At 76.0% G+C, this 86446-nt stretch carries 85 protein-coding genes and 5 tRNA genes; 52 read left to right on the top strand and 38 right to left on the bottom strand.

The annotated features are described in order from the left end of the window. The 4 genes from WAA21_RS13005 to WAA21_RS12990 all read left to right on the top strand — a co-directional run. Positions 1-2197, top strand: a 2197-nt coding sequence (locus WAA21_RS13005) for a hypothetical protein (protein ID WP_336923236.1), incomplete at its 5' end; no start/stop codon positions are given. 85 nt (positions 2198-2282) lie between these two features. Beyond that, entirely contained in the window at positions 2283-2828 is a 546-nt protein-coding gene (def, locus tag WAA21_RS13000) for a peptide deformylase (protein ID WP_336923235.1), read from the top strand. Positions 2829-2830: 2 nt separating this feature from the next. Next, on the top strand, positions 2831-3763 hold the full coding sequence (gene fmt / locus WAA21_RS12995) for a methionyl-tRNA formyltransferase (protein ID WP_336923234.1): 933 nt from the start codon (positions 2831-2833) through the stop codon (positions 3761-3763). Then, positions 3763-5358 (top strand): RsmB/NOP family class I SAM-dependent RNA methyltransferase, encoded by a 1596-nt coding sequence (locus WAA21_RS12990; RefSeq protein ID WP_336923233.1) that lies wholly within the window; start codon positions 3763-3765, stop codon positions 5356-5358. Before fmt ends, WAA21_RS12990 begins: the two co-directional genes overlap by 1 nt. Before the next feature lie 124 nt (positions 5359-5482). Here the strand turns inward: WAA21_RS12990 and WAA21_RS12985 are convergent, their stop codons facing one another. Then, on the bottom strand, positions 5483-6385 hold the full coding sequence (locus tag WAA21_RS12985; protein WP_336923232.1) for a LysM peptidoglycan-binding domain-containing protein: 903 nt from the start codon (positions 6383-6385) through the stop codon (positions 5483-5485). A gap of 236 nt (positions 6386-6621) precedes the next feature. Here WAA21_RS12985 and rpe point away from each other — a divergent pair, with 236 nt between their 5' ends. The 3 genes from rpe to dxs all read left to right on the top strand — a co-directional run bounded on the left by rpe (position 6622) and on the right by dxs (position 9952). Beyond that, the gene (gene rpe / locus WAA21_RS12980) at positions 6622-7290 is read left to right on the top strand and encodes a ribulose-phosphate 3-epimerase (RefSeq protein WP_336923231.1); all 669 of its coding nucleotides are present in this window, start codon (positions 6622-6624) and stop codon (positions 7288-7290) included. A gap of 7 nt (positions 7291-7297) precedes the next feature. Beyond that, positions 7298-7702: a hypothetical protein gene (locus tag WAA21_RS12975; RefSeq protein ID WP_336923230.1), complete on the top strand. Its 405-nt coding sequence runs from the start codon at positions 7298-7300 to the stop codon at positions 7700-7702. A 264-nt stretch (positions 7703-7966) separates the two neighbouring features. Continuing rightward, on the top strand, positions 7967-9952 hold the full coding sequence (dxs, locus tag WAA21_RS12970) for a 1-deoxy-D-xylulose-5-phosphate synthase (protein WP_442893288.1): 1986 nt from the start codon (positions 7967-7969) through the stop codon (positions 9950-9952). Positions 9953-9958: 6 nt separating this feature from the next. Here the strand turns inward: dxs and WAA21_RS12965 are convergent, their stop codons facing one another. The 6 genes from WAA21_RS12965 to WAA21_RS12940 form a co-directional block, all read right to left on the bottom strand. Then, positions 9959-10870, bottom strand: a complete 912-nt coding sequence (locus tag WAA21_RS12965; protein WP_336923229.1) for a hypothetical protein — start codon at positions 10868-10870, stop codon at positions 9959-9961. Between the two features lie 121 nt (positions 10871-10991). Further along, positions 10992-13094, bottom strand: coding sequence for a 3-hydroxyacyl-CoA dehydrogenase NAD-binding domain-containing protein (locus WAA21_RS12960; RefSeq protein WP_336923242.1), 2103 nt, complete (start codon positions 13092-13094; stop codon positions 10992-10994). 47 nt (positions 13095-13141) lie between these two features. Continuing rightward, a complete protein-coding gene (locus WAA21_RS12955; protein WP_336923228.1) occupies positions 13142-14386 on the bottom strand; it encodes a thiolase family protein in 1245 nt (414 codons plus the stop codon). An 84-nt stretch (positions 14387-14470) separates the two neighbouring features. Further along, positions 14471-15733 carry an HRDC domain-containing protein gene (locus WAA21_RS12950; protein WP_336923227.1) on the bottom strand — a complete coding sequence of 421 codons (1263 nt, stop codon included), beginning with the start codon at positions 15731-15733 and terminating at the stop codon, positions 14471-14473. Positions 15734-15796: 63 nt separating this feature from the next. Continuing rightward, the gene (locus WAA21_RS12945) at positions 15797-16396 is read right to left on the bottom strand and encodes a response regulator transcription factor (protein ID WP_336923226.1); all 600 of its coding nucleotides are present in this window, start codon (positions 16394-16396) and stop codon (positions 15797-15799) included. A gap of 123 nt (positions 16397-16519) precedes the next feature. Beyond that, positions 16520-17143 carry a DUF3000 domain-containing protein gene (locus tag WAA21_RS12940; protein ID WP_336923225.1) on the bottom strand — a complete coding sequence of 208 codons (624 nt, stop codon included), beginning with the start codon at positions 17141-17143 and terminating at the stop codon, positions 16520-16522. 88 nt (positions 17144-17231) lie between these two features. Here WAA21_RS12940 and hemE point away from each other — a divergent pair, with 88 nt between their 5' ends. The 3 genes from hemE (at position 17232) to hemQ (ending at position 20560) form a co-directional block, all read left to right on the top strand. Continuing rightward, entirely contained in the window at positions 17232-18326 is a 1095-nt protein-coding gene (gene hemE / locus WAA21_RS12935) for a uroporphyrinogen decarboxylase (protein ID WP_336923224.1), read from the top strand. Positions 18327-18333: 7 nt separating this feature from the next. After that, positions 18334-19737, top strand: a complete 1404-nt coding sequence (gene hemG / locus WAA21_RS12930) for a protoporphyrinogen oxidase (RefSeq protein WP_336923223.1) — start codon at positions 18334-18336, stop codon at positions 19735-19737. A 124-nt stretch (positions 19738-19861) separates the two neighbouring features. Beyond that, entirely contained in the window at positions 19862-20560 is a 699-nt protein-coding gene (hemQ, locus tag WAA21_RS12925; protein WP_336923222.1) for a hydrogen peroxide-dependent heme synthase, read from the top strand. A gap of 25 nt (positions 20561-20585) precedes the next feature. Here hemQ and WAA21_RS12920 read toward each other — a convergent pair whose 3' ends face one another. Continuing rightward, the gene (locus WAA21_RS12920; RefSeq protein ID WP_336923221.1) at positions 20586-21101 is read right to left on the bottom strand and encodes a GNAT family N-acetyltransferase; all 516 of its coding nucleotides are present in this window, start codon (positions 21099-21101) and stop codon (positions 20586-20588) included. Between the two features lie 64 nt (positions 21102-21165). Further along, positions 21166-21630, bottom strand: coding sequence for a peptide-methionine (R)-S-oxide reductase MsrB (gene msrB / locus WAA21_RS12915; protein ID WP_336923220.1), 465 nt, complete (start codon positions 21628-21630; stop codon positions 21166-21168). A 133-nt stretch (positions 21631-21763) separates the two neighbouring features. Here msrB and WAA21_RS12910 point away from each other — a divergent pair, with 133 nt between their 5' ends. After that, positions 21764-22978, top strand: a complete 1215-nt coding sequence (locus tag WAA21_RS12910) for an alpha/beta hydrolase family protein (RefSeq protein ID WP_336923219.1) — start codon at positions 21764-21766, stop codon at positions 22976-22978. A 25-nt stretch (positions 22979-23003) separates the two neighbouring features. Here WAA21_RS12910 and WAA21_RS12905 read toward each other — a convergent pair whose 3' ends face one another. Genes WAA21_RS12905 through WAA21_RS12895 form a run of 3 tightly spaced genes read right to left on the bottom strand, consistent with a single transcriptional unit; the run spans position 23004 to position 25148 of the window. Then, positions 23004-23804: a dihydrofolate reductase family protein gene (locus tag WAA21_RS12905; RefSeq protein WP_336923217.1), complete on the bottom strand. Its 801-nt coding sequence runs from the start codon at positions 23802-23804 to the stop codon at positions 23004-23006. After that, positions 23797-24261, bottom strand: a complete 465-nt coding sequence (locus tag WAA21_RS12900) for a SufE family protein (protein ID WP_336923216.1) — start codon at positions 24259-24261, stop codon at positions 23797-23799. Before WAA21_RS12900 ends, WAA21_RS12905 begins: the two co-directional genes overlap by 8 nt. Continuing rightward, complete coding sequence (locus tag WAA21_RS12895; protein WP_336923215.1) at positions 24258-25148, bottom strand: sulfurtransferase; 891 nt, start codon at positions 25146-25148, stop codon at positions 24258-24260. Before WAA21_RS12895 ends, WAA21_RS12900 begins: the two co-directional genes overlap by 4 nt. 209 nt (positions 25149-25357) lie before the next feature. Between WAA21_RS12895 and zapE the strand changes: the two genes are divergently transcribed. From zapE to WAA21_RS12875, 4 genes are all read left to right on the top strand, one after another. Further along, the gene (gene zapE / locus WAA21_RS12890) at positions 25358-26383 is read left to right on the top strand and encodes a cell division protein ZapE (RefSeq protein WP_336923214.1); all 1026 of its coding nucleotides are present in this window, start codon (positions 25358-25360) and stop codon (positions 26381-26383) included. 159 nt (positions 26384-26542) lie between these two features. Further along, positions 26543-27385: a PRC and DUF2382 domain-containing protein gene (locus WAA21_RS12885; RefSeq protein WP_336923213.1), complete on the top strand. Its 843-nt coding sequence runs from the start codon at positions 26543-26545 to the stop codon at positions 27383-27385. A gap of 163 nt (positions 27386-27548) precedes the next feature. Next, positions 27549-27866 (top strand): hypothetical protein, encoded by a 318-nt coding sequence (locus tag WAA21_RS12880; protein ID WP_336923212.1) that lies wholly within the window; start codon positions 27549-27551, stop codon positions 27864-27866. A gap of 16 nt (positions 27867-27882) precedes the next feature. Then, positions 27883-28071 carry a hypothetical protein gene (locus WAA21_RS12875; protein ID WP_336923211.1) on the top strand — a complete coding sequence of 63 codons (189 nt, stop codon included), beginning with the start codon at positions 27883-27885 and terminating at the stop codon, positions 28069-28071. Between the two features lie 92 nt (positions 28072-28163). On the opposite strand, the gene treZ is transcribed toward WAA21_RS12875, so the two are convergent. The 10 genes from treZ to WAA21_RS12825 all read right to left on the bottom strand — a co-directional run bounded on the left by treZ (position 28164) and on the right by WAA21_RS12825 (position 38918). After that, complete coding sequence (treZ, locus tag WAA21_RS12870) at positions 28164-29966, bottom strand: malto-oligosyltrehalose trehalohydrolase (RefSeq protein WP_336923210.1); 1803 nt, start codon at positions 29964-29966, stop codon at positions 28164-28166. 40 nt (positions 29967-30006) lie between these two features. Then, positions 30007-32556, bottom strand: a complete 2550-nt coding sequence (gene treY / locus WAA21_RS12865; protein WP_336923209.1) for a malto-oligosyltrehalose synthase — start codon at positions 32554-32556, stop codon at positions 30007-30009. Then, entirely contained in the window at positions 32553-34751 is a 2199-nt protein-coding gene (gene glgX, locus WAA21_RS12860) for a glycogen debranching protein GlgX (RefSeq protein WP_336923208.1), read from the bottom strand. The genes treY and glgX overlap by 4 nt, the downstream gene beginning before the upstream one ends. Positions 34752-34922: 171 nt before the next feature. Further along, a complete protein-coding gene (locus WAA21_RS12855; RefSeq protein WP_336923207.1) occupies positions 34923-36644 on the bottom strand; it encodes an acyl-CoA dehydrogenase family protein in 1722 nt (573 codons plus the stop codon). Between the two features lie 147 nt (positions 36645-36791). Next, positions 36792-37508 carry a ZIP family metal transporter gene (locus tag WAA21_RS12850; RefSeq protein WP_336923206.1) on the bottom strand — a complete coding sequence of 239 codons (717 nt, stop codon included), beginning with the start codon at positions 37506-37508 and terminating at the stop codon, positions 36792-36794. 40 nt (positions 37509-37548) lie between these two features. Next, the gene (locus WAA21_RS12845; RefSeq protein ID WP_336923205.1) at positions 37549-38010 is read right to left on the bottom strand and encodes a hypothetical protein; all 462 of its coding nucleotides are present in this window, start codon (positions 38008-38010) and stop codon (positions 37549-37551) included. 131 nt (positions 38011-38141) lie between these two features. Then, a tRNA-Val gene (locus WAA21_RS12840) sits at positions 38142-38216 on the bottom strand. 8 nt (positions 38217-38224) lie between these two features. Next, positions 38225-38295: transfer RNA gene (locus tag WAA21_RS12835), tRNA-Cys, on the bottom strand. Positions 38296-38340: 45 nt separating this feature from the next. Next, positions 38341-38413: transfer RNA gene (locus WAA21_RS12830), tRNA-Gly, on the bottom strand. Positions 38414-38495: 82 nt separating this feature from the next. Continuing rightward, entirely contained in the window at positions 38496-38918 is a 423-nt protein-coding gene (locus WAA21_RS12825) for an SsgA family sporulation/cell division regulator (protein WP_336923204.1), read from the bottom strand. Positions 38919-39118: 200 nt separating this feature from the next. Here WAA21_RS12825 and WAA21_RS12820 point away from each other — a divergent pair, with 200 nt between their 5' ends. Further along, complete coding sequence (locus WAA21_RS12820) at positions 39119-39715, top strand: TIGR02611 family protein (protein WP_336923203.1); 597 nt, start codon at positions 39119-39121, stop codon at positions 39713-39715. Between the two features lie 90 nt (positions 39716-39805). Continuing rightward, a tRNA-Val gene (locus tag WAA21_RS12815) sits at positions 39806-39878 on the top strand. 3 nt (positions 39879-39881) lie between these two features. On the opposite strand, the gene WAA21_RS12810 is transcribed toward WAA21_RS12815, so the two are convergent. Continuing rightward, the gene (locus tag WAA21_RS12810; RefSeq protein ID WP_336923202.1) at positions 39882-40655 is read right to left on the bottom strand and encodes a hypothetical protein; all 774 of its coding nucleotides are present in this window, start codon (positions 40653-40655) and stop codon (positions 39882-39884) included. A 60-nt stretch (positions 40656-40715) separates the two neighbouring features. Here WAA21_RS12810 and recQ point away from each other — a divergent pair, with 60 nt between their 5' ends. The 6 genes from recQ (at position 40716) to WAA21_RS12780 (ending at position 48589) form a co-directional block, all read left to right on the top strand. Next, positions 40716-42737: a DNA helicase RecQ gene (gene recQ, locus WAA21_RS12805; protein WP_442893286.1), complete on the top strand. Its 2022-nt coding sequence runs from the start codon at positions 40716-40718 to the stop codon at positions 42735-42737. Between the two features lie 99 nt (positions 42738-42836). Continuing rightward, positions 42837-44828 (top strand): threonine--tRNA ligase, encoded by a 1992-nt coding sequence (thrS, locus tag WAA21_RS12800; protein WP_336923201.1) that lies wholly within the window; start codon positions 42837-42839, stop codon positions 44826-44828. Positions 44829-44833: 5 nt separating this feature from the next. After that, a complete protein-coding gene (locus WAA21_RS12795; protein ID WP_442893285.1) occupies positions 44834-45415 on the top strand; it encodes an HIT family protein in 582 nt (193 codons plus the stop codon). Then, complete coding sequence (gene pgsA, locus WAA21_RS12790) at positions 45397-46053, top strand: phosphatidylinositol phosphate synthase (RefSeq protein WP_442893284.1); 657 nt, start codon at positions 45397-45399, stop codon at positions 46051-46053. The genes WAA21_RS12795 and pgsA overlap by 19 nt, the downstream gene beginning before the upstream one ends. Next, complete coding sequence (locus tag WAA21_RS12785) at positions 46050-47018, top strand: phosphatidylinositol mannoside acyltransferase (RefSeq protein ID WP_336923199.1); 969 nt, start codon at positions 46050-46052, stop codon at positions 47016-47018. The genes pgsA and WAA21_RS12785 overlap by 4 nt, the downstream gene beginning before the upstream one ends. Next, on the top strand, positions 47015-48589 hold the full coding sequence (locus WAA21_RS12780) for a glycosyltransferase family 4 protein (RefSeq protein WP_336923198.1): 1575 nt from the start codon (positions 47015-47017) through the stop codon (positions 48587-48589). Before WAA21_RS12785 ends, WAA21_RS12780 begins: the two co-directional genes overlap by 4 nt. Before the next feature lie 23 nt (positions 48590-48612). Here the strand turns inward: WAA21_RS12780 and WAA21_RS12775 are convergent, their stop codons facing one another. The 7 genes from WAA21_RS12775 to WAA21_RS12745 form a co-directional block, all read right to left on the bottom strand. Beyond that, entirely contained in the window at positions 48613-49239 is a 627-nt protein-coding gene (locus tag WAA21_RS12775; RefSeq protein ID WP_336923197.1) for a GNAT family N-acetyltransferase, read from the bottom strand. Between the two features lie 312 nt (positions 49240-49551). After that, positions 49552-50355, bottom strand: a complete 804-nt coding sequence (locus WAA21_RS12770; RefSeq protein WP_336923196.1) for a transglutaminase domain-containing protein — start codon at positions 50353-50355, stop codon at positions 49552-49554. A gap of 179 nt (positions 50356-50534) precedes the next feature. Next, entirely contained in the window at positions 50535-50738 is a 204-nt protein-coding gene (locus WAA21_RS12765; protein WP_336923195.1) for a cold-shock protein, read from the bottom strand. 856 nt (positions 50739-51594) lie between these two features. Continuing rightward, positions 51595-51843 carry a Txe/YoeB family addiction module toxin gene (locus WAA21_RS12760; protein ID WP_336923194.1) on the bottom strand — a complete coding sequence of 83 codons (249 nt, stop codon included), beginning with the start codon at positions 51841-51843 and terminating at the stop codon, positions 51595-51597. Beyond that, positions 51840-52088, bottom strand: coding sequence for a type II toxin-antitoxin system Phd/YefM family antitoxin (locus tag WAA21_RS12755; protein WP_336923193.1), 249 nt, complete (start codon positions 52086-52088; stop codon positions 51840-51842). Before WAA21_RS12755 ends, WAA21_RS12760 begins: the two co-directional genes overlap by 4 nt. Positions 52089-52247: 159 nt before the next feature. Further along, positions 52248-52682 carry a PIN domain-containing protein gene (locus WAA21_RS12750; RefSeq protein WP_336923192.1) on the bottom strand — a complete coding sequence of 145 codons (435 nt, stop codon included), beginning with the start codon at positions 52680-52682 and terminating at the stop codon, positions 52248-52250. Continuing rightward, positions 52679-52966, bottom strand: coding sequence for a hypothetical protein (locus WAA21_RS12745; protein WP_336923191.1), 288 nt, complete (start codon positions 52964-52966; stop codon positions 52679-52681). The genes WAA21_RS12750 and WAA21_RS12745 overlap by 4 nt, the downstream gene beginning before the upstream one ends. 175 nt (positions 52967-53141) lie before the next feature. Between WAA21_RS12745 and WAA21_RS12740 the strand changes: the two genes are divergently transcribed. Then, positions 53142-53438: a hypothetical protein gene (locus tag WAA21_RS12740; protein WP_336923190.1), complete on the top strand. Its 297-nt coding sequence runs from the start codon at positions 53142-53144 to the stop codon at positions 53436-53438. Between the two features lie 412 nt (positions 53439-53850). Next, on the top strand, positions 53851-54855 hold the full coding sequence (locus WAA21_RS12735) for a hypothetical protein (RefSeq protein WP_336923189.1): 1005 nt from the start codon (positions 53851-53853) through the stop codon (positions 54853-54855). A 26-nt stretch (positions 54856-54881) separates the two neighbouring features. Here WAA21_RS12735 and WAA21_RS12730 read toward each other — a convergent pair whose 3' ends face one another. Beyond that, positions 54882-55487: a suppressor of fused domain protein gene (locus tag WAA21_RS12730; RefSeq protein WP_336923188.1), complete on the bottom strand. Its 606-nt coding sequence runs from the start codon at positions 55485-55487 to the stop codon at positions 54882-54884. Positions 55488-55652: 165 nt separating this feature from the next. On the opposite strand from WAA21_RS12730, the gene WAA21_RS12725 reads away from it, so the two are divergent. After that, on the top strand, positions 55653-55808 hold the full coding sequence (locus tag WAA21_RS12725) for a hypothetical protein (RefSeq protein ID WP_336923187.1): 156 nt from the start codon (positions 55653-55655) through the stop codon (positions 55806-55808). Positions 55809-56105: 297 nt separating this feature from the next. Next, positions 56106-56948, top strand: coding sequence for a hypothetical protein (locus WAA21_RS12720; RefSeq protein WP_336923186.1), 843 nt, complete (start codon positions 56106-56108; stop codon positions 56946-56948). A 47-nt stretch (positions 56949-56995) separates the two neighbouring features. Here the strand turns inward: WAA21_RS12720 and WAA21_RS12715 are convergent, their stop codons facing one another. After that, the gene (locus tag WAA21_RS12715) at positions 56996-57424 is read right to left on the bottom strand and encodes a hypothetical protein (protein WP_336923185.1); all 429 of its coding nucleotides are present in this window, start codon (positions 57422-57424) and stop codon (positions 56996-56998) included. A 385-nt stretch (positions 57425-57809) separates the two neighbouring features. On the opposite strand from WAA21_RS12715, the gene WAA21_RS12710 reads away from it, so the two are divergent. Together WAA21_RS12710 and pdxS are read left to right on the top strand one after the other, a co-directional pair. Beyond that, the gene (locus WAA21_RS12710) at positions 57810-58025 is read left to right on the top strand and encodes a hypothetical protein (protein WP_336923184.1); all 216 of its coding nucleotides are present in this window, start codon (positions 57810-57812) and stop codon (positions 58023-58025) included. A 47-nt stretch (positions 58026-58072) separates the two neighbouring features. Continuing rightward, positions 58073-58987: a pyridoxal 5'-phosphate synthase lyase subunit PdxS gene (gene pdxS / locus WAA21_RS12705; protein ID WP_336923183.1), complete on the top strand. Its 915-nt coding sequence runs from the start codon at positions 58073-58075 to the stop codon at positions 58985-58987. On the opposite strand, the gene WAA21_RS12700 is transcribed toward pdxS, so the two are convergent. Next, positions 58935-59318 carry a hypothetical protein gene (locus WAA21_RS12700; protein WP_336923182.1) on the bottom strand — a complete coding sequence of 128 codons (384 nt, stop codon included), beginning with the start codon at positions 59316-59318 and terminating at the stop codon, positions 58935-58937. The genes pdxS and WAA21_RS12700 overlap by 53 nt on opposite strands. A 25-nt stretch (positions 59319-59343) precedes the next feature. On the opposite strand from WAA21_RS12700, the gene pdxT reads away from it, so the two are divergent. From pdxT to WAA21_RS12655, 9 genes are all read left to right on the top strand, one after another. Beyond that, the gene (pdxT, locus tag WAA21_RS12695; protein ID WP_336923181.1) at positions 59344-60000 is read left to right on the top strand and encodes a pyridoxal 5'-phosphate synthase glutaminase subunit PdxT; all 657 of its coding nucleotides are present in this window, start codon (positions 59344-59346) and stop codon (positions 59998-60000) included. Positions 60001-60011: 11 nt separating this feature from the next. Then, positions 60012-60779 (top strand): YebC/PmpR family DNA-binding transcriptional regulator, encoded by a 768-nt coding sequence (locus WAA21_RS12690; RefSeq protein WP_336923180.1) that lies wholly within the window; start codon positions 60012-60014, stop codon positions 60777-60779. 71 nt (positions 60780-60850) lie between these two features. Next, positions 60851-61429 carry a crossover junction endodeoxyribonuclease RuvC gene (locus WAA21_RS12685; protein ID WP_336923179.1) on the top strand — a complete coding sequence of 193 codons (579 nt, stop codon included), beginning with the start codon at positions 60851-60853 and terminating at the stop codon, positions 61427-61429. 76 nt (positions 61430-61505) lie between these two features. Beyond that, on the top strand, positions 61506-62141 hold the full coding sequence (gene ruvA / locus WAA21_RS12680; RefSeq protein WP_336923178.1) for a Holliday junction branch migration protein RuvA: 636 nt from the start codon (positions 61506-61508) through the stop codon (positions 62139-62141). Continuing rightward, on the top strand, positions 62138-63253 hold the full coding sequence (ruvB, locus tag WAA21_RS12675; protein ID WP_336923177.1) for a Holliday junction branch migration DNA helicase RuvB: 1116 nt from the start codon (positions 62138-62140) through the stop codon (positions 63251-63253). Before ruvA ends, ruvB begins: the two co-directional genes overlap by 4 nt. An 86-nt stretch (positions 63254-63339) precedes the next feature. Next, the gene (yajC, locus tag WAA21_RS12670) at positions 63340-63681 is read left to right on the top strand and encodes a preprotein translocase subunit YajC (RefSeq protein ID WP_336923176.1); all 342 of its coding nucleotides are present in this window, start codon (positions 63340-63342) and stop codon (positions 63679-63681) included. A 15-nt stretch (positions 63682-63696) separates the two neighbouring features. Beyond that, positions 63697-65643 carry a protein translocase subunit SecD gene (gene secD / locus WAA21_RS12665; protein WP_336923175.1) on the top strand — a complete coding sequence of 649 codons (1947 nt, stop codon included), beginning with the start codon at positions 63697-63699 and terminating at the stop codon, positions 65641-65643. Further along, positions 65640-66770 (top strand): protein translocase subunit SecF, encoded by a 1131-nt coding sequence (gene secF, locus WAA21_RS12660; RefSeq protein WP_336923174.1) that lies wholly within the window; start codon positions 65640-65642, stop codon positions 66768-66770. Before secD ends, secF begins: the two co-directional genes overlap by 4 nt. 247 nt (positions 66771-67017) lie before the next feature. Continuing rightward, the gene (locus WAA21_RS12655) at positions 67018-69270 is read left to right on the top strand and encodes a RelA/SpoT family protein (RefSeq protein WP_442893287.1); all 2253 of its coding nucleotides are present in this window, start codon (positions 67018-67020) and stop codon (positions 69268-69270) included. Here the strand turns inward: WAA21_RS12655 and WAA21_RS12650 are convergent. From WAA21_RS12650 to WAA21_RS12640, 3 genes are all read right to left on the bottom strand, one after another. Then, complete coding sequence (locus tag WAA21_RS12650) at positions 69225-69851, bottom strand: hypothetical protein (RefSeq protein ID WP_336923173.1); 627 nt, start codon at positions 69849-69851, stop codon at positions 69225-69227. The two genes, WAA21_RS12655 and WAA21_RS12650, sit on opposite strands and share 46 nt — an antisense overlap. 88 nt (positions 69852-69939) lie before the next feature. Beyond that, positions 69940-71925 (bottom strand): DUF349 domain-containing protein, encoded by a 1986-nt coding sequence (locus WAA21_RS12645; protein ID WP_336923172.1) that lies wholly within the window; start codon positions 71923-71925, stop codon positions 69940-69942. Next, complete coding sequence (locus tag WAA21_RS12640) at positions 71922-72803, bottom strand: peptidylprolyl isomerase (protein WP_336923171.1); 882 nt, start codon at positions 72801-72803, stop codon at positions 71922-71924. The genes WAA21_RS12645 and WAA21_RS12640 overlap by 4 nt, the downstream gene beginning before the upstream one ends. Positions 72804-72896: 93 nt before the next feature. On the opposite strand from WAA21_RS12640, the gene WAA21_RS12635 reads away from it, so the two are divergent. Both WAA21_RS12635 and hisS read left to right on the top strand, forming a co-directional pair. Further along, the gene (locus WAA21_RS12635; RefSeq protein WP_336923170.1) at positions 72897-73598 is read left to right on the top strand and encodes an MBL fold metallo-hydrolase; all 702 of its coding nucleotides are present in this window, start codon (positions 72897-72899) and stop codon (positions 73596-73598) included. Further along, positions 73598-74959, top strand: a complete 1362-nt coding sequence (gene hisS, locus WAA21_RS12630) for a histidine--tRNA ligase (RefSeq protein WP_336923169.1) — start codon at positions 73598-73600, stop codon at positions 74957-74959. Before WAA21_RS12635 ends, hisS begins: the two co-directional genes overlap by 1 nt. A gap of 16 nt (positions 74960-74975) precedes the next feature. Here hisS and WAA21_RS12625 read toward each other — a convergent pair whose 3' ends face one another. After that, entirely contained in the window at positions 74976-75386 is a 411-nt protein-coding gene (locus tag WAA21_RS12625) for an SRPBCC family protein (protein WP_336923168.1), read from the bottom strand. After that, positions 75383-76123 (bottom strand): hypothetical protein, encoded by a 741-nt coding sequence (locus WAA21_RS12620; RefSeq protein WP_336923167.1) that lies wholly within the window; start codon positions 76121-76123, stop codon positions 75383-75385. The genes WAA21_RS12625 and WAA21_RS12620 overlap by 4 nt, the downstream gene beginning before the upstream one ends. 31 nt (positions 76124-76154) lie before the next feature. Between WAA21_RS12620 and ald the strand changes: the two genes are divergently transcribed. The 12 genes from ald to WAA21_RS12560 all read left to right on the top strand — a co-directional run bounded on the left by ald (position 76155) and on the right by WAA21_RS12560 (position 86382). Next, positions 76155-77294, top strand: a complete 1140-nt coding sequence (gene ald, locus WAA21_RS12615; protein ID WP_336923166.1) for an alanine dehydrogenase — start codon at positions 76155-76157, stop codon at positions 77292-77294. 14 nt (positions 77295-77308) lie between these two features. Then, positions 77309-78355, top strand: a complete 1047-nt coding sequence (locus tag WAA21_RS12610) for a site-specific tyrosine recombinase XerD (RefSeq protein WP_336923165.1) — start codon at positions 77309-77311, stop codon at positions 78353-78355. A gap of 52 nt (positions 78356-78407) precedes the next feature. Continuing rightward, positions 78408-79298 carry a ParA family protein gene (locus WAA21_RS12605; RefSeq protein ID WP_442893283.1) on the top strand — a complete coding sequence of 297 codons (891 nt, stop codon included), beginning with the start codon at positions 78408-78410 and terminating at the stop codon, positions 79296-79298. An 11-nt stretch (positions 79299-79309) separates the two neighbouring features. Continuing rightward, positions 79310-80140, top strand: coding sequence for a segregation and condensation protein A (locus WAA21_RS12600; RefSeq protein ID WP_336923164.1), 831 nt, complete (start codon positions 79310-79312; stop codon positions 80138-80140). Continuing rightward, positions 80137-80742, top strand: coding sequence for an SMC-Scp complex subunit ScpB (scpB, locus tag WAA21_RS12595; protein ID WP_336923163.1), 606 nt, complete (start codon positions 80137-80139; stop codon positions 80740-80742). The genes WAA21_RS12600 and scpB overlap by 4 nt, the downstream gene beginning before the upstream one ends. Beyond that, positions 80739-81587 carry a pseudouridine synthase gene (locus tag WAA21_RS12590; RefSeq protein ID WP_442893282.1) on the top strand — a complete coding sequence of 283 codons (849 nt, stop codon included), beginning with the start codon at positions 80739-80741 and terminating at the stop codon, positions 81585-81587. The genes scpB and WAA21_RS12590 overlap by 4 nt, the downstream gene beginning before the upstream one ends. A gap of 37 nt (positions 81588-81624) precedes the next feature. Next, positions 81625-81987 (top strand): chorismate mutase, encoded by a 363-nt coding sequence (gene aroH / locus WAA21_RS12585; RefSeq protein ID WP_336923162.1) that lies wholly within the window; start codon positions 81625-81627, stop codon positions 81985-81987. A 104-nt stretch (positions 81988-82091) separates the two neighbouring features. Next, on the top strand, positions 82092-83144 hold the full coding sequence (locus WAA21_RS12580; protein ID WP_336923161.1) for a prephenate dehydrogenase: 1053 nt from the start codon (positions 82092-82094) through the stop codon (positions 83142-83144). Between the two features lie 105 nt (positions 83145-83249). Then, positions 83250-84017, top strand: coding sequence for a (d)CMP kinase (gene cmk, locus WAA21_RS12575; RefSeq protein WP_336923160.1), 768 nt, complete (start codon positions 83250-83252; stop codon positions 84015-84017). After that, complete coding sequence (locus WAA21_RS12570) at positions 84014-84784, top strand: lysophospholipid acyltransferase family protein (RefSeq protein WP_336923159.1); 771 nt, start codon at positions 84014-84016, stop codon at positions 84782-84784. Before cmk ends, WAA21_RS12570 begins: the two co-directional genes overlap by 4 nt. Beyond that, positions 84781-86262 carry a ribosome biogenesis GTPase Der gene (gene der / locus WAA21_RS12565; RefSeq protein ID WP_336923158.1) on the top strand — a complete coding sequence of 494 codons (1482 nt, stop codon included), beginning with the start codon at positions 84781-84783 and terminating at the stop codon, positions 86260-86262. Before WAA21_RS12570 ends, der begins: the two co-directional genes overlap by 4 nt. A gap of 43 nt (positions 86263-86305) precedes the next feature. Continuing rightward, positions 86306-86382, top strand: a tRNA-Pro gene (locus tag WAA21_RS12560). Positions 86383-86446: the final 64 nt, after the last annotated feature.

Genomic DNA, 86446 nt, shown 5'->3' with positions numbered 1-86446 from the left:
CGGCGCGAGCGGCCCGGCCGGCGCGAGCGGCCCGGCCGGCCAGGACACGCTCTTCGGGCCCGCGCCCCGACGGCGCCCCCGGCGCACGCGCCAGGGCGAGGCGGAGGTGCCGCCGGAGGAGGGGGCGGAGGTCCCCGTGGCCCATGTCGCGGTCGACGTGCCGCACCCGCACCTCGACCACCCGTTCACCTACGCCGTGCCCGCGCGGCTGGTGGGCGAGGTCGCGGTCGGCAGCCGCGTCCAGGTGCCGTTCGCGGGGGCCCGGCACGACGGCTGGGTCCTCGGCCTGGGGACCGCGTCGGCGGCGGGCCTGCGTCCGCTCGCGCGGGTCGTCGGCACGCTGCCCGCCCTCACCCCCGAGGTCGCCGGGGCCGCCCGCGCGCTGGCCGACGCACTCGCCGGCACGCTGCCGGACGTGCTCCGGGCGGCCGTCCCGCCGCGGCACGCCCGGGCGGAGAAGGAGCTGCTCGCCGAGCGGGCGGCCACGGACGAGGCCCTGGACACCGACCCGAGCACCGAGCCGGGCGCCGAGCCGGGCGCCGGGCCGGGCGCCGGGCCGAGCGCCGACCCGGGCACCGACCCGGGCGCCGACCCGGGCGCCACCACCTCCCCGCGCCCGAGCGGGGGAGCGGACGCGTGGCGGGACGTCGTCGGCGGGCAGGCGTTCCTCGCCCGCCTCGCGGCGGGCGACGGGCCGCGCGCAGCGGTCCGCCCGCCGCTGAGCGCCCCCACCGGACCCCTCGTCGCCGACGTCGTCGCCGCCGCCCGGCGCGGTGGGCGCGGCACGGTCGTCGTGGCCCCCGACGTGGTGTCGGTGACCGCTCTCGTCGCGGCCGCGGACCTGGCCGACGACCCGCGCACCGCCGTGCTGCACTCCGAGCTGGCCCCGGCCGCGCGCTGGCGGGCGTTCCTGCGGGTGCTGCGGGGCGACGCCGACGTCGTGGTCGGCACCCGCTCGGCGGTGCTCGCGCCCGTCCGCGACCTCGGTGCGGTGCTCGTCCTCGACGACGGCGACGACGGGCACGTCGAGCCGCACGCGCCCGGCTGGGACGCCTCGCTCGCCGCCCTGGTCCGGGCCGAGCGGGAGGGCGCCGCGCTCGCCCTCGTGTCGAGCGGGCGGCCCGTGCGCACCCAGGGGTGGGTCCGCGCCGGCCGGCTGCGCTCCCTGGCCCCGGAGCGCGCCGTGCGCCGCGCCACCGGGCCGCGGGTCGTCGTGCCGGACCCCGAGGACCCCGTCGAGGCGACCGCCCGGGTGCCGGCGACGCTGCTGCGGGTGCTGCGCGAGGCGCTGGGGTCCGGCCCCGTCCTCGTGCAGGTCGCGCGGGCCGGCTGGGTGTCGTCCCTGCGCTGCCAGACCTGCCGGTCTCCCGCGCGCTGCCGGCACTGCGGCGGGCCCCTCGCGCAGCCCCGCGCCGCTGCGCCCCCGACGTGCACGTGGTGCGCCCGTCCCGACCCCGCGTGGGCGTGCGGGGTGTGCGGGTCCGTGCGCCTGCGCGCGGGGTCGGTCGGGGTCGAGCGCTCGGGGGAGGAGCTCGGTCGCGCGCTGCCGGGGGTCCCTGTCGTCGTGAGTCGCGGCGGCCGGCGGCACGAGCGCGTCGCCGACGCGCCGGCGCTCGTCGTCGCCACCCCCGGGGCCGAGCCGCCGGCGGAGCGCGGCTACGCCGCCGCCGCCGTCCTGGACGGCGACCGGGCGCTGGCCCGGCCCGGGCTCGCGGTGGAGGAGGAGACGCTGCGCCGCTGGACCGCGCTGGCCGCGCTCGTCCGGCCGGCCCCGGACGGCGGTCGGCTCGTCGTCGTCGCCGACCCCGCCCACCGCGTCGTGCAGTCCCTCGTGCAGGACGCCCCGGAGGCGCTCGCCGACCGGCTGCTCGACGAGCGCGGCCAGGCGGCGCTGCCGCCCGCGGCGACGCTCGCCCGGCTCACCGGCACCGAGGCCGACCTCGCGGCGGCGGCCGCCGCGCTGCGCGGGGAGGACGTCCTCGCCCTCGCCCCGTCCGCCCCCGCGCCGGTGCGGGTGCTCGGCCCGGCACCGGTCCCCTCGCCCCCCGCGCCGGGCGCGGCCCCCGCGTGGCAGGTGCTCGTGACGGGCTCGCCCGAGGCGGTCGTGGACGCGGTGCGCGGCCTGCTCGCGGCCCGGTCCGCCGCGAAGGCGCCCGGCCGGCTGAGCGTCCGCGTCGACCCGCACGACCTCGTGTGAGACCCGGCGGGCCGGCGCCGGCCGCGGGCGACCGGGCGGACGGCGGCGGCGAGGCGGGCCCTCGGGCCCGCCTACCATGGTGCCCATGGCGATCAAGGACATCCGGCTCTTCGGTGACCCCGTCCTGCGGACGCCCGCCTCGCCCGTCACCACGTTCGACAAGGAGCTGCGGCGCCTCGTCAAGGACCTCGAGGACACGATGCTCGAGGCGCCCGGGGCCGGCCTCGCCGCGCCCCAGATCGGCGTCGGGCTGCGGGTGTTCACGTGGTACGTCGACGGCGAGCTCGGCCACCTCGTGAACCCGGACCTCGACCTGTCCGAGGAGCTGCAGGACGGCGAGGAGGGCTGCCTGTCCTTCCCGGGTGTCTACGCCGACACCCCGCGGGCGATGCGGGTGGTCGCGAGCGGGTGGAACATGCACGGCGACCCGGTCCGCATCGAGGGCTCGGCCCTGCTCGCGCGCGCCGTGCAGCACGAGACCGACCACCTCGACGGGATCCTGTTCATCGACCGGCTCGACCGGGAGCAGAAGAAGCAGGCCATGCGCATGATCCGCGAGGCGGACTGGGCCGGGGAGGCCGCACCCGTCGTCAAGGTGAGCCCGCACGCCACCTTCGGCGCGGCTCGCTGACCGTGCGGGTCGTCCTCGCCGGCACCCCCCAGGTCGCCGTCCCGTCGCTGGAGGCGCTGCTCGCGTCGCGCCACGACGTCGTCGGCGTCGTCACCCGCCCCGACGCCCGCGCCGGGCGCGGCCGCCGCGCCCGCCCGAGCCCGGTGCGCGCCCTCGCCGACGAGCGCGGCCTGCCCGTGCTGCAGCCCGTGTCCCCGCGCGAGCTGGAGTTCCTCGACGCCCTGGCCCGGCTGCGTCCGGACTGCGTCCCCGTGGTCGCCTACGGCGCGCTCGTGCCGCGGGCGGCGCTCGACGTGCCGCGCCTCGGCTGGGTCAACCTGCACTTCTCGGTGCTGCCCGCGTGGCGGGGGGCGGCGCCGGTGCAGCACGCGCTGCTGGCGGGTGACGACGTGACGGGGGCCACGGTCTTCCGGCTCGACGAGGGCATGGACACCGGGCCGGTGCTCGCCACCATGACCGAGCGCCTGCGCGCCGACGACACGTCCGGCGCGGTCCTCGACCGGCTCGCGACCGCGGGGGCGGACCTGCTCGTGCAGGTGCTCGACGGGCTGGAGGACGGCGCGCTCGAGGCGGTCCCGCAGCCGGCCGACGGCGCGAGCCGCGCGCCCAAGCTCGGTCCCGACGACGCGCGGGTCCGCTGGCACGAGCCCGCCGCCGCGGTCGACCGGCGCGTACGAGCGTGCACGCCGTCGCCGGGGGCGTGGACGACGCTGGAGGGGCGCCGGCTCAAGCTCGGTCCGGTGCGCCCGCACGAGACCGCGGGCCTCGCGCCCGGCGAGGTCCGGGCCGAGGGTGCCGACGTGCTCGTCGGCACCGCCACGTCGGCCGTCCGCCTCGGCGAGGTGCAGCCGGAGGGCCGGCGCCCGATGGCGGCGGGGGACTGGTGGCGCGGCGCCCGGCTGCCCGCCCGCACGCGGCTCGGGGACGACGCCTGATGGCCGGGGACGGACGTGGGGACGGCCCGCGGGGGAGCGGTCCGCGCGGAAGCGGTCCACGTGGGACCGGTCCGCGCGGAGCCGGACCCCGCGGAGGCGGTCCGTGGGGCGGACGCGACGGGCAGGGCCCGCGTGGCCAGGCACCGCGCCGGGACGCCGACGCGCGGGACAGGGCGCCCGCGCGCGAGCGGCTCCGCAGCGCCGACCCCGCCCGCACCGCCGCGTACCGCGTGCTGCAGCAGGTCCGGGAGGCCGACGCGTACGCCAACCTCGCGCTGCCGGTCGTCCTGCGCGAGCTGCGCCTCAAGGGCCGGGACGCCGCCTTCGCCACCGAGCTCACGTACGGGACGCTGCGGCAGCTCGGGCTCTACGACGCCGTGCTCGCGACGCTCGTCGACCGCCCGCTCGACCGCGTCGACGGCCCCACCCGCGACGTGCTCCGTCTCGGCGTCCACCAGCTGCTCGGCATGCGGGTGCCCGACCACGCGGCCGTCGCCTCGACGGTCGGGCTCGCCAGGCAGGAGGTGGGGACCGGCGCCTCCGGGCTCGTCAACGCCGTCCTGCGCCGCGTCGCCGAGCGCGACCTCGACGCCTGGCTCGAGGTCGTCGCCCCCGCCGTCACCGGCGCGGGACGCGCGGCCGACGACGCGCTCGCGGTGCGCCACTCCCACCCCCGGTGGGTGGTGCGGGCGCTGCGGCAGGCGCTCGTCTCGCACGGCCGCGACGCGGCGGAGACCGAGGCCCTGCTTCGCGCCGACAACGCTCCCGCCGACGTCGCGCTGCTCGCCCGACCCGGCCTCGTCGACCCGGCGGCGCTCGTCGCGGCCGGCGGCCGGACCGGCCGCTGGTCGCCGTACGCCGTCACGCTGCCCTCGGGTGCGCCCGGCGAGCTCGTGGACGTGCGGGAGTCGCGCGCGCGCGTGCAGGACGAGGGGAGCCAGCTCGTCACCCTCGCCCTCGCCGCCGCGCCGCTCGACCCGCCCGCCGAGGGGGCCGAGCGCTGGCTCGACCTGTGCGCGGGCCCGGGGGGCAAGTCGTCGCTGCTGTCGGCGCTCGCGCGCCGCGAGGGGCACCGCGGCACGTCGGTCGAGGTGAGCCGGCACCGTGCCGAGCTCGTCCGGCAGGCGGTGGCCGGCGCGGAGGACGTGTGGGACGTGCGGACCGGCGACGGCCGCGCGGTGGGGGAGGACGAGCCGGCCGCCTACGACCGCGTCCTCGTCGACGCGCCGTGCACGGGTCTCGGGGCGCTGCGCCGGCGGCCCGAGGCGCGCTGGCGGCGCACGCCCGACGACCTGGCCGCGCTCGCCCCGTTGCAGCGCGACCTGCTGCGCGCCGGACTCACCGCGACCCGTCCCGGCGGGGTGGTCGCGTACGTCACGTGCTCGCCGCACCCCGCGGAGACCGGCCTCGTCGTCGACGACGTCGTGCGGCGGGCCGCCCGGGACGGCATCGGGGCGACCGTGCTCGACGCCGGTGACGCGCTGGAGGCCGCGGTGGGCGAGGTGCCCGGTGCGCGCGCCGGCTCCCACGTGCAGCTGTGGCCGCACGTCCACGGCACCGACGGCATGTTCCTCGCGCTGCTGCGCCGCACCTGACGGCCGCGTCGGCCGGCCCCGAGCACGCAGAAGCGGCCGCAGCGGAGGAGGCGGTGACGTCCTGGCGCCCGGCTGGGGCGTGAGGACGGTCGGCTCCTTCGCTGCGGCCGCGCCGCGGGGTGGCTCAGACCGAGAGCGTCAGCCCGACCCGGATGAGGTTCGGGTTCGACCCGACCGCGCTGCGGTTCGCGGCGTACAGCTCCTGCCACGTGGTGCCGTTGGCGCGGGCGATGCTCGACAGCGTGTCGCCGGCGCGGACCGTGTAGGTCGTGCCCGACGGGGCGCTGCTGCCGCTCGTGCTGCCGGAGCCGCCCGAGGAGCTGCTCGAGCCGGACGCGCCCGGCACCTTGACGGTCTGCCCGACGTAGATCCGCGCCGGGTTCGAGATCGTGCTGCGGTTGGCGGCGGCGAGCTGCTGCCACGTGACGCCGTAGCGGCGACCGATCGCGGCGAGCGTGTCGCCCGAGCGGACCGTGTACGACCCGGCGTAGGACGGGGCGGACCCGCTGGAGCCGCTGGAGCCCGACGAGCTGCTCCCGCTGCCGGAGCTGCTGGAGCTGCCGGAGCCGGCGCTGTCCGAGCCGGACCCGCTCGAGGACCCGCCCGAGCCGCGCAGGCCCAGCTTCGCCGAGCACGCGGGCCAGGCGCCCCAGCCCTGCGTGGCGAGGACGCGCTCGGCGACGGCGATCTGCTCCGAGCGCGAGGCGAGGTCGGCGCGGGGGGCGTAGCGCAGGCCGCCGAAGCCCTCCCACGTCGGCTGGTAGAACTGCAGGCCGCCGTAGTAGCCGTTGCCGGTGTTGATGGACCAGTTGCCGCTGGACTCGCACTGCGCGAGCCGGTCCCACGTCTCGCCGGGAGCCGCCTGCGCCGGCGCGGCGACGCCGAGGCCGACCCCCGCCATCGCGGTGGCGAGAAGGGCCGGGGTCGCGGCCCGCGCGGCCCGGGTCCGGCCGAGCGCCGCCGCGGCGGCGCCCCAGGTGGAGCGGCGGGGGACGTCGGCGCGGTGACGGGGTGTGGATCGTGCCATCGGTGGGACCTCTCGTGCCGTGCGCAGGCACGACCGAGGACCGCCACGGCGGGCGGGAGGACGCGACCCTGCTGCCCTGGGAGGAGGAGACCGGCCCGGGGCGGCAGCGCACGGACTCCCGGGTGTCCCGCACGTCGGTGCGGGCACCCCGACGGTAAAAGTCACGAATCGGTCACGTCAACCGCACGCGGGGTCGGCCCGGGCCGCACCGGCACGACGCCCATACGCTGGGCGGCGTGAGAGAGCCCCTCGTCGCGCCCAGCATCCTCAGCGCGGACTTCGCCCGGCTCGCCGACGAGGTGGGTCGGATCGCGGCCGCCGACTGGGTGCACGTCGACGTCATGGACGGGCACTTCGTCCCGAACCTCACGATCGGTCCGCCGGTCGTCGAGGCCGTCGCCGCGGCGAGCCCCCTGCCGGTGGACTGCCACCTCATGGTGGCCGACGTCGACCGCTGGGCGGTCCGCTACGCCGAGGCGGGCGCGTGGGGCGTGACGATCCACGCGGAGGCCTCCGCCGCGCCGGTCCGCACCGCGCGCGAGCTGCGGGCGGCCGGCGCGCGGGCGGGTGTCGCGCTGCGGCCGGCGACCCCCTTCGAGCCCTTCGCGGACCTGCTGCCGGAGTTCGACATGGTGCTCGTCATGTCGGTCGAGCCGGGCTTCGGCGGCCAGGAGTTCCTCGACGTCGTGCTGCCGAAGCTGCGCCGGGTGCGTCGCGCCGTGGACGACGTCGACCTCGACGTGCGCGTGCAGGTCGACGGCGGTGTCTCGGAGTCGACCATCGCCCGCTGCGCGGAGGCCGGCGCCGACGTCTTCGTCGCGGGCTCCGCCGTCTACGGCGCCGAGGACGCGACCGCGGCCATCGGGCGGCTGCGCGCGCTCGCCACGGAGCACGCGCACCGGTGAGCCGGCCGTGACGGCGGGCGGCGCCGGCTACGGCCGCTCGGCCGCGGGGCGCGTCCCGCCGGGCTGGCCGGCCGAGGTGCCGCCGCCGGGCCACGAGCGCTTCACCGACCGCGCGGTGCAGTGGCTGCTCGACGTGTGCCCGCCGGACTACCGCGGCCACGCCGCGCTGCTGCGCCGCCCCCTCGTGCTCGCGTGGCTGGCGGAGCAGCACGTGGACGCCCAGCTGCACGCGTGCGAGCGCGCCCTGCAGCAGGCGCGCGGCGCCCTCGCCGAGCGAGGCCTCGACGCCGCGGCGACCGAGGAGGTCGTCGAGGTGCTGCACGCGGAGGGGGCGCGGCTGCGGCGCACGCGCCGCTCGGCCGCCCTGCTCGCCGACGCCCTCCGCGGCAGCCGCTGGGTGCCCAGGCTGTGACGGTGCGGCGGCGCCCGCCGGGGTGGTGGGCCGCGCCGCGCCCGCCCGTCACGCGCGGGCGGTCCGCCCGGCCCGTATCGTGGGGTGACGCCCCCACGGGGGTCTGCCCGCGCCGAGGTCCGGCCGCGGCCGGCCGGAGGAGTGGTGACGACGGACAGGAACACGCACGGCGATGTGCAGGAGCCCGCGGCCCCGCAGGCCCGTGACCAGCAGCAGCCTGCTCGGCCGGTCCCGCCGCAGCAGCCGACCGGACCCGCCGTCGCCGTGACGCCGGCGCACCCCGTCGGCCCGGCGCGCCTGCTGCCGGGCATCACGGGCCCGGCCGACCTGCGGGCGCTGTCGGACGCGGACCTCGACGCGCTGGCCGACGAGGTCCGCGAGCACCTCGTCCGCACCGTGACGGCCGTCGGCGGGCACCTCGGCCCCAACCTCGGGGTCGTGGAGCTCACCATCGCGCTGCACCGGGTCTTCGACTCCCCGCGCGACCGGATCGTGTTCGACACCGGCCACCAGTCCTACGTCCACAAGCTGCTGACCGGGCGGCAGGACTTCTCCCTCCTCAAGCGGGCCGGCGGCGTCTCCGGCTACCCGAGCCGGGCCGAGTCCGAGCACGACGTCGTCGAGAACTCCCACGCCTCCACCGCGGTGTCGTGGGCCGACGGCATCGCCCGCGCCTTCCAGGTGCAGGGCGTCACGGACCGGCACGCGGTCGCCGTCATCGGCGACGGCGCGCTCACCGGCGGCATGGCGTGGGAGGCCCTCAACAACGTCGCCGACGACCCGGAGCGCCCCGTCATCGTCGTGGTCAACGACAACGGCCGCTCGTACGCCCCCACCACGGGCGGTCTCGCGACCCACCTCGCCGGCCTGCGCACCGACCGGCGCTACGAGCGGCTGCTGCGCTGGGGCCGCAGCAGCCTCGTCCGCCGCGGTCGCGTCGGGCGCCTGGTGTTCGGGGCGCTGCACGCGGTCAAGGCGGCGGTCAAGGACTTCGTCGCCCCCCAGGGCATGTTCGGCGACCTCGGCCTGAAGTACGTCGGGCCGGTCGACGGCCACGACCGGGCCGCGGTCGAGCGCGTGCTGCACCGGGCGCGGAAGTTCGGCGGCCCGGTGCTCGTGCACGTCATCACCCAGAAGGGCCGCGGCTACCCGCTCGCGGAGTCCGACGCCGCCGACCAGTTCCACGCCATCGGGGCGATCGACCCGGTGACGGGCGCCTCCCTCAAGCCGTCGGCGCCGTCGTGGACGTCCGTCTTCGCCGAGGAGATGGTCGCGGTCGGCCGCGAGCGGCCGGACGTCTTCGCCGTGACCGCGGCCATGCTCATCCCCGTCGGCCTGCACCGCTTCGCGGAGGCCCACCCCGACCGGGTCGCCGACGTCGGCATTGCCGAGCAGCACGCGGCGACCGCGGCGGCCGGCATGGCCTCCGCGGGCCTGCACCCGGTGGTCGCGGTGTACTCGACGTTCCTCAACCGGGCCTTCGACCAGGTCCTCATGGACGTCGCGCTGCACCGCGCCGGGGTCACGTTCGTGCTGGACCGGGCGGGCGCCACCGGCGACGACGGCGCGAGCCACAACGGCATGTGGGACCTGTCGATCCTGCAGGTGGTGCCCGGGCTGCGGGTCGCAGCGCCCCGCGACGCCGTCACGCTGCGGGCGGAGCTGCGCGAGGCCGTCGACGTCGCGCACGCCCCGACGGTGCTGCGCTTCCCCAAGGGCGCGCTCGGCGAGGACGTGCCGGCCGTGGCGACCGAGGGCCCGACCGACGTGCTGCGCGCGCCCACCGGCGACCGGCCGGACGTGCTCCTCGTCGCGGTGGGCGCCATGGCTCCCGTGTGCCTGGAGGCGGCGGAGCGGCTGGCCGCCCACGGGGTCGACTGCACGGTCGTCGACCCCCGCTGGGTGAAGCCGGTCGACGACTCGGTCGTGGCGCTCGCGCGCCGGCACCGCCTCGTCGCGGTCGTCGAGGACAGCGGCCGCGTGGGCGGGGTCGCCTCGGCGGTCCGGGAGGCGCTGGCCGTGGCCGACGTCGACCGCCACGTCGAGGGCTTCGGACTCGCGCAGGAGTTCCACGACCACATGTCCCGCGCGCAGCTGCTCGAGCGGTGCGGGCTCACCGCACAGGCCGTCAGCCGGCGGCTCGTGGAGGTCGTGAGCCGGACGACGGCCGGCGCCGGCGGGGACGCACCCGTCGCGGCGCGCGACGGCGAGGCCGCCGAGGAGTCCCGGACGCGCTCCGTCGAGGACTGAGGCGGGTCAGCGCCAGCGCACATCGCGCCGTGACGCGCCGGCCGGGTCCGCGAGCGCGGCGCCCACGACGTCGCCACCGCGCACCGGGACGGCCACCTCGTCCGCGGTCACGAGCAGCGGCCGGTCGAAGGCACGGTGACGGGGTTCGCTGGCCGCCCACGCCGCCCTCACGTAGGCGGGGTCGATGCGCGCGAGGTCGAACCAGCCGCGGTCGCGCACCGGGACGGCGACGGCCCGCATGCCCGTCCCGTCGCCGTCGGCGAGGTGGGCCCGCAGGCGGGCGCTGCCGAGCAGCGTGACGACGTCGGCCCCGCCGACCGGTCGGAGCACGAGCGCGCGTCCCTCGGCGGCGTCCCGACGCAGCCGCTCCACCGCGAGACCGGCGAGCCGGTCGAGGTCGGTGCGCGCCGCCGGCCACGCGGCGTCGGCTCGGACGCCCAGGGCCGCCGTGACGGACGGCAGGGCGGGCAGCGGCGCGGGCCCCGGCACCCGGCCGAGGTCGCAGACACCGGGTCCGAGCCGCAGCGCGCCCCCGGGTACGGCCTCGACGGCCCAGCCGTCGCCCGGGTCCGCCGGGCCGGGCTCGGTCGGCTCGCCGTGCGCGCGGAGCGCGGCGAGGACCCCGTCGGGACCGCCCGTGGCGAGCAGCCGCACGCACTCGACGGCGACGAGCAGCCGTCGCCGTGCCACGGGGTGGTCGGGCATGTCCACCCACCCGCCGAGTGCGGTCTCCACGTCGTCCCAGCCCAGGTGCCCACCGCCGCTGAGGGCGACGCCGTCGGCGACCGGGTCGAGGTCGACCTCGTCGAGCACCTCGAGCGCGAGCACCGCCTGCCGCAGCCGCGCCGGCCCGCGCGGGCGCACCCGCACCGCGGGGGCGGGTGCCCGCGAGGCGGGCGGCACGGCGGGGAGGGTCACGGGGCCAGCGTCCCCGAGCCTCGTCCGCGGCCAAACCGCGCGACCCGCGCGCCGCCGCGAGTCACCCGGTCGCCACACCCGTCGTGACGGACGGCGGCGGCCGGGCGACGCGGCGTCATGCTCAGGCGGGCAGGCTCGCGACCCCGGGCGGGAGGAACCGCCGGCCCGTCACCCGCTCCGCGACGCCCTCGCGGTCCAGCAGCGGGAGCAGGCCACCGAGGTGGAACGGCCAGCCCGCACCGGTGATCATGCAGAGGTCGATGTCGCGCGGGTCCGCGACGACGCCCTCGTCGAGCAGCAGCCGCGCCTCCTGCGCGAGGGCCTCGAGGCTGCGCCGCAGCACGTCCTCGGCCGAGGCCGGTGCCGCGGCGGGCTCGGGCAGCAGGGCCCTGACCTCGTCGGAGAGGTACGGCTTCCCGCGCTCGTCCCACGACCAGACACCGGGGTGGCCGGCCTCGACGATCCGCTGCAGCGACGGCGAGACGGTGAAGCGGTCGGGGAACGCCGCGTGGAGGCTCTCGAGCACGTGCAGCGCGATGGCCGGGCCGACGAGCTGCAGGAGCACGAGCGGCGACATGGGCAGACCGAGGGGCCGCAGCGCGGCGTCGACGACCTCCGGCGGCGTGCCCGCGTCGAGCGCCTCGCACACCTCGCTCGTGAGGCGGATGAGGAGCCGGTTCACGACGAAGGCCGGCGCGTCCGCGACCGGAACGCACGTCTTCCTCAGCTCCTTGCCCACGGCGAAGGCGGTGGCGTACGTCGCGTCGTCGGTCCGCGGCGCCCGGACCACCTCGAGCAGCGGCATGACCGCCACGGGGTTGAAGAAGTGCATGCCGACCATGCGCTCGGGGTGGGCGAGGTCGGCGGCCATCTCCTCGACCGACAGGCTCGAGGTGTTGGTCGCGAGGACGCAGTCCGGCCGCACGACGGCCTCGAGGCCGGCGAGGACCTGCTTCTTCACCGACATCTCCTCGAAGACCGCCTCGACGACGAGGTCGGCGTCGGCGAAGACCGACAGGTCGGTGCTGCCGGTGACGAGGGCCTTGAGCCGGTTGGCCTGGTCGGGGGAGACGCGGCCCTTGCCCAGCAGGGTGTCGACCTCGCCGTGGACGCGGGCGACGCCCGCGTCCACCCGGGCCTGGTCGAGGTCGGTGAGCGCGACCGGCACCTGCAGCCGGCGCACGAGGAGCAGGGCGAGCTGGGAGGCCATGAGGCCGGCGCCGACGACACCGACGGACGTGACCGGCCGCGCGAGCGCCTTGTCGGGGACGCCCTGCGGGCGCTTCGCGCGGCGCTGGACGAGGTCGAAGGCGTAGACGCCCGAGCGGAACTGCGGCGACACGATGAGGTCCGCCAGCGCCTCGTCCTCCGCGGCGAAGGCCTCGTCGCGGTCGGCGGTGCGGGCGAGGGCGACGAGGTCGAGCGCGCGGGCCGGGGCCGGTGCGGCGCCGGCGAGGCGCGCGTCGAGGGCCTTCCGCGCGGCGGCCACCGTGCCGTCCCAGGTCGCTGCGTCGGCGGTGTGGTCGGTGCGGGGCACCTCGACGCGACCGGCGAGGACGTCCGCGGCCCACGCGACGCTGCGCTCGAGGAAGTCGGCGGGTTCGAACATCGCGTCGGCGACGCCGAGGCCGAACGCCTTGGGCCCGCTCAGCATGCGGTTCTGGTTGAGCGCGTTGTCGACCATGACCTGCAGCGCGGCCTGCGGGCCCACGAGCCGCGGCAGCAGGTACGTGCCGCCCCAGCCGGGCACGAGCCCGAGGAAGCACTCCGGCAGCGCGAGCGCGGGGACGCCGGAGCTGATGGTCCGGTACGTGCAGTGCAGCGCGATCTCGAGCCCGCCGCCCATGACGGCGCCGTTGACGAACACGAAGCTCGGCACGGGCAGCTCGCCGAGGCGGCGGAACACGTCGTGGCCGAGCCGGGCCACCGCGAGCGCCTGGTCGCGCTCGGTCACCTGGCCGACACCCTTGAGGTCGGCGCCGACGGCGAAGACGAACGGCTTGCCGGTGACCGCGACGGCGCGCGTGCCGTTGGCCTCCATGCCCGCCTCGACGGCGTCGAGCGCGTCGGAGATGCCGAAGAGCCCGGCCGGGCCGAACGTCGTCGGCTTCGTGTGGTCGTGGCCGTTGTCGAGGGTGAGCAGCGCGAGGGTGCCGCCGTCCGGCAGGGGCACGTGCTGCACGGCGGTGCGGGTGACGACCTCGTCGGAGAACAGCGACGTCATCGCCTCGCGGTCGTGGTCACGGGTGCTCCGGTCGGTCGTCGTCGCGGTCACGCGGCGTCCTCCTCGCTCGTGGTGCCGGGACGCGCCCAGGCGCCGGCCTCCGCGTGGTGCGGGTTCTCCCAGATGACGCTGCCGCCCATCCCGATCCCGATGCACATGGTCGTGAGGCCGTAGCGGACCTCGGGGTGCTCGGCGAAGTGCGCGGCGAGCTGGCTCATGAGCCGGACGCCGGAGGACGCGAGCGGGTGCCCGACGGCGATCGCCCCGCCCCACGGGTTGACGCGCGGGTCGTCGTCGGCGATGCCGAAGTGGTCGAGGAACGCGAGCACCTGCACGGCGAACGCCTCGTTGACCTCGAACAGGCCGATGTCGTCGATCGTGAGGCCGCTGCGGCGCAGCGCCTTCTCCGTCGCGGGGACCGGGCCGACGCCCATCACCTCGGGGTCGACGCCCGCGAAGGCGTAGCCGACGAGCCGCATGCGCGGCGTGAGGCCGAGCTCGTGCGCGGTCGTCGCCTCGGCGAGCAGGCACGCCGTCGCGCCGTCGTTGAGGCCCGCGGCGTTGCCGGCCGTCACGCGGCCGTGCGGGCGGAAGGGCGTGCGGAGCCCCGCGAGGTCGGCCACGGTCGTGCCGGGCCGCGGCGGCTCGTCCGCGGTCGCCAGCCCCCAGCCGCGCTCGGCGTGCCGGGTGGCCATGGTGACGAGGCCCTCCTGCACCTTGCCGGCCTCGTAGGCGGCAGCGAGCCTGGCCTGGCTCTCGGCGGCGTAGGCGTCGGCACGCTCCCTCGTGAGGTGCGGGAAGCGGTCGTGGAGGTTCTCCGCCGTCGCGCCCATGACGAGCGCCGACGGGTCGACGATCTTCTCCGCGACGAAGCGGGGGTTGGGGTCGACGCCCGAGCCCATCGGGTGGTGCCCCATGTGCTCGACGCCGCCGGCGATCGCGACGTCGTAGGCGCCGAAGCCGATGCCGGACGCCGTCGTCGTCACCGCCGTCATGGCGCCCGCGCACATCCGGTCGATCGCGAAGCCGGGCACGGACTTCGGCAGGCCCGCCAGCAGCGACGCGGTCCGGCCGATGGTGAGGCCCTGGTCGCCGGTCTGCGTCGTCGCGGCGACCGCCACCTCGTCGACGCGCTCCGGCGGCAGGCCGGGGTTGCGCTCCAGCAGCCCGCGGATGCAGCGGACGACGAGGTCGTCGGCGCGGGTCTGGGCGTACATGCCCTTCTCGCCCGCCTTGCCGAAGGGCGTCCGGACGCCGTCGACGAAGACGACGTCCCTGGTCGTGGGGTGCACGTGACCTCCCGGGTCGGTTCGTCACCGCCTGCCGCAGCGCAGGCGCCGCCGTCGATGCTACCCCCGGAAGTTACCGGCCGGTAACTAGGGCTGGGCGGCTGTCGGCGCCGAGTCGTCCGGGGCGGTGAGCGCCTCGACGAGCGGACCGGTGACGAGGTCCACCTGCCAGGGCCGTGCCCCCCGCGCGCGCAGGAACGCGGCGACAGCGTCGGCGTCTGCCGGCTCCGGCGGCTCCCACGCGAGCCGGCGGGCGGTGTCCGGGGTAAGGACGTTCTCGACGGGCAGGCCGTGCTGCTCGGCGAGGGCGGCGAGCGCCGGTCGCACCCGGGCGAGCCGCGCCGCGGCGGCGGGCTCCCGGTCGGACCACACGCGCGGCGGCGGGGGACCGTCGCCACGGGGCGGCGGGCCGGGCAGGGCGGAGTCGGGCAGGGCGAGCGCCTCGCTGATGGCGTCCAGCCAGTAGCGCCCGTGGCGCCGGTTCGCGGGCCCGGAGAACACGGGCAGCGCGGCGAGCGCGGTGAGGGTGCGCGGCTGCTCGGTGGCGGCCGCGACGATGGCGGAGTCCGGCAGGACTCGGCCCGGCGAGACGTCGCGCTGCTGGGCGAGCTGCTCGCGCGCCTGCCACAGCGAGCGCACGACGGCCTGCGCCCGGCGCGAGCGCAGCTTGTGCACCCCGGACGTGCGCCGCCACGGTTCCGGCCGGGGCGGGGGCGGCGCGGCGGTGCGGACGGCCTCGAACTCCTCCTCGGCCCACGCGAGCTTGCCCTGCTCCGCGAGGTCGGCGGCCAGCCGGTCGCGCACCTGCAGGAGCAGCTCGACGTCGAGCGCGGCGTAGGCGAGCCAGGACGCCTTCAGCGGGCGCGTCGACCAGTCGACGGCCGAGTGCTCCTTGGCCAGCCCCACGCCGAGGTAGTGCTCGGTGACGGCGGCGAGCCCCACCCGCGGCAGACCGGCGAGGCGCGCCCCGAGCTCGGTGTCGAAGACGCGGCGCGGGCGCAGCCCGAGCTCGGCGAGGCAGGGCAGGTCCTGGCTCGCGGCGTGCAGGACCCACTCGGGTCCGTCGAGCACCTCGGCGAGACCGCGGAGGTCGAGGTCGGCGACGGGGTCGACGAGCACCGTGGGCCCCTCGCCGCGGCGCACCTGCACGAGGTAGGCGGACTGCCCGTAGCGGTAGCCGGACGCGCGCTCGGCGTCGACGGCCACCGGCCCCTCCGCGGCGGCGAGGCCGTCGACGGCGGCGTCGAGCGCGGCCTGGTCGACGACGACGGGCGGGGTGCCGCCCGCCGGGGCGCTCAGGACGGGGACGGGCGGTGCCTCGGGCGCGTCGGTCGGGTCGGCGTCAGGCACCGGGCAAGCGTAGGCGAGAGCCGCGCCCGAGCCGCGGAGCCCGTGTGGACGGGGGCCTGCGACTCAGGTGACGACGCCCGCGCGCATCGAGATGGCGACCATCTGGGCGCGGTCGCCCGTGCCGAGCTTGCGGGCGATGCGCGCGAGGTGGCTCTTGACGGTGAGGGCCGAGAGGCCGAGGGAGTCCCCGACGTCCTTGTTCGACCGGCCGTCGGCGACGAGGCGGAGCACCTCGATCTCGCGCGCCGACAGCTGCTCGACGCCCGGGTCGGCGGGACCGGTCGGCTGCGTGGGCGGCGCGGGGCGGCTCGTGACGAGGAAGCAGCGGGCGCCGGCCATGAGCGCCCCGCGGACCGTGAACGGGTCGGTCGCCTGCGACAGCAGGACCGTGCGCGACCAGCCGAGCGAGCGCAGCTGCTCGACGGCGGCGATGCCGGAGCCGTCGGGCAGCTGGCTCTCGACGACGGCGAGGGAGGCGAGGCTGCCGCGGCCGAGCGTGCGGGTCTCGCTCACGAGGCCGACGGCGGTGACGTCGGCCGCGCCGAGCGAGGTGAGGACGCGGGCCAGCGACTCGCGCAGACCCGGGGACCCCGCGACGACCGCGGCGTGGAACCGTCCCCGGCTGAGGGGGATGCGGGCCCGGTCGGTGACCAGGGTGGTCATGGTGCCTCCTCGTCCTGCGGGAGCGGTGCTCCCGGCGCTGGACGAGTGATCGGCCGTCGGGGCCGCCTACTTGAGGGACGGGGGCCGCCCGTTCCGGAGGCCGGCCGTCCCGGGACGGACCGGTCAGGCGCGGCGGCGGGGGAGCGCGCTGACGCCCGACGGCAGCGGCGGCAGGCCCGCCACGCGGCACAGCACGTCGGCCCACGCCTGCAGGTGCGCCCCCGGGTGGCCCTCGGGCGACCACGACGCGCGCAGCTCGACCTGGATGGCGTCCGGACGGGCCGAGAGGCTGCCGAAGCTCTCCGACACCACGCGCGTGACGGTCCCGCCGAGCCGGCGGGCGCGGGCCTCCTGCGCGTCGAGGCCCTCCCCGAGCCACGACCACACGACCTCGGCGAGCAGCGGGTCGTCGGCGAGCTCCGGCTCGACGACCGCCTTGACGAGCGCGATGACGCGCAGGTCGCCGCCCCACGCCTCGGGGGCGGCCGGGTCGTGCAGCAGGACGAAGCGGCCGCCGGCGTCGTCGACGTCGTCGACGTCCGCGGTGCCGGGCGCCCGCAGCGAGGACAGGTCGAGGTGCCCGTCGAGCGCGTGCGCGTGCGGCGCGACCCGCCGCGGCGGCGGGATCTCCTCGAGCTCGACCTCGCGTCGGACGACCGTCGCGCGCAGCGCCTCCACGGCGCGCACGAACACGTCGGGGACCGGCAGGTCGGTGCCCGAGCCGGCGAGCTGCCGGGTGGTCGTCACCAGGGCAGGGTAGGTCGCCGCACCGACGTCCGTCGTGGTACCGGCCCCGGCGGGTCGGCGTGTCGCGCGGCGCTGGGATGATGGCGGCGTGACCGACGCCCCCGCCGCCCCGCTGCCGGACCTCGTGCGCGCGGCCCGCGGCGAGCCCGTCGACCGCACGCCGGTGTGGTTCATGCGCCAGGCCGGCCGCTCGCTGCCGGAGTACCGCGCCGCGCGCGGCGGCACCGCGATGCTCGAGGCGTGCCGCACGCCGGCGCTCGTCGCCGAGATCACGCTGCAGCCTGTCCGCCGCTACGGCGTCGACGCCGCCGTGCTCTACAGCGACATCGTCGTCCCGCTGCACGCTGCCGGCGTCGACGTCGAGATCGTGCCCGGCACCGGGCCGGTCGTCGCCTCGCCCGTGCGCACCGCCGCCGACGTCGACGCGCTGCCGGACGCCGCCGACGCCGACCTCGGTTTCCTCGCCGAGGCGGTCCGGCTCACCCGCGCGGAGCTGGGGGCCACCCCGCTGCTCGGTTTCGCGGGGGCGCCGTTCACGCTCGCGAGCTACCTCGTCGAGGGCGGTCCGAGCCGCGACCACGCCGCGACGAAGTCCCTCATGCTCGCCGACCCCGGGCTCTTCTCGGCCCTGCTCGCCAAGGTCGCCGCCCTCACGAGCGCCTTCCTGCGGGTGCAGGTCGAGAACGGCGCGGCCGCGGTCCAGCTCTTCGACTCCTGGGCGGGGGCGCTCGCCCGGCCGGACTACGAGCGCCACGTGGCGCCGCACTCCGCCCGGGTGCTCGCCGACGTCGCCGCGGTCGAGGGGCCGCACGGCGGACCGGTGCCGCGCGTCCACTTCGGGGTCGGCACCCAGGACCTGCTGCCGTCGCTGGCGGCGGCGGGCGCGGACGTCGTCGGGGTCGACTTCCACGTCACGCTCGCCGACGCGGTCGAGCGGCTCGCGGCCGCGGGGCACCCCCGGCCCGTGCAGGGCAACCTCGACCCGGCCCTGCTCCTCGCGCCGTGGCCGGTCGTCGCCGAGCGCGCCCAGCAGGTGCTGCTCGACGGGCTGCGCGCGCCCGGGCACGTGTTCAACCTCGGGCACGGCGTGCTGCCCGCGACCGACCCCGACCAGCTCGCGCGCCTCACCGACCTCGTCCACGCCTTCGACCGGGAGGCGGAGCTCGCCCGGACCGCCTCGTGAGCCACGCGTGAGCCGGTCGCGCGTCGCCGTGCTGGGCGGCGGGGTGAGCGGCCTCGTGGCCGCGCTCGACCTCGTCGACGCGGGCGCCGACGTCAAGGTGCTCGAGGCGCGGCCGGACCCGGGTGGCCTGCTGCGCCGGCAGCCGGTCGGCGGGGTCGACCTCGACGTCGGCGTGGAGGCGTTCCTGGCGCGGCGTCCCGAGGGCGTCGCCCTCGTCGAGCGGCTGGGCCTCACGCACCGGCTCACCTCGCCCACGGCCGCCGCGGCGGCGGTGTGGCGGCGCGACGGGGTGCGTCGGCTGCCGCGGGGCACGGTCCTCGGCGTGCCCGGCCACGGCACCGACCTGTCCGGGGTGCTGCGGCCCGCGGAGCTCGCGGAGACGGAGGCGGCCCTGCGGGCCGCCGCGGGCGGGGGACGACGGGACCGGCCGAAGGGTGGTCGGCGGGACGACGTGGCCGTCGCGACGGCCGTCGTGGGCGAGGTGGGCCGCCCCGTGCTCGACGTGCTCGTCGAGCCCCTGCTGGGCGGCGTCCACGCCGGCCGCACCGACGAGCTGTCGCTGCGCTCGGTCGTGCCGCAGCTGTGGCGGGCGTGGCAGGACGGCACCCCCTTCGCCGACGCCGTCGACGCGATGGGGTCGGCCGCGACGCCCGGCGCCCCGGTGTTCACCGGCGTCGACGGCGGCACGTCGCTGCTGGCCGACGCGGCCGTCGACGCCCTGCGCCGGGCCGGCGCCCGGGTGCGCACCGGCGCGCTCGTCCACGGCCTGGAGCGCGAGGGCGCGGGCTGGCGCGTGCGGCTGCCCGAGGAGGCGCTCGACGTGGACGCGGTCGTCGTCGCGCTGCCGCTCACCGCGGCGGCCAGGCTGCTCCGTCCCGTCGTGCCCGCGGCCGCCGCGCTGCTCGAGCAGGTCCCGGTCGTCGGCGTCGGCGTGGTGGCCCTCGCCGTCGAGGGCGACGTGCCCGAGCGCTCGGGGCTGCTCGTGCCGCCCAGCGAGGCCGCCGCCGCGGGCGTGCAGGCCAAGGCGGTCACCTTCAGCACGCGGAAGTGGGCGTGGTTGGCGGAGCGCGCGGCCGGCCGGCACCTCGTGCGGGTGTCGTACGGCCGCCGTGGTGACGCCGGGGCCCTGCGCCGCGACGACGCCGACCTCGTCGACCTCGCCGCCCGGGACCTCGCGACGCTGCTCGCCGTCGACGACGTGCCCGCCCCCCGGGTCGTCGACGCCACCGTCGCGCGGTGGGGCGGGGCGCTGCCGCAGCACACCGTCGGGCACGTCGACCGGGTCGCCGCCGTCCGCCGCCTCGTCGTCGAGCAGCCGGGCCTGGCCGTCGCGGGCGGCTGGACCGACGGCGTCGGCGTGCCGGCGTGCATCGCCTCCGGCGCCCGCGCCGCCGCCGCCCTCACCCCCTGACCCCCCGGGGAGCCCGCCCCCGCGCTGCCGAGGGGTCGCTCGCGGCACGCCGTCACCCGTCCCGACGTGCCGGGGCCGACCCCTCGGCGAAGGGGCGGGGGGCGGGGCCGGGATACTCGGGGGCATGAGTGCCGCCGACGCCGACAGCATCAACGAGACGATCCGGTACACCGCGTGGTCGGTCTTCGCCTCCGCGGCGCCGCTGCCCGGCGACGCCGACCGGGCCTCGCTCGCCGCCGAGGTCCACGACGCGCTCGCGCCGCTCGTGGCCGAGCACGACCTCGTCGTGCGCGGCTGGTACGACGTCGGCGGGATGAGCGCCGAGGCGGACCTCATGGTGTGGTGGCACGCCCCGACCGTCGAGACCGTCCAGGCCGCGTACCACGCGCTGCGGCGCACCCACGTGGGCCGGCACCTCGCGCCCGTGTGGTCGGTCGTCGGGCTGCACCGCCCGGCGGAGTTCAACCGCGGCCACGTGCCCGCGTTCATGGCGGGGGAGGAGGCGCGCGGCTACCTGTGCGTGTACCCGTTCGTGCGCAGCTACGAGTGGTACCTGCTGCCGGAGGACGAGCGCCGCGAGCTGCTGGTCGAGCACGGCCGGGCGGCGCGGCCGTACCCGGACGTGCGCGCCAACACCGTCTCCAGCTTCGCCCTCGGCGACTACGAGTGGCTGCTGGCGTTCGAGGCCGACGAGCTGCACCGCATCGTCGACCTCATGCGCGACCTCCGGAACACCGGCGCCCGCCGGCACGTGCGCGAGGAGCTGCCGTTCTTCACCGGTCCGCGCGCCGAGCTCGACGCCCTCGTCGCGTCCCTGCCCTGAGGGGGGCCGCCGGCGACCGTCCGGGTCAGCCGCGCGGGCGGCGCATGGGGGTGTGGGGGATGCCGTCCTCGACGAAGTCGGGACCGGTCCGCTCGAAGCCGTGCCGCGCGTACCAGTCGGCGAGGTGCGACTGCGCGTCGAGGACGACGTCGCCGTCGCGGCCGTGCGCGGCCACCACCTCCGCGACCAGCTGCTCGGCCAGCCGGCGCCCGCGCGCGGCCGGCGCCGCGACGACGCGGCCCACCCGCCGCAGCGGCACGGTCCGGCGAGGACCCGACGGAGCAGCGTCGGACGGCCCGTGCACCGGCCCGTCGTCGAGGACGCGGAGGTAGGCGAGGACGGTGGCAGGGTCACCGACCGGGTGCGCCCACCGGTGCTCGGCGCCCGGCTCGAGGTCGCGGCCGTCGAGCTCGGGGTACGCGCACGCCTGCTCGACGACGAACACGTCGACGCGCAGGCGGAGCAGGGCGTACGCGACGCGCGGGGACAGGTCGTCCCAGCGGGCGCACGAGGTCGTCGTCGGCGACGTGGACTCGCTCACCCGGGGATCGTAGGCGCGCCCGACGAACGGGGCGGGCGGTACCGGACCGCCCGCCGGGCGTCCGTCAGGCCGGCTCGAAGCGCATCGACACCGAGTTGATGCAGTAGCGCAGGTCGGTCGGCGTGTCGTAGCCCTCGCCCTCGAACACGTGCCCGAGGTGGGAGCCGCACGCGGCGCAGCGGACCTCGGTGCGCACCATGCCCATGGTGGTGTCGCGGATCTCCTCGATGCGGTCGCCGGCGAGCGGGGAGAAGAAGGACGGCCAGCCGCAGTGGCTGTCGAACTTCTGCTCGCTGCGGAACAGCTCGGTGCCGCACGCGCGGCACGAGTACACGCCGACGTCGTGGTTGTCGGTGTACTCCCCGGTGAAGGCGCGCTCGGTGCCCGCGCGCCGCAGCACGCGGAACTCCTCGTCGGTGAGGGTCTCGCGCCACTCCTCCTCCGTGCGGCCGCGCGGGTACACCCGCAGCTCACCGCCGCTCCGGCCGGTCGTGTCCGACTCCGTGCTGCTCCGACGGGAACCCAGCATCTCGACCCCTCTCGTCCCCCCGTGGCGGTGGGCGCGTCCGGCGCCCCTTCCGCTGGGGAGAACGTCGACCCGGCGGCCCGTGTTCCGACAGGGTGCCGGAGGAGCAGACCCGGGCGGCTGCCAGGATGGCGAGGTGGTCAGTGACGCCCCCTCCCGACGGACCAGGCTCACCCGGGCGCTCGTGGTCGGTGGGTCCGCGCTCGCGGGCGGCCTGCTCGTGTCGGCGGCGGTGAGCGCGTCGGCCGCCTACTTCGTGCGGCGCGTCCTCACCCCGGACCGTCTCAAGCCGGACGACACGGAGGTGCTGAGCGTGGGGCCGGGCACGATCACGCTGCGCGCGACCGACGACACCGTCGCCCGCGGCCGGTTCGGGCTGCGCCTGTCGGGCGGGGTGAGCCACGCCCACCTCGGCGAGGTGGTCCGTGCCGACGGCCCGACCGTCACCCGGGAGCTCGTCGAGGTCGACGGACCGATGCGCGTCGGTCCCGCGCGCTGGAACCCGTACTACTACGCGGGCGAGCCGACGGGTGCGCTCGGGCTCGCGCACGAGGACGTCGTCCTCGACGGCGACGTCGGCCCGCTGCCGGCGTGGGTCGTGCCGCCCGCGGACGACGTGCCGCGATCCGACGTGTGGGCGGTGCTCGTGCACGGGCGCGGGGCCACGCGGGAGGAGTGCCTGCGGGCGCTGCCGGTGCTGCACCGCCTCGGGGTGCCGGCCGTCGTGCCGAGCTACCGCAACGACGCGGACGCCCCCGCCCTGCCGGGCGGGCGCTACCACCTCGGCGACACCGAGTGGACGGACGTGGAGCACGCGATCCGCCTCGCGCTGCGCCGGGGAGCGAGGGGGGTGGTGCTGCTCGGCTGGTCGATGGGCGGCGCGATCGTGCTTCAGCTGCTGTCGCGCTCGCGCCTGCAGCACCTCGTGCGCGGTGTGGTCCTCGACGCCCCCGTGGTGTCGTGGTCGGACGTGCTCGACCACCAGGCGCGGGTCAACCGGGTGCCGGTCGGGGTGGCGCGGCTCGGCCTGGAGCTGCTCGGGCGCCGGCAGGCCGACCGACTCTTCGGCGTCGACGGCCCCGTCGAGCTCGAGCGCTTCGACTGGGTGGCGCGGGCCAACGAGCTGCGCCACCGCATGCTGCTCGTGCACTCCGACGACGACGAGTTCGTGCCGTCCGGGCCGTCCCGGGCGCTCGCGCAGGCCCGCCCCGACCTCGTGACGCACGCGCCGTACCGCGGTGCGCGGCACTGCCAGGAGTGGAACGTCGACCCGCAGCGGTGGGAGCGCGAGCTCGCGTCCTACCTCACCGGCACCCTGGGTGTGGGCCCGGCCCGCCGCGGCGCCGGCTGAGGGCGGCGCCCGGACCGGGGGGCCCCTAGCGCCGGCGCAGCCAGCGGGCGAGCAGGGTGGAGCGGGCGTGGAGCAGCCCCGCGAGCTCGAGCCCGTGGGGCCCGACCGCGGCGCCCGCGGTGACCCGCGGCGCGTCCGAGGCCACGAGCAGCGGGCTCGTGGTGAGGCACAGCTCGTCGAGGACGTCGGCCGCTGCGACGTCGGCGAGGAGGCCCGGACCGCCCTCGCACAGCACGTGGCGCAGCCCGCGCTCGGCGAGCGCGTCCAGCGCCCGGGCGAGGTCCGGGCCGCCGTCGTCGACGTGCCCGGCGAGGACGACCCCGTCCTCGCCCGCGGCCTCGCGGGCGCGCGCGAGGGCCTCGGCGTCGCCCGCGGGCATGACGACGAGGCCCGCCTCGGGCACCTCGAACATGCCCCGTCCGGTCTCCACCCGCCCGGAGCGGGTCACCTGCACGACGACGGCGGTCGCGCGCCGGCCCGCGGCCTCCCGGCGCGCGGCGAGGACGCGGTGGCGCCCGGCGGGTCCGTACCCCTCGGAACGGGCGGTGCCCGCGCCGACGAGCACCGCGTCCGCGAGCCCGCGCAGCAGGCCGAACACCGCCTTGTCCACGTCGCTGCTCACCGAGCCGGAGCGTCCGTCCGGTCCCGTCGCGGCGCCGTCCACCGTGCTCACCATGTTGGCGCGGACCCAGCGCGAGGCCCGGGCGTGCGGCACGCCGGCCGTGTAGTGCGCGAGCAGCCCGTCGACATCGTCGGAGGTCAGCCGCCCGGGCGCCCCGGGCCCGACGAGGACGTCGAGGCCCACGGGGCCCGGGCCCTCAGACACCCGCCTTCTCCCGCACCTGCCGCTGGATGCGGTGCAGCATCCCCGACATGCCGCGCAGCCGCAGCGGGCTGACGGCCCGGTCGAGCCCGAGCCGGCCCGGCACGTCGTCCGGCACGGCGAGCACGCCCTCCGCGTCGAGCCCGGCCATGCCCTCGGCGAGGATGCCGGCGAAGCCGCGGGTGGTGGGCGCCTCGCGCGGCGCGCTCAGGTGCACCGCGACCGCGGCGCGCGGCCCGGAGCCGTCGACGTCCACGTGGACGAAGACGGGGGACTGGCACTCCGGCACCGGCTCGAGCAGCTCCGGGTGCTCGCGCAGCCGCTCGGGCAGCTCCGGCAGGCCGTTGGCGAAGTCGAGGAGCAGCTCGAGGCGCTCCCGCTCCTCCAGCGCCTGGAACTCCTCCACGACGGCGTCGAAGCCGCCCGGCAGCGACGCCGACGGCTGCGGGTCCGTGCTCACGCGGCCCCCGGCTCCTCGCCCCTGGCGATCGGCACGCGCACCGCGTTGCCCCACTCCGTCCACGACCCGTCGTAGTTGCGGACCTTCGTGAAGCCGAGCAGGTGCGTGAGCACGAACCAGGAGTGGCTCGAGCGCTCCCCGATCCGGCAGTAGGCGATGACGTCGTCGTCGGGGGAGAGACCCTTCTCCTGCTGGTAGATGGCCTCGAGCTCCTCGCGCGGCTTGAAGCCGCCGTCCTCGGCGACCGCGCGGGCCCACGGCACGCTCTGCGCGCCCGGGATGTGCCCGCCGCGCAGCGCGCCCTCCTCCGGGTAGGCGGGCATGTGGGTGCGGGCGCCGGTGTACTCCTCGGGGGACCGGACGTCGACCATCGGCCTGCCGAGGTGCGCCTTGACGTCGTCGAGGAACGCGCGGAGCCCCGTGTCGTCCCGCTCGACGACGGGGTAGTCGGTGGCGGCCGGCTGCGGCGCGTCGGTCACGTACTCCCGGCCCTCGGCCTCCCACTTCGTGCGCCCGCCGTCGAGCAGGCGCACGTCGGCGTGCCCGAAGAGGCTGAACACCCACAGCGCGTAGGCGGCCCACCAGTTGTTCTTGTCGCCGTAGACGACGACCGTGTCCTCCCGCGAGATGCCCTTGGCGGACATGAGCGCGGCGAAGCCCTCGCCGTCGACGAAGTCGCGGGTGACCGGGTCGGTGAGCTCGGTGTGCCAGTCGACCTTGACGGCCCCGGGGATGTGCCCCGTCTCGTACAGCAGGACGTCCTCGCTGGACTCGACGACGACGAGACCGGGCGTGCCCAGGCGCTCCGCGAGCCACCCGGTCGTCACTAGCCGCTCGGGGTGGGCGTAGGCGGCGAGCTTCGGGTCGGTGTCGTGCTCGGTGGGCACGGGTCCTCCTCAGGGTCGGGACGGGTGTCGGGACGGGTCGTGGTGGGGTGGGGCGTGCGAGAGGCAGCGGTCACCCGCGCACAGCCTGCCAACACCGGCACGGCGGCGCTCCTTCCCCCCGTCCCAGCCCGCGGACACGCACCCGCGCGCGCCGACCGCGACCGGGTCGACGCCCCCGCCGGTGCGGGTGCGCCGTAGCCTGGGCCGCCGTGAGCGAGCACGCGGACCGGCTCGTCGACCGCCGCCCGGCGCTCGACCGCGACCGCCTGCTCACCGACCTCGTGCCGCCGCCGCGCTTCGCCGGCGCCCGGTTCGACACGTACGAGCCGGACCCCGCCGAGCCGAGCCAGCAGAGCGCGCGGGCACGGCTCGAGGACTTCGCGGGCGGTGCGCCGGCCTCCCGGGGGCGCGGGCTCGGGCGGCTGCTGCGCTCGCGCGAGGGCGCGGACGGTCCGCGGGGGGTGTACCTCGACGGCGGGTTCGGGGTCGGCAAGACGCACCTGCTCGCCGCGACGTGGCACGCGGCCACCGGGCGGCGGTACTACGGGACGTTCGTCGAGTACACGCACCTGGCCGGCGCGCTCGGCTTCCGCGGTGCCGTCGACGCCCTGGCCGGGGCGGACCTCGTGTGCGTCGACGAGTTCGAGCTCGACGACCCCGGCGACACCGTCCTCATGGCGCGGCTCATGCGCGAGCTGGCGGACTCCGGCACGCGCCTCGCGGCGACGTCGAACACGCTGCCGGACGCGCTGGGGGCGGGCCGGTTCGCTGCCGAGGACTTCCTGCGGGAGATCCAGGCGCTCGGCCGGCTCTTCGAGGTCGTGACGGTCGAGGGCGAGGACTACCGCCACCGCGGCTCACCGGCCGCGCCGACCCCCGCGGGCGAGGGCGACCTCACGGCGCTGGCGGCGACCCGGGGCGCCGTCGTCGACGACTTCGCCGCGTTGTGCGACCACCTCGCCGACGTCCACCCGAGCCGCTACGGGACGCTGCTCGACGGGGTGCGGGCGGTCGGCTGGCGGGGGGTCGCGCCCGTGCCGGACCAGAACGTGGCCCTGCGGCTGGTCGTGCTCGTCGACCGGCTGTACGACCGGTCCCTGCCGGTGGTGGCGACGGGCGAGCCGCTGTCGGTCCTCTTCGACGAGGAGATGCTCCGCGGCGGGTACCGCAAGAAGTACCTGCGGGCGCTCAGCCGCGTGACGGCACTCGCCCGCGAGGCCGCTCCGGCCGTCTGAGCGGGCCGCCGCGACCCCTGCGGCGAGCCGGGACGACACCGGCCCAGGACGGGGCGTGATGTCCGTCCCGTCCGGGTTGGACCCCTCGTGTGCTGGGCACGGCCTCCGACGAGGGCCGGGGGAGCAGGTCCTCGACATGCTGACGAGAGGAGACCTCTCATGATCACGACGCAGGACCTCGACCGGGTGCGTGGCACCACGGTCTACGACACGGACGTGGACAAGATCGGCACCGCGCAGCAGGTGTACCTGGACGACGACACCGGCCAGCCGCAGTGGGTCACCGTGAACACGGGCCTGTTCGGCACCTCGGAGTCGTTCGTGCCGCTGTCGCAGGCCGACATGACCGGTGACGGCCTCCGGGTGCCCTACGACAAGAAGACCGTCAAGGACGCACCGCGCCTGGACGACGACGGCCACATCTCCCCCGAGCAGGAGGAGCAGCTGTACCGCCACTACGAGATCGACCTCCGGGGCGAGACCCCCGCGGCGCGTACGACCGACGTCGACGACCGCGGGACCTACGCGGGCGTGACCACCGGTGACGACGGCATGACAGGCACCGGTACGGCGGGCGCGGCGGGCACGACGGGCACGACGGGCCACGACACCTCCGGCCCCACCACCGACGACGCCATGACGCGCTCGGAGGAGCGGCTCCACGTCGGCACGGAGCAGCGCGAGGCCGGCCGTGCGCGGCTGCGCAAGTACGTGACGCCCGAGCACCAGACGGTCGACGTCCCCGTCACCAGGGAGGAGGTCCGGGTCGAGCGCGAGCCGATCACGGACGCCAACCGCGGCGACGCCCAGGACGGGCCGGCCCTCTCGGAGGAGGAGCACGAGGTGGTCCTGCACGAGGAGCGCCCGGTGGTGGGCACGGAGACCGTGCCCGTGGAGCGCGTCCGCCTCGACAAGGAGACGCACACCGACACCGAGCAGGTGTCGGCCGACGTCCGCAAGGAGCAGATCGAGACCGAGGGCGACGACACCGCACGGCGGTGACGACCGCCGGCTGAGCAGCCCGGCGTGTCGCCTCGCGGGTGCCCCGGGCCCACCGTCCCGGCCGTTTCGGCCGGCGGGGTCCGGGGCACCTCTCGTGGGGGCGCGCAGCGTCCCCGCGGGGCTCGCCGCCCCGGCCGGCCCGACACGACGGAGGCACCCACCGATGGACGAGCCCGGCCAGCGCGACGACGCGGCGGACGCCGCCGACGACGGCACGGCGGAGCACACCTACCGCGACGGGCTCGAGGAGCACACGGCCGCGCCCGCGGCCCCGGGTGCGGAGCGCGAGCCCGCCAGCGCCGCGACCGCGGCCGGGAGCGGCCCGGGCAGCCCGGGAGCCGGGGGTACCAGCGAGGCCGCACCGCACGGCGACGGCACCACGGTCGCCTCGGGCTCCGCACCCGTCGGCCCGGACCGCGACGGGGGTCCGGAGGCGGACGCCGACGAGCCGACCGACGGCGGGAACCCCTCGCCGTCATGACGACGAGGAGGACGACATGACCGACACGACACCGGACGAGCGACCCGACCGGTACGAGACGGGCTCCACGGAGGGCACCCCGGGCGCGCCCGGGGCCGACGAGGAGGCCGCGGACGCCCTGGAGACCGGTTCGCCCGAGGGCACCCCCGGCGCCCCGGACCGCAACGTCCCGCCGCTCGGCCCGGAAGACCCCGAGGAGCGCTGAGGCCCCCGGGCGATCGACGTCACGCGCGCACGTATGCGGCCCGCGGTCCGCGCGACCCGGCCCTGCGGGGCCGGGTCGTCGTGCGTCAGGGGTCAGGCGGTGCGGACGAGCGCCGCGCCCGGGCCCTCCAGCCGCAGCGTGCGCCCCTCGGCGCGGACCGGGCCCCAGTGGCGCTCGACCCGCCCCGTCGCGTGCAGCGGCACCTCCGTCGCGTCGTCGTCGGCGCGCGAGGTGCGCAGCACGACCACGACGCGCCACTCGCCCCGGTGGACGACGAGCCACTCGGGGCGGCCGTCGTCGCGCGTCTCGTCGGGCGGGCCCAGCTCGACGTCGACCTCCGCCAGGTCGTCGTCGGCGAGGTCGGGCTCGCGCCGGCGCAGCGCGACGAGGTCGCGCGTCCACCCGAGCAGGCCGGCGTGGGTCGGCTCCGCCACCTCGTCCCAGGCGAGCACCGACGCGTCGCGAGTCGCCGCGTCCTGCGGGTCCGGCACCTGGTCGGCGTCCCAGCCGTGCTCGGCGAACTCCCGGCGCCGGCCCTCCCGGACCGACTCCGCGAGCGCGGGCTCCTGGTGGTCGGTGAAGAACTGGAACGGCGTGCGGCAGCCCCACTCCTCGCCCATGAAGAGCATCGGGGTGAACGGCGAGGTGAGGACCAGGGCGAGCGAGCCCGCCACCTCGCCCGCGGACAGCCCCGCCGCGGGCCGGTCACCCGTCGCGCGGTTGCCGACCTGGTCGTGGTTGGCGGCGTAGGCGAGGAAGCGGTGCCCCGACGTGCCGGGCGGGACGGGGCGGCCCCAGTCGCCGCCGCGGAAGCTCGAGTGCCGCCCGGCGTGCCAGAAGGCTTCGCGCCACACCGTCCGCAGCACCTCGCCCGAGCCGAAGTCGGCGTAGTAGCCCTGGCGCTCGCCGGTCAGCAGGGCGTGCAGCGCGTGGTGGACGTCGTCGTCCCACTGCGCCGTCATGCCGAGGCCGCCCTCGGTGGTCGGCGTCACCATCACGGCGTCGTTGAGGTCGGACTCCGCGACGAGGGACAACGGGCGCCGCAGCCCGTCGGCGAGGGCGGCGGTCTCCTGCGCGAGCTGGGCGAGCACGTGCCGCTCGGAGTCGTCGACGAGGGCGTGGACCGCGTCCAGGCGCAGCGCGTCGACGTGGAAGTCGCGGAACCAGCGCAGCGCGTTGTCGCAGATCCAGCGCCGGACCTCGGCGGCGCCCTCGCCGTCGAGGTTGACGGCCTGGCCCCACGGGGTGTGGTGCCGGTCGGTGAAGTACGGGCCGAACAGCGACGTGTAGTTGCCGCTGGGTCCCAGGTGGTTGTAGACGCAGTCGAGGCTCACGGCCAGGCCGCGCGCGTGCGCGGCGTCGACGAAGCGCTGCAGCGCCGCCGGCCCGCCGTACGGGTCGTGGACCGCGAACAGGTGGACGCCGTCGTAGCCCCAGCCCCAACGGCCGGGGAATGCCGCGACGGGCATGAGGGCGACCACCTCGACGCCGAGCCCCACGAGGTGGTCGAGCCGCTCGACGGCGGCGTCGAGGGTGCCCTCGGGGGTGAACGTGCCGACGTGCAGCTCGTAGTGCAGCGCGCCGCGGACGTCCCGGCCGCGCCAGTGCTCGTCGGACCAGCGGTGCCGCGAGGGGTCGAAGAGCCGGCTCGGGCCGTGCACGCCGAACGGCTGCCACGCCGAGCGCGGGTCGGGCACCGGATCGCCGCCGTCGACGGCGAACAGGTAGTCGCTGCCGTGCCCGGCGGCGCTCACGGCGAGCTGCCACCAGCCGCCGTCCGCACGCGCCATGGCCCTGGCGGTGCGCGTCCCGTCGTCCGGGCCCGTCGCGTCGCGCACGAGCACGAGGTCGACCGACGTGGCGTCGGGGGCCCAGACGGCGAAGGTGTGGCTCATCGCCTTCGACCCTGCCAGACCCCCGCGGTGCGCGCGAACCTCATGCACGCTCCAGCACGGCCACGGGCAGCCGGTCGAGCAGGTCGGTGAGCGCGACCTGGCCGCCCTCGTGGTCCCGCCCCGTCAGCACGTCGGTCCACGCGCCCTCGGGCAGGACGACGGTGTGCCGGCCCCAGCCGCCGAGCCTGCCGAGCTCACCCGGTCGACGGGTCGCGACGAGGACGACCTCCGGCGCCTCGAGCGGACCCCGGGCGAGGGCGAGCGCGTTGCCGGTGGAGGTGGCGACCGGGGCGTAGCCGGCGTGCTCGCCGGAGAACGCCCCCGGCCGGCGCCGCCTCAGCCGCAGCGCGTGCGCGGTGACGAGGAGCTTCTCGTCGTCCAGGTCGCGCGGCTCGCCGCCGCCGTCGAGGTGGGCGAGCCGGGCCCGCCGGTCGTCGTAGTCGACCGCGCGCCGGTTGTCGGGGTCGACGAGGGAGCGGTCGACGAGCTCGGTGCCCTGGTACACGTCCGGCACGCCCGGCAGCAGCAGCTGCAGCGCCTTCTGCGACAGCGTGAGCACGCGGGTCAGCGGCTGGATGCCCTCGACGAAGGCCGCGACCTCGCCCGCGAGGGCGTCGTCGGCGAGCACACCGCGCGCGAGCTCGAGCACCGCGGTCTCGTACGCCTCGTCGGGCGAGGTCCAGCTCGTGCGCTGCTTGGCCTCGCGCACCGCCTTCTCGAGGTAGCCGTCGAGGCGCTCCGGGCCGATCGGCCACGTCGCGACCAGGGTCTGCCACAGCAGGAGCTCGGTCCCGCCGTCGACGAGGTCGGTGCGCAGCGGCGCCCCCGCCTCGTGCCAGCCGCGGACCGCCTGGACCCAGCGCTCCGGGTCCTCCACGGCCGCGAGCAGCCGGGCACGGGCGTCCTCGCTGCGCTTGGTGTCGTGCGTGGACAGCGTCGTCATGGTCGCGGGCCACGTCGCCGCCATGCGCTCGGCGAAGGCGTGGAGCTCCTCGGGGGAGCAGACCGTCCGGGTGGGGTCGCCGCCCACCTCGTTGACGGCGAGGAAGCGGTGCCAGCGGTAGAACGCCGTGTCCTCCACCCCCTTGGCCATGACGGGCCCGCACGTCTGCTGGAAGCGGACGACGAGCTCGCGCCGCCTCGCGCGCCCGGCCACGCCGCCGGCGTCGTCGCCGCCGTCCTCGCCGAGCAGGTCCTCGCCGAGCACGAGCCGCACGACGAGGTCGAGCGTCGCGTGACGGTCCTCCGCGAGGTGCTCGCGGGCGCGGTGGGCGGCCTCCGCCACCACCGCTCCCGCCTCGGCGTCGGGCGCCTCGCCCGCCACCACGTACGCGCGGTAGCGGTCCATGGCCACGAGCAGCTCCACGACCGACTCGTGCAGCGCCCGGCGGGTGTGGTCGCGCAGGTGGACGTCGTCGGCGCAGATCTCCACGAGCAGGTCGACGAGGCGGTGCACCTCGGCGTAGAGGCTCAGCTCCACGACCTCCCGCTTGGAGGCGTCGACGAGCGGGTGGTACTCCACGAGCTCGCCACCGCCCTGCAGCTCCGCGTGCAGCAGCTGCAGCGGGGCCTCCGCGGACGGGTCGAGCAGCACACCGGTGGTCCGGCGCAGCGTGTCGTAGCCGGTCGTCCCCGCGCACGGCCAGTCCGCCGGCAGACGCTCCTCGCCCTCGAGGATCTTCTCCACGACGACCCACGGCTCGACGGCGCTCCCGCCGAGCGCGGCGCGGGCCCGCCGGGCGCCCTCGCGCAGCCGGCGCAGGTACTGCCGGGGGTCGGCGAGGCCGTCCGGGTGGTCGATGCGGAACCCGTCGAGCACGCCGTCGCCGTACAGGTCGAGGAGCACGCGGTGGGTCGCCTCGAAGACGTCCGGGTCCTCGACGCGGACCGCCGCGAGCGTGTCGACGTCGAAGAACCGCCGGTAGTTGAGCTCCTCGTCGGCGACCCGCCAGTACGCGAGGCGGTACCACTGGCGGTCGACGAGCTGCGCGAGCGGCAGGTCCTCGGTGCCGGCGCGCACCGGCAGCACGTGGTCGTAGTAGCGCAGCACGGTCTCCGAGACGGGTCCGTCGTCCGCGCCGACGGGCACCTCGACCGTGTCGACGGACAGCTCGCCGGAGTCGAGGACGTCGCCGATGCGCGCACCGAGCACGGGCATGAGGACCGCCCGGGCCGGCACGGTCCAGTCCACGTCGAGCCAGCGTGCGTAGGGCGAGCCGGGCCCGTCGCGCAGCACCGACCACATCGCGCGGTTGTGCCACAGCGGGGTCGGCACGGCCATGTGGTTCGGCACGACGTCGGCGACCAGGCCCATGCCGCGCCGGTGCACCTCCGCCGCGAGCGCGCGCAGGCCCGCCTCGCCGCCCAGCTCCACGTTGACGCGCGAGTGGTCCACGACGTCGTAGCCGTGCGTGCTGCCCGGGGTGGCCTGCAGCACGGGGGAGAGGTAGACGTGCGACACCCCGAGGTCGTCGAGGTGGTCGACGGCGGCGAGCGCCTCGGCGAAGCCGAACTCCGGGCGCAGCTGCAGGCGGTACGTGCTGAGGACCGGGCGCGCTGCCGCGCCCTCCGCCGCGACGGCCGCGCTCACCGCTGCCGTGCCTGGTCGCTGCGCAGCACGACGACGGAGCGCGAGGCGACGTCGCACACCTGGTGCGGCTGCAGCCGCGGCAGCCGCGCGGCGTCGCGGCCGCTGGACAGCCGCCGGGACTCCGCGAAGCCGGTCGTGTACGAGTGCGTGCGGGGCGGCAGGTGCGTGGGGTCGGACGTGTCGACGACCACGTGCCAGCGGTCGCCGTAGGCCGCACCGGGCAGCGTGAACGACAGGTCCTCGGCCGAGGCGTTGAACAGCATGAGGAAGCTGTCGTCCACGATGCGCTCCCCGCGGGCGTCGGGCTCCTCGATCGCCTCGCCGTTGAGGAACACCATGACGCTCTGGGCGTAGCCGGTGTGCCAGTCGTCCTGGGTCATGCGAGCGCCGTCCAGCCGCAGCCACTCGAGGTCCCCCAGACGGTCGTCGCCGGGGTCGGTGTCGCCGGAGAAGAACCGGCGGCGGCGGAACACGGGGTGCCCGTTGCGCATCGCGACGAGCCGGCGCGTGAACTCCAGCAGGAGCTCCTGCCACTCGTCGAGCTCCCAGTCCATCCACGTGACGGGGTTGTCCTGGCAGTAGCCGTTGTTGTTGCCGCCCTGGCTGCGGGCGAGCTCGTCGCCGTGCAGGAGCATGGGCACGCCCTGGCTCAGCAGCAGCGTGACGAGGAAGTTGCGGTGCTGCTTCTCCCGCAGCGCGGTGACGACCGGGTCCTGCGTCGGGCCCTCCTCGCCGCAGTTCCACGAGCGGTTGTGGCTCTCGCCGTCGTTGCCGCCCTCGCCGTTGTCGTCGTTGTGCCGCTCGTTGTACGACACGAGGTCGCGCATCGTGAAGCCGTCGTGGGCGGTCACGAAGTTGATGCTGGCGATCGGCTTGCGGCCGGAGTGGGCGTACAGGTCGCTGGAGCCGGTGATGCGGCTCGCGAACTCCCCGAGCGAGCCCGACTCCCCGCGCCAGAAGTCGCGGACGGTGTCGCGGTAGCGGCCGTTCCACTCCGTCCACAGCGGCGGGAAGTTGCCGACCTGGTAGCCGCCCTCGCCGATGTCCCACGGCTCGGCGATGAGCTTGGTCTGGCTGATCACCGGGTCCTGCTGCACGAGGTCGAAGAAGGCGCTCAGGCGGTCGACCTCGTGGAACTGGCGCGCCAGCGTCGCGGCGAGGTCGAATCGGAAGCCGTCGACGTGCATCTCCGTCACCCAGTACCGCAGCGAGTCCATGATGAGCTGCAGCACGTGCGGGTGCCGCATGAGCAGGCTGTTACCGGTGCCGGTGGTGTCGTAGTAGAACTTCTTGTCCTCGTCGACGAGGCGGTAGTACGCGCCGTTGTCCAGGCCGCGGAACGCGAGCGTCGGGCCCTGCTGGTTGCCCTCGGCGGTGTGGTTGTAGACGACGTCGAGGATGACCTCGATGCCCGCGGCGTGCAGCGCCTTCACCATGCCCTTGAACTCCTGCACCTGCTGGCCGCGCTGGCCGGTGGAGGAGTACTCGTTGTGGGGGGCGAAGAAGCCGATCGTGTTGTAGCCCCAGTAGTTGCGCATGCCGCGCTCCTGCAGGTGGCTGTCCTGCACGAACTGGTGCACGGGCATGAGCTCGACGGCCGTGATCCCGAGGTCGAGCAGGTGGTCGATCATGACCGGGTGCGCCATGCCGGCGTACGTGCCGCGGATCGACTCCGGGATGTCCGGGTGCTGCTGCGTCATGCCCTTGACGTGGGCCTCGTAGATGACCGTCTCGTGGTACTGCCGGCGCGGCGGGCGGTCGTTGCCCCAGTCGAAGAACGGGTTGACGACGACGGAGTGCATCGTGTGCAGCCGGGAGTCCAGGCGCTGGATGCGGTTCTCGTCCTTGCCGAAGCGGTAGCTGAACAGCGACTCGTCGCCGTCCGTCATGCCCTCGATCGCCTTGGCGTACGGGTCGAGCAGCAGCTTGCTGGGGTTGCAGCGCAGGCCCTGCGAGGGGTCGTAGGGCCCGTGCACCCGGAAGCCGTAGCGCTGCCCGGGCTGCACGCCCGGCAGGTAGCAGTGCCACACGAACCCGTCGGCCTCGGGCAGGGCGATCCGCTCGCGCTCGCGCCTGGCGTCGTCGAGCAGGCAGAGCTCGACCTTGGTCGCGACCTCCGAGAAGACGGCGAAGTTGGTACCCGTCCCGTCGTAGGTGGCTCCCAACGGGTAGGGGGAGCCGGGCCACACGTCCATGTCACGTCCTTCCGCCGCGCGGGGAGTGCGCGGGCTGCCCAGTCAACACGACCCGGGCGGTGGTCGCGCCCGCTGGCGGCCCGGCGGCAGGGCCTGCCGGCTGTGCTACGGCGGCGCCCCCCGCGGTCGCTCCGAGGACGGCCGTGGCCGCCGTGCCGGACCGGCGGCGGGTCAGGCGTCGGCGACGGCGCGGGCGAGGAGGACCTCGGTCTGCCGCCGGCCGAGGGGCGTCGTCCCGAGCCCACCCGCCCCGTCCAGCCGGGAGGCGAGGAACGCGTCCGCGACCGGCGTCGGGGCGCCCTGCGCGAGCAGGGCGGCCTGGAGCGTGACGGCGAGGCGCTCGACGAGCCAGCGGGCGGCGCCGGCCACGGCGCCGCGGTCCTGCCGGGCCTCGGCCGCCGCCTGCCGGAGCAGGTCCGCACCCGCGGTGAGCGCCGCGTCGAGGCGGGGGGAGGCGCCGCGGGCGCGCTCGTAGACCCCGTCGAGGGCGTCGACCGCCTCGCCGGCCCACGGGGCGGCGAGGACGTCGACGACGTGGACGGCGAGGCCGTGCGCGGTCGCGCCCGACAGCACGGCGGTGGCCTCGCGCTGCAGGCGTGCCACCGGTGCCGTCCCGTCCCAGGCCGCCGGGCCGAGCAGCTCGGCGGCCTCGGTCGTCACCTGCGGCGCCCGCCGCGACAGGTGCGCGGCCAGGACGGGGGCCGCGAGCCGGAGGAACGGCTCCTCGCCCGCGTCCAGGGCGGCGGCGAGCGCGAGCTGCGACGTGGTCGCGGCCTCGCTCTCGAGGGCCACGTCGGCGAGCACGGTGCGGACCAGCGGCAGGGTGTCGAGGGGACCCGCGCCGCGCACGCTCCGCCGGCAGTGGTGCACGGCGCGCCACAGCGCGCCGCGCACCACGCCGGCAGCGAGGGCCGCCGCGTCGAGGGCCTGCGTCCGCTCGAGCGCGGACGGGTCGTGCTGCTCGAGGCGGACGGCCCACGACTCGTGGAGCTCGGCGTCGCCCACCGGCCAGGCCGTGCGGGCGCTGCCCGGGCGCAGGCGCAGCATGCGTGCGCCGTTCGGGGAGCCGTCGGGCAGGCGCCGGGGCACGAGGAACAGGGCGGGACCGTCCTCGGTGACCGCGCGAACGACGAGCACGTCCGCGTCGGCGTTGCCGACGAACCACTTGCGCCCGCTCACGCGCCAGGTCGGGCCGCCCTCGACCGGTCCGCCGAGCCGCGGGACGGCGTCCGCCTCGGCGCGACCGGCCGGGTCGCTGCCGCCGCGCTCGGACAGCGCGAGCCCCGCCACGACGGTCGGGACCGCTCCCGCCCGCCGGGTCGAGCCGTCGGCCGGGCGCCCGGCGAGCCGCGGCAGCCACGTGCCCGCGGCGGCGGTGCCGGCGACCGCGGCGACCGCCGCGTGGTGCGTGCTCGCGCTCATCGCGGCGGAGCCGCTCACCTGCGCCCACACCTGCAGCGCCGCGGCCCGTCTCAGGTGGCCCGACGCCTCGGCGGCCGCGAGCGGACGGCCGGTGAGGCCGGCCCGGGCGCCGTCGCGCAGCAGAGGGCGCCAGGCCGGGTGGTGCACGACGCGGTCCACCCGCTCGCCGGCGAGGTCGACGCTCTCCAGGCGGGGGCGCGTCGCCTCGACCTCGGAGGCGACGTCCTGGGTGGCGCGGGCACCCGCGTGGCGGCCCAGCTCGTGCAGCGCCGGCAGCAGCTGCTCCCCACCGAGCCGCGCGACGGTCTCGACGAGCGCGGGGTCGGCGGCCACGAGGTCGGTGTCGTCCGGACGGGAGACCACGGGCGGGCCGCCGTCGCCGCGCCCGCGGCTCGCCGCCGCCGCCCGGAGGTCGATGACGTGCTCGGTCCCGGGGCGGAGGTCGCGGCGGGTGCGTGGCTCCGGGGGCATGCGCGTGCGTCACCTCCGACCGGTCGTCGTCTCGGCGCGCCGGCTGGGGAGGGGACGTGCGCGCGGGCTTGGGGGCGTGGGGAGACAGTAGACGACCGGTGTGCCCGCGCGCGGGGCCCGGACCGGTGCCGTCCCCGTGGCGGCCGGTCAGCCGGCGAGGGCGAAGGAGAGCAGGAACCCGACCGCCGTGGCGAGCGCGTTGAGGGGTCGGCCGTGCTCGAAGGCCTCCGGCATGAGCGTGTCGGCGAGGGAGGCGAGGACGGCGCCGCCCGCGAAGGAGAGGGCGACGGCCAGCACGCGCGGGTCGGCCCCGGACAGCAGGGCGTAGCCCGCGACGACGGCGAGCGTGAGCAGCACGGCGGCCGCGGTCCACGTGAGCAGCACCGTGCGCACGCTGCTGCCGCCGGCCCGCATGGCGACCGCCCCGACCAGGGCCTCCGGCAGGTTGGAGGCGAAGATCGCCACGAGCAGCGCCGCGGAGCCGGCGACCGACCCGGAGGCGACGAGGGAGACCCCGAGGGCGAGGTTCTCCGGCACGCCGTCGAGCGTCACCGCGGCGAGCAGGGCGAGGCCGACGCCCGCGCCCACCCCGGCCGCGGGCCGGCCGACGCCGTCGTCCGGCGCGAGCTCGGCGACCTTGTCGCGCTGCGGAGCGGTGGCCGGTGCGAGCGCCTCGGCCGCCCGGTCACCGAGCGCGTCGGCACCCGGGACGGCGTCGGGCTGGCCGGAGCGACGCAGCACCATCGCGTCCAGCGCCGAGCTGACGACGACGAAGACGACGGCCCCGGAGAGGAGCCCGCCGCCGGCGAGGGCCAGACCGCCCTCCTCGACCGCGTCGGGGAAGAGCTCGAAGGCGGCTGTCATGCTGGCGTGGCGTCCGGCCTGTCAAGGCCTGCTGTGGCGCTCACGCCCTCCCGGCGAGGGCGACGCGGTCCGGACGGTCCGGACGGTCCGGCCGCGCGTCGCGGCCGGTGGCGTCGACGGGCACCCAGCGGCGGGACCACGTCGCGAGCCGCAGGACCGCGCACGCGCAGACGAGCAGCAGCAGGGCCGTGAACCACGTGCCCTCCAGCCAGTCCCACACCTCGAGCGGGCGCGCGTCGTACACGAGCGGCCAGTAGAGGAAGGGCGCCTGCAGGAAGAAGGCGGCAGCCACCGCGAGGTTGGTCCACCACGCCCAGCGCCGGTCCGTGAGCAGTGCGAGCGACATCGCGATGAGGGCGAGCAGCGCGACGGCGGCGCCGGGCGCGAGGCTGTCGACCGCGAGGCCCGTGCCCCGGGTCGAGCGGTAGACCTGCAGGGTCGTCGACATGAGCCAGGCGGCGACGCCGGCGGCGGCGGCCGTCCGGGAGAGGATTCTGTTCATGCCGTCGAGGCTGCTCCGGGCGGCTTGGGCCCGGCTTGCGCGCCGCTTGGGCGGGTGGTGACCGACGGGGCCGCCGGGACGACGACGGCCCCTGCCCTGCGTGTACTCGCAGGTCAGGGGCCGTTTCGTGCTGGTGGGCGATACTGGGTTCGAACCAGTGACCTCTTCCGTGTCAAGGAAGCGCGCTACCACTGCGCCAATCGCCCTCTGTGAGAGGTGGAGACGGGATTCGAACCCGTGTACACGGCTTTGCAGGCCGTTGCCTCGCCTCTCGGCCACTCCACCACGTGCCGGCACCCGCGACGAGTGCCACCGTGCGGGACGGCTCAGAGCGGACGACGGGACTCGAACCCGCGACCCTCACCTTGGCAAGGTGATGCGCTACCAACTGCGCTACGTCCGCATGCTGCTCGGGGTGGCCCCCGGGCGTGCTGAGAAGATTAGCCCAGGCCTCGGGGGAGGCCAAACCCGCAGGTCGGGTGCCCTCAGGCCGTGAGACGCGCGACCACGTCGTCGAGGTCCATGTGCTGCTGCTCGGCCCCGCTCGGGACCACCGCGAGCGTCCGGCCGACGAAGAGGCGCAGGTCGTCGGCGTCGGCGTGCAGGACCGCACGGCCGTCGGGGGAGGAGAGCGCGAGGACGACGATGTCGCCGTCGGTGCCCCGCGACGGCCAGACGTGCACGTCGCCGAGGCCGCTCGCCTTCTCCAGGCCCTCCACGAGGAGGTCGCGGGCGAAGACCCACTCGACCGAGGTCTCGCCGTCGCCGCCGCGGAACAGGGCGCGCACCGCGTAGGGGTCGGAGGCGGAGTACCGCAGCGACACCGGCAGCGGCACGGGGCCGGAGTCGGGGACGACCAGACGCAGGGTGACCTCGACGTCCACGTCCACCTTGTGCTTCTCGACCACGGGTCTCTCCTCCTGGTGGGTCGTCCGGCGCGCCGTCCGACTGCCCTGCTGCGGTAGGTCCGACGTTCCCGCGTCAGGGCGCGCGCAAACATCCCCCGCGACGCGCGCTCACCCGGACGGCGCACCGCGCGCCACCCGTCCGCAGGCCGTCGGCACCCACCGTGAGCAGGCGCACACCCTCGCCGCCGTACCCTGGCACGGTGGGGCCTCCTACCGGGCCCGGCGCACGCACAGCGGCCCGGGCCGACGACGGCGCTGTCGGGCGCGGGCCGGGACCGGGCCCGGACGACGTCCCGGCCCACGACCGCCGCCACGGCTACGCCCTGCCGGGGCAGGCCCTGCACCCCCGGGTCGCCCGCGCCCGCCGGCGCTTCCGCCGGCTGTCGGCCCGGGTGCGGCTCGTGCGCCGCCGGGTGCGCCGTACGCCGGCCGGACGGATCGGCTGGCGGCTGGGGGTGGGCCTGGTCGGTGGGGTGCTGCTCGTCGCGGGCGTCGTCATGATCCCGGGACCCGGGCAGGGGTGGGCGACGGTTTTCCTCGCCCTGGCGATCCTGTCGACGGAGTTCGGCTGGGCGCAGCGCGTGCGCCACGGCCTGTGGGTGCGCCTGGTGGAGGCCCGCCGTCACTACGCCGCGAACTCGCCCCGAAGGCGCGCGGTCCTCGGCACCGCGGTCGCGCTCGTCACGCTCGTTGCGCTCGCCCTCGCCCTGTGGGTGGGTCTGCTCGTGACCGGCGCGCCGTCGTGGCTGCCCGGTCCGGTCCGCGACGTGCTCGACCGCGTCCCCGGCGTCGGCTGACCACCCGGCCGGGAGGCCGCTACGGGGCGTGCGCGCGGCTGCCCGCGCATCCCCTACGATGCTCCCGGCGGCCGTGACCGGGCCGCCCGCGGGCGGTTAGCTCAGTTGGTAGAGCACGTCGTTCACACCGACGGGGTCGCTGGTTCGAGTCCAGTACCGCCCACCCTCACCACAGCTCCGGCGGGATGTCCGTGCCCGTCGACGGGAGCCCGCCGTCCGGGACGTCGCGCCGGGGTCCGGAGCCGCGCCGCGTCGTCGTCTGCCGCACCCGGCGTCCCCACGCGACCGGCGGCCCGACGAGCACGCCCCGCCAGCCGGTGCGGCCGGCGCGCAGCCGCACGAGCGAGGAGCGCTCGGGGCCTCCCGGCACGTAGCGCGGCAGCCGCCACGCCGACACGGGCCACGACGGCAGCCCGAGCAGACGCAGCGCCCGGTCGAGGCGCTCGGACTCGATGTGCTCGGTGGGGTCGCGCTCCTCGGCGAGCTCGTCGGCGAGGGCGTCGGCGCGCCGCGCCGCACCGAAGGTGGCGGCGACCGCCGACGTGTGCTCCACGCCGGTGGGCTCGTCGAGCAGCTCCTCGTCGACCACCGACGGGTCGCTGCGGTAGCGCAGCGGCTGCTCCGCGCCGGGCGGCCACACGAGCAGCTCCAGCAGCCGGTCCCGGACGACCTCCGCCGCGAGGGTCGCGGACCCCCCGGCGGCCAGCGCCGTGCCGACGGCCTCGAGGTCGCGCCCGCCGGCGGCGACGAAGGTGCACGCGCCGGACGGCACGGCCACGACGTCGTCGCCCTCCTGCGGACCCACCCAGCCGGAGAAGCCGAGACCGGCGAGACGGGTGAGCACCGTGTCGCGCGGGGCGCGCACGACGAGCGCGCGGTAGCTGTAGCCCGTCGGGCCGCCGACCTCGCCGCCGCCGGCGGGCACCGCACCGATGACCATGACGGCAGTCTGCTCCTCCGGGCCGTCCGGCGGGGTCGGGGCGCTCCCTACACTCGGCCGGTGCCCGCCGAGCCCGCTGCCCCCGACCTCGCCGGCCGGCCCGGCTCCGGGGCCGGCTCCGGGACCGACCCGGAGGTCGAGCCGGACGTCGAGACGGACGTCGGCGCCGCGCTCGAGGTGCTGCGACGCGTGTGGGGCTACGACGCGTTCCGTCCGGGCCAGCGCGAGGTCGTCGAGCACGTCGTCGCCGGGGGCGACGCGCTCGTCCTCATGCCCACCGGCGGCGGGAAGTCGCTGTGCTACCAGGTGCCGGCTCTCGTGCGCGACGGCACGGCCGTGGTCGTGAGCCCCCTCATCGCGCTCATGCACGACCAGGTCGAGGCGCTGCGCACCGCGGGCGTGCGCGCGGGGTTCCTCAACTCCACCCTCGAGCCGCACGAGCGCCGGGCGGTCGAGGACGCCTTCGTGACCGGCGGGCTCGACCTGCTCTACCTCGCACCCGAGGCGCTGCGCGGCCGGAACGTGCTCGACCTGCTCGGCCGCGGGCGCATCTCCCTCTTCGCGATCGACGAGGCGCACTGCGTCGCGCAGTGGGGCCACGACTTCCGCCCCGACTACCTCGGCCTGTCGGTGCTCCACGAGCGCTGGCCGGACGTGCCACGCATCGCCCTGACCGCCACCGCCACCGCCGAGACACGGCGGGAGATCGTCGAGCGGCTGCAGCTCGGCGGCGCGCGCCAGTTCGTCGCGAGCTTCGACCGGCCCAACATCCGCTACCGGGTGGTGCCCAAGGCCGAGCCCCGACGGCAGCTGCTCGACCTGCTGCGTACCGAGCACCCCGGCGACGCCGGCATCGTCTACTGCCTGTCGCGCGCGTCCGTGGAGCGCGTCGCGGAGCAGCTGGCGGACGCCGGCGTGCCGGCCCTGCCGTACCACGCCGGCCTCGACGCGGCGACGCGCTCGGCGAACCAGCGGCGGTTCCTGCGCGAGGACGGCGTCGTGATGGTCGCGACCATCGCCTTCGGCATGGGCATCGACAAGCCCGACGTGCGCTTCGTCGCCCACCTCGACCTGCCGAAGTCCGTCGAGGGCTACTACCAGGAGACCGGCCGTGCGGGCCGTGACGGGCTGCCCGCCACGGCGTGGCTCGCCTACGGGCTCGCCGACGTCGTGCAGCAGCGCCGCATGATCGACACCTCCGACGCCGACCAGGTGCGGCGGCGGGCGATGGCGGCCCACCTCGACGCCATGCTCGCCCTGTGCGAGACGGCCACGTGCCGTCGCGTGCAGCTGCTCGCGTACTTCGGCGAGCAGACGGGGCCGTGCGGCAACTGCGACACGTGCCTGGAGCCGCCGGAGACGTGGGACGGGACCGTCGCGGCGCAGAAGCTGCTGTCGACGGTCCTGCGCCTGCAGCGGGAGCGGGGGCAGGCCTTCGGGGCGGGCCAGTCGATCGACATCCTGCTCGGGCGCGACACCGCGAAGGTCGCCCAGCACGGCCACGACCGCCTCAGCACCTTCGGCATCGGTGCGGACCTGAGCGAGCCCGCGTGGCGCGGGGTGGTGCGGCAGCTGCTCGCGCAGGGCGTGCTGGGGGTGACGGGGGAGTACGGCGTCCTCGGCCTCACCGAGGCGAGCGGGCCGGTCCTGCGCGGCGACCGGCAGGTGCTGCTGCGGCGTGAGCAGCCGCCCAGCGGCGGTCGCGCCCGCTCGCGCGGCGGTCGGTCCGGGGCCGAGCAGCCGGCGCTGCCCGCCGGCGCGCAGGAGGTGTTCGAGCGGCTGCGGGCGTGGCGGGCGCAGGCGGCGAAGGAGCGGGGCGTGCCGGCCTACGTCGTGTTCCACGACGCGACGCTGCGCGAGGTGGCGACCCTGCGGCCAGGGACCGTCGAGGAGCTGCGGCAGGTGAGCGGCGTCGGAGAGGCGAAGCTCGCCACCTACGGCGAGGGCCTGCTGGCCGCCGTCGCCGAGGCCGGGGCCGGGGCCGGGGCCGACGAACCGGACCACGGGCCGGCCGACGAGCCGGCCGACGAGCCGGCCGACGAGCGGGTCGACCAGGTGTGGGCCGGACCGGACCCGTCGTGAACCGGCGTATGCCCCCGGTATGACCCCACGCGGCGCGGCACCGTCCTGTCACCGACCGCGGGCGAGGACGGCCCGTCCGTCGCCACTACCGTTGCGCCCATGACCGAGCCCGCCCCCGCCGCGACCCCCGCGACCGCCGCCGAGGCGCTCGAGGCGGCCGGCACCCTGACCAAGGACGTCGTGGTCGCGCGCGTCGACGGGGTCCTCCGCGACCTCGACCACCCCCTCGCCGGCGGCGAGCAGGTCGAGGCCGTCACCACCGCGAGCGAGGAGGGTCTGGCCGTGCTCCGGCACTCCGCGGCGCACGTGCTCGCGCAGGCCGTCCAGCAGCTGCGCCCGGACGCGCGCCTCGGTATCGGCCCGCCCGTCCGCGACGGCTTCTACTACGACTTCGACGTCGCCGAGCCGTTCACCCCGGACGACGTCAAGGCGCTGGAGAAGACGATGCAGCGCATCGTCAAGGAGGGGCAGACCTTCCGCCGCCGCGTCGTCACCGAGGACGAGGCCCGCGCCGAGCTCGCCGCCGAGCCGTACAAGCTCGAGCTGATCGGACTCAAGGGCCCGGACGCCGCCGGCGCGGTCGAGGGCGCCGACGCCGAGGTCGGCGGGGCCGAGCTCACCATCTACGACAACGTCCGCCGCGGCGGCGAGGTCGCGTGGAAGGACCTGTGCCGCGGCCCGCACGTGCCGAGCACCCGCGTGCTCGCCAACGGGTGGAAGCTCATGCGCACCGCCGCCGCCTACTGGCGCGGCAGCGAGAGGAACCCGCAGCTGCAGCGGGTGTACGGCACGGCCTGGCCGACCAAGGAGGAGCTCACCGCCTACACCGAGCGCCTCGCGGAGGCCGAGCGGCGCGACCACCGCCGCCTCGGGGTCGACCTCGACCTGTTCAGCTTCCCCGACGAGATCGGCTCCGGCCTCGCCGTCTTCCACCCCAAGGGCGGCATCGTCCGGCGCGAGATGGAGGACTACTCCCGGCGCCGGCACGAGGAGGCGGGCTACGACTTCGTCTACTCCCCGCACATCACCAAGGCCGCGCTGTTCCAGACCTCCGGTCACCTCGACTGGTACGCCGAGGGCATGTACCCGCCCATGCAGATGGACGAGGAGCGCGCCGCCGACGGCACCGTCCGCAAGCAGGCGCAGGACTACTACCTCAAGCCCATGAACTGCCCCATGCACGACCTGATCTTCCGCAGCCGCGGCCGGTCGTACCGCGAGCTCCCGCTGCGGATGTTCGAGTTCGGCACGGTGTACCGCTACGAGAAGTCCGGCGTCGTGCACGGCATGACCCGCGCGCGCGGCTTCACCCAGGACGACGCCCACATCTTCTGCACCCGGGACCAGATGAAGGGCGAGCTCGCGAGCCTGCTCACCTTCGTGCTGCAGCTGCTCAAGGACTACGGCCTCGACGACTTCTACCTCGAGCTGTCGACCCGCAACCCGGACAAGTCCGTCGGCGACGACGCGACGTGGGAGGAGGCGACCCGCACGCTGGAGGAGGTCGCCACCGCCTCCGGCCTCGACCTCGTCCCGGACCCAGGCGGCGCCGCGTTCTACGGCCCCAAGATCTCCGTGCAGGCCCGCGACGCCATCGGCCGCACGTGGCAGATGTCGACGATCCAGCTCGACTTCAACCTGCCCGAGCGCTTCGAGCTGGAGTACCAGGCCGCCGACGGCACCCGGCAGCGACCCGTCATGATCCACCGGGCGCTGTTCGGCTCGATCGAGCGGTTCTTCGCCGTGCTCACCGAGCACTACGCCGGTGCCTTCCCCCCGTGGCTGGCTCCCGTCCAGGTGGTCGGCATCCCCGTCACCGACGAGCACGTGCCGTACCTCCGCGAGGTCGCGGCGCGGCTGCGGGCGGAGGGGGTGCGCGTGGAGGTCGACGCGTCCGACGACCGCATGCCCAAGAAGATCCGCACGCACACGAAGCAGAAGGTGCCGTTCCTGCTCATCGCCGGCGACGACGACATGGGCGCCGGGTCGGTGTCGTTCCGCTTCCGCGACGGCTCGCAGGAGAACGGCGTCCCCGTCGACGCCGCCGTCGCCCGGGTCGTCGAGGCGATCCGCACGCGGGTGCAGGTCTGAGCGGCGTGCCCCCGGAGGAGCCGGCCGGACCCGCCCCGGGCGGGGGTGCGGTCGACCCCGGCTCGCTCGCCGGCGTCTCCGACGGCTTCGAGCGGCTGTGGACGCCGCACCGGTGGGCGTACCTCGCGGGGGAGAACAAGCCCGGCGACGACTCCGAGCAGCAGTGCCCGTTCTGCCGCGCGCCGACCCTGAGCGACGCCGACGGCCTCGTCGTGGCGCGCGGAGAGCACGCCTTCGCCGTGCTCAACCTCTACCCGTACAACCCCGGGCACCTGCTCGTGTGCCCCTACCGCCACGTCGCGGACTACACGGACCTCACCGACGACGAGGTCGCCGGCGTCGCCTCGCTCACCCGCTCGGCCATGCGGGTGCTCCGCGAGGTGTCGTCCCCGCACGGGTTCAACCTCGGCATGAACCAGGGCCCGGTCGCGGGCGCCGGGGTCGCCGCGCACCTGCACCAGCATGTCGTCCCGCGCTGGGGCGGCGACAGCAACTTCCTGCCGATCGTCGCGCAGACCAAGGCCGTGCCCGTCCTGCTCGCCGACACCCGGCGCATGCTCGCCGAGGCGTGGGAGGGCGCGTGCTAGCCCGACGGCTGCGGGGGACCGTGCGAGCCGTCATGACCGTCCCCGGCCGCGGCCTCGTGGCGCTCGGGGTCGGCCCCGACGCCGTGACGGTGGTCGGCACCGTCGGGGTCGTCGTCACCGCCTTCGCGCTGTGGCCGGCCGGCCGGCTGGAGCTGGGGGCGTGGCTGCTCTTCGGCTTCGCGATGTTCGACAGCCTCGACGGGACGGTCGCCCGGCTGTCGGGCCGCAGCACCCGCTGGGGCGCGTTCCTCGACTCCACGCTCGACCGGGTCGCCGACGCGAGCATCTTCGGCGCGCTCGCCATCTGGTTCCACCTCCAGGGCGACACGGTCGGGCTCGTGCTCGCGGTCCTCGTCGTGGGGGCCGGCGCGCTCGTGCCGTACGCCCGCGCGAAGGCCGAGAGCATGGGCGTCGCGGCCGACAACGGGCTCGCCGAGCGCGGCGACCGGCTCGCCCTCGGCATCACCGCGACGTGGTCGGTGCAGGCGCTCGGGGTGCCGGTGGTCGTGCTGCACGCCGTCCTCGCCCTCCTGCTGCTCGCGAGCCTCGTCACCACCGCGCAGCGCGCCGCGCGCGTCCGGCGAGCGCTCGGCTCCTCGCCCGCGGTCGACCCGAGCGACCTGCCCGCCGGACGGTGAGCCGCACCGGTCCCGGTCGCGGGCGCTCCCCGGGCGCGCGGCTGTCCGAGCGCGTCGGCGCCTGGGGGTACCTGCTCGCGTGGCGGGTCGTGCGGCTGCTGCCGGAGGCCACGGCGTACCGGCTCGCCGACGCCGTCGCGGACCTCGTCGCCCGCCGCGACGGCCGCGGTGTCCGCCGCCTGCGGGCCAACCTGGCGCGGGCGCTGCCGGGAGGACAGGTGCCGGAGCCGCTCGTGCGCGAGGCCGTCCGGTCCTACCTGCGCTACTGGTGCGACGCCTTCCGCCTGCAGGACTGGGACCGCGAGCGTGTCGTCGGCACCGTCACCACCGAGGGCCCGGACCTGCTGCCGGAGGCGGTTGCGAGCGGGCGCGGCGCGGTCGTCGCGCTCGCCCACCTCGGCAACTGGGACCACGCCGGGGCCTGGGCGCACCACGTGCTGGCCCCCGTGACGACCGTCGCGGAGCGGCTGCGCCCGGCGAGCGTCTACGACCGCTTCGTCCGCTACCGGCAGGCGCTCGGCATCCGGGTGCTCGCCCACGACGATCCGGAGGTCACCGCGACCCTGCTCGCCGAGCTGCGTCGTGGCGGGCTCGTGTGCCTGCTGGCCGACCGGGACCTCTCGCGGCGCGGGGTCGCCGTCGACCTGCTGGGCGAGCCGGCCCACCTCGCGGCGGGGCCGGCCGTGCTCGCCGGCCGGACCGGCGCGCTGCTGCTGCCCGTCGGGCTCACGTACCGCCCGGACCACCGCTCGCCGTCCGGCTACGGGCTGCGCATCCGGTTCCACGACGCCGTCGAGGTGCCCGACGACGCCCCGGAGACCGTCCGTCGGGCCACGGCACAGGTCGCCCACGCGCTGGGGGAGAGCATCCGCGGCACGCCGGCCGACTGGCACATGCTCCAGCGGGTGTTCGCCGCCGACGTCGAGCCCCGACCGGACGCGTCCGACGCGGCGGCGGGCCCGTGAGCGCGGCCGCGCCGCCGGCCGGGCGGCTCGCCGTCGGCCTGCTGTGCCCGTACGACCTCGACGTGCCCGGCGGGGTCCGCGAGCAGGTGCTCGGGCTCGCCGGGGCGCTCGCGGCCCGCGGGCACCGTGTCGAGGTGCTCGGCCCGCGGTCCGGGCCCGGGGCCGTGGCCGGCGTCGCCGAGGGGGTCGCCGTCCGTGACGCCGGGCGGGTGGTCGCGGTCCCCACCAACGGCTCGACCGCGCGGCTGGCCGTCGGACCCGCGGCGCGGGCGGAGGCGGCCGACTGGGCCGCCGACGGCGGCTTCGACGTCGTGCACGTCCACGAGCCGGTCCCGCCGGGCATCGGCCACTCCGCCCTGCGCCGGCTCGCGCGGGCCGGCGGATCGCGGCCGGCGGTGGCGGCCACCGTCCACGTGAGCATCGCCCCGGGACCGGCCGGGCGGTCCCGGGCCCTGCGGGGCGCGGCCCGGCACGTCGGGGCGGTGCTGCGGGGCGTCGACGTGCTGAGCGCCGTCAGCGAGCACGCCCGGCGCACGGTCGTCGACCACCTGGGGCGCAGCGCGCTCGTGGTGCCGAACGGCGTCGACGTCGGCGGGTGGGCGCGCACCCCGCGGCAGCGGGCCGGGCCACCGACCGCCGTGGTGGTCGGCCGGGCCGACGAGCCGCGCAAGGGTGTCGACGTGCTCCTCGCCGCGTGGCCGGGGGTGCGCTCGCGCGTACCCGGGGCCCGGCTCGTCGTGGTCGGACCACGTGGTGGGGCCGCAGGGGGTCTGCCGCCCGGCGCGAGCGCGGTCGGGGCGGTAGGGGAGGGGGAGAAGCGCCGCCTCGTGGCCGGCGCCGACGTGCTCGTCGCCCCCCACCGTGGCGGGGAGAGCTTCGGCCTCGTCCTCGTCGAGGCCATGTCGGTCGGCACGGCGGTCGTCGCCTCCGACCTGCCCGCCTTCCGCGACGTCCTCGCCGGGACGGGAACGCTCGTGCCCCCGGGGGAGCCCGGCGCCCTCGCCGACGCCGTCGTCCGGGTGCTGCTGCGCGGTCCGGCTCGGGACCGCGCGGCGGCGACCCGGGCGCGTGACTTCGACTGGCCGGTGGTCGTCGAGCGGTGGGAGCACGCGTACGACCTCGCGGTCCGGCTCCGTCACGACCCCGACGGCCGGGTCCTCGTGGCCGAGGAGCTGGGTCGGCGGGCCGCGGCGGTGCGGGACCTCGCGCGCGCGGCGCTCGCGGTGGGTCTGCACGACGACGACGGGCACGTGCTCCGCCTTCTCGCCGAGGCCGGCGGCCTGGCGCGCGAGGAGGCCGAGGCGGGACGAGCCGACGGCGCGCTCGCCCTCGACGCGCACAACCGCGCCACAGCGCTGTGCCGGGACCCCCGGCTGCCGGCCGTGGTCCGGGCGGGTGCGGTCGTGGCGACCACGCGGCTGCGCGAGGTGCGGGAGGTCGTCAACGACCGCGCCCGTCGCGGCGGCCGCGCGCTCGTCGAGCTCGACGACGCCGACACCACCGTCCGTGCGCCCGGGGCCGCGACGGGCGGGCCCGACCCTCAGCCGGCGTCGTGGCCGGTGACCGCGTAGCCGTCGGGGTCGGTGGAGGGGGCTCAGCCGCGGAGGTCGGGAACCGTCCTGCGCATCACGGTCTTGCTCGTGCCGATGCGGCGCTCGAAGGTGAAGCCGGCCTTCTCGAACATGGCTCGGGTGCCGTTGTGCAGGAACGAGGAGGACGTGCGCTTGCCGGGGGCCGGTTCGTTCGGGAAGGACACCACCTCACCCCCGCCGGCCCGCGCGATCAGGTCGAGGGCGCCGTCCAGCGCCTCCCGGGCCACGCCGGAGCGCCGGTGGTCGCGGTCGACGAAGAAGCAGGTGATGCGCCACGGCGCCGGGCGGGTCTCCCCGGCGTCGTACTGCTTGCGGTGGTAGATGTTCGGCAGCTCGACGGGGCTGCCGTACTGGCACCACGCGATGGCGGCGTCGCCGTCGAGGACGAGCGCGGCGTGCGCGACCCCCTCCGCCACGAGCCGTTCCTTGAACGTCGCCCGGTCGTGCTCGGCCTTCACGGTCCCGTCGGTGTCACCGTGGAAGTACGAGCAGTAGCAGCCGCCCCAGACGCCGTTGTGCTTCTGCGCCAGCGCGAGCCAGGCCGGGAAGGTCTCCGTCGACAGCGGCTTGACGACGTGCGGGCGGGCAGCGGCGGCCGCTCTCGGGCGCGACTCGTCCTGACGGGACATGTGGTCTCCCTCGGTCGTTGCGGTCGGTTCATGTGGCCTGCACGAGGCGCCCGTGCGGGTCAGCTGGCCCTGGGGAGGTCGACCTCCGAGCCGTCGGGAAGGGTGCCGCAACCGGCTGACACTCGGTGGCGCGGGGCGGGGGTCTCCGGGCTCGCCCGTCAACCGCGCTGGGGCGCCGCCCCGCGGCCGAGGCGGTGGACGGAGGCGTGCGAGGAGGGGCCGCGGTGGACGGCCCGCCGGTCCGGCCGGCGTGGCGGGACCCAAGCCCGGACCCGGCCACCCGGCCGACCACGACGAACAATCGGGCGGTCGTCATGGCCCGGCTGCGCCCGCCGACCACCGGGAGAGGACGGGCCCCGCCGCGGTGCGGGCGGGCCAGCAGAGGGTCTGGCCGTGGACCGCGAACAGCTCCTCACGCGTGTCGTACCGGCCGAGCTCGGCCAGGACCCAGCGCGAGAGGCTGCACGTGTCGCACCCGACGTGGGGCTCGTCGTGAGCGTCCGAGGCCGACCCCGGGGCCTCGTCCCAGCGGGCACCGCCACGGCCGACGGCCTCGAAGAGGGTCTCCTCGCCGGCGTTGGTGAACGGCCGGCCGTCGTCGCCTCCCGCGGACCCGCCCGGGCCCGAGAGCACGGCGGAGAGGTCGAGCCAGGTGCCGTCGACGCGGAGCTCCGGCCACGCCAGGACGACCTCGTCGGGGACGACGCCTCGCAGGCCGGGGAACCTCGGGTACCAGAAGCGACCGTCCAGCAGCAGGCCGCGCGACCGCGTCGGCACGCCCGCCGACCGGGCCACGGCCTCGAGCAGGGCCAGCCGCTGCGAGCAGGAGCCCCGCCCCAGCCGCAGGGTGCGGCTGGCCGCCTGCAGGTCGTCGACGGCGTACACCGGCCGGACCCGCGACGCGATGGCCGCGTGCGCGACCCGCAGCACCCCCGTGACGTCAGCGGCAGGCGCGGACGCAAGGCACTCCGCCAGCAGGGCCCGCACCTCCGTCGAGTCGTGGTCGAGGACCCGGGTGACGGCAGTCGACCCGGCGGCGACGTCCTCGCCGGTCGCTGCGACCGACTTCCGTCGTCGGGCGCGACCGAGCCACGGGGTGAGCACGCGCGACGTCATGCGCCTCATGGTCCGCTGCCGGGGCACGAGCCGCAGCAGGATCCCTCGGGCCGGGCAGACCGGGCCGTGCGGCCGTCGGACGCGGCGGAGCCCGCCTGCCCCGGAGGGGGGCGGGCGGGCTCCGGTCGAGCTGTGCGGGTCGGGCCTAGACGAGGCCCGCGCGCACGACGGGGCTGTGGTCAGACGGGGCGGACGCCCTGGGCCTGCGGGCCCTTCTGGCCCTGGCCGACCTCGAACTCCACGGTCTGACCGTCGTCCAGGCTGCGGTAGCCCTGGGCGTCGATCTCGCTGTGGTGGACGAAGAGGTCAGCGCCGCCGTCGGTGGGGGTGATGAAGCCGAAGCCCTTCTCGGCGTTGAACCACTTGACTGTTCCCTGTGCCATGCGAACCACTCCTCACGGGTGTCGGTCCCGCACCGTGCGGGACCGGCCGACCCACACGGCGGCGTCGCAACCCCCTTGTCGAGGCCGGACGACCGCCGCACTGCTACCGGGGACGTGGAGAAACACGACACACGGAACTGGACGACCAGGGGCGACAGCGTCCGGGCGTGCCGATGCATTCCCCGAGGTCCGAGACGGGACCCGTGCACCCGCCTCGACAGCTCGAAGGCCAGCCCGGGCCCGTCCTGCGAGCCGTGGCGGGACCCGATCAGACCCCCAGTACCCGGTGACGTCTCCGGCGTCCTTGCCCCACGGCCAGCAGGCCCAGGCCCGGAGCACCCTGCTCCGCGCGTACCCGGTCGGCTACGTCCGGCAGGGTCGGGTGTCCCGAGGCATCGACACGACGGTGGCTCGGCACTCTCGGGTCGCGCTCGGCCCGCAGCTGCCGGTGGACCGCCGCCTTCTTCGTGCGTCGGGGCTCACCACGGTCGGCCGGGGTGTGCCGGTGGCCGGTGGTCGAGGGGACAGAGGATCTGTACGGCGGATCCCAACGGAGACGAGCTCCGCTGAGCCTGGGGTCGCGTCGGCTCAGACCCGCTCGAGCGTCTGGTGGGGTTCCGCGTGGGCGCGGTAGGCCAGGCAGCGAGAGATGGCGGCTGCGATGTCGACCAGGCGAGCCGACTCACATCTGGTCACACGGGCACCGCGTCCGCCAACGCGGTGGCCGAGACCGCGTCGCGCAGCAGCGGGGGCGCCACCACGTCGCCGCTCAGGGAGCGTCGTGCGGGACGACGACTGTGATGCCGTCCCTGCTGCGCCGCACGGTCGTGGGCCCGGGCGCGCACAACAGTGCTGGTCAGTAGTGGTAGCGAGCCGCGACGACCACGATCTCGCCGTCGGTGACGGTGTAGACGAGGCGGTGCTCCTGGTCGATGCGCCGGGACCAGCACCCCGACAGGTCCCCGGACAGCCGTTCAGGCTTGCCCACGCCGGCGCCCGGGTCGCGCGTGGCCTCCTCGAGGAGACGGTTGATGCGTCGCAGCGTCTTCCGGTCGTCTGCCCAGGAGGTGTAGTCCGCCCAGCCGCGCGAGGTGAAGCGGATCACCCCTGGAGCAGCTCGCGGGGGGCCACCTCACCCGCGTGCGCCTCGGCGAGGCTGGCGCGCAGGTGCTCCGCGTTCGACGGGGACTGCAGCAGGTAGCTGGTCTCGAGAAGCGAGCGGTAGACCTCGGCGGGAACCAGGAACGCGGTGCCCTTCTTCGAGACGATCTCCACTGCTTCCATGTCCTCGTTGACCTGTTCGATGAGGGGGAACAGCTGCGCGCGAGCGTGGCTGGCGGTGACAGACATGGCTCCTCCTGAAGTCGTACAACAAACGGTACTATACGCGTCGTCGCGCGGGGGTGGGCTCAGCGTCCTGGGCTGATGCGCAGGCGAGAACCCAGGTCAGCACCGTCCGTCGGTATCCCGGCTGACGATCCGGAACTGAGACGAACGGGGCGGCATTGATCAAGAAGGACCTGGCTGCGGCGCAACCGTGACGATGGTGCAGCCGACCTGAGCGCCGGAGCCTTGAATCCGTGCGTCAGCGGTGAGAAGCGGCGTCTGCAGCCGTTCGGCCGCAGCGACATAGACGGCATCGGCGTAGCGGATCGAGCCCTGGGCAAGCTGCCATGCACGGTGGACGTCTGCCCATGGTGTGGCGTCGATGGCGATGCCCAGCGCCTCGGCGTCATGCAGTGCCCGCTCGACGTCCTCGGCCTGGAGCGGGTGGCTCGGGCGGTTGGCTGCTGCACACAGGCCGGACAACACCTCAAAGGCGAGGTGCCCGGGAGAGCTCAACTTCTCGGCTGCTGGTTGGTCGGCGAGGGCAGTCCGGGCTGCGACGCCGCGCGGCCCGGGGTCTGCAACGGCGTCGATGACGACCGAGGCGGCGACGATCATGGCGCCTGGTCGCTGCTACCGCGGTCCAACAGGTCTCCTGCACGTTCCGCCTCGTCGGAGGTGAGACCGTCCAGCACCGCCGTCCTGTCGTCCTCCTCAACCGAGGGCTTGCCGGCCAGCCTCTGGTTCAGGTCAGCGAGGGTCTGCTGTCGCCGTAGGTACGTGGCCTGGGCCTGGACGGCGCTGCGCAGATAGCTCTGCAGCGACACCCCCAACCCGGCCGCGGTGGAGCGGATCAGGTCGAGGTCGTCGCCAGGGACGTCGCGAATCAGCACGTCGGACATGCCGCAACGATATCACTTCTGATAGCAGATTGCCGAGGACTTGGGAGCCCATGAACCACCCGTCCCCGCCGACTGACCGGAAGACGATCCTGCACTGGGGCTCCCGTGTAGGGGGGCCGGCGGCGGCGTTTCGCCCGTGCCCCATGGTTCGACTTGTTGGTGGACGATGCTGGCCGTGGCCGACGTGAAGCCCAGCCAGGGGGATGCAGATCTGCTCGACCTCGCGCTTGAACTCGTGGAGCGGCACGCCGCGGGTGCTGCCGACGTGCGCCGAAGTCAGGTCACGGACGACCTGTGGGAAGTAAGGGTCACGCCCCGCTGTCGCTCAGCCGCGGAAGTGACCCTCGTGCTCGTCGGAGACGACGAGGTGGCAGGGGCCGTGGGCGGAGCGGGCTTCTACTGTGGCTGGGGGGACGCCGAGGCCGTGGCGTACCCCCCCTCTGATCGCGGGGTGACTACGCCTCTCGGATGAGGCCGGGGCGTTGGTCACTGCTGGGTGCGTTGGCGGCGGCATCGTGGGTGACGTGCCCCGACCTCCTTTGGTGGGTGCGCCGCCGTGCCCCCGGGCAGGCCACGACCCCGCTGCTGGGTTCCGGGTCAGCCGGGACGGGACGTACGGCCGCGGACCCGTCCGCCAGCGCTACCGCTGCTCCGACCCCGACGGCCAGTGGCATCGGTTCACGCCGGTCCTGCCCCGTCAGCGCGGTCATGGCGGCGTGTGCGAGGTCTGCGACAGCGCCGTCGACGTTCACGCTGGGTCGGTCGTATCGCGGGGCTACCAGCACCGCCTGCACCTCATCGCCGAAGCCCTCGTCGCCGTCGGGCGGGGTGTCAGCTACGCGCGGGCGGCGCAGCGGGCCCGGGTCGCGGCCGGGCGTGACCCGATGCCGCACGACAGCGCCGGCCAGATGGTGGCGGAGTGGGTCGACGTGTGGGCACCCGTCGTCCTGGACGCGCTGCGGGAGACCGAGCAGCCCGAGACCCTCGTCCTGGACTCGACCGACTTCTGGTGGACGAACACCCGGACGGGCGTTCGCCGGCGGGAGTTCGCCGTGCTCGTCGCGTACGGCTACACGGAGGCGGGTGCTCGTCGGGTGTGGGGCGTGCATGCCAGCCCCACGGTCCAGCACACCGACTACCTTGACCTGCTCCACGGCCTGCACCTCCCGGCGGCGCCGCTCAGCATCGTCTCCGACGACAACCACGCCGTGGATGCCGCGGTCCGCACCATGTGGCCAGCCGCCGTGACGCCGCCAGCGCGCCTCGCCCCCGCCCAAGCGGGTCGGGTCCGGGCAGGGCGGCCAGCCGCACAGCGGGTGCCCACACCCCGGTCGCCAGACCAGCCCGGTCCCACCCCGCTGGTGCTCCCTGCGGGTGCGCCGTTCCTGCTGCTGTGCGAGCACCACCTGCGCCAGCGCGCCGCGGCCGCGCTCACGGCGCAGCAGGCGGGAGCACCGCAGGGCCGCTGGATGCGACGACTGGACACGGCCTTCCGCAGACCCGAGGCCTGGGAGGAGTTCCGGGACGCGGCCGGCAGCCTGGGCGGCGGCGCGGCGGAGTGGGTACGCCGGCTGGACCCGGCCATCGCCAAGCAGGTCGAGTACCGGCACCTGCTTCCGGCGCACTACTCCACCGCCGGCGCCGAGGCCGCCAGCGCCAGCCTGCGAGGACTGTTCGAGCAGCGCTCCTTCAGCCTCCGCAACGCCCGCCGCACGGACCTTCTGCTCGGCCTCGCGCGCCTACACCTGAACAACCAGGACGACGTCGGTGCTTACCACCGACTGCTACGCAGAGCTGCTGAGCAGGGCGCCGGGCGCCCCCAGCTACACCAGCGGGGCAACCGCGACAGCCGCGACGCAGCGGGGGGACCGCAGCCCACGCTGAGATGACAGCCGGGTCTCGTGTCGGCTCGACCTCACCTCGCGGGGGAGGTCACCAGCAAGGGGTCGGCGGCTCGAAGTTCGGTAAGGACCGCCTCGGTGCTGCTCCGCTTCATCCGCTCGAGCTCGTCCTCGGTGATGCCGACGACGGTCACGAAGTCCACAGTTCCGTTGGGCGTTCGCAGGGGACCCATCACCGGGTCCTGTGCGAAGGCGAGGGCGGTCAGACGGGTGTCATCGGAACCGGTGATGGGACCGCCCGGGCTCATCCGGTGCCCCGGTAGCAGCGGGCGACCCTGGCCGTAGATGTACTCCGAGAGCTTGAGCAGCAGCTTCAGTGCCCTCTGGGGCGGCTCGTCGCCGTCCCTTGGGACACGCATCGTCAACTCCAGCCCCCACCCGCTGACGTCGGGGTCGTCCGAGACCTTCCCGAACAGCTCGGACAGGCCGAGCGTCATCAGGAGGTAGCCGTCGCGCGTTCGGTAGGCGTCGAGGGCGTAAGCGCCGTCCTGGTCGGGCAGATGACCCGTGCTGAGGTGCACCGGGTCGTGAAGACCCTGGGCTCGAAGCGCCTCGCCGATGGCATCCCAGCCTGGCGCCGGGTCATCGTTCGCCTCGGCCCGCTTCTTCTTCCCCCACACAGACTGCTCCTCCTGCCGCGGCCGTGCGTGTCGGCGTTGCGGCGCGTGCTACGACCGTGACCTGCGGTCGGCATCGTGCCACGAGCGGCCGCCGGGGCAGTGAAAGTGGGCGGGTAATCACCCGGGGATCAGAGGGGGGGGGCGTACCTGCGAGAGGTGCTGCACATGACGCTGCTCGGCCGGGTCGAAACCATCGGTTGGCTGGGTGAGCCCAGATTGCGCGTCTACCCCCTGGAGGGGAAGCCCTTCAATACCGGCGCCTTCAGCCTGATTCCTTGGCGCCTGCGGCGGCGTCGCCGCTTCGACCCGTTCAAGGCATAAGCCCTCTCCGCTGGTGCGAGGCCAAGCCAGCCCGCATCGGTGCCCGTAAGCGGATGGTCGCGCGGGACGCGCGCCGGTGCGGGATGGTCAGCCGGGGAAGGTGACCACGGCCGCTCAGGTGTGACGTGCCCCGGCCCACCTGGTTCGCTACTTCGGCGTCGATGTTCCAGTTGTCATCAGCCATCCGCTGCAGCTTCCGCGCCGCAGCCGGACGTGTCGTCGTACGGTGAGCCCCGACAGTGAGGAGCGCGCGCAAGTGCGCCGCCGCCCATCGACGCGGACACGAAGGGTGCGCCTGTGCCGAAGAAGCTGATGGTCGTCGAGTGGGACGACGGGACCACGCTGTCGCAGTCCCACGAGGCGCCCGGCCACTACAGCCCCTTGACGCGAGACGGTGAGCGTCACCTCGCCGGGCATGCCGTCCTGCGAGATCCAGAGCCGGACGAACACGAGCTCTACGAGGACCCCAGCGTGCCCCCCTCAGGCCTGTACGACGCGGCTACCGACCGCACAGCCGACGATGCCGATACGGACCTCGCCGAGGAGGCCGCGCATGTCCTGGCGGCCCTGGCGGTGCTGGGTGCCGCGCTCGCGGCTGCGAAGGCGTCTCCGTACGTCGCCCGCTGGTGGCGCACACGAGTCGTCCCGGTGCTGCACACTGCCCACGCGCGCGTCCGGTCGCGTCTGCACCTGGCAACACCGGAGCCGACCTCCGACCGGACAGCGGCAGTAGATGTCGCGCAGCAGCTCGAGCAGCCGGCCGAGGGGGAGGGATCAGACCTCGAACCCATGCGGCCGACGATGAGCAGAGCAGAGGCGGACCGCCGTCTCGCGGCTGCCCTCGCGGCACAGAACTTCAGCCGCGAGCAGCTACGCATTCTGCAGACCGTGCGGATCGCAGACGACTCGGACACCTTGGAGGTCGAGGGCGCCGCGGTTCCGGTCACCCCAGACCTGATCGCCGCTCAGATGGCCCCGATGCTGGAGTCGCGGGCGGCGCTCCTCGACGACAGGGCCCTGGCCGCTCTCGGGACGAGCGTGGTTCGCATGCGTACAGACGAGGCGACAGTGGAGGTACCCCTTCAGGAGATCGTTGCTTCGCTCCGGCGGCTGCGGGACCGCCTGGAGCCGGGGCCCTAAGCGCGCTCGCGAGAGGGTTGAGCAGGCCCTTGTGCCAGCGATCGCTTCTAGGCTTCACGTCGGCGGACCGCGACGACCGCCTGCACTGCAGCGGCCAGCGCTGCCACAGCTGCCGAGCCGGCGACAACGACGGCCGTCCAGTTCTCCCCACCCGTCGCGTCCGACGGCTCAGCCTCAGCCACCGACCCAGCGACAGCCTCGCCGTCCGGAGCAACGATGCATTCGAGTTTCGTGGCGTTGATCTCAGCATCGGGAGTGCAGTACCAGCCCTCCGCCTCCCCCGGGTGCGGGAAGCCGGGAGGCAGAGTCACTGCTTGCCACCCGGCCGGCACAGCGAAGCGCGGCGTCGCCGGCTCGGCGACGGCGACAAGCAGCCAGCCCACCGCAGCCAGCGTGAAGGCCAGAGCGAGGGCGAGGTACAGCCGCGAGGCCCGCAGCCCCCGCCGCAGCTTTTCGGTCCTGTCGCCGGAGCTCATAGACGGCACTCTAGGCAGCCGTTGCACGCGGCCTTGGCTAGCGAGACCGGGTGCGTCAACGTCGTGCGGGACAGCATGGCCGCTGAGGTCTTCAGATGCGTCGGGGGGGTGGTCGAGTCGACCATCCAGGCCGTGGTGTAGCCCTGCGACACCTGGTTGCCGCCCGCCTGGAAGCGCCACGGGGCCAGGTTCTGGAGGGTGTCGCGGACGAGGACCCCTCATCGGTACTCGCTCCCGGTCGCAGCCCCGCCGCACGTGGTTCCGCCCTCGTAGGTCCCAGCTGACCCGTCCGGTCACGCGTCCCGGCAGGGCCCGCCGTGCGACACGTTCGCACCCGGGCTCGCGTCACCCTCACCACCACCGGCCGGTCGCTAGCGTTCGACCCGTGGAGCCGAGCACCTTGCGGAAGCGGACGACGGCGCGACCGGCGGCCGCGCTCGTCGTCGCCGCCGTGCTGGCAGCCGCGCTGGGCGGGTGCGGACTGCTGAGCGGCGAGGACGACACGCCGCCGCCCCAGCCCGGCGTCGTGGCGCCGAGCGACGCCCCGGCCCCGGTGCCGACCGCGCCGAGGTTCAGCGCGGACGAGGCGACGACCGGCTGAACCGGCCACCGTCCCGACCGGGTGCGCGACGCTCCTACCATGGCGGGGTGAGCAGCAGCGACCCCTCCGGCGCCCCCGGGCGCGCGACCGGCACCGACCTCGTCAAGCGCGGCATGGCCGACATGCTCAAGGGCGGCGTCATCATGGACGTCGTCGACGCGGAGCAGGCCCGCATCGCCGAGGACGCCGGCGCCGTGGCCGTCATGGCGCTGGAGCGCGTGCCCGCCGACATCCGCGCGCAGGGCGGCATCGCCCGCATGAGCGACCCCGACATGATCGAGCGGATCATCGGCGCGGTCTCCGTGCCCGTCATGGCCAAGGCGCGAATCGGCCACTTCGTCGAGGCGCAGGTCCTGCAGAGCCTCGGCGTGGACTACGTCGACGAGTCCGAGGTGCTCTCACCCGCCGACTACTCCCACCACATCGACAAGTGGGGCTTCACCGTCCCCTTCGTCTGCGGCGCCACCAACCTGGGGGAGGCGCTGCGGCGCATCTCCGAGGGCGCGGCCATGATCCGGTCCAAGGGCGAGGCCGGCACCGGCGACGTCAGCCAGGCCACCACCCACATGCGCACGATCGGGGCGGAGATCCGCCGACTGTCGGCCATGCGCCCCGACGAGCTCTACGTCGCGGCCAAGGAGCTGCAGGCCCCGCTGCCGCTCGTCCGCGAGGTCGCCGAGGCCGGCCGGCTGCCGGTCGTGCTCTTCACAGCGGGCGGCATCGCCACCCCGGCGGACGCCGCGATGATGATGCAGCTCGGCGCCGACGGCGTCTTCGTCGGCTCCGGCATCTTCAAGTCCGGCGACCCCGCCGCCCGCGCCGCCGCCATCGTCAAGGCGACGACCTTCCACGACGACCCCGACGTCGTCGCCAAGGTCTCCCGCGGCCTCGGCGACGCGATGGTCGGGATCAACGTCGACGAGCTGCCAGCTCCTCACCGGCTCGCCGAACGAGGCTGGTGACGCGGCGGGCGGCGCGCAGCTCCGCCCGCACGAGCCTCCGGCGCACCTCGGGGCGCTCCAGCGCCCGCCCCGCGGCCACGGCGCCGACCGCCCCCACGGCCGCGGCGACGAGCAGCGGGACGAGCGCGGACCAGCCGAGCAGGGCGACGGTGCCGCCGCCCACCACCACGACGGCGGCGACGCCGGTGCCGGCCAGCAGGCGCAGGTCGGACACCGGCGGTGCGTCCTGGCCCAGCGTCAGCTCCACGAGCAGCTGCGTACCCGGGCGCAGCAGCAGCACGACCCCGCCGACCAGGAGAGCGACAATCGTGCAGAACACCGCGAACGCCACCTCACAAGGGTCGCACGCGACCCGCGTGGGAGTGCTGAGCGTGCAGGGGGATGTCGCGGAGCACGCGGCCGCCCTCGAGCGCTGCGGAGCCGCGGTCACGCTGGTCCGCCGCGAGCGTGAGCTGGACGACGTCGAGGCCCTCGTGCTGCCCGGCGGGGAGTCCACGGCCATGCACCGGCTGCTGCGCGCGTTCGACCTCATGGGCCCGCTGCGGGAGCGCGTCGCGGGGGGCATGCCCGTCCTCGGCTCGTGCGCCGGGCTCATCCTGCTCGCCGACCGGCTCGAGGACCGCGCCGCCGGCCAGGAGACGGTCGGCGGCATCGACATGACCGTTCGTCGCAACGCCTTCGGGCGACAGGTCGACAGCTTCGAGTGCGCGCTCGACGTCACCGGCGTCGACGGCGGGCCGGTGCACGCCGTCTTCATCCGCGCGCCGCAGGTCGTCTCGGTCGGGCCGGGGGTCGAGGTCCTCGCGCGGCTGCCGGGCGCCGCTGCCGGGGCGACGGACCGCGGCGAGCCGGGGGCCGGCGAGCAGGACGATAGGATCGTCGCGGTGCGGCAGGGGCCGCTCGTCGCCACCGCGTTCCACCCGGAGCTGTCCGGGGACGACCGCGTGCACCGGGCGTTCGTGCGCGCCGTCGCCACGCGGGCGGCGGCACCGGCACCGCACGACGGACGGTAAGGAGGCACGCCATGTCGGGTCACTCCAAGTGGGCGACGACCAAGCACAAGAAGGCCGTGGTCGACGCGCGGCGCGGGAAGCTCTTCGCGAAGCTCATCAAGAACATCGAGGTCGCGGCGCGCACCGGCGGGGGAGACCCCGCGGGCAACCCGACCCTGTACGACGCCATCCAGAAGGCGAAGAAGTCCTCGGTCCCCAACGACAACATCGACCGGGCGGTCAAGCGCGGCTCCGGCGAGGACGCCGGCGGTGCCGACTACGCCACGATCATGTACGAGGGCTACGCCTCGGGCGGCGTCGCGATCCTCATCGAGTGCCTCACCGACAACCGCAACCGCGCCGCGAGCGACGTCCGCGTCGCCGTCACGCGCAACGGCGGGACCATGGCCGACCCGGGCAGCGTGTCGTTCCTCTTCACCCGCAAGGGCGTCGTGACCGTCTCCAAGGACCAGAACGGCGGCCTGACGGAGGACGACGTCCTCGCCGCGGTCCTCGACGCCGGTGCCGAGGAGGTCAACGACCACGGCGACACCTACGAGGTGCTGAGCGAGGCGACCGACCTCGTCGCCGTCCGCACCGCGCTGCAGGACGCGGGCATCGACTACGACTCGGCGGAGGCGAGCTTCGTCCCCGCGACGCAGGTGCCGCTCGACGCCGAGCAGGCCGCGAAGGTGTTCCGGCTCATCGAGGCGCTCGAGGACAGCGACGACGTGCAGAACGTGTACGCCAACTTCGACATCTCCGACGAGGTGATGGCGGAGCTCGAGCCCGTCGGCTGAGCGGGGCGGCGCGTCGCGACACGCCACCGCCGGACCGGTCTGCCACGGCCGCGCTCGGGCACGCTGGGGGCGTGCGCGTGCTCGGAGTGGACCCGGGGCTCACCCGGTGCGGGGTGGCCGTGCTCGACGCCGCGCCCGGGGGCCGGGCGGTCCTCGTCCACGCCGACGTCGTCCGCACCGACCCGGCCGCGGAGGTCGCGGACCGCCTCGCCGGCGTGCACCGGGCCGTGACGGCGCTCATCGCCGAGCACCGTCCCGACGTCGTGGCGGTCGAGCGCGTCTTCGCCCAGCACAACGTCCGCAGCGTCATGGGGACCGCGCAGGCCGCGGGGGTAGTCATGCTGGCCGCGGCCCAGGTCGGGCTCGACGTCGCCACCCACACCCCGTCGGAGGTCAAGGCGGCGGTCACCGGCAGCGGGCGTGCGGACAAGGCCCAGGTCGGCGTCATGGTCGCCCGCATCCTGGGGCTCGAGGCCGCGCCGAGGCCGGCCGACGCCGCGGACGCGGCCGCGCTCGCGCTGTGCCAGCTGTGGCGGGGCCGTGCGGGCACCCGGCTCGGCGAGGCCGGCCGCGCCGTGCCCCGTAGCCGGCTCGCGGAGCTCGCCCGCGCCCACGCGCGCGGCGGCGCCCGCGGCGTGGCGGGGCGGTAGCGTCCCCGGTGCGGGCTAGCCTCGTACACGTGTTCGGCCCCGCTCCCACCGCCCCCACGTCCCGCCGGAGGTGCCTGTGCTCGCAGAGGTGACCGGGCGCGTGCTCCACGTGCATCTCGACCGGGTCGTGGTCGGGGTCGGCGGCATGGGGCTGCTCGTGCGCGCGACGCCCAGGACGCTGTCGACGCTGCGCCCCGGCGCCGACGCGCGGCTCGCGACGTCGCTCGTCGTGCGCGAGGACTCCCTCACGCTCTTCGGCTTCGCCGACGACGACGAGCGCGACGTCTTCGAGCTGCTGCAGACCGTCTCCGGCGTCGGCCCGAGGCTCGCGCTCGCGGTCCTCGCGGTCCTCGAGCCCGACGCGCTGCGGGCCGCGGTCGCCGGGCAGGACGAGAAGGCGCTGACGGCGGTGCCGGGCATCGGGCGCAAGGGCGCCCAGCGCATGCTCCTGGAGCTCGGTGACCGCCTCGGCGCCCTGCCCTCGCCGGGCGCGCCGCGTCCGGGCGGCACGACGGGCGGCGCCGGGGCCGATGCCGCCCCCGCGGTCGCGGCCGGCGGCGTGCCCGAGCAGGTGGTCGCGGCCCTCGTCGGGCTCGGCTGGCAGCAGCGGCAGGCGGAGGACGCCGTCGCTCGCGTGCCCGTCGACGACGGGGTCGACATGGAGGCCTCACAGCTGCTGCGGGCCGCGCTGCGCGGGCTGGCGCCGGCGTGAGCGCCGAGCAGCCCGACCCCGCGCGAGAGGTCGACCCGCGTGCCGCGAGCGGGGAGCTCGCCGAGGAGGCGGCGCTGCGGCCGCGGTCCATGCAGGAGTTCGTCGGCCAGCCGGTCGTGCGCCGGCAGCTCGGCCTCGTGCTCGAGGCGGCCAAGCGGCGGGGCAGCAGCCCGGACCACGTGCTCCTGGCCGGGCCGCCGGGGCTCGGCAAGACCACGCTCGCCTACATCGTCGGGGCCGAGATGGGTGTGCCCGTCAGGGTCACGAGCGGACCGGCGCTGCAGCACGCCGGCGACCTCGCGGCGATCCTGTCCTCCCTCGACGAGCACGAGGTGCTCTTCCTCGACGAGATCCACCGCATGTCCCGCGCCGCGGAGGAGATGCTCTACGTCGCGATGGAGGACTTCCGCGTCGACGTGGTGGTCGGCAAGGGCCCGGGCGCCACGGCCATCCCGCTGCCGCTGCCGCGCTTCACCCTCGTGGGCGCGACCACCCGCGCGGGCATGCTGCCGAGCCCGCTGCGCGACCGCTTCGGCTTCACCGGTCACCTCGACTTCTACGACGAGGCCGACCTCGGGCGCGTGCTGCGACGCAGCGCGCGGCTGCTCGGCGTGCGCACCGAGCCCGACGTGCCGCACGAGATCGCCGGGCGCAGCCGTGGCACGCCGCGCATCGCCAACCGCCTCCTGCGCCGCGTGCGCGACTACGCCGAGGTCCACGGCTCCGCGGGGCTCGCGGAGGACGCCGGGCCGGTGACCCTCGCCGACGCCCGGGCGGCGCTGGAGCTGTTCGGGGTCGACGAGCTCGGCCTGGACCGCCTGGACCAGGCGGTGCTCGACGCGCTGTGCCGTCGCTTCGGTGGCGGGCCGGTCGGCCTCGCGACGCTCGCGACGACGGTCGGCGAGGAGCCGGAGACGGTCGAGACGGTGTGCGAGCCGTACCTGCTGCGGCAGGGCTTCCTCGCCCGCACCCCGCGCGGGCGCGTCGCGCTGCCCGCGGCGTGGCAGCACCTCGGCATGTCGCCGCCGGTGCAGCAGGTGGGAGGCGGTCCGGGCGCCGTCGAGGAACCCACGCTGTGGAGCGGGTACGGCGACCCCCAGCGACTCGCCTAGACTCCGCGGAGGCCTTCACGCTCCGGGGGGCTCCGAACGTGTGCCGTCGCTGCGCTGCGCGGACCGGCCAGACCGGAAGGACCGATGTGGATCCCGCCCTGATCCTGCTCGCCGGGCTGGCGCTCATCCTCATCCTGCAGTTCAGCCGCGTGAGCCGCCAGCGCAGGGAGGTCCGCGCCACGCAGGACTCCCTCGCGGTCGGCCGCGAGGTCCTGACGGCTGCGGGCATGATCGGCACCGTCGCCGCCGTGACCGAGGACACCGTCACGCTCGTGGGGGAGGACGGCCAGCGCACCCGCTGGGTCAAGGGCTCCGTGGTTCGGGTCCTGCCCGTGCCCGACGCCGCCGGCGACGACGCCACCCCCGACGCCCCCGGTGCCGGACCGGAGGACCCCGCCACCGGACCCGACCGCCCCACGACCACCTGAGCTGAGAGAAGCACCGTGACCACGACCACCCGTCGGTCGCGCCCAAGGCGCACCCTCGTCCTCCTGTCCGTCATCACCGCCATCCTCTTCGGCACCGTGGCCGGGGGGTATTTCCTCGACGACGCGCGCTGGACGCCGGCGCTCGCGCTCGACCTCGAGGGCGGCACCCAGGTGATCCTCACGCCCGAGGCGGAGGCCGGGGAGGGCATCCCCGACGAGTCCCTCGACCAGGCCGTCGAGATCATCCGCCAGCGCGTCAACGGCACGGGCGTGACCGAGGCGGAGGTGGTGCGCCAGGGCGACAACAACATCGTCGTCTCGATCCCCGGCCAGGCCGACGAAGAGACCCTCGACCTGGTCCGCGCCAGCGCCGAGCTGGCGTTCCGCCCGGTGCTGCTGTCCGGCACCGGCTTCGACCCCAGCCTGCTGGACCCCAGCGCCGCGCCCAGCGTGCCGAGCGACGGCAGCTCGGCGCCCGCGCCGCAGCCGAGCGGGGCGGTGGGCGACGTCCCGTCCGTCACGCCGGGCGACGGCGCGTCCGGCGCCGCGACCGACACCGCGACGGGAGCCGCCACGGCGGAGCCGCAGGGGCGCCCGCTGCCGCGCGGCGACGTCCTCGCGGGGGCCGTCGAGCCCACGGGCGCGGCGACCGCCGAGCCCGTCGCCGAGCCCGTCGCCGAGCCGACCGCCGCGCCCGCCGCAGAGCCGACCGCCGTCGGCACCGGCGAGCCGCAGGACGCCGGAACCGGCGGAGCCCTGCCCGCCACCGAGCCGACCGACGCCTCCGACCCGGCCTACCTCACCCCCGAGGTCCTCGCCGACTTCCAGGCGCTGACGTGCCTCGACCCCGCGACGGGCAGCGTGACGCGTGTCGAGCAGGGCGCTCCGGACGAGCCGCTCGTCGCGTGCAGCCAGGACGGCTTCGAGAAGTACGTGCTCGGGCCCGTCGAGGTGCGCGGTGAGAACGTCTCGGACGCCCAGTGGGGCTTCCAGACGGGCCAGACCGGGCAGTCGACCGGCCAGATCGCCGTCAACCTCGAGTTCGACGGCCAGGGGACCCGCGAGTTCGCCGAGGTCTCCCGACGGCTCTTCGACCTGACCGGCGACCGCAACCGATTCGGGATCGTGCTCGACGGGCTCGTCATCTCCGCGCCGACCATGAACGGGATCATCTCCAACGGCCGCGCGGAGATCTCCGGCAACTTCACCCAGGACACCGCGGAGGTCCTCGCCAACCAGCTGCGCTTCGGCGCCCTGCCGCTGTCGTTCGTCGTGGAGTCGACGAGCACCGTGTCCGCCACCCTCGGCGACGAGCAGCTGAGGCTCGGCCTGATCGCCGGCCTGATCGGCCTCGGGCTCGTCGTCGTCTACTCGCTCATCCAGTATCGCGCCCTCGGCCTGGTGACGGTCGCGTCGCTGCTGGTCGCGGGGCTGCTGGCCTACGGGATGCTGCTGCTGCTGTCGTGGCGGCAGGGGTACCGGCTGAGCCTGCCCGGCGTCGCGGGCCTCATCGTCGCCATCGGCATCACCGCGGACTCGTTCATCGTGTTCTTCGAGCGCATCCGCGACGAGATCCGGGACGGCCGCAGCCTCGAGGTCGCGGTGGAGCGCGGCTGGGAGCGTGCCCGGCGCACGATCCTCGCCTCCGACACGGTGTCGTTCCTCGCCGCCGTCGTGCTCTACCTGCTCGCGGTCGGCGGCGTCCGGGGCTTCGCCTTCACCCTGGGCCTCACGACGGTCATCGACCTGCTCGTCGTCTTCCTCTTCACCAAGCCGCTCGTCACGCTGCTGGCCCGCACGAAGTTCTTCGGCGGCGGCCACCGGCTGTCCGGCTTCGACGCCGAGCACCTGGGCTCCGTCGTCGCCCGGCGCGCCGTCCGCAGCGGCGCGGCTCGTCAGTCCACCACCCTCGCCGAGCGCAAGCGCGCGGCCGCGCGAGCCAACGAAGGGGCAGTCCTGTGAAGTTCGACCGCTGGGGCAACCGCCTCTACACCGGCGAGAAGGCGTACCCGATCGTCCAGCGCCGCCGGACCTGGTACGTCGTCGCCGCCGTCGTCCTGCTCGTCGCCGTCGGCTCGCTGCTCGTGCGCGGGCTCAACCTCGGCATCGACTTCACGGGCGGCTCGCAGTTCCAGATCGCAGAGGTCGAGGGCGAGGTCGACACCATCGCCGCGGCCGAGGCCGTCGAGAGCGTGCTCGGCCCCACCGAGGTGCAGGCGTCCGGCATCGGCGACGGGGGCATCCGCGTCCGCACCGGGCAGCTGACCACGGAGGAGACCGGTCAGGTCGCCGCAGCCCTCGCCGAGCAGTTCGGTGTCGGCGAGGACGAGGTGACGAGCGACTTCGTCGGGGCGACGTGGGGCCAGGAGGTGTCCCAGCGCGCGCTGCAGGGCCTCGTGATCTTCCTCGTGCTCGTGGGGCTCGTCATCGCCGTGTACTTCCGCACGTGGAAGATGGCCGTCGCCGCGCTCGTCGCCCTCGTCCACGACATCGTCATCACGGTCGGGCTGTATGCCCTCATCGGGCTCGAGGTCACGCCGTCCACGGTGATCGGCTTCCTCACGATCCTCGGCTACTCGCTGTACGACACGGTCGTCGTCTTCGACAAGGTGCGCGAGAACACCGAGGACGTCTTCGAGCAGAACGACTCGACGTACGCCGAGGAGGCGAACCGGGCGGTCAACCAGACGCTGGTCCGCTCGATCAACACGAGCGTGGTCGCGCTGCTGCCGGTCGCGGCGATCCTCTTCATCGGCGCGCTGCTGCTCGGCGCCGGCACCCTGCTCGACCTCAGCCTCGCGCTGTTCATCGGCATCGCGGTCGGTACCTACTCCTCCGTCTTCCTCGCGACCCCGCTGCTCGTGCACCTGCGCGAGCGGGAGAAGGCCGTCGTCGACCAGGCCCGCCGGGTCGAGGAGCGTCGGGCCGGTCGAGAGGTGAGCGCGAGCGGCACGGCGGTCGGCCCGCTGGTCACGGTGGGCGCCGACGACGACTACGACGACGTCCGCGACATCGACCGGCTCTCGCTGCGCGACCGACCGCTCGGGCAGCGCGAGCAGCCGAGGCGCGCTCCGCGCAGCCGGCGCTGACCCGGGCCGCGCGGGCACCTAGACTCACCGGACCGGCCGGCGCTCCGCGGACCCGCGGGCGGCCGGCCCGACCGGGGAGGTGCGTGTGACCGACGGCCCGACGACGGACGGCCCGCTCGCGCCCGGCGACGGCGGAGCAGGGGCCGGTGGCGCCCAGACCGCCGCCCCGGTCATCGCCGCGCCCACCTCCACCGCGGCGGCGGGGGCCGGCTCGGCGGTGCCCACCCCGGCAGGGTCCGGCCGGATCCTGTCCCGGTGGGCCCGGCGGGGGCTCTCACGGCCCCAGGTCAGCCCGATCCTCGAGCCGCTGCTCGTCACGGTGAGGGCGGCCGACCCCAAGGCCGACACGTCGCTGCTGGAGCGCGCGTACGTCGTCGCCGAGCGCGCGCACGACGGCCAGATGCGCAAGAGCGGCGACCCGTACATCACCCACCCGGTCGCCGTCGCGACCATCCTCGCCGAGCTGGGCATGCCCACGTCGACGCTCGCGGCGGCCCTGCTGCACGACACGGTCGAGGACACCGACTACTCCCTCGACGACCTGCGCGCCGACTTCGGTGACGAGGTCGCGGCCCTCGTCGACGGGGTGACGAAGCTCGACAAGGTCACGTACGGCGACGCCGCGCAGGCCGAGACCGTCCGGAAGATGGTCGTCGCGATGGCGCGCGACATCCGCGTGCTCGTCATCAAGCTCGCCGACCGCCTGCACAACGCCCGCACGTGGCGGTTCGTCTCGGCCGGCTCCGCGCAGCGCAAGGCCCGGGAGACCCTCGAGATCTTCGCGCCGCTCGCGCACCGCCTCGGCATGAACACGATCAAGTGGGAGCTCGAGGACCTGTCGTTCGCGACGCTCTACCCGAAGGTCTACGACGAGATCGTCCGTCTCGTGGCCGAGCGGGCGCCGGCGCGCGAGGAGTACCTCGTCAAGGTGCGCGAGCAGATCGCGACCGACCTGCGCTCGGCCAAGATCAAGGCGACCGTGACGGGCCGGCCGAAGCACTACTACTCGATCTACCAGAAGATGATCGTGCGCGGCCGCGACTTCGCCGACATCTACGACCTGGTCGCCGCACGTGTCCTCGTCGAGAACCTGCGCGACTGCTACGCCGTCCTCGGTGCGCTCCACGCGCGCTGGACCCCCGTGCCCGGGCGGTTCAAGGACTACATCGCGATGCCCAAGTTCAACATGTACCAGTCGCTGCACACGACCGTCATCGGTCCCGGCGGCAAGCCCGTCGAGGTGCAGATCCGCACCTTCGAGATGCACCGTCGCGCGGAGTACGGCGTCGCGGCGCACTGGAAGTACAAGGACACCGGCTCCGGCAGCCGCCCCGGCAAGGGCGCCCGGGCCAACGACCCGAGCGACATGGCGTGGCTGCGGCAGCTGCTGGACTGGCAGGCCGAGACCGGCGACCCCGAGGAGTTCCTCGAGGGGCTGCGCTTCGAGGTGGCGGCCCAGGAGGTGTTCGTCTTCACGCCGCGCGGTGACGTCATGTCGCTGCCGGCGGGCTCGACCCCGGTCGACTTCGCCTACGCCGTCCACACCGAGGTGGGGCACCGGTGCATGGGGGCGCGCGTCAACGGCCGGCTCGTGCCGCTGGAGAGCACGCTGCAGAACGGCGACGTCGTCGAGATCTTCACCTCGAAGGCGGCGGGCGCCGGACCGAGCCGCGACTGGGCGTCCTTCGTCGCCTCGCCCCGGGCACGGAACAAGATCCGGCAGTGGTTCTCCAAGGAGCGCCGCGAGGAGGCCATCGACGCGGGGCGCGACGCGATCGCGCGCGTGATGCGCAAGCAGAACCTGCCGGTGCAGCGGATGCTGTCGCACGAGACGCTCGTCGCGCTCGCGCAGGAGATGCGCTACCTCGACGTGTCCGCCCTGTACGCGGCCGTGGGGGAGGGGCACGTCAGCGCGCAGGCAGTCGTGCAGAAGCTCGTCGCCTCCCTCGGGGGTGCGGAGGGCACGGAGGAGGACCTCGCCGAGGTCACCACCCCGAGCCGGCGCGTCGCGCGGCCGCGCTTCAGCGAGTCCGGCGTCGTCGTCCGCGGCGCGGAGGACGTGTGGGTCAAGCTCGCACGCTGCTGCACGCCGGTTCCCGGCGACGACATCGTCGGCTTCGTCACCAAGGGCCAGGGTGTCTCGGTGCACCGCTCGGACTGCGGCAACGTCGCGGCGCTGGAGCGGGAGCCGGAGCGGCTGCTCGCCGTCGAGTGGGCTCCCACGTCGGCGAGCGTGTTCCTCGTGCAGATCCAGGTCGAGGCGCTGGACCGCAGCCGGCTGCTGTCGGACGTGACGCGCGTGCTGTCCGACGCGCACGTCAACATCCTGTCGGCCTCGGTCTCCACGTCCGACGAGCGGGTCGCGCTGTCGAAGTTCACCTTCGAGATGGGCGACACCCAGCACCTCGACCACGTGCTCAACGCCGTCCGCCGGGTCGAGGGCGTCTTCGACGTCTACCGCGTGACGAGCGGCGTGCAGCGCGAGGTCGCGGGCGACTGACCCAGGGCGTCCAGCCTCGCCAGGGCCGTCGTCCTGGACCGCGCCCCGGCCGCCCCGAGCAGCGCCGCCCGCACGGCGTCCAGGTCCACGACGCCTGCCCCAAGGAGGGCGCGGACGGCGGACTCGGCCGCCGGCGCGGGCTCCAGCCGCAGGCACTCGGCGGCGGTCGTGGCCGGCCGTGTCACGCCCACGCCCCCGACGTCGCACCAGTCGGCGGAGCCGCACCAGCGGGTCGGGAGCAGCCGCAGCCGGTCGGAGGCGGCGGCGGGCGCCTGGCTGGACAGCGGCCGGGCCGGGGCCGCGGCCGCCCGGACCCGGCGCGGCAGCAGGCCTCCGTCCCCCGTCCACACCCAGGCGGCGGCCAGGCGCAGCACCACGCCGGAGCGCAGGCCCGTCGCCCAGGCGAGGGCACGCGCACGCGGTGCGGCGCCCGCCCGGCCGTCCGCCCAGCCGGGGGCCGCGGCGGCGAGCACGCCGGGCAGCACCTCGACGAGCGGGGCGGGCGCGGCGAGCCCGTCGGCGAGCCCCCCGGAGACGAAGGGGGCGGGCGGGCAGCTGTCTCGGAGCCAGGGGACGTCCACCCGGGCACCGTGGCGGGCCGGCCTTGCCCGATGCCTCGCCCGTCGGGCCCCCCTGGGGACGGACGTGCGCCCGTCCCCAGGAGGCTCGTCAGCGGGACAGGTCGCTGAGGGAGCTGCGTGCCTGGTCCAGCCACGCCCGCTTGGTGTCACGCTCCTGTGCGGCGCGGGAGGCCGCCCGGCTGTCGCCGCGCGCCTCGGCGTCGCGCACCTTCGCCTCCAGCTCCGCCAGCTGGGCCTCGAGCTGGGTGACCATGCCGGAGCCGCGGGAGACGACCTCGCTGCTGCCCTTGCCCCACCGCGCGCTGTCCGCCTCGCGGACCTTCTCGATGACGGCGCGGAGCCGCCCCTCGATCCGCTCGAGGTCGCGCCGAGGGACCCGGCCCGCCTCGTCCCAGCGGTCCTGGATGCTCGCGAGCTGACGGCGCGCCTGCTCGAGGTCCTTGACCGGCAGCAGCCCCTCGGCCTCGGCGAGCAGCTGCTCCTTGACGGCGAGGTTCGCCCTGTACTCCTCGTCCTGCGCGGCGTTGGCCTCCGACCGGGCCGCGAAGAACACGTCCTGCGCCTTGCGGAAGCGCGCCCACAGCGCGTCGTCGTCCTTGCGGGACAGGCGGCCGGCGGCCTTCCACCGGTCCATGAGGGTGCGGAACTCGTCGCTGGCGGCCCGCCAGTCGGTCGAGGTCTGCAGCTCCTCCGCGCGGGCGATGATCGACTCCTTGCTCGACTTCGTGGCCGCGCGCTGCTCCCCGACCTGGGCGAAGTGCGCCCGGCGCAGGCGGTCGACGGCGGAGCGGGCGGCCGCGAAGCGCTTCCACAGCGGGTCCTCGGTCCGCTTGTCGAGCCGCGTCCCGGAGCGCTGCGCGGACTTCCACTCCTCCAGCAGCGCCGCCATGCGCTCGCCGGCGCTCTTGAAGTGCATCTGCTCGGCGGGCGTGGCCGCGATCTGCTCGGCCTCCGCGACGATGCGCTCGCGCTCGGCGAGGGCGGTCCGGCGCGCCGCCGCCCGCTCCGCCTCCTCGGCACGTGCGCGCTCCTCGACGAGCCCGCCGAGCCGCTCGACCTCCGCGCGCAGCGCCGGCAGGTCACCGACGACCTTCGCCTCGGTCGCGGCCTCGGAGAGCGCACCCAGCGACTGGCGGGCCTCCTTCGCCGGCACCGTGCCGTTGTCCAGGCGCTGGGACAGCAGGAGCACCTGCGCCGCGAGGTCCTCGTACTTGCGGACGTAGAAGGCGAGCGCCTCGTCGGCGGGCACGTCCGGGTACTGGCCGACCTCGCGCTCGGTGTCGCCGTCGCGGACGTGGACGGTGCCGTTCTCGTCGACGCGACCGAAGTCCGCCGCACCGACGGCGAGGGGCGGGACGGGCGCGACGACGGCTGGGGCGGGCTGCCCGCCCCCGGCCGGCGCGTGCCGGTGGGCGGCGAGGGCCGCCGGGCTCGGGTGGTGCTCGACCGCCGGCTCCTGCGCCCCGGGGGCCTGCTCCGCGGTGGGCTCGGCGGGCTGCTCCGCGGTGGGCTCGGCTGTGGGCGCGGTGGGCTCCGCGGTGGGCTCCGCGGTGGGCTCCCCGGTGGGCTCGGCGGCCTGCTGGGCGGACGGACCGGCCGCCGGCTCAGCGGGGTCCTCCGCGGGCGGCGTGGCCGTGGGCTCGGGCGTGGTCTCGGGAGCGACCTCCAGCTCGGCCGGCTGCTCGACGGCCGGCTCGGTCGCGGACGGCTCGGTCGCGGGCGGCTCGGTCGCGGGCGGCTCGGAGGCGGCCTCCTCGGAGGCCGTCCCACCGCTCGCGGCGGCGTCGACCGAGGTCTCGTCGGCAGGGGTCGCGTCGGTGCCCGTCTCGTCGGCCACCGGACCGGCGGCCGCGGCGTCCGCCGCGGCGGACTCCTCCGCCGTCCCGGGCTCGGCCGCGGCCGACTCGTCCGCGGCGTCGGCGCCCTCGGTGCCCGATGCGGTCGCGTCAGCCTCGTCGTGCGACCCCACGGCGCCCTGCGGCTCGACGGTGGGCTCCGCCGCCGCCGCTGCGCCGGCGCCGTCGACGGGCTCCGTCTCCGGCCCCTGGTCCGGGCGGGTGTCCTCGGTGCTCACGCTGACTCCTCCACGTCGATGCTCACGATGCCGATGCTGCGGGCCGGGGCGACCCCGTCGGGCGCGAGCCCACCCTCTGCGACCTGCTGGACGATGTCGAGCCCCTCGACCACCTGTCCCATGACGGTGTACCCGCCCGCGCCGTCGGACGGGATGACCGAGTCCTCGTACACGATGAAGAACTGGCTGCCCATGCTCTGCGGGTCGTTGCCGGCGCGGGCCATCGCGATGGTCCCGGCGGGGTACACGTCGTCGGCGGGCGCGTTCTCCACCGGGCCGTACCGGTAGCCCGGCCCGCCGGTGCCCGTCGCGGTGGGGTCGCCGCACTGCAGCACGAAGATGCCGCTGGTGGTGAGGCGGTGGCACGGCGTGCCGTCGTAGAAGCCCGCGCGGGCGAGCCCGACCGTGCTGCCGACCGCCTGCGGGGCGGCGTCGCCGTCGAGCTCGACGACGACGTCGCCGCACGTCGTCGTGATGGTCATGGTGACCGGCCCCTCGGCGGGCGGGGGCTGCTCGTCGACCTGCACCGGCTGCACCGGCCCGGGGCCGGGGGGGCACGGGTTGTCGGCGTCCTGCGACGCCGGGTCCTGCGTCGGCGCGGGCTCCGCCCCGCCCGTGGCGGGGTCCTGCGGCGCGGCCGTCCCCGCGGTCGGGTCCTCGGCGAAGGCCGTCGCGGGGTCGGCGGCGACCTCGTCACCGCCCGTGCCGGAGAGCGCGGTGGCGACGACGACGCCCACGACGGCGACCGCCGCGACGAGCACGGCCACCACGGCGTTGCGGCGGCGCGCACCGTGCCGCGACTGCTCCTTGTCGGCGATGCGCTGCTCGAACTTCTCCTGCCGGCGGCGTTCAGACTCCCGCTCGCGCTTCGACGACACTGCGACGTGGTCCTTCCCAGGCGTGCGGGGACGGGCCCGGTGCCCGTCCGCCCGCGGACAGGGACGACAGCATAGGCATCTAGGGTGGCGACCATGCTGGTACGCGCGGTGGAGGCCTCGGCCTTCGGCACCAACTGCTGGGTGCTGGCGAGCGGTCCCGGCGAGGAGTGCGTGGTCGTGGACCCCGGTTTCGGTGTGGTCCCGCGCCTGCGCGACGTGCTCACCGACGAGCGCCTGCGCCCGGCCGCCGTGCTCGTCACGCACGGGCACGCCGACCACGTCTGGTCGGTCACGCCCGTCTGCGGCGACGCGGGCTCGCCGGTCGCCGTGCACGTGCACCCCGACGACCGCTACCGCCTCACCGACCCGCTCGCGACGCTCGAGCCGCAGCTGCGCCACATGCTCGCCGCCCAGTTCGGCCCCGAGGACCGCTGGCAGGTCCCCGAGCGGGTCGTCGACCTGCCCGGCGCCGCCGAGCCCGTCACGGTGTCCGTCGCGGGCCTCGACCTGACGGTGCACCACACGCCCGGCCACACCGAGGGGTCGACCGTCTTCGCCACGGGCGGGACGGAGCCGCTGCTGCTGAGCGGCGACCTGCTGTTCGCGGGCAGCATCGGTCGCACCGACCTGCCCGGCGGCGACCAGGCCGCCATGACGCGGTCGCTGCGCGACGTCCTGCCCCGCTTCGGCGACGACGTCACCGTCCTGCCCGGCCACGGGCCGACCACGACCATGGCCGCCGAGCGGGCCGGCAACCCGTTCCTGCGGGCGCTCGCCGCGGGCCGGGCGCTCTGATGGCGCGCATCGCGCCGCTGTCGGGCTTCCCCGAGTGGCTGCCCGCCGAGCGGGCCGTCGAGGTCCACGTCGTCGACACGCTGCGCCGCGTGTTCGAGCTGCACGGCTTCGCGGGCATCGAGACCCGCTCGGTCGAGCCGCTGTCGCAGATGCTGCGCAAGGGCGAGATCGACAAGGAGGTCTACGTCGTCCGGCGCCTGCACGCCGACGAGCCGGGGGACGCCGGCGCGCCCGACGACGACACCCTCGGGCTGCACTTCGACCTCACCGTCCCCCTCGCGCGCTACGTGCTGCAGAACGGCGGGCACCTCACGTTCCCGTTCAAGCGCTACCAGATCCAGCGGTCCTGGCGCGGTGAGCGGCCGCAGGACGGCCGGTTCCGGGAGTTCGTGCAAGCCGACGTCGACGTCGTCGGGCGCGACACGCTCCCGCGCCACCACGAGGTCGACGTGCCGCTCGTCATGGTCGAGGCGCTGCGGGCGCTCGACGTCGGTGAGGTCCGCATGCGCGTCAACGACCGCCGGGTCGCCGAGGGGCTCGTGCGCGGCCTCGGGCTCGACGACGTCGGCGCCGTCCTCGCCGCGGTCGACAAGCTCGCGAAGATCGGTCCGGACGCGGTCGGGGCGCTGCTGCGCGAGCGGGCGGGCGCGAGCGGCGCCCAGGCCGACGCGGTGCTCGACATGGCCTCGCTCACCGGTCGCGACGCCGCCGGCGCCGTGGGAGCGCTCGCGGCCCGCCACGGCGCCACCTCCGACGACCTGGCCGGCGCCGTGGCGGACCTGCAGCGGCTGCTCGACGCGGCCGAGGACGTCGCCCCCGGCGCGGTCGTCGCGGACCTGTCGGTCGTGCGGGGCCTCGACTACTACACGGGCAGCGTCTACGAGACCGAGCTGGTGGGGCAGGAGGACCTCGGGTCGGTCTGCTCCGGCGGGCGCTACGACGACCTCGCGAGCGACGGGGCCACGCGCCACCCCGGGGTCGGCCTCAGCATCGGCGTGAGCCGGCTCGTGTCGCGGCTGCTGCGCGACGACGTGGTGCGCGCCACCCGCCCGGTGCCGACGGCGGTGGTCGTCGCCGTGACCGACGAGGCGACGCGCTCGCGCTCGGACGCGGTGGCACGGGCGCTGCGGGCGCGCGGTGTGAGCGCGGACACGGCCCCGACCGCGGCGAAGTTCGGCCGCCAGATCCGCCACGCCGACCGGCTCGGCGTGCCCTTCGTGTGGTTCCCCGGCGAGGACGGCGCGCCGGACCAGGTCAAGGACATCCGCTCCGGCGACCAGGTGGAGGCCGACGCGGCGACGTGGGCGCCGCCTCCGGACGACGCGCGTCAGCGCGTCGTGCGCACCGACCGAGCCGGCTGAGACGGCGCAGCCGACCTCAGCCGGTCCCGGGGACCAGCAGGTCCGCGAGCCGGGCGAGGTCGGCCCGCACCGCCGCCTCGTCGGCGGCCGCGGCGGCGTCGTCCTGCCCGGGGGAGCGGCGGTAGGTGAACACCACCTCGCTGCCCGCAGGGTGCGGCAGGACGCGCAGGGGGTTGAGCACCGACGTGCCGTCGGGCAGCACGACGGTGTGGTCGAGCACCCCGAACCGGTTCTCCGGCGCGAAGCGCACCCGCACGTCGCCCAGGGGGGACGCGCACAGCCACCAGCCGTCCCGGCCCTCCCGCACGCCGCTCGCCAGCCCCGCCGCCCAGCGCGGCAGGTTCGCCGGCTGCACCGCGAACCGGTAGACCGCCTCGGGGGAGCGGGCGACGACGTGGGCGAGGTGCAGCGACTGCTCCCCGCTCACGCGCGACCTCCCACGGCGCGGGCGTCGGACGCGCCGGCGTCACCGGGCGCCCGCACGCCCGCCGAGGCGAGCTCGAGGCGGGCCAGCGCGCGGACCACGGCCGGGTCCCCGCGCCGCCACGCGCCCACCGGGTCCGGCGACACCGCGGCTAGCGCCGGCAGGGGCTGCGTCGCGAGCGCGCGGATGGCGAACAGGTCGGGGTCGGCGCCGGCCGCGAGCATCGCGTGCGCCGCTCCCGCGCGCCTGGCCGCCCGCAGCCGCACCGGCAGCCACAGCAGGAGCACGACCGCGACCGGGGTGAGGGGCACGAGCACCGCCAGGGCGAGCGCGAGGTCGCCGACGAGGTCCGCGAGGCGCAGCGCCTGCTCCGCGACGCCCGCCACCGCCCCCGCGGCCCCGTCCAGCGGCGCCTGCACCTCCCCGCCGACCAGCGGCAGACGGCCGACCGCCTCACCGCCGCGCTCCAGCTGCTCGGCGGCGTCGGCGGCGCTGCCGGCCACCGAGCGGGTCGGCGCCACGAGGGAGGAGACCGCCCCGTGCACGGCGACGCCCACCGCGACCCACGCGAGGCACCAGCACGCGACGAGCACGTCGGCGACCACCTGCCGGGCGCGCACCGCCGGCACGTCGGCGTACCAGCGGAGCCGCGGCCCGCCAGCGGCGGGCTGCCGGGCGCCTGACCCCGACGGCCCCGCACCCGGCGTGGCCTGCGACACGGTCCTGCTGACCTCCTCCACCAGGCCCACGCTACGGCCCTACAGTGCGCTCGTGACTGCTTCCGCGAGCCCCGCCACCGTCGTCGGGGTCCCCTCCGAGGTGAAGAACCACGAGTACCGCGTCGCCCTCACGCCCTCGGGCGTCCACGAGCTCCGCAGCCACGGCCACGAGGTGCTCGTCCAGGCCGGCGCCGGGCTCGGGTCCTCCCTCACGGACGACGACTACCGCGCCGAGGGCGCGACGATCGTCGAGGACGCCGACGAGGTGTGGGGCCGCGCCGACCTCGTCCTCAAGGTCAAGGAGCCGGTCGAGGAGGAGTACCACCGCCTGCGCAAGGACCTCGTCCTCTTCACCTACCTCCACCTCGCCGCCGACCGGCGCCTCACCGAGGAGCTCGTCGCCAAGGAGGTGACGGCCATCGCGTACGAGACGGTGCAGACCGCCGACCGGGCGCTGCCGCTGCTGTACCCGATGAGCGAGGTCGCGGGCCGGCTCGCCCCGATGGTCGGCGCCCACACCCTCATGCGCGCCTCCGGCGGGCGCGGCGTGCTCATGGGCGGGGTCTCCGGCACGTACGCGGCGAAGGTCGTCGTCGTCGGGGCCGGCGTCGCCGGGCTCAACGCGACCGCGACGGCCGTCGGCATGCAGGCGGAGGTCGTGCTCATGGACCGCGACGTGTCGCGGCTGCGGGCCGCCGACCGGATCTACCAGGGCCGGGTGCAGACCGTCGCCTCGAACACCCTCGAGCTCGAGCGGGCCGTCCTGTCCGCCGACCTCGTCATCGGGGCCGTCCTCGTGCCGGGCGCGAAGGCGCCGAAGCTCGTGAGCAACGAGCTCGTCTCGCGCATGCGCCCCGGCAGCGTCCTCGTCGACATCTCCGTCGACCAGGGCGGCTGCTTCGAGGACACGCGCCCCACCACCCACGCCGACCCCACGTTCCCCGTCCACGACTCCGTCTTCTACTGCGTGGCGAACATGCCGGGCGCGGTGCCGAACACGTCGACGTACGCGCTGACCAACGTCACGCTGCCGTACGCCTCGGCGCTGGCCACCACCGGCTGGCGGGAGGCCCTGCGCGCCGACCCCGCGCTCGCCCTCGGCCTCAACACGCACGCGGGCGCGGTCGTCAACGAGCCGGTCGCGACGGCGCACGGCATGGAGCACACCGAGCTCGCCGCCGTCCTGGGCTGAGGCGGGCCCGAGCCGTGGACGCGACGACGACGACCTCCCGCCCGGGCGGTGCCGTCGTCGCGCCCCGCGACGCCCGCAGCACCGGCGAGAGCGCGGGCCCCGGCCCCGGCCCGGCCGACGGGCTCGGACGCGACCCGCTCGCCTCGGCCGCGCGGGGCTGGCTGGACCACCTCGCGGTCGAGCGCGGCGTGGCGGCCAACACGCTCGCGGCCTACCGCCGCGACCTGCGTCGCTGGGTGGAGCACCTGCGGGCCGTCGGGCGCGGCGGGGCGGCGGAGGCGACCGAGCAGGACGTGTCGGCCTTCGTCGTCGCCCTGCGGACCGACGAGGGGCTGTCCGCCGCGAGCACCGCCCGGGCGCTGGCCGCCGTCCGTGGTCTGCACCGCTTCCTGCTCGCCGAGGGGCAGGTGGCGCTCGACGTCACCCGTGAGGTGCGCGCGCCCAGCCTGCCGCGCCGCCTGCCCAAGGCCATCGGCGTCGACGCGGTCCTGCGCCTGCTCCAGGCCCCGGACACCACCACGCCGCTCGGGCTGCGCGACCGCGCGCTGCTGGAGCTGCTGTACGCGACGGGGGCACGGATCTCCGAGCTCGTGCGCCTCGACGTCGACGACGTCGTCGGCTCCGACGGCGAGGTGGTGACGGTCGTGCGCCTCGTGGGCAAGGGCGGCAAGCACCGGGCGGTCCCCGTCGGCAGCCACGCCCGCGCGGCGCTGGAGGCCTACCTCGTCCGCGGCCGGGCGGCCCTCGGCGGCGACGGTGCCGACGGCGCCCGGGCCCTGCTGCGCAACAGCCGCGGCGGGCGTCTGAGCCGGCAGTCGGCGTGGGCGGTGCTGCAGCGGGCCGCGGCCGTCGCCGGGCTGCCGGAGCCGGGCGGGCCGCCCGTCGGGCCGCACCTGCTGCGCCACTCCTTCGCCACGCACCTCATCGAGGCGGGCGCGGACGTCCGCGTCGTGCAGGAGCTGCTCGGGCACGCCTCCGTCGCGACCACGCAGGTGTACACGCACGTGTCGGTCGACGCTCTGCGTGAGGTGTATGCCACCAGCCACCCCCGGGCGCGCTGAAGGACGGCGTGGGGGTGCACGGGCGCAGCTCGCGCGCGACTAGGGTCGGCGCGTGAGCATCGCGAGCGACGGCAGGCCGGAGGAGGCCCCCGTGGACTACGACGGCCTGGGCCCCACCGGTCGCCCCGTGCCCGACTTCGGGGTGCCGCCGGTGCTCGGCTCGCACGGCCCCGCGCGCGTCATCGCCCTGTGCAACCAGAAGGGCGGCGTCGGCAAGACGACGACGACCATGAACCTCGGCGCGGCCCTCGCGGAGTACGGGCGCCGCGTGCTGCTCGTGGACTTCGACCCGCAGGGCGCGCTGTCGGCCAACCTCGGCGTCCGCCCGGAGGAGGGCGAGCCGTCGCTGTACCAGCTGCTCGTCGACCGCGACCTCGACGTCCGCACGGTCGTGCGCGGCACCTCGATCGAGGGGATCGACGTGCTGCCCACCGACATCCACCTGTCGGCGGCCGAGGTGCACCTCGTCTCCGAGGTCGCCCGGGAGATGGTCCTCAAGCGGCTGCTGCGGCCGCTGCTCGACGACTACGACGTCGTGCTCATCGACTGCCAGCCCTCGCTCGGCCTGCTCGCCGTCAACGCCCTCACGGCCGCCCACGGCGTGCTCATCCCCGTGGAGTGCGAGTACTTCGCGCTGCGGGGGGTCGCGCTGCTGCAGCAGACCATCGAGAAGGTCACCGACCGGCTCAACTACGGCCTGGAGATCGACGGGGTGCTCCCGACGATGTACGACTCGCGGACGCTCCACAGCCGCGAGGTCGTCGCCCGTCTCGTCGACGTCTTCGGCGACAAGGTCTTCCACACCGTCATCTCGCGCACCGTCAAGTTCCCGGACTCCTCCGCCGCGTCGCAGCCCATGACGACGTACGCCCCCACGCACCCCGGCACCCAGGCCTACCGCCAGCTGGCGCGCGAGCTGGTCGCTCGCGGGCTCGTCGCCTGAGGACCGCGCGCGTGCCCGGCAACCCGGCGGGCGCACCGGAGGAGCCCGTCAGCGGCTTCGAGGTGCACCTCGACGTCTTCACCGGGCCGTTCGACCTCCTGCTCGGCCTCATCGCCAAGCACCGGCTCGACGTCACCGAGGTCGCGCTCGCCCGGGTGACCGACGAGTTCGTCGCGCACATCCGCGGGCTGGAGGACTGGAGCCTCGACGAGGCCAGCGGCTTCGTGCTCGTCGCCGCCACGCTGCTCGACCTCAAGGCCGCCAGGCTGCTGCCGGGCGCGGTGGTGGAGGACGAGCAGGACCTCGCGCTGCTCGAGGCCCGCGACCTGCTGTTCGCGCGCCTGCTGCAGTACCGGGCCTTCCGCACCGCGGCCGCCGACCTCGGGGCGCGCCTGGCCGAGCAGTCCGGGCGGCACCCGCGCCGTCGCGGCGACGACCCGCTCGCCGCGGACCTGCTGCCGGAGCTCGTGTGGACGATGGAGGCGGGCGCCTTCGCGCGCCTGGCCGCCGAGGCGCTGCGGCCCAGACCGGTCCCCACGGTCGGGCTGGACCACCTCCACGCGCCCGAGGTGTCGGTGGCGGAGCAGCGCGCGCACTTGCTGCGGCGGCTCGCGGCCGGGGCCTCGACGTCCTTCCGCGTGCTCGTGGCCGACGCCGGGTCGCGCGCCGTGGTCGTGGCACGCTTCCTCGCGGTCCTCGAGCTGTACCGCGAGGAGCAGGTGGCGCTGGAGCAGGCGGGCCCGCTCGCAGAGCTCTCGGTGCGCCTGCTGCGCCCGGGTCCGGGCCGTGACGGGGACGCGGTGGCGACCGGCGACCGCGCCGAGGGAGGGAGCACCGGATGAGCCTGCAGGAGGGCCTCGACGTCGACGCGCTGCCCGGCGGTGCGCGCGCCGCGGTGGAGGCGGTCGTCATGGTGGCCGACGAGCCCGTGCCGCCGCTCGTGCTCGCGGCGGCGCTGGCGCTGCCGCTGGAGCGCGTCGAGCAGCTGCTCACCGACCTGGCGGCGGAGTACGACGAGGACGGTCGCGGCTTCGAGCTGCGCCGCTCGGGCGCGGGCTGGCGCGTGTACTCCCGCCAGGTCTTCGCGCCCGTGGTCGAGCGCTTCGTGAGCGACGGCGCGACGGCCCGGCTGTCGCGCGCCGCGCTGGAGACCCTCGCGATCATCGCCTACCGGCAGCCCGTCGCGCGGGCGACGGTCTCGAGCATCCGCGGCGTGAGCGCCGACGCGACCATCCGCACGCTCGTGCAGCGCGGGCTGGTCGCCGAGGCGTCGGGGGAGGGGCCGGGAGGTGCGATCCTCTACGTGACGACCGACGAGCTGTGCGAGCGGCTGGGCCTCACCTCCCTCGACGAGCTGCCGCCGCTCGCGCCCTACCTGCCGGAGACCGACGTGATCGACGAGATCGAGGGACGCGACCGCGTCCGCCCGGGGGCGGCGCCGTGAGCCCCACGAGCCGCCGCGGCGGCCGCGGCAAGCCGCGCACGAGCCGCCCCGGCGCCGCCGACCGAGCGCGCCTGCGCCGCGACGGCGCCCCGCCGCCCGGCTCGGGCGCGGAGGTCCACGACCCCACCGGAGAGCGGCTGCAGAAGGTCCTCGCGCAGGCCGGCGTGGCCTCGCGCCGTCGCGCGGAGCAGCTCATCGCCCTCGGGCGGGTCACCGTGGACGGCGCCGTCGTCACCGAGCTCGGCACCCGCGTGGGGCCCGGTGCCGTGGTGCACGTCGACGGCATGCGGATCCAGACCGACGACACGAAGGTCTACCTCGCCGTCAACAAGCCGGTCGGCATGGTGTCGACCATGGCCGACGAGCAGGGTCGGCCCTGCCTCGGCGACCTCGTCGCCGACCGCGAGGACCGGCTGTTCCACGTCGGCCGTCTCGACGTGGAGTCCGAGGGCCTGCTGCTGCTCACGAACGACGGCGACCTCGCGCACCGCCTGCAGCACCCGAGCCACGGCGTGCCCAAGTGGTACCTCGCCGAGGTGCCGGGGCCGCTGCAGCGCGACGTCGGGCGCCGGCTCAAGGAGGGCATCGAGCTGGAGGACGGCCCGGTCGCCGTCGACTCCTTCGCCGTGGTCGACTCCGCGCCCGGCAAGGCGCTGCTCGAGGTCGTCATCCACGAGGGCCGCAAGCACGTGGTGCGCCGCATGCTCGAGGCCGTCGGGCACCCCGTCGAGCGGCTCGTGCGCACGCGCATCGGCCCCGTTCGCCTCGGCGAGCTCCGGCCGGGGCGGACCCGCACCCTCAGCGAGGCGGAGGTGGCGGGCCTGTTCCGCGACGTGGGCCTGTGACGACGCGCCGGGGCGGTGCCCCGGTAGCGTCGTGACCGTGGCGGTGCGTGCGGTGCGGGGGGCGGTGCAGCTCGACGTCGACGAGCGTGAGCACCTGCTCGCCTCCACCCGCGAGCTCGTCGCGGCCGTCATGACGGCGAACGGGCTCACCCCGGACGACCTCATCAGCGTCCTGTTCACGTGCACCCCGGACCTGGTGAGCGAGTTCCCGGCCGTCGCCGCGCGCGAGACGGGCCTGGGGTCGGTGCCGCTGCTGTGCGCGGTGGAGGTCGACGTGCCCGGGGCCATGCCGCGGGTGGTGCGGCTGCTCGCGCACGTGGACACCGATCGGCCCCGCGAGCAGGTCCAGCACGTGTACCTGCGCGGTGCGGTCGCGCTGCGGCGCGACATCGCGCAGTGAGCGACCCCGCGACGGCTGCGGCGACCGGTGCGACCGGCGCGACCGGCGCGGCCGGCGACGGGCACCGGTCCGGACACGGCGGGCCAGGACCCCTCGGTGGCCCCGTGCACGTCGTCGGCGCGGGGCTGGTGGGCGCGAGCATCGGCCTCGCGCTCACCTCGGCCGGCGGCGAGGTCGTGCTGCACGACGCGTCGCCCACCGTGGCCACGCTGGCCGCCGACCTGGGCGCGGGTCGCCTGCCCGGCCCCGACGAGCCCGAGCCGGTCCTCGTCGTCGTGGCCGCGCCGCCCGACGTCACCTCCGACCTCGTCGCCGCCGCCCTGCGACGGCACCCCGGGGCCGCGGTGACCGACGTCGCGAGCACCAAGGCGCAGGTCGTCACGGGTGTCGCCGAGGCCGCGGGGCCGGACGCGGACCGCTATGTCGGCGGGCACCCCATGGCAGGACGCGAGCGGCACGGACCGATGGCCGCACGCGGCGACCTGTTCGTCGGACGGCCGTGGGTGCTCACGCCGCTGCCCACCACGTCCCCCGCGTCGACCGCGCTCGTGCGCGAGCTCGCCACCCGGCTCGGCGCCGCGGTCGTCGAGCTCGACCCGACCGCGCACGACGAGGCGGTCGCGCTCGTGTCCCACCTGCCGCAGGTCGCGGCGAGCCTCGTCGCGGCCCGGCTCGTGGGCGCGCCGGGCCCGGCCGTCGGCCTGGCGGGACAGGGCCTGCGCGACGTCACCCGCATCGCGGCGAGCGACCCCGTGCTGTGGGCGCAGATCCTCGCCGGGAACGCCGGCCCGCTCGCGCACCACCTGCGGCTGCTGCGCGACGACCTCGACGCCGCGCTCGCCGCGCTGGAGACCGGCTCGCTCGGCGGCCTCGCCCGCCTGGTCGCGGACGGCAACGCCGGGCACGCCGTGGTGCCGGGCAAGCACGGCTCCGTGCCCGCCGCCTACGTGACCGTCCCGGTCCTCATCCCCGACCGGCCCGGGTCGCTGGCCGCGCTCATCGGCGCCATCGGCGAGATCGGCGTCAACGTCGAGGACCTGCGCATCGAGCACAGCCCGGGCCGGCAGGTGGGCGTCGTGGAGGTGACGGTCGTGCCCGCGGCACGCGACGGCCTCGTCGAGGCCCTCCGCGGCCGCGGATGGTCGGTGCCGGACTGAGTCGCGGGTAGCCTGGAGGGTCGCCGCGCCGTCCGCGCGAGCCCACCGCGCCCGCCGTGACGTCCGGCGACGCGCAGACCGCCCCCGAGGCCCCCGAGGAGACCCGTGCCCGCTGCCCCCCGTCGTGTGCTCGTCGCGGTCGACGGACCGTCGGGGTCGGGCAAGTCCAGCGTGTCCCGCGAGGTCGCCCGCCGCGCCTCGCTGTCGTACCTCGACACCGGCGCCATGTACCGGGCGGCGTGCTGGGCGGCGCTGCGCGACGGGGTCGACGTCGGCGACCCGGAGGCGGCGGCGGTCGTCGCGCGGGCCGTGACGGTCGACCTCAGCACGGACCCCGACCTCGAGCGCGTCGTCGTCGACGGCGACGACGTCACCGACGGCCCGGACGGCATCCGGGGTGAGCGCGTGACCGGGGCGGTGTCGGCCTTCGCCGCGCACCCCGCGGTGCGCGAGGAGCTGCGCGGCCGCCAGCGGCAGGTGATGGACAGCGCGCCGACCGGCTGCATCGCGGAGGGTCGCGACATCACGACCGTCGTCGCCCCCGACGCCGACGTCCGCGTGCTGCTCACCGCCGACGCCGACGCGCGCGTGGCCCGGCGGACCGCGCAGCTGTCGGCCGTCGCGCCCACCTCCGCCGGCGGATCGGCCGAGGGACCGGCCGGCGGCTCCGCCGGGGTCCGTGCGGGGGTCGTCGAGCGCGACGAGGCCGACAGCCGTGTGACGTCGTTCCTCACCGCCGCCGACGGCGTCCACACCGTCGACTCGTCCGCGCTCAGCTACGAGGAGACCGTGACGGCCGTCCTCGACCTCGTGCGGCGCGCGCAGGGCCTTGACGGCGCCCCGCGCGGCGGCGACCCGGGACCGGGGGCGTGAGCGCCCCGGCCGGCCCCGCGGCGCCCGCGGCCACGGGGCGCGGGTGGGGTCGGGTCGTCGGCTGGGTCGTCGCCCACGTGCTGTGGCGCACCCGGGCCGTCGGCCTCGACCGCTACGCGAGCGGTCCCGCGCTCCTCGCCGTCAACCACGTGAGCGTGCTCGACGGCCCGCTCGTGTACTCCGCCAACCGCCGCACGGTGCACTTCCTCGTCAAGAAGGAGATGTTCCGGGGTCTATGGGGGTGGGCGCTGCGGCAGGTCGGCCAGATCCCCGTCGACCGCGCCGGCAGCGACCGGGCCGCCCTGCAGTCCGCGCTCGCGGTGCTGCGCGACGGCGGTGTCGCCGGCATCTTCCCCGAGGGCTCGCGCGGGCGCGGAGACGTCGCCGCCGTCCGCACCGGCATCGCGTGGCTCGCGCTGCAGTCCGGCGCGCCGGTGGTGCCGGTCGCGGTGCTCGGCACCCGCCGCACCGGTGAGCGGACCGGCGGGCTGCCGCCGTTCCGGCGCCGGCTGCACGTGGTGGCCGGGGAGCCGTTCACGCTGTCTCGCGCCGCCGGGGTGCCCGGCAAGCAGGCCCTCGCCGGGGCCGCGGAGGAGGTGCGGGTCCGGCTCGGCGCGCACGTCGTCGCCGCAGCCGCGGCGACGGGGGAGCGGCTGCCGGACGACGAGGGCCGTGACCCGGTGACCGGCGCCCCCGCGGCTACGACCGACCCCATCCCGCCCGACCCGACGACGACGACCCCCGAGGGACAGGAGCAGGCGCCATGAGCGACACCCGGCCCACCCGGCCCGGCCCGAACGGCGACGGCATCCCCGACACCGACGCCGAGCGCGTGCTGCGCAGCCAGCTCGCCGACTACGACCTCGACGAGGCCGACCTCGCCGTCCTGGAGGGCGCGGGCGGCGACGACCTCGACGACCTCGACGTCGCGCGACCCGTCGTCGCGGTCGTCGGGCGGCCCAACGTCGGCAAGTCGACCCTCGTCAACCGGGTGCTCGGCCGTCGCGAGGCGGTCGTGCAGGACGTCCCGGGCGTCACGCGGGACCGCGTCAGCTACCCCGTGGAGTGGGCCGGCCGGGCGTTCACCCTCGTCGACACCGGCGGCTGGGACGCGCGCGTGCAGGGCCTCGCGGCCGCGGTCGCCGAGCAGGCCGAGGTCGCGGTCGAGCTCGCCGACGCCGTCGTCTTCGTCGTCGACGGCACCGTCGGCGCCACCGCCGTCGACGAGGCCGTCGTCCGCATGCTGCGGCGCTCGGGCAAGCCCGTCGTGCTCGTCGCCAACAAGGTCGACGACGCCCGCGGCGAGGCCGACGCCGCCGCGCTGTGGTCGCTGGGCCTCGGCGAGCCGTACCCGGTCTCCGCCCTGCACGGGCGCGGCAGCGGCGACATGCTCGACGCGGTGCTCCGCGTGCTGCCCGAGCAGAGCGCGGTCGGGCGTCCCGACGCGCCCGGCGTGCGCCGCGTCGCCCTCGTCGGCCGCCCGAACGTCGGCAAGTCGAGCCTGCTCAACGCCGTCGTCGGCAGCGAGCGGGTCGTCGTCGACGACGTCGCCGGCACCACGCGCGACCCCGTCGACGAGCTCGTCGAGCTGCGCGGGCGCACGTGGCGCTTCGTCGACACCGCGGGCATCCGCCGCAAGCACCGCGCGAGCGAGGGCGCGGACTTCTACGCCGGGCTGCGCACCCAGGCGGCGCTCGAGCGCTCGGAGGTCGCGGTCGTGCTCCTCGACGCCTCGCAGGTCCTCACCGAGCAGGACGTGCGCGTCGTGCAGAACGCCGTCGACGCGGGGCGCGCCGTCGTCCTCGCCGTCAACAAGTGGGACCTCGTCGACGAGGAGCGTCGCCGCTACCTGGAGCGGGAGCTCGAGCTCGAGCTCGTGCAGGTGCCGTGGGCACCGCGGGTCAACGTGTCGGCCCTCACCGGGCGCCACCTCGACCGGCTCGTCCCGGCGATGGACACGGCGCTGGAGTCGTGGGAGACCCGCGTGCCGACCGGGCGGCTCAACGCGCTCGTGGCCGAGATCGTCGCCGCGCACCCGCACCCGGTCCGCGGCGGCAAGCAGCCGCGCATCCTCTACGCGACGCAGGCGGGGGTCCGTCCGCCCACGTTCGTGCTCTTCACGACGGGCTTCCTCGAGGCCGGCTACCGCCGCTTCGTCGAGCGCCGGCTGCGGGAGACGTTCGGCTTCGAGGGCACCCCGATCGAGGTCAACGTGCGGGCCCGGGAGCGTCGGAAGCAGCGCTGAGCCTGCGCTACGCTTCACCACGGCGGCTCCGCGAGGGGCCGACCGGGACGTGGCGCAGCTTGGTAGCGCACTTGACTGGGGGTCAAGGGGTCGTGGGTTCAAATCCCGCCGTCCCGACCAGTGTGATGTCTCAGGACATCGCGGACGGCCGGACCCACATTCTGTGGGTTCGGCCGTTCGTCGT

Source organism: Aquipuribacter sp. SD81 (assembly GCF_037153975.1).
Lineage (GTDB): Bacteria > Actinomycetota > Actinomycetes > Actinomycetales > JBBAYJ01 > Aquipuribacter.
This window is presented reverse-complemented; position numbering and strand designations above follow the sequence as displayed.

Bases quoted from the DNA above. Each gene is read 5' to 3' on its own strand.
- WAA21_RS12850 (WP_336923206.1), bottom strand. From the start codon at position 37,508: ATGACAGCCGCCTTCGAGCTCTTCCCCGACGCGGTCGAGGAGGGCGGT.
- hisS (WP_336923169.1), top strand. From the start codon at position 73,598: ATGGCGCGCATCGCGCCGCTGTCGGGCTTCCCCGAGTGGCTGCCCGCC.
- WAA21_RS12880 (WP_336923212.1), top strand. From the start codon at position 27,549: ATGGACGAGCCCGGCCAGCGCGACGACGCGGCGGACGCCGCCGACGAC.
- hemQ (WP_336923222.1), top strand. From the start codon at position 19,862: ATGAGTGCCGCCGACGCCGACAGCATCAACGAGACGATCCGGTACACC.
- WAA21_RS12875 (WP_336923211.1), top strand. From the start codon at position 27,883: ATGACCGACACGACACCGGACGAGCGACCCGACCGGTACGAGACGGGC.
- WAA21_RS12990 (WP_336923233.1), top strand. From the start codon at position 3,763: ATGGCCGGGGACGGACGTGGGGACGGCCCGCGGGGGAGCGGTCCGCGC.
- WAA21_RS12945 (WP_336923226.1), bottom strand. From the start codon at position 16,396: ATGACCACCCTGGTCACCGACCGGGCCCGCATCCCCCTCAGCCGGGGA.
- def (WP_336923235.1), top strand. From the start codon at position 2,283: ATGGCGATCAAGGACATCCGGCTCTTCGGTGACCCCGTCCTGCGGACG.
- treZ (WP_336923210.1), bottom strand. From the start codon at position 29,966: ATGAGCCACACCTTCGCCGTCTGGGCCCCCGACGCCACGTCGGTCGAC.
- WAA21_RS12775 (WP_336923197.1), bottom strand. From the start codon at position 49,239: ATGTCCCGTCAGGACGAGTCGCGCCCGAGAGCGGCCGCCGCTGCCCGC.
- WAA21_RS12735 (WP_336923189.1), top strand. From the start codon at position 53,851: ATGCCGCACGACAGCGCCGGCCAGATGGTGGCGGAGTGGGTCGACGTG.
- WAA21_RS12690 (WP_336923180.1), top strand. From the start codon at position 60,012: ATGTCGGGTCACTCCAAGTGGGCGACGACCAAGCACAAGAAGGCCGTG.
- msrB (WP_336923220.1), bottom strand. From the start codon at position 21,630: ATGCTGGGTTCCCGTCGGAGCAGCACGGAGTCGGACACGACCGGCCGG.
- WAA21_RS12855 (WP_336923207.1), bottom strand. From the start codon at position 36,644: ATGCCCCCGGAGCCACGCACCCGCCGCGACCTCCGCCCCGGGACCGAG.
- WAA21_RS12960 (WP_336923242.1), bottom strand. From the start codon at position 13,094: ATGACGTCGCTGTTCTCCGACGAGGTCGTCACCCGCACCGCCGTGCAG.
- WAA21_RS12725 (WP_336923187.1), top strand. From the start codon at position 55,653: ATGACGCTGCTCGGCCGGGTCGAAACCATCGGTTGGCTGGGTGAGCCC.
- WAA21_RS12810 (WP_336923202.1), bottom strand. From the start codon at position 40,655: ATGGTCATCGGTGCGGTGCCCGCCGGCGGCGGCGAGGTCGGCGGCCCG.
- WAA21_RS12755 (WP_336923193.1), bottom strand. From the start codon at position 52,088: ATGTCTGTCACCGCCAGCCACGCTCGCGCGCAGCTGTTCCCCCTCATC.
- WAA21_RS12635 (WP_336923170.1), top strand. From the start codon at position 72,897: ATGCTGGTACGCGCGGTGGAGGCCTCGGCCTTCGGCACCAACTGCTGG.
- der (WP_336923158.1), top strand. From the start codon at position 84,781: ATGAGCGACACCCGGCCCACCCGGCCCGGCCCGAACGGCGACGGCATC.
- WAA21_RS12765 (WP_336923195.1), bottom strand. From the start codon at position 50,738: ATGGCACAGGGAACAGTCAAGTGGTTCAACGCCGAGAAGGGCTTCGGC.
- scpB (WP_336923163.1), top strand. From the start codon at position 80,137: ATGAGCCTGCAGGAGGGCCTCGACGTCGACGCGCTGCCCGGCGGTGCG.
- thrS (WP_336923201.1), top strand. From the start codon at position 42,837: ATGACCGAGCCCGCCCCCGCCGCGACCCCCGCGACCGCCGCCGAGGCG.
- WAA21_RS12985 (WP_336923232.1), bottom strand. From the start codon at position 6,385: ATGGCACGATCCACACCCCGTCACCGCGCCGACGTCCCCCGCCGCTCC.
- WAA21_RS12715 (WP_336923185.1), bottom strand. From the start codon at position 57,424: ATGAGCTCCGGCGACAGGACCGAAAAGCTGCGGCGGGGGCTGCGGGCC.
- glgX (WP_336923208.1), bottom strand. From the start codon at position 34,751: ATGGACGTGTGGCCCGGCTCCCCCTACCCGTTGGGAGCCACCTACGAC.
- WAA21_RS12885 (WP_336923213.1), top strand. From the start codon at position 26,543: ATGATCACGACGCAGGACCTCGACCGGGTGCGTGGCACCACGGTCTAC.
- WAA21_RS12845 (WP_336923205.1), bottom strand. From the start codon at position 38,010: ATGAACAGAATCCTCTCCCGGACGGCCGCCGCCGCCGGCGTCGCCGCC.
- WAA21_RS12750 (WP_336923192.1), bottom strand. From the start codon at position 52,682: ATGATCGTCGCCGCCTCGGTCGTCATCGACGCCGTTGCAGACCCCGGG.
- WAA21_RS12770 (WP_336923196.1), bottom strand. From the start codon at position 50,355: ATGACGTCGCGCGTGCTCACCCCGTGGCTCGGTCGCGCCCGACGACGG.
- WAA21_RS12745 (WP_336923191.1), bottom strand. From the start codon at position 52,966: ATGTCCGACGTGCTGATTCGCGACGTCCCTGGCGACGACCTCGACCTG.